The sequence below is a fragment of the Chryseobacterium sp. GQ58 genome, assembly GCF_059758895.1.
Map to the genome: position 1 here is coordinate 115,343 of NZ_JCAXEH010000001.1, position 115,343 is coordinate 230,685.

Below are 115,343 nucleotides of genomic sequence, written 5' to 3' on the forward strand. Positions count from 1 at the left end.
TGCAAAACCATACCTTGCCGGCGGGAAGTACTGCCGACCATACAGGAAATGCTTTTTTAGCAATGATCTCTCAATCGGGAAGTTATTTTATTACCTTTAATGGCGGAAGTGGTGATATGCCACCACCAATGACGGAAGCTGAAGAAGATGCTTTGGAAATAAAATTGAATGATGAATATAAAAAAATTATTATAAAACTATTAAAAGCAGAACAAAAATCTTCTTGGGATACCTTATCTGAAAAAGGATTACAAAAACTATTCTTTGCTATCATAAAAAAAATGGATCTTGAAGGAAAGGTAAATCTTATACAACAAGATGGTAGTAGCACTTCTACCATACAACAAAACCCTGACGGAACAATAAAAGAACCAACACCTTGCTAATTTATTAAAACAATTATTATGAAAAATATATTTTTATTATCAATCATACTGTTATCTTTTTCCTGTAAAGCACAGCAAACCTATCCATTAAGTACAGATTATGATGCAGTACCTAATTATTCTTATTTTAAAGATACAAATAATGAACTGAACCCTTTCGTTGGAATATGGAAGGCTACATTTGACAATAAAGAAATTACCATTAAAGTTGACAAAATAGATCATCATTTCGTTGAGTATGTTAATAATAAGTTTTATCAAGATACTTTATTTATGCGTTATATCATAAAAAACCCTCAAGGAACAATCATAAAAAGTACAATGAATTTACCTGTAACTCAATCTGGAATTAAGAGCATTGGAACTTTTCCTAATGAGAATCTTGTATCTTTTGTATATCAAGGTGGTGACTGTACATATGGTTGGGGAGATGTAAGTTTACAATTTGTAGATGCAACACATCTAAAATGGAGATATCAACCGGAAGGTGTAATTTTAACTAATAAAAACTGCCCAAATGGTGCAGATACTACTATTTATCTTCCTGAGATAAAAGATTTGGTATTTACAAAACAGTAAAAATGGAACCGCTGAAAAGGCGGTTTTGTTTTTTGATATAGCAACAAATGGATCTTGAAGGGAAAATAAATCTTATCAAAGAAAAGGATGGAAATACTTCTACCATACAACAAAACTCGGACGGAACACTGGCAGAACCTACGCCCTGTTAATTTATTAAAACAATTATTATGAAAAATATATTTCTATTATCAATCATACTGTTATCTTTCTCTTGTAAAGCACAAGAATATCCTTTAAATACAAGATTCTCAACAATTCCAAATAATTCTTACTTAAAAGATACAAATAATGAGTTGTTACCTTATATAGGAACGTGGAAAGCTAATTTTGACAATAAAGAGATTACAATTAAAGTTGATAAAATAGACCATCATTTAGTTGATTATGTTAATCATAAATTCTATAGGGATGTATTATTTATTCGTTACAGCATAAAAAATTCTCAAGGCGCAATCATAAAAAGTACGTTAAACTTACCAGTAACTCAATCTGGAATTGAAAGTGATGTTACTTTTCCTAATGAAAATCTCGTAGCTTTCACTTATTCAGGCGGTGACTGTACATATGGATGGGGAGATGTAAGTTTACAATTAGTAGATGCAACACATTTAAAATGGAGATATCAACCGGAAGGTGTAATTCTAACCAATAAAAACTGTCCTAATGGTGCAGATACTACTATATATCTTCCTGAGATAAAAGATTTGGTATTTACAAAACAGTAAAAATGGAACCGCTGAAAGGCGGTTTTTTTGATATAGCAATAAATGGGACTTGAAGGAAAAAATAAAATTATGAAACAGCTATTTTTAATCATACTTTCTATTATTACAATTTCATGTAATGCACAAATATACCCTTTAAACTATAAAGAAGATGTTCCAGACGGAGCTTATTATAAAGATTTAGATGGTGAGCTTGATAAGTATGTTGGCGTATGGAAAGGGAGTTGGAATGGAAAGACAGTATACTTAGAATTAAAAAAAATTAAGGAATATAGTAATAGTGATCATCCTTATTACAAGGATCGGATATTCGGAGAGAGAAAGATAATTGCTTCAAACGGAGCTGTAGAAATAGATAGGATTTCCAATTTTGGCAGTGATGGTACAGAATTTTGGGGAATTGGTTTTAATTTAAAAAATGGAAATATCAAACAATTATATTCTATCCTAGAAACATGTGCAGAAAAACCGCAACACTTGATATAACAAGTTTTACAGGTAATCAAATGACATTGCATTTTGAATATCTTCCAAGTATTATTGATGAAAACTGCCAACATAATGCTTATGTAGATCAATATGGTGATTTTCCTATTAATTTCCCTAAGGATATTATACTAACGAAACAATAAATAAGTCTCTAAAGAGTTTTTTTTCAAAATGATGGTTATTATATAATAACCCACCGAAAAATTTCGGTGGTTTATTATATAATATATTTAATTAATCAAATCAAACCTCGCATATTCAGCAACCTTCTTTGGAAGCCTGATTCCTTCTTCTGTTTGATTATTTTCAAGAAGAGCAGCCATAATTCTCGGCAAAGCCATTGCAGAACCGTTTAAAGTATGTACCAATTGGGATTTTCCGTCAGCTTTGTAACGGCATTTCAGACGATTTGCCTGGAAAGTCTCAAAATTGGAAACTGAACTTACTTCCAGCCATTTTTCCTGAGCAGCGCTCCAAACTTCAAAATCGTAAGTCATTGCAGACGCAAAACCAGTATCGCCGCCACAAAGTCTCAGAACTCTGTAAGGAAGCTCAAGATCTTCTAAATTTCTTTAATATGATCTACCATTTCCTCTAAAACAGCATAAGAGTTTTCAGGTTTTTCCAATCTTACAATTTCTACTTTTTCAAACTGGTGAAGACGATTCAGACCTCTTACATGAGCGCCGTAACTTCCCGCCTCTTCTATAACACTGAGAAAAAGCAGGAAACCCGCACCTGCGATTTTTACTCCTAATACAAAATCGATCAGATTGTATTAACAGTACATGGATTAATGTTTAGAATTTATGAACCTATCATCACTTTACTGGAATTGAATAAAATTTTATATATTTAACAACCTAAAATTACAAATGTTTATGAAAAAAAATCTATTTCTCAGATTACTACTTCTAATAACGATTAGCTTTTCGCTGTACTCCTGTATTCATGATGAATTATACACACCGTCAGATTCTGCTTCTAAAGAATACTCTAATAAAAGTCTTTGGAAGGAAGATGAAAAATACATTAAAAATGTAGAACAAGTATTTGATCAACATGCTGACAAGCTGTATTATTATGATAAGTATGGAGAGGTATATTGGGATTATGCCCTTACTATGGGAACATTTGATGAAACTTTTCTTGAGGCCCCTATTATTAAAAACGGAAAAGTACAAGATGTTTTAATTGCAGAAAGAAGAGGAGATAAAGTTTATTTTAGAAGAAAAAACGATCCCAATTCTAACAACTTTTTTGACATTTTGGTCTTTAAAGACCGCAAACAGCTGAAAGGCAGAATTAAGAATGGAACAGGAAGTGGTCTGGAATCAAAGTCCGAATGCTATACAGTGGAAGTCACCTGGACCTGGACAAATGAAGCGACAGGACAGGTAGAATCGGTAACTACAACTACAGAAACAAGATGTACACCCTCCGGGCCTATCTTAACAGATCCTACAACACCTGGCGACTGTTTAGAAGAAAACTGTACCGGAGGTGGTACGGGAGGTGGTGGATATTCTTACCCTGCTACAGATGAGAGTCCATGCGGTAAAACAAAGGCGCAGAATTCTGATCCTAATTTTACATCTAAAATAAACACTTTAAAATCTAACTTAAATTTGAAGAAGGAAACAGGATATATAGAAAAAAATGACGGAACTTTCGACTACAAAGATAATGCAGGTGCAACAGAGAATGCCAATACTTTGAAATTGCCTGATCCTGATTACTATAAAGATATAAAAGGTTTTATGCATACTCATCCTAATAATTTTGAAGATTCTGATGGGAATCTAAGAATAGGATTTAAGATATTTTCTCCTGCGGATGTTATTTATTTTAATGAGCTCGTAAGAAACGCACAGCAGAATGGCACATCTTTGGCGGATGTTTACGCCGTGATGGTTTCGGGAACAGGTACTTACCAAATACGTTTTACAGGAAATGTAAACCAAATAAAGACAGTCTATGCAAATACTGGGGAACAGTATAATAAAATGTATTTAAAATATTTTCAAGAAAACAAAGATAAATCCGATGAACTTAATTTTCTTAAATTTATGGATGAACATATGTATGTAAAAGGAATAACCCTTGTAAAAATGAATGACAATAATACACCTCCCACAATGAAAACATTGAATCCTGCAAAAACAGCAGTATTGATTGCGGAATGTCCATAATACATAATAACATAGTATGAAAAATAAAATAATCTCTACATTATTCATCTTAGGAATATTGTCTTGCAAGGCGCAAGTTGTTTCACTTGATCAAATGTCTCAGTGTGAAAATGGTAATTGCCCAAGTTATACTTCGGTAAAAGATACAAATAACAGGCTTAATAAATTTGTCGGAATTTGGAAAGGAACATATACAGACGGAAGAATTTATGAATTTCATTTCATAAAAAAAGAAAATGACGGAGGTTGGTTTAATGAAAAGTTTTGGGATAAACTTATTGGACGATTTATTGTGAGAAATAATGTTGGTAATATTTTATATACTTCATTGGATGTTAGCGATTTAGACGCAATGGAAGGTTTTCAATTTGATAAAACCTTAGCAAAATATCAAATGTATTATGCTGCAAATGCGAGTTGTAATGACAAAGGATATGTTTATCTATCATTTCCAAACCCCAACAATTTGAATCAAATGAAGTTAGTATTTATACAGGATCTAGATATTGCATCAAATTGTCCTAGCGGATATAAAACTGTTATTCCTGATGCCAAAGATATAATGTTGACGAAGCAATAGAATGAGAAAAATAGTTTTTATCTTTTTCATATTAATAAGCAAGCTTTTTTTATCACAAAATTTATGTTTTAATATTACAAATTATTATGAGTTTAAATTTTGTAGTTCTCCTCAAACACTTTTTTTAATAGAAAAGAAAAACAATAAATATGAAGGCTTTATAATTACAAATTTGGAAAAGGAAAGGAAAAATAAAACATATAAACAGATTAAAAGAAAGACAAGTGTCTCTCCTGAGCAAGCTAAAAGAATCATCTATAAACTGAAAAAAGCAGGAATAAACTTAGTAGATAAAAATTATGATGATGATAGTGTTGTTTATTTAGATGGAGATTACCTTACTATAAATCTTTTAAGAAATGATAAAATTAAAAGGTTTTCTTTCGATGAAATTTATCCGATTAGCTATAAAAAGATAGAGAAAACACCTTTGCGGAGTAAGATTCAAGAATGGTTAACTATTATTGATGAAGAGTTGAATTTAAAAAAACAACTTACCAAAATTAAGAATAAATTGAATAAAGGTACTTACTGCTATTCCCGTGGAATTAATACAATATGTTTTAAGAAGGAATAATTTCAATCAAATGAAACTGGTGTTTATGCGTGATCTAGATATTGCTTCAAATTGCCCTGACGGATATACAACTGTTATTCCTGACGCTAAGGATATAATTTTGACTAAGCAATAGTGAGAAATTTAGTATTACTTTTAGGAATGTTTTTTATGTTTTCTCGCACAGCACAAACATCACCACTAAGCACAGGGCTTTTAAATATTCCTCAGAATGGATATGTTAAGGATTTAAATAATGAATTATCACCATTTATGGAACATATAAAGCTAATTTTCAAGGAAATGAAATTACTTTATTTATTACTAAAGAAGAAAATAAATTAGTAAAAAGGATTGATCATCAATTTTATAGAGATGCATTATTTGTGAAATATATAGTTAAAAATTCAGCGGGAGCTACTTTACAGGATACAAAGAATAATAACCATTCCTAAAATCTACATTTATAGTACTAAAATGAAATCACAAAATTTGGTAGTGCTCAACTATAGTGGTACAAACTGCCGTGTAGGGTGGGGATATTTCTTAAAAAAAATAAATACCTTGCAATTTTCTTGGGAATATCGACCTAATGACATAATAATTGATGATAGTAGATGTCCTCCCGGAACAAATACTACTATATATCTTCCTGAAACGAAGGATTTAATCTTTACTAAACAATAAAATAAAGCCTCTAAAAAAGGCTTTTTCAAATGTTGATTATGAAAAATATATTTATAATTCTATTTGTACTTTTTATATTCTATTCAGGTAAAGCGCAAACAGAAAATAAACTTGATTCATTAATAATAGAAGCATCTTTAGATCCTGGAAGCGGACCTGATTATAACATAATTAAAATTTACTTTAATAAGAGATATTTTGTTGTTGAGTATAAATTTTATGAAAATGAAGACAGAAAAGGTTATATAAATGACCCAGAACGTAGGAAACTGAGAGAGCAGTATAAAGATATAGAATTTAAAGAAACACCAAGATCGTATTATGATAAGTTAGACGAAATCCGTAATAGATATACTACATTTTACACAAAAAAAATAACTTTGAAGAATAAAAAATATAAAGAATATTTATCTGATGTATACAGAATTTCTAATCTTTCACAAAATGATATAGAAAATGAAAAAAACAAAAAAAAACATGTATTTATATGGTATTATGTTTTGTTCAGATTTTTATAAAAACACAGGGAGAAATAGATTGTGTGCCTCAGCTTTAGAAAAAGATAACTTTGGAACAATTTATAATTTTATAACAAAAACGCTAGATTTATATAGAGAACAAAACGTTGATGAAAAATTTAATTCTAAAACTTTTGGATACTAGTATCAAATTAATCCTTAATATTTGAGCAATAAAAGCCACTAAAAAAGAATTTATGAAACTGAATGAAGAAACCACCGAAAAATTCCGGTGGTTTCTATACAAAAAAAATTTAATCTTAATTAATCAAATCAAACCTCGCATATTCAGCAATTTTCTTTGGAAGCCTGATTCCTTCTTCTGTTTGATTATTTTCAAGAAGAGCAGCCATAATTCTCGGCAAAGCCATTGCAGAACCGTTTAAAGTATGTACCAATTGGGATTTTCCGTCAGCTTTGTAACGGCATTTCAGACGATTTGCCTGGAAAGTCTCAAAATTGGAAACTGAACTTACTTCCAGCCATTTTTCCTGAGCAGCGCTCCAAACTTCAAAATCGTAAGTCATCGCAGAAGCAAATCCTGTATCTCCACCACAAAGTCTCAAAACTCTGTAAGGAAGCTCAAGATCTTCTAAAATCTCTTTTATATGATCTACCATTTCCTCTAAAACAGCGTAAGAATTTTCAGGTTTTTCCAATCTTACAATTTCTACTTTTTCAAACTGGTGAAGACGGTTCAGACCTCTTACATGAGCACCGTAACTTCCCGCCTCTCTTCTGTAACATTGAGAAAATGCAGTATTTTTGATCGGAAGATCTTTTTCATCCAACAACACATCACGATACAGATTCGTCACCGGAACTTCCGCAGTTGGAATCAAATACAGATCATCTGCATTGATGTAATACATCTGCCCTTCTTTGTCCGGCAACTGCCCCGTTCCGTATCCTGAAGCTTCATTCACAACGTGTGGCGGATTGACTTCCAAATAACCTGCATCAACATTTTTATCTAAAAAATATTGAACCAAAGCTCTTTGCAACCTCGCTCCTTTTCCAAAATAAACAGGGAAACCTGCACCGGCAATTTTTACTCCTAATTCAAAATCGATCAGATTATATTTTTTAGCCAATTCCCAATGCGGGATTGCGCCTTCTCCCAAACCTTCAACATCGTGAGACTGATAAATAATTTCGTTGTCATCTGCAGAAACTCCGCTTTTGACCAATTCATTCGGAATGTTTGGAATTTGATATAAAATATCCAATAAAGCTTTTTCTTTTAGTTCAAGCTGTGATTGTAATTCTTTGCTCGACTCTTTAAATTGTGCTGTTTTAGATTTTGACGATTCAGCTTCTTCTTTTTTGCCTTCCTTCATCAACATTCCGATTTCTTTGGAGATTTTGTTGATTTCGGAAAGTTGCGAATCTAATTCAAACTGAATTTTTTTTCTTTCTTCATCGGTAACGATAGCCTCGTCTACCAACTCAAGATTTTTGAATTGTCTTTTTTTAAGACCTTCTAAAACGCGTTCTTTATTGTCGCGCAAAAAATTGACTTGTAGCATAAAAGTTTAAGGTTTAAAAGTTTAAGGTTTAAGATTCTGAGCATTAAAACTCAAAACCCCAACCTTTGAACTATTTTGCAAATTTAAAGATTATTTTATGATTGTAACCACATTGGGCTGATCGGGAACTTTAGTAAAAACCGATTGTTGGTTATATTTTACTTCCGAAACTTCAAAAACTTGCGGCGTCCAACGGTAAAAGATCTCCAAAGTATCATTAACGGGATCGCTGAATGTAGAATCTGTGAGCTTTTTTGTAAGAGCCAGCCTTATCTTTGAGCGATAAGTTCTGCTTTCTGTATCCGAACCATTAACCAATTCTCTGGTCGCTCCTGCAATATATTCAATATAATTAATGGAATCAACGGTGGCTTTACGCGAACTGGAAACCGGCGCATTATCTATCGGCGCAAGCATATCGTTCATAGTAATTGTAGTAAAAGCACCAATTTCATTGGGCTTAAGCAAATCTTTTCCTGCAGCATCCTTCATATAAAAATTCAAAATCTGATCTATCTTTTGTATAGAATCTTCATCTCTCCCGCAACTTAAAAATGCAAGAAACAAAAGCAATATCCCAAAAATTGAATTTTTCATAGCACAAAGGTAAAATTTATTTTAATTCTTTGAAATATTTATAAAAATAGAACATGAATAAAAAGCCGGAAATAAGCAATGTAGACGTCATAGCAATTCCCATCCCAACGACACCGTAAATTGGTATTAATAAATAGGCTGAAATTGCTAAAAATATAAGAGAAGCTGCGCTAAGCCATGTATTTATTTCAATCTTTCCAACAGCAGGAAGGAGATTTCCGTAGAGGTTTCTGGTAAGCATTCCTATATTAAAACCGATCAGCAAAATCATCATCAATAGTGAATTATTTGTATACTCTATTCCAAAAAAAATCTTAAGTATGTAATCATCAAAAAGAAAAAAGAAAATAAATATTGCCGTACAAATTGGTAAAAATATTTTATTAAAATTAATGACATATGACTTGAGAAAGTTCTTGTTATTGTAATTTTTTGAAAGTAAAGGAAAATCACTTTGTAAAAAGCTTACTGCTAAAAACGTAATATTGGAAGGGATCAAAATAGCAACACGGTAATCGGCAACAGCATTTTCATTCACCCAAAAACCAAGCAGCAGAATATCCAAAGAAAACAATGCATCTGAAATAAGAGATGTTGCAGCCGTAAATTTCCCATATCGCCACATCTCTTTATAGTTTTTTGGAATGAATGTGCGAAATGAATAAATACTTTTCTTTAACCAAATCAACGAAAGATAAGGTGTAATGGCAATTGCAAAAAGATATCCGTAAAAATCAAAAAAATAAGTAAAAATAAATATCAGAAATAATCCTCCAATATTTATAACATTATTGATTTTTGCAAAGGTGTTGTTTTTTGCTGTAATTCGATAAAAAGCCTGAATATGATTTACAAAATAAAATCCGCCAAGCCTTATTGCACAAAAAATAAATACATTTAAAATATCCTCGTATTTATCTGAATAAAAAAAAGAAGTTGATAAAAAAACAATAATCAATATTATTTCAAACACTATTCCTTTGAAAAAAAAATAAGACGAAATCTTCTGTTTTTCAAGCTCATCAGATGATATTGAACCAAACCTTATAAGACTTTGACCACTACCAAAACCTGTAAAAGGGACAAAAACTGTAAGAACAGAAAGTACGATACTTAAAACCCCAAACTCGTTTTGAGGAAGCAGTCGAATAATTAATAAAGAACCTGCAAAACCACAGATTTTTGCAATAAGGAACGAAATAAACACATGATGCCCACTATTATTTAAAAAGCTTTTTAAAAAATCTTTCAGGCTTTTCATGACTCAGAATTTTTTAGAATCTGTTCATAAATTCCATTATAACTTTCGGCAATTTTTTCTATTGAAAATTTATCTTCAGCATATTGTGATAATTCTTTTCGGTCGTGGTTTTTACCATTCTGTAAAACTTTTATCATTGCTTTTTCCAACATTTCAACATTTGGAGTTTTCAACAATATCCCTGCGTTTTCCGGGAAAAACTCAGCAATGCCTCCAACATTGGTTGTGACAACTTTCAATCCGCTTGCAAATGCTTCTGCAATTACACAAGGTTGGTTTTCGTCATCACTAAAAAGGATAAAACAATCGGAATTACGCATTCTTTCGGCAATCTGATCTAAAGTCTGAATGCCAAATATTTCAATTTTATCGTGAAATTTGGAATTGCCAACTCTATTTTTAAGCTTTTTAATTATTTCATCGTCTCCGTCTCCTCCAATCTGAATTTTGAATAAAAATCCATCTTCTAAAAGTTTTATGGCCACATTTAGGATTTTTTCCGGATTTTTTCTGGGAATTAAGTTTGATACATGAATAAAAGTAAATTCATTATCCAGCTTTATTTGAGGTGAAAACAGTTTGGTATTGACTACATTCGGAATTACTTTCATTTCGCTTTTTATGCCCAGACTTTTTAAACCCGAAAGCAAATCTTGGGAAACCGGTAAAACAACTTCTGCCTGATTACCAATAAATGCAGCGGTAAGTTTAATTATTTTAGGTGTTGTATTTTGATTGATTTTCCGTAGAACCGTCCAATGTTCCGTAACAACAAAAGGAATTCTGTATTTTTTTTTAAGGTAAACGGCAAAAAGCATATTGTTGTGAAGAACGTTCGCGTGTACCAAATCCGGTTTCTGCATTCTTGAAAAGCCCATTTTGTAAGCTTTCATTCTTCGCAAAAAATTCTGAAAAGAGTTTTTAGAGTTTTTATAATAAACAATTAAAGTTCTGATCCCGTTGATTACTTTATCATCAAAAAAATACTTTACATCCTGATCAAAATCGCCGATTGCATGCAGTATTTCCACATTATGTTTTAGAGAAACTGCTTCAGCATGTCTTTGAACAAAATTACCATTTGAAGGTTCTATTTTATTAGGAAACCAGGAAGAGATAAAGAGGATGTTTTTTCTTTCCAAAATTTTATTTAAATGTATCTTTGTTTACCATTTACATTAAACGAATATAACTAAAATGAAGGCTAAAATTAATAAATTTCTTTCTTTTATCCGAATAATTCTTCAAAACCCGAGCTTAATTAATATAATTTTAAACAGCCAGCCTGTCGCTGAAAAAAGATTCAGAAAATATTATCCGAGTTTTATGTCTTTGCCTCAAATAGATATAAAGCAACTTAACGATGAAATTCCTGACAATATTCAGAGTTTTTTGCTGGATGGAAGTTCTTTAATCACTGATTTACAGTTACTTTCAGCTCTTTCTACAAGAAAAGAAGTAAATTCTTATTTCGAAATCGGAACCTGGCGTGGTGAAAGCGTACACAATGTTGCTAAATATATCGACGATTGTACAACGCTGAATCTTTCCAAAAAAGAAATAAAAAACATGGGCTTGAATCCCAAATATGCCGAACAGCACGGATTACTTTCTAGCAGAAACCCAAAAATCCTGCATTTGGAAGCAAATACTAAAACTTTTGATTTTAGTTCGTTAAATAAAAAATATGATCTGATTTTCATTGATGGCGACCACAGCTACGAAATGGTCTTGAATGACACAAAAAAAGTCTTTCAACATCTTGTGCATGATCAGACAATTGTCGTTTGGCACGACTATGCTTTTAATCCTCAGAAAATCCGTTATGAAGTTTTTCAGGCAATATTAGATGGTGTCGGAAAAGATAATCATCAGCATTTATATCATCCACAAAATACAATGTGTGCCGTTTTTATTAAAGATAAGCTTGCAACTACGGCTTTTGATGAAATGCAGTTTCCTGAAAAACTATTCAGCATCAGATTGCAACAGGAGCCATTTTCTTAAAAGAATTTTTCGGATCTAAAAGCAGTTCAATCCAAATAAATTCCTGCCCAGCTTTTTTTCAATGGAAGTAAAAAGTCGGAAAGAAAAGCCACATAAGTAGATTTTGAAAAGTCAAAAACGTCAATATCGTGTGGAATTTCACCGTTTTTCAAACCATTTTTAAAGTCGGAAAGTTTCAGGGTTTTTATAGCTCCATTTTCTACGAAAGAGGCTTTCATGCGGTCAAAAAAACCAAGCTCAAATTCTTTGTCGAGTTCACGGAAAATGCCTGTCAGAGAATCGATAGAACATCCGGAAGCCGCTTCTTTATCCTCGTCTACACATACTACAACAAATTGATTTTTTTCAATTTTAAAAGAAGAAGAAAGTGGTTTTCCGTGCGCAGCCCAGGTTGCGAGAAAATCGTATAATTTTTCTGTGATTATTTTTGCTTCCTTAGTCGTAAAGGGTCTTGAAGCAGGATATATAATTACTCTGTAATCGTTGGTTTCTGTTATTTCGGAATTTTCAATTTTCATTTTTAAAAATTTAAGACCTTAAGAATTCATTTAATCTACAAATCTTCTGCTTCTGCAAGAAGTTCTGCAATATCTTTTACTTCTACTTCATTATTCTTATTGAAATGCTTTACGCCGTCTGTCATCATTGTATTACAAAACGGACAGCCTGTAGCAATTATTTTTGGCTCAAAAGACAGTGCTTCTTCCGTTCTTTCGATATTGATGTCTTTATTCCCTTTCTCAGGTTCTTTAAACATTTGTGCGCCTCCTGCTCCGCAACAAAGACCGTTGGATTTGCAGCGTTTCATTTCGACCAATTCTGCATCCAGCTTTTCCAGCAGCATTCTTGGCGCTTCATATTCGTTATTTCCTCTTCCCAGATAGCAAGGATCATGGAAAGTAATTCTTTTTCCTTTAAAGCTTCCGCCTTCAATTTTCAAACGTCCTTCATTCATCAGCTGTCTCAAAAACTGTGTATGATGAATCACTTCAAAATTTCCGCCTAAACTTGGATATTCATTTTTAAGAGTATTAAAACAATGCGGACAAGCCGTTACGATTTTCTTTACTTCATAAGCATTCAGAACTTCGATATTTGTCAAAGCCATCATTTGGAAAACAAATTCGTTTCCTGCACGTTTTGCCGGATCTCCGGTGCAGCTTTCTTCCTGACCGAGAACAGCAAATTCAACTCCTATTTTATTAAGAATTTTGCAAAAAGCTTTCGTTATTTTTTTTGCCCGGTCATCAAAACTTCCCGCACATCCTACCCAAAATAAAACTTCAGGTGATTTTCCTTCGGCAGCATATTCTGCCATTGTTTTAATTTGCATTTTCTTTCTGTTTAATTAAAAAATCGGCATTATATTCCTTAGCCTTTTTCATGATCTCAACCGGTATAATTGATACAAATAAAGGGTTTGTCTCATCGTAATTGACATATTTCCAAGTATTGCCTGTAGTTTTGTCATTCACAGCAATTATCATACTTTGCTTGGCCATTTCCAAGGTGCTATCGTCAACAAATTTTGATTTTATCCCTTGAATTTCCATCATATTTGTCATCACTTTTTTCTTTTCATCGTCGAATTTTTCATTTAAAAATGACATTCTCATTTTCATCGGATAGATGACAAAAGCATATTTTTCTTTTTCTTTCGTAAAGAAAATTTCAGAAACATCAAAAGCATTCGGACTCACATCCTCAAGCTCCATTTTGAATTCTTGATTTCCTTCCAGTAAAGCCTTAAAAGCATTGATCAAAGCTTCTTTCTCAATTTTTTCAAAAAGTGCAGGATGCGTGAGATCCATAATCCCTTCATAGTTTTTATTCTTCATCAGAAGCATGAATGAATTTGAATCTTCAAGAATTTTTTTCTGATCTGCAGATTGAGCCATCATAAAAGCCGAACAAATCAATAAAAAAGCGAAAATTATTTTTTTCATCTTCAAATTGTTTTTAATCATTTGCCCAATTCAGACGATCTGCCTGATTGTATTGCCAAGGCGCAGCATTGTTTTCTACATTCGTCATCATCAGATTTAGTTCCTGTGGCGCAGCAGATTGCTCCATCACAAGGAATCTTCTCATATCGAAAATAATAGAAAGCGGATCCAGCAAAACCGGACAGGCTTCTGTACACGCATTGCAAGTCGTACAAGCCCAAAGCTCTTCTTTGGTAATATAATCGTTTAAAAGCTTTTTGCCGTCATCTTCAAATTTTCCGTTCTTGTCGATATTTCTCCCGACTTCTTCCAAACGGTCTCTGGTTTTCATCAAAATTAATCTTGGGGAAAGCTTTTTACCTGTAATATTTGCAGGACAAACAGAAGTACATCTTCCGCATTCCGTACAAGAATATGCGTTGAGCAACTGAATCTGATTTAAGTCAAAAACATCTTCAGCACCAAATTTTGAAGGAACTTCAGCTTCACCTTCAGCCGGAGCTGCGTACGGATCGGCATTAGGATCCATCATTAATTTAATTTCTTTCGTTACAGAATCTAAATTGTTGAATTTTCCATACAAGTCAAGATTCGCATACCAAGTACTTGGAAATGCCAGAATAATATGTAAATGTTTAGAATAATAAAGGTAATTCATGAAGAATAAAATCCCCACAAAATGAAACCACCAAGCCACTCTTTCTGTAAAAATCAATGCATTGTCTCCAAAACTATTGAAAATTGGCGCAAAAATCGTTGAGCTTACCGGAAAGCTTCCATGCATTGCCAAAACACCTCTTTGCTGTAAAACCCAATCGGCTGTATTCATTGTAAAGAAAGCAACCATTAAGGCAAATTCTATGATAAGAATCCAGTTGGCATCATTTTTTGGCCATCCGAAAAGTTCTTTCATCGTTAATCTTTTAACTCCGTAAAAATTTCTCCTGATAAAAAATAATACAACACCAATTATTACAAGAACTGCGAGAATTTCAAGAATTGCTGTGAAAATATTATAAGCACCATTCCCTATAACCGTTGCTAAAAAGCGATGAGTTCCGAAGATTCCATCAACAATGATTTCTAAAAGTTCAATATTAATAATAATAAAACCAACATATACAAAAAGGTGAAGAATACCTGCAACAGGTCTTTTCACCATTCTGCTTTGCCCCATCGCAACACGGGCCATCGTTTCCCAACGCTCGCCTTTTCTGTCGCTGCGGTTGATCTCTCTTCCTAATCTGATATTTCTATAAATTTTAAAAAGGCTTTTTCCGAATAACCCAAAACCTACAACTAATAGAATCAGAAAAATAATATTGTCAAGATATTGCATAAGGCTGATTAGTCTTTAGTATTCTTGCCAAATACCGAGAAATTGATATATCTCTTCGGGTTGGCTTTCATGTCTTCGATTAAAGAATTCAGGTTGGTAGAAGCGGAATTCAGATTATTGTAAAGCTCTTCATCTTTCATTAGCTTGCCCAAACTTCCTTCCCCTCTGTCGATTCCGGAAACTACTTTATTGAGCTGTCCAACTGTTTGATCCAGATTAGCAATCGTTTGATTCAGCTGTTTCGTATCAATGCTTTCTGCAAGATTTCCGTATTTATCTAAAGTCACTTTTCCACTCTGCATTGTAAGGCTCGCTTCGTCCAGTACTTTCTGAAGTTTCGGATCATTGTTTCCCACCAAAGAATTTACGCTTGAAGCTGTAGTCTGCAAAGCACCAACCGTTTTATTAAGATTGGTAAGCAAAGCTTTAATTTCCTCTCTATTTTGTGCATTTACAATCTGATTGGCATTAGTCATCAAAGAATCTACTCTGTGCAAAACAACCTGTAGCTGATCCTTCACAGGACCGACCTGAGAAGAAAGGCTAGAAAGTGTGCCCAATTTGAATGCGCCTTGCAAGGTGTCACCATCTTTTGCCGTAGCACCGCCATACGCAAGGTTAACTCTCATTTCCTTACCGGACATTAATCCGGGCTCAAAAATTTCAAGGTTTGAGTTTTTAGAAAACTCAAAATTATCATCTACGGTAATCTTGACCACAAAATGAATTTTTCCGTCTTTTGTGGTATGTGGAATGATTTTATCAACCTGCCCTACTTTCAATCCATTGATCGAAACAGGCGAAGATGGCGTTAAACCTTCGACATTATCATATTTTGCGTAAAATATATTATCTGTAGTAAAAAGGCTCCTGCCCTTCATAAACTGGAATAAAACGACAAAGCCGACTATAGCCAAAAGTGCTATTAAACCAGCTTTTAATTCTTTACTGAACTTCACTTGTTATATTTTTTCTAGTAAGCAAATATAGTACATTTTAATTAATGTTTTTTCTTTCTTGCTCTGTGTTAATCACAAAAAAAGTGGCAAAAACTTTGCCACTTTTCATATTGTTGATATAGGAATCTTATTGTTGATTGCCAAGTTTGCTCCAGATTTCTATTCTGTAATCGTCGATATCTGCATTGTCTTGCAAGCTCTTTAACCAAGCCTGACCGAACATTCCTGCATTTCTCTGAGTGATAGATTCTGTAAATTGTTTTGCATCCCCAGGCTGTTTGTTGATCGTTTCGTTCTTTTTTACTAAAACATAAACTCCTGTTCCTCCTTCGATAGGATTGGAAACTTTACCTTTTGCAATTCCGAAAGCAGCTCCTGCAACTTTTGGCTCCATTGCTCCTGCAACAGAAGGATTCAATAAATTAACCTGTGCAGATTGTTTTGTGGTAGCAAATGTTTTAGCAACCTGATCCAAGCTTGTTGCTTTACCTATTTTGTCAGAAATCTGCTTAGCAGCTAATTTATTCTGAACAATCACTTCGATCTGATCTCTTACAGATTCAGGATCTGCCAAGCCTTTTTCCTGCTTACCATTTAAATAAGCTACGATTTTATCGCCTGTCCCTTCTACCGTAAAGAATTCTGAGTCGCCTTTTTCTCTTTTCTTATCAAAAGCCCAAGCGATGATTTCACTGTCTTTATCTGTACCTAAACCTTGCAACTGACCGTCAAATCTTTTAGCCTGTTTAGGGTTTGAGTATTGATAATTTGATTTTTTAGCAATATTTACAAAGTCATTGAAAGATTTACCTTGAATTTGTTGAATAAATCTTCTTGCTTTTTTGTCAACATCCGCTTCGGTAGCTTCTGATGCCTTGATTGCTTTTGCCAAATGAGCCACTTTATAGCCCATTGTGCCAGATTTTTTGTCTTCTACGTTGATGATGTGATATCCAAACTCTGTTTCTGCCAAACCTGTAGATCCTTTACCGTTGCTTGCAAGGAAATTAAGATATCCCGGAGCAAACTGGCTTTGAGGTGTTGTCCAACCTACGCTACCGTTTCTTTCAACAGCGTTAGGTTCATCAGATAATTTAAGACCTTCTGCAAATTTTGCAGGATTAGTCTTGATTGAAGCTAAAAGACTGTCTGCAATTTTCTTTGCTTCTTCTTTAGTTCTTGTAGCCGTAGATCTTTCTGCACCTTTATAAGCAATCAGAATATGCTTGGAAAGTGTAGAATCTGAAGGTTTCTTATCAATTAATTTAGAAACAACATACAAGCCTTGCTCTTTATAAGGTCCGAAAGTCTGTCCAATTGCAGCAGTTTCCAATTTGCCTTGTAAAGCCTGTGGCATTTGATTGCCCTGCATATATTGATTATTGAAAGGCACATCAGAATTTGCCATTACAAACATCGAATCATTGGTTGTATTCTGAAAGTTTTCTGAACCTCCGTTTGCATCCGTACCTGAAAACAATTTTGTTATTTCTTTCTGTACAGCCGCTTCATCCGCAGCACTTGGCTGCGAAGGGAAATAAACAAGACCAATATTTCTGCTTGGTTCAGTTTTGAACATTACAGGATGTTGGTTGATATAGTTTGCCAAATCTTCGGTCGTAACTTTGATTTTATTTTTTTGAAGATAGGTTGCATAATCTACTTTCACAAAATCGATATCAGCAAGCTGATCTCTTTGTTTCATTAGTTCTTCCGCTTCCTTTTTACCGGTTGTGATACCGGAAGAAACATTAGCGAAAACCTGTCTTGCCATGATTCTGTATTCAATGGTTTTTCTGGTTTTCAGCCATTGATTGTACCCTTCAGGACTTGTGTTCTGCAGGGTGGTAATTTCTTTTTTCAATTCCTGAAGCTTGAAATTTCCTTTTTCGTCAAAAAGCTGCTGATTCTGAGCAAACATCTGGTCGTACTGAAGCTGATTCCAGAACAGGTCATCTGTCATTTCAAAGCCCATTTTTTCGAATTGCTGTTTTACCAGTTTCGATTGTACAAGCAGTTGCCAGGCTTGTTCTTCAAGGCCGTTCTTTGGTTGCCCTTGTTGCTCAGCTTGCTGTTGTAATACGAAAAGTTGATCGTTAAACTCTTCACGGGTTATCTTCTCACCATTTACTTTCCCTAAAACATCAGGATTTTTACCAAAAACTTTATCAAGGCTTTCGGGATTTACCAAAAACGCCAAAAGCGCCAATGCTATCATTCCCATCAAAAGCCAAGGTCTACTCCTAATCTGTCCTAAAATTGCCATTTTATAAATATAGTTTTTTATATCAGTGTGCGAAAATACACATTTTTAAGAAATTACAGAAATATAAGACGTTTTTTTAATTTTTAAAATTCAATTACCTATAAAATGGAAATTTTGACCGTATTTTTTATCAATAAACAAATGGCATAAGTATTGTCAAAATTAAACTTACATTATATGCAAAGCTTTTTCTTATGCATATTTTGAATTACACTTTAACGTTTTAAACCGTAGATGACAATTTGTCATTCAATTTATTATGACAGAATTTGAAGATATAAATTTTGATGAGATTATGGGCGAAGGATTTGATATTGTTACAGAAGAAATAAACCTTTCGGATCTTGATGAAACTGCAAAAAACTCTGAACAGACAGCGTTTCCGATACTTCCGGTGAGGAATATGGTCATGTTTCCCAATGTGGTGATTCCTATTACTGCCGGAAGAAAATCATCGATCCAGCTTTTGGAAGAAGCGCAGCAGAACGGCGATCTGATTGGTATTATAAGCCAGAAAAACGCTGATATAGAGCAACCTACAGACAAAGATCTTTACCAGACCGGAACTTTAGCAAAGATCATTAAGATTATAAAACTTCCGGAAGGCAATGTTACTGCAATTACAAAAGGCTTTCACAGATTTAAGATTAAGAAAATCATCGGAAAACAGCCTTATCTTAAAGCAGAAATTTCAAAATTAAAAGATTCTAAAGCCAAAAACAAAGAAGAATACGAAGCATTACTGGAAAATATAAAAGATCTTGCATTAAAAATAATTGAACTGGATCCCAATATTCCTAATGCGGCGAATTTTGCAATAAAAAACATCAATAATAACGATGATTTATTAAACTTCATCTGCACAAATGCCAATTTCCCATATGCTGAAAAGCAAAAGCTCCTTGAGGAAAAAAATCTGCTTGAAAGGGCGAATAAGTGCTACGAAATGATGCATGGAGACTTCAGAAAGCTGGAATTGAGAAATCAGATCCATCAGAAAACTTCAAAAGATCTTGATAAGCAGCAAAGAGAATATTTCCTGAATCAGCAGATCAGAACCATTCAGGACGAATTGGGAGGAGGCCCGGAAAGCGATGTTGAAGAATTAATACAAAAAGCAAAAACAAAAAACTGGAAACCCGAAGTTGAAGAACATTTCCAAAAGGAAATCAACAGGTTACAGAGACAAAACCCAAACTCGCCGGATTATAATGTTCAGAGAAATTATCTGGATTTCTTCACCGATCTTCCATGGGAAACTTTTACAAAAGATACTTTTGATATCGAAAAGGCACAAAAAGTTTTAGACAAAGCGCATTTTGGATTAGAAGATATTAAGAAAAGAATTTTGGAACACATGGCTGTTTTAAAATTAAAGAACAACATGAAATCTCCAATTTTATTATTGGTCGGGCCTCCCGGAGTTGGTAAAACATCTTTAGGGAAATCTGTCGCCGATGCTTTGGGAAGAAAATATATGCGTGTTTCTTTAGGTGGACTTCATGACGAAAGCGAAGTAAGAGGCCACAGAAAAACCTATATCGGAGCGATGGCGGGAAGAATTCTTCAGTCTATAAAAAAATCGGGAACATCGAATCCCGTGATTGTTTTGGATGAAATCGACAAAGTTGGAAAAGGAATGCATGGCGATCCGAGTTCGGCACTTCTTGAGGTTTTGGATCCTGAACAGAACAATGCTTTTTATGATAATTTCCTTGAAATGGGTTACGATTTGTCTAAAGTCATGTTTTTGGCCACCGCAAACTCTTTGTCAACGATTCAGACTCCGCTTTTAGACAGAATGGAAATCATTCAGATTGCAGGCTATACTTTAGAAGAAAAAATTGAAATCGCTAAAAGACATTTAATAAAAAAACAACAGGAAGAAAACGGTTTGACGGCAAAATCTTTCAAACTTGGGAATCCTGAACTCAAACATATCATTGAAGCTCACACTTCAGAAAGCGGAGTAAGAACTTTGGAAAAAAGAATCGCAGCCGTAGCTCGTTGGGTAGCCTTGCAGACCGCTTTGGTTAAAGAATATAATCCTAAAATTTCGGTTGAAAAAATAGATGAAATTCTTGGTGTTCCAAGACCTAAAAGTTTGTCCGAACTTACCGATGTTCCAGGCGTGGTAACCGGATTGGCGTGGACAAGCGTTGGCGGTGATATTTTATTCATCGAAAGCATCATCAGCAGCGGAAAAGGAAATCTTACAATGACCGGAAATCTGGGCGCTGTAATGAAAGAATCTGCAACGATTGCTTTAGAATATATTAAAGCTAAACATGATGATTTAGGAATTGAAGAAGATGATCTTGAGAAAAAGAATATCCACGTTCACGTTCCGGAAGGTGCGACTCCAAAAGACGGACCTTCTGCGGGGATTGCAATGCTTACGTCGATGGTTTCTTCATTTAAAAATAAAAAAGTAAAACCTCATCTTGCGATGACCGGTGAAATTACTTTAAGAGGAAAAGTGCTTCCTGTAGGCGGAATCAAAGAAAAACTTCTGGCCGCAACAAGAGCCGGAATCAAAGAAGTAATACTTTGTGAAGCCAACCGAAAAGACGTGGAAGAAATAAAACAGGATTATCTGAAAAACCTGAAAATAAGCTACGTCAACTGGATGAAAGAAGTTCTTGAACTCGCTTTAGAAAAATAAATATTCAATAATAAATGTAAAACCTCATCATAAATGGTGAGGTTTTGTTATTTTTATACATCATATTTTTAGTAATGAATTTTTTCAAACTTCCATTCCTCTCAAAACTTGCGCTTGCGGTAATTTCTATTATAGGAATTGGCTATCTCATCAAATTGGGACAAAGTATTCTTGCGCCTTTTTTCCTGGCATTTCTGATGGCAATGTTGTTTTTACCGATTGCTAATTTTCTGGAAAGGAGATTCAGGTTTCCAAGATCGTTTTCTACCCTCATTTCTGTATTTATCATGTTGCTGATTCTTACCGGATTGATTTTCTTTTTCGGATCGCAGCTTTCGAGTTTCAGCAAAGATCTTCCGCATTTGAGAATGCAATCGAATAAAGTTTTCATCAATATTCAAAACTGGATTTCTGATACATTTAATGTCAATATCAATGAACAGTTTGATTATCTAGATCAGGGTTTAAATAAGCTTTTGTCATCAACCGGAGTGATTCTAGGATTTACTTTGGGCGTATTTTCTACAAGCTTGGGCTTTTTGATTTTCTTTATTTTGTTTTTCATTTTTATATTAAATTACAGAAGGATATTAAACAATTTTATTATCGCTGTTTTTAATGAAAAGCATAAAATAAGTGTACAGGAAGCTGTTTTTGAAATAAGGATAATGACCAAAAAATATATTATCGGGCTTTGTCTTCAGGTAATAATAGTCTCCGCACTCACCACAATTTTGCTTTCAATTCTTGATGTAAAATATGCTGTTCTTTTGGGTGTTCTGACAGGCTTGCTGAATGTCATTCCTTACATCGGAATCCTGATTTCGTTGTTGATTTCCTGCTTTATAGCTTTTGCGACCGGTACGGTTTCCACTTGTATTTATGTCGCTATCGGTTATATTGTTGTGCATGCTATTGACGGTAATATTGTTTTGCCATTTGTGGTTGGATCTAAAGTCAAAATCAATGCGCTATTCTCTTTCATCGGAATTCTTGTTGGCGAACATCTTTGGGGAATCTCGGGGATGTTTCTCTGCATTCCGGCAATTGCAATTTTTAAAATTATATTTGAAAGAGTGGAAGGCCTTCAACCTTGGGGAAAACTGCTCGGTGAAGAAGAAAAACCTCACAAAAAGAAAAAAACTTATAAAATATCAAAGAATATTACGTTGAAGGAAATGGATTAGCTACAAGTAATAAATAATGAGCAATAAAACAACAATTCATAAATTTTTCGTTATGATTATATAAATAAATTTTATTTTAGGCAACGAATTAGATTTTTATTTAAATTTGAAATAAAATTAATCAACATGAAAATCGTTAAATTTATCGTAAGCCTTCTTTTCGGATTGATGTTTATCAATGCCGGATTAAACAAGTTCCTCAATTATATGCCAATGGAAAAACCTACACCCGAACAGATGAAAGTTTTTGCTGCATTCACAGAACTACATTGGTTAATGCCTTTGATTGGTATTGTAGAAATTATCGGCGGTTTATTATTTATCTTTCCTAAAACAAGAGCTTTAGGCGCCATCGTCATTTTGCCTGTAATGGTCGGAATTATTCTACACGTATTTACGATAGATAAATCTACAGTAGGAATGTCAATTGCCGGCGTATTATTCCTGATAAATCTTTGGATGATTATTGATAATAAAGAAAAATACAAAGCTTTAGTGAAATAAGAAGTGAATGATGAATAGTCAATTCACTTGCGAAGCAAAATTCACAATTGACTATTCACTTTAAAATAATTGATTATTAACATTAATCACACAAATGCGCTGAACCCCGTTATTGATCTTCCGACAATCAAGGAATTGATTTCTTTTGTTCCTTCGTAAGAATAAATAGCTTCTGCATCGGCAACAAATCTGGCGACATCATACTCAAGTAAAATTCCGTTTCCGCCCATCACTTCACGCGCTCTGGAAACAATATCTCTCGTTCGCATTGTACAAAAAACTTTGGCTAAAGAAGCATGTTCATCTTTTAAAATTCCTTCATCCTGCATTTCTGAAAGTCTGAAAACCATGGTCTGCATCGCCGTAAGATTCGACAACATTTCTACCAAATGCCCCTGAATCATCTGAAAAGAAGCAATCGGTTTTCCGAACTGTTCTCTTGTTCTTGTATAATCTAAAGCGCTTTCATAAGCGCCTCTTGCACAACCTGTTGCCATCCATGCAACTCCGGCTCGTGTCATTCTTAAAACTTTTCCGGTATCTTTAAAGGAATTTGCATGTTGCAAACGGTTTTCTTCCGTGACTATGCAATCTTTCAAAGTGATCAGTCCGTTCTGCACAATTCTCAATGCCATTTTTCCTTTGATTTTCTCAACAGAATATCCCGGATTATCTTTTTCAACAATAAAACCTTTTACTTCTCCATCATCTAAATCTCTTGCCCAAATAATAATTAAATCTGCAAATGTTGCATTTCCGATCCATTTTTTTTGTCCATTCAAAATCCATCCTTCCGGAATTTTTTTGCAGGTTACGGTTAAACCTCCCGCTGCTCCCGAACCTACTTCAGGTTCTGTTAAGCCAAAAGCACCGATCTTTTCGAATTTCTGCATTTGAGGAAGCCATTTTTGCTTTTGCTCTTCCGAACCGCAAATGTAAATCGAGCCCATCGCCAAACCGGATTGAACGCCAAAAAAAGTAGCAATCGAAGCATCAATTCTTGCCATTTCCATTGCAATGACGCCTTCCATTAAAAAAGGCATTCCCGGGCAGCCGTAGCCTTCATAAGTCACACCGCAAATATTTAACTTTTGGAATTTTGGAATTAATTCATGAGGAAATTCGTCTCGTAACCAATAATGATTCACCAAAGGTTTTACTTCTTTTTCCATGAACGCTCTTACTTTAAGCTGAATTTCTCTTTGCTCGGGCGTCAAAGTGTGATAAATATCGTAGAAATCGCCGTCAATTGGCGGAAGCTCTTTCTTTTTTTTGTTGGGATCGAGCATTTTCATCATTCCGTTCAGTTGTTTATCATCCAACTTGGAAAAATTTTCCATTAACTTGGGAAGATTTACTTTTTGAGAAATTTCGCTTAACTGATCAAAATCGATCGATCTGAATAATTCTATTGCGTTTCTTATTTTGGAAAAAGTATTCGACATTATTTGGTGTGGTTTTAATTGTAAAAGATTAGCAAAAATCAATCCGACCTTTCAAATCTTGTAACTCAATTTACAATTAATTGATTTTCATATAATTAAAACTTATTTGTTTTTACAGGCTTTTTACTTGTGATTTTCAAACATTACAAAAGATTCCGGCTGAACTTTGAAGTAAGCAAACATTTAAAAATAATATTATGAAATCGCCATTAACTAAATTTTATTCAATAAACATACATCAAAAAGGCGATAACATGTGACAATTAAAAAACAATAAAAATTTACATATGAAAACAACTTACATCAGATTATCATTGGCTTCAATACTTTTATTAGGAATTTATTCATGCAAAAAAGGTGAAGCAGCAACAAGTGATTACGCAGTTTCGGAGCCGGAATACAATAAAGAAATCGCAGCAGACAGTATTTCTTCGGCAGCAACAATGAAAGTGAAAGACAAGCAATTCATTAAAACCGCAAACGTAAACATGGAAGTAAAAGACGTTTACGAAGCTACTATTTCCATTGAAAAGTCGGTGCAGGAATTGGGCGGATTTGTTACGAACAGCAATTTGCAAAGTAATGTGGTTGAAGAAAAAACATACAATACATCCAATGAAAATGCGATGCTGATAAAAAAATATCAAACAGAAAACGCAATGCAAGTTCGCGTTCCGACTGAAAAATTGGGCGAACTTTTAACTTTAATTAATAATAAAAAATTGTTCCTCAATTCAAGAATTATCAATGCCGAAGATGTAACGTCAAGCATAAAATATGCAGAAATGGAAGGTAAAAGAATTAAAAAAACAAGCGAAAATATTTCTCAGCTAAAGGCCAATAAAGATAAAGTACAGTTCGACAACAACAATATGTCGGAAGAAAATATGCAGCAACTGGCAAATTTGGACGTGACGGACAACCTGAAATACAGCACAATCGACATTTTCATCAAGGAACCGAAACTTCGTATTGCAGAAATTGCCATTACTAATACCAACAATATTGACGATAAATATAAGTTCAATTTTATTTACAGCGCGAAAGAAGCTTTTGTGGAAGGCTATTATTTAATTCAGAAAATAGTTGTTGGATTAATTACCATTTGGCCGGTTTTACTAATCGGAGCTGTAATTGTTTATTTTTTAAGAAAAAGAAAATCAATCAAAAAAGATCATCAAACCGTTTCTGAGTAATTAAACTATTCTAACCTTTTGGGTTATCTGCATATTTTAATTTCAAACCTCTGTATTCTTTGCGGAGGTTTTATGGTTTTGAGATATTCATGCCATTCATTTTTTCCTTAAATTTGCAAATTAGAAATTTAGTGAATTATCAGAATCTGATTTTAAACTTAATCCTTGAAAATATGTTATCAAAAATAAATCCCATCCAAACAAACAGCTGGAAAGCACTTGACCAACACTTCGCAGAACTCGACTTTGATTTACGGAGTCTTTTTCAATATAATCCGAATCGTTTTGAGGAATTTTCTTTAAAAAAAGACAACTTTCTTTTTGATTATTCAAAGAACTTTATCACCGCTGAAACAAAACAGCTTTTATTGAATCTGGCAGAAGAATGTCAGTTGAAAGATGCTATTTCTAAAATGTTTTCAGGCGATAAAATCAACGAAACAGAAGGAAGAGCCGTTCTGCATACCGCTTTGAGGGATTTTTCCGATAAAGAAATTTTGGTTGACGGTGAGAACATCAAACCTCAAATTAAAAGAGTTTTGGATCACATGAAATCTTTTTCTGAAAGCATCATTTCAGGTTCACATAAAGGTTTCAGCGGAAAAGAAATCACAGATGTTGTAAATATCGGAATCGGAGGCTCAGATTTGGGGCCCGTAATGGTGGTTTCGGCCTTGAAGCATTTTAAAACACGATTGGACGTTCATTTTGTTTCAAATGTAGACGGAAATCATATCGCTGAAGTTGTGAAGAATTTAAATCCTGAAACAACTTTATTTATCATTGCTTCCAAAACATTTACAACTCAGGAAACAATGACGAATGCCAATTCGGCAAAAGATTGGTTTTTGAAAGCAGGAAAACAGGAAGATGTTGCAAAACACTTTGTCGCCTTATCAACTAATATTCAATCAGTTAAAGACTTCGGAATTGCAGAAGAAAACATCTTCGAATTTTGGGATTGGGTTGGCGGAAGATATTCATTGTGGAGCGCAATTGGCTTAAGTATCGTTCTTTCAGTTGGATATGAAAATTTCGAACAATTATTAAAAGGTGCTGAAAATACAGATCAACATTTTCAAACTGCTAATTTCTCAGAAAATATTCCTGTTTTAATGGGATTATTGGGAATTTGGTATCGTAATTTTTATGCTGCAACAACTTATGCTATTTTACCTTATTCACAATATTTGGACAGATTTGCAGCTTATCTTCAGCAAGGCGACATGGAAAGCAACGGGAAATGTGTTGACCGAAATGGCGAATTTGTAGAATATGAAACAGGACCAATTATTTGGGGCGAACCGGGAACAAACGGACAACACGCTTTTTATCAACTGATTCATCAAGGAACAGAATTGATTCCTGCAGATTTTATTGCGTATGCGAAAAGTCCAAACAAAGTTTCTGATCATCAGAATAAACTTTTAGCTAACTTTTTCGCCCAAACTGAAGCATTGGCTTTCGGAAAAACGGAAGACGAAGTTGAAGAAGAATTGAAAAACTCAGGGAAATCTGAAGACGAAATTGATTTCTTGTTAAATTATAAAGTCTTCCACGGAAATACACCAACTAACTCCATATTATTCAACGAATTAACTCCTTTTTCATTGGGCCAGTTGATTGCGATGTACGAACACAAAATTTTCGTTCAAGGTGTCATCTGGAATATTTTCAGTTTTGACCAATTCGGTGTGGAATTAGGAAAAGTTTTAGCAAACAAAATCTTACCGGAATTGGAAAACAATGAGACAATTAGCTCTCATGATAGTTCTACAAACGGACTGATCAATTATTATAAAGCAAATAAAAAATGATAATGAAGTAGATGTAGGATTTGACGGAAATGAAAGTAAACTCAAATTCTAAAATCTAACTTTTAAAATCTAACATCTAATAAAAAAGTAAAATGGCAGAAATTCTTGACGGATTAAAAGTATCCAAAGAAATAAAAGCAGAAATCAAGGTTGAAGTTGATAAAATCATTGCAAGCAAAAGAAGAGCTCCTCACTTGGTAGCTATTCTTGTAGGCAACAACGGAGCAAGCAAGGCGTACGTGAATGCTAAAGTGAAAGATTGCGAAGAAGTTGGCTTTCAATCCAGCTTAATCAAGTTTCCAAGCACGGTTTCTGAATCTGAATTATTGGAAAAAATTGATGAATTAAACAAATCTAAAGCAGTTGACGGTTTCATCGTTCAGTTGCCTTTACCTGACCAGGTTGATCAGGAGAAAATCATTAATGCAATTGATCCAAGAAAAGATGTTGACGGTTTCCACCCTGAAAATTTCGGAAAAATGGCTTTAGAAATGGATACCTTTTTGCCTGCAACTCCGTTCGGAATTTTAACATTATTAGAAAGATATAATATTGAAACGAAAGGTAAAGATTGTGTCATCATCGGAAGAAGTAAAATTGTCGGAAGACCAATGAGTATTTTGATGGGAAGAAAAGATTTCCCAGGGAATTCAACGGTTACATTGACACATTCTTATACAAAAGACATCGAAGAATATACCAAGAAAGCAGATATTGTCATTACGGCTTTGGGTGATCCTCACTTTTTAAAGGGAGAAATGATCAAAGAAGGCGCCGTAATTATCGACGTAGGAATTACAAGAGTAGACAACGACTCTCCAAAAGGATATTATTTGGCTGGTGATGTAGATTTCGACAGTTGTGCTGCAAAAGCAAGCTGGATCACGCCGGTTCCGGGAGGGGTTGGACCAATGACAAGAGCAATGCTGATGAAAAACACAATTATTGCTTATAAAACTTCGGTCTATAACGACTAATTTTAAAATGAATAAAGAAGAAGATATTTTATTGAAAGAAGGTAAAATGCTCCCTGTAATGGAGCATTTTTACACTCTTCAGGGTGAAGGAGCACACACCGGAAAAGCAGCTTATTTCATCAGATTGGGTGGTTGCGATGTCGGGTGCCACTGGTGTGATGTGAAGGAAAGCTGGGACCCGAATTTACATCCGCTAATGAATGCAGAAGAAATTGCAAAAACGGCGGCAAGTCACTGCAAAACAATTGTTTTAACAGGTGGTGAACCCTTAATGTGGAATTTAAACATTCTTACATCCAAATTAAAAGAATTGGGATGCACCATTCATATTGAAACTTCGGGAGCCTATCCGATGAGCGGACAAATCGACTGGATCACCCTTTCACCGAAGAAAACAGGACTTCCAAAAGAAGAAATTTATCAAAAAGCAAGCGAACTTAAAGTAATTGTTTTTAATAATAATGATTTTAAATTTGCAGAAGAACAGGCTGCAAAGGTATCTGAAAACTGCACATTATATCTTCAGAGCGAATGGAGCAAAAGAGACGAAATGTACCCAAAAATTACAGATTTCATTTTGGCGAATCCGGAATGGCGGGCTTCAGTTCAGACGCATAAATACCTTAATATCCCATAAAAATATGTAACTTAGGTTTTCTATTCGGATAATAGTAATATATGCAGAGAATTCGATATTCCAGATATCTTAAGCTGATTATCATCTTGCTCGACCTTTTGGTGCTTGCCTCTGTTTTTATATTTTTTTTTGTAAGCAGAAATCCGGATCTGATTCATGATAAAAGTCTTTGGTATCAAAATTCTTTTTCTTTATTGCTGCTTGTTTCTTTCTGGATTTTGTTGAGCGGAAGAACAAAAATTTACAGTATCTCGAGAAATCTTGCCTATACCCTTTTTATTGAGCGCATCATAATCCATTTTTTAACATTTATATTGGGATTATTGCTTATCCGAAAGGTGAGCAACAATACGTTTTTCAGTTCGGAGCTAGCTTGGCTTTCATTATATCTTTTTTCATTTATATTTTTAGCTAAATCTGTTATTTTCTTTGTCATAAAATATATTCGTTCGTTGGGTATCAACCATAGAAATGTCATGTTTATTTGCGAAAACAGTTCTGCTGAAGCTTTAAAAAATATTCTTACTGAAAGAAAAGATTACGGATATAAAATTTTTAATTACAATTCTGAAAATTTAAATACTGAAGAACTTGTTGCATTTTGGAAAGCAAACGGAATACATACATTATTTCTGCCCACAAACAATTCTTTAGATAAAAATCTTGAAGACGAATTGTATCGCGTGGCAGAAGCCAATAAAGTTCATGTTTCTTTGATTCCGGAAATTTCCAAAAACAATTTTTTCTTTTTCGATTTAGAATATATTCACACGCAGCCGGTTCTGAATCAAGCCAAATATCCTTTGGATTATTATTCAAATTTTTTATTAAAAAGAATTTTTGATATTGTTTTTTCTATAATGGTCTTAGTTTTGATCTGCTCTTGGTTGTTTCCTATTATTGCTTTTCTAATCAAAAGAAGCTCAAAAGGGCCTGTTTTTTTTGTTCAGAAAAGATATGGTTTTCACGAAGAGGTTTTTAATTGTATAAAATTTCGGACAATGGTTCCGAATGATGATTCTACAACTAAAACAACCAGCGTCAATGATTCAAGAATAACCAAAATAGGGAAGTTTTTGAGGAAAACAAGTTTAGATGAATTGCCGCAGTTCATCAATGTCTTAAAAGGCGAAATGTCTGTTGTGGGGCCACGTCCTCATATGTTGGCGGTAGATAATTATTATAAGCCTAAAATAGGAAGATATACCTTAAGAAGTTTGGTAAATCCCGGAATTACGGGCCTTGCACAAGTAAATGGATTACGCGGAGACTCTGGAAATGTAGAAGTTGAAATGAATAAACGAGTACTTGCTGATGCTTTTTATGTAAGAAACTGGAATTTCGTTTTAGATCTGGTTATCATTTTAAAAACCATATTACTTGTTGTAGGCGGCGACAAAAATGCAAAATAAAATAAATAAAAAAGTCTAATTTAGCAGAATGTTAAAAAAGTTTTTTACAGCGATAGGAGAATACATGATTCTCCTTGGAAAATCCCTCCAAAAGCCTCAGAAAATGAGAGTTTTCTGGAAGCTGTTTCTAAGAGAGATCAACGATTTGGGGGTCAACTCATTTGGTTTGGTCATTTTCACCTCTATCTTTGTGGGTGCGGTAGTTGCCATTCAGATGTTCAATAATTTTGATGCATCATCGTTTCCCATTCCTCCTTCATTTGTAGGATATGCTACTAAAGCGGTATTGGTTTTAGAGTTTTCACCTACAATTATCAGTTTGATTCTGGCCGGTAAAGTTGGTTCTTATATAGCTTCAAGTATTGGTACGATGAGAGTTTCGGAGCAAATTGACGCTTTGGATATTATGGGTGTGAATTCTCCAAATTTCCTTATTCTTCCAAAAATACTTGCCTGTATGATCTTCAATCCTTTATTGATTGCGATAAGTATTGTATTTGGTATTGGTGGCGGTTATTTGGCCGGAATGTTAACCGGTAACTGGACAGAAGCAGATTATATCAGCGGAATACAAATGTATATGCCAAATCTATTTATTATTTATGCATTTACAAAAACTACTGTCTTCGCTTTTATTATTGCGACAGTTCCTTCATATTTCGGATATTTCGTAAAGGGAGGCTCGCTGGAAGTTGGTAGAGCAAGTACGCAGGCGGTTGTTTGGACGATGGTTTTCATCATTATTTCCGAATTAATTTTAACACAATTAATATTAAGCTGATGATTGAGGTAAAAGATCTTAAAAAGAGTTTTGGTGATGTTGAAGTGCTTAAAGGAATTTCAACCACTTTTGAAAAAGGAAAAACAAATCTTATTATAGGCCAGAGTGGCTCGGGAAAAACCGTTTTCCTTAAAAGTTTATTGAATGTTTATCAGCCTTCTTCAGGTGAAATCCTGTTTGACGGAAGAAACATCAATGTGATGAACCGAGAAGAAAAACAGCAGCTGCGTTCTGAGATCGGAACTCTTTTTCAGGGAAGTGCATTGTTTGATTCTCTTACTGTAGAAGAAAATATTATGTTTCCGCTGGATATGTTTACCAATTTAACTTTCAGAGAAAAGAAAAGAAGAGTTTTTGAGGTAATAGGAAGAGTACATTTGGATAAGGCCAACAGAAAATTTCCGTCTGAAATTTCAGGAGGAATGCAAAAGCGTGTAGCCATTGCAAGAGCTATTGTGAATCATCCAAAATATCTGTTTTGTGACGAGCCCAACTCCGGACTCGATCCCTATACTTCGAATGTAATTGATGATCTTTTGCTCGAGATCACCAAAGAATACAATACCACAACCATCATCAATACTCACGATATGAATTCTGTGATGACGATTGGCGAGAAAATTGTTTACTTAAGATTAGGAATTAAAGAATGGGAAGGAAATAAAGACATTTTGATTACAGCAGGTAATAAAAATCTTATAGACTTTGTTTATTCTTCCGAATTGTTTAAAGAATTAAGAGAGTATTTACTCGAGAACAATAAAACTATTGAAAATACAGTCACTAAAATCGACGAAAATGAAAAAGATAACTAGCATCGCTTTATTAAGCTTTTCGATTGCTGCATCAGCTCAGATTTCTCTTGCAGCTAAAGCAAATGTATTGATTCCTACAAGCTCAGCTTCATGGAAAAACCTTAAGACCGCTGCAACTAATGCAGTTGAACAAAAAGGAAAAAACATTACGGGTTTCAATGCCGGTTTGTCGTTGAAAATTGACCTGCCAACTGCATTATATGTAATGCCTGAAATTTATTATACCAACTTCAGCAACGAGGTAACATTAGCCAATGATGCTACCGGAGAACAGACAACTATTAAAGCGAAAAGCAGCAGAGTTGATATTCCCGTGCTTGTAGGTGTGAATGTTTTGGGAGATCTTTTAAGCGCATACGCAGGTCCTGTCGGAAGTTTTAATCTTGCTAAAGATGATAACTTCAACAATTTTGTACAAAAAGTGAACGCCAATGAATTTACAGTTGGTTATCAAATTGGTGTACAAAGTGAAATTAAAAGCGTTATCCTTTCTGCAAAATACGAAGGTGCATTTTCTAAAGATCAGAGAAAATTCATCAACAATGTAGCAGGTTCTAGTCAGGAAATCAATTATGACAACAGACCGGGCCTATTTATGCTTGGTTTAGGTTATAAATTTTAATTAACATAATCAAACTTATAAAAAAAATCCTCAAATTAAATTTGAGGATTTTCCTGTTTATTTTCTCTTTCTATCTCTGCTTGTCTTTTTACAATTTCAGCAGCCTTTTTTTCTAAATCTTCTTTTTCCTGTTGAAGGCGTTTAAATTCTCTTCTTTTTTCTTCAGCCTTTATCGCAGAACCTTTGCTGATGTAGCCTGTCATTCCACCGATAATCAAGCCAATTCCCACACCAGCCATTACACCCATCATATGTGACAATGTTATTTTCTCTGCTGTAAAGTCTGTTGTCAGGTAAAAGAGCAGCACAGATACTGCAAGAAGAACTAAGCCTGTAATAGAAATACTTTTCATAATTGTATGTTTAGATTAAAGATTTATTAAATATAAGAAAATTTAATTAACCTTTTCCACCTGCAGCTCTATAATATTCTAAAGCTTTTGGCAAATCTTTCTGAATATCTCCTATTCTTGTTTCAGGACTTGGGTGAGTTGACAAAAATTCCGGTTGTCTGTTTCCTGAAGATGACGCTTCCATTCTATTCCAGAAAGGAATTGCCTGTTTAGGATCATATCCCGCCATTGACATCAAATATAGTCCCATTTCGTCTGCTTCAGACTCCTGCGCTCTTCCATATTTTAACAAAGCAACCTGCGAACCGATAGGATAAACTTGCTGAAAAATACTTGCCCATTGCGAGTTTGAAATAGTACCTCCTAAAATAGCGCCGCCATATTGTGCCACCATTGCCTGAGAAATTCTTTCATTCCCGTGTCCTGCTAAAGCATGAGAAACTTCGTGTCCCATTACAACTGCAAGACCTGTATCATCTTTAGTAATAGGAAGAATTCCTGTGTAAACCGCTACTTTACCGCCCGGCATACACCATGCATTCACCTGTTTATCTTGTATAAGATTAAACTCCCATCTATAGCTTGCAAGATCTGCGCTTCTTCCTATGTTTGCATAATATTTTTCAGCAGCAGTCTTTATTCTGTTACCCACGTTTCTTACGCTTTGAGCCTGAGACCCCGTAATTACTTTCGATTCGGTCAAAGTTTGCTTATATTGCTGCAAAGCCATTGCTTCAATTTCAGAATTATTTGCGATCTGTAAAGAAGATCTTCCTGTAATAGGATTTGTCGTACAAGCTGCAACAGAAAGTACTGTTGCTCCAATTCCTAATAAATGTGTAATTTTCATAGTTTAGCGTATTATTATTTCAACCTTACAATTTTTATTCCAAAATATAGATTTGCATACATTTTGCTATATTATTTACTAATTTTAGTATCATGAAAAAGTATATAACATTTATATCAGTTTTTATATTGACCTTCTTTTTTCAAAGCTGTTCTTCGCAAAATACTGTAGATTCCCAAACCGTAAATGCTTTATTAAATTCCGAAGAGTTTACTTTTCACGCAGAAAGAGCCAATCCTACCAATTATGATGTGATCAATGTGATGAATTCTATTCCGAATTCCACGTCAACGAGAATGCTGCAATTAGACGGTGAAGGCTATGTTATAGAACTGAAAAAAGATAAAATGGAGGTTGTTTTGCCTTATTTCGGAAGAGTTTTTAATCCTTCATACGGAAATCCTTCCAACAACAGCTACCGATTTACCTCAAAAGATTATTCCGTAAACAAGACACAAAACAAAAAAGGAAACTGGATTTTTAAAATCAAACCGAATGATGCGAATAATGTTTCTGAAATCATTATCGAAGTTTTCAAAAACGGAAGAGCATTTACTTCAATCAGAAGCAACGACAGACAGCCAATAACGTACGACGGATATATTTCTAAAAATGAGGAAATTAAGAAGTCTGAAAAGCCTTAATCTTGGTTAAAGAACTTATCAACAAACAATTTTGCTTCGGTGCTTGGATTTGAAATCAATGTCGAAGCATTTTTTTTATGCTGAATATAAGACTGTTCCAAAGGTTCATTTCTTTTCATCATTGATAAAATATATTCCTGAACCCAATATTCAAATCTTTTTTCAGATTGTTGCGTGCGCACGAGCTCAAATCTTTCGTTTTTCTTTTTTAATTGAATGAATTCGTCAATTTTTTCGTAAACTTCATCAAGTCCGTTATTGTGAAGCGCAGATCCTAATAAAACCGGAACTTTCCAGCCTTTTTCTTTAGCAGGAATAAAATCTAAAGCACGCTTCAATTCAAGCTTTGTATTTTTCGCTTTTTGAAGATTATCCTGCTCTACTTTATTAATGAAAACGACATCAACCATTTCCATAATTCCGCGTTTTATCCCTTGAAGTTCATCGCCGCCGCCAATTATTTTCAGGAATAAAAAAACATCGGTAATATCTGCAACCAAAACTTCAGATTGCCCGACTCCGACCGTTTCAATTAAAACATAATCGTAACCGGCTGCTTCACAGATCATCATCGTTTCAAAAGTTGTATTGGCAACACCTCCCAAAAAACCTGAACTTGGTGAAGGACGAATAAAAGCATTTTCCTCTTTAGCCAATTCCTCCATTCTTGTTTTATCACCCAAAATACTTCCTTTGTTGATAGCCGAGCTTGGATCTATTGCTAAAACAGCTACTTTTTTACCATTTGAAATGGCCAGTCTTCCGAAATTTTCAATAAAAGTAGACTTTCCCGCTCCCGGAACTCCGGTAATTCCTATACGAATCGATTTTCCTGTGAAAGGCATGATTTGTTTTAATAATTCGTCAGCCTGAGTTCTGTGTTCGGATTTTTTACTTTCGACCAAAGTAATAGCTTTTGCAATCAGGCGCTTGTTGCCGGATCGGATACCTTCTATTAATTCTTGTGTTGAAAAATTCATTGATTCAAAAATAATAATTAAATACGAATTAAGTGTTGTCAATTGTAAATAGTCAATCATCAATTTAAACTCAACATCAACAAATCACCATTAACTTTTCACAATCAACAGCTTCCTTAATTTTATTTCTTCTAAATTAAATACGGTTATAAAAAGCGCTTTCGTAAATGCTTATTTTTGTTATAAATCAAATTTTAAAACATGAGAAAAGCCTTCGCTGCTTCATTTATTATTGTCGTTTTATTAACTTCCTGCACGCCAAAAGCTACAGCAATTGCTGAGCCCGTAAAGACTTCTGCAGACCAATTGGCACAAGGAAAAACAATTTTTGAAAATGCATGCAAACGATGCCACGATTTGCCTGATCCGACAGCTTACACTTCGGTGCAATGGGTGGGAATTATGAATTCTATGGCGCCAAAAGCAAAATTAAACGACGCGCAGCATCAATGGGTTTATGATTATGTAGTTTCTGTGAAAAAGTAATCAAATCATTTCACCAAAAATAGTATTATGAAAAAGTTAATTTTAAGTGTTATTGTGTGTTCCGCATTTATGATTTCTTGTGGACCTAAAAGTATGGCCGTAACAGGACCGAAGTACACATCGTCTGAACAGTTGACTCAAGGGAAAACAATTTTTGAAAACTCCTGCAACAAATGTCACGGGCTTCCAAATCCGGAAAAACATGATGATAAAGGCTGGATAAAAACCTTAAGCAGAATGGCTCCGAGAGCTAAATTGAACGACGATCAACATCAGATGGTTTATGATTATCTGATTTCTGTAAATAAAAAATAGGCGTTCAACCGAAAGTCTATTTTAGCTTAATTCCTAAACCTGATCTTCCGGATAAAATTATTTTTCCGTTTTCTACAAAATTTCCTGTGGCGTAATCATTGGAAACAAGATTTGCTCCGTCCAAATCTAAATAATCAGCCAAACCGCCTAAAACACAACCCGCAGAAATTCCGACAGTAGATTCTGTCATGCAGCCGATCATGATTTTGTAGTTTAATTCATGGGCTTTTTTGATCATTTCCAAAGCTGGAGTCAATCCTCCACATTTCATTAATTTGATATTAATGCTTTTATAATACGGAATTAATCCGTCCAAAGAATCAATATCCTGACAATCTTCATCTGCCATCCAATTGGCAAAACTTTCTTTCTTTAAAACCTGATAATTGCCGATTGGACGCGGTTGCTCCAGATATTCAACCTTTTGAACTTCAACATTTTTCTGAAGCCAAATACAATCTTCATCGGTAAAACTTGCGTTGGAATCTAATGCGATGTTTTTATTGATTTCTAAAAGTTTTTCAACCTCGTTTTTGTTCAATCCTTTACATTTTACCTTAAATTTATTCCAGTTGCTATGTTTAATTTTTTTGATCTGTTCTTCAATTGGCGCAACAGAAATCGTGATCGAACTTTCAACTAAATTATCAGAAGGAATTTGATTTAATTCAATAAAACTTTTGTTTTCCAACTTTCCAAACAAGTCCCAATATGCACAATCCAAAGCAGAAAGCAAAAACGGATGCAGATTGAAATTCAACAAAAAACTAAAAAAATCTTTAGGAGGAATAATTTTCTGACCTTCAATTTGATATTTAATTTCTTTTAATTTTGAAATAAAAAATTGAAGATTAATCTGATAATAATCGATTGCAACACATTCTCCGTAACCTTTACAATTGTGAAAAGATAACTCTATCAGTAATGCTTCTCTTTTATTGTAATTCCCGTAAGCAATTGAAAATGTTTCTTTTAAGTGTAATTGTTTAAGTTCAAACCGTAATTCCATTATTAAATTTACAAAAAAAGGAGACTTATTTTGTCTCCTTCTTCTTTTTAATTTGCTTTTTCTTCGGCATTTTTTCCTTTAAAAATTTTTTGCGTTCTTTTATCAATTCGAAACTACATATTGTAAAGCAATATTTTTCAGCTTCACATAAAAATTTCAAAGCGTTGGTGAAACTTCCTCTTTTCTCGGAAAGCAACGATCTGTAAAGCCAAATTATTGATTTGTCTATTCCTTTGATTTTCAATGAATATTTTATCAATTTTTCTGCTTCATGAAAATCTTCGTTATCCAAAAGGCATTTAATATAATATTGCGGAACATTGAGATTCGTAACATCACATTGCATAGCTTCTTCAAAATAGAGCTTTGCTTTTTCATAATCGGTCAGCATTTCGCTGTAGACTCTTCCCATCAAACACAGGCTGTCAGCATCTTCCGGATCATAAGACAAGGCATAATTTAATGCTTCCAGACAATCCGGTAAATTGTAAGGATAATTATCTAAAGCCTCGAAATAATATTTATTTTTAGTTAAGGTCATTTTTGTAGTTTTTTAATTCATTTTTTATTTGATTTCTTTGTTTTTTGAAAGATTTTTTCTGATAATTCTTTTTAAAATCTGTTCCGGAAAACGTACGGATCGGATTTCCTCTCTGAACATTTAAATGATTGTTCCAAGTTTCCTGGATTCGTTTTTCTAATTGTTGAATGTGGATTTCCAAAACTTTTTCCTTTAATCTTGTAATCGACAATTTTTTATTCTCCAATTGCGCGCGCGAATCCTGCACGAAAACACTTTGCTTTGTCGGTAAATGTGTCGCACGAACGGCGGTGTTCACTTTATTCACGTTTTGTCCACCACTTCCTTGACTTCGAGTTGTTTGAAATTGAATATCTTTTTCATTAAATTGAATTTCTTCCAATCCTTCCAATTCAAAAATTCCGACGAACCAGTTTCTTCTTTTGTGCAGTTTTCGGAATGTACTTTTACCTGTCCAGCAAATGCTTCCGAGCCATGTTTTTAAAAATTCATTTAAATTTTTTCCTTTTAAAAGTATGGTTACGGATTTTAATGTCAGATTTTCATCGCCATTTTCACGATGAATTATTTCGTAATCTATTTTATTATTTTTTACTTCCTCAAGGAAAACCTTTAGAACTTTGGCAACTACCCATTGACATTCTAAAGGTCCTTTTCCTGAGGTTATTTGTATTAATTTGTCCATTGTTTTTTAATTTTTTTGTCATTCTGACGAAGGAAGAATCTCTTTTAAAATGTTAAGATTCTTCACTACGTTCAGAATGACAGAATGTATTTATTTATCCATTCTCACAATTCTAGGCTGAAAAGTTCCGAGAATATCTACCAATTCGCTTTGGGCGTTCATGACTTCATTAATGTTTTTATAAGCCATCGGTGCTTCTTCGGTATTTCCGCCTATCAAAGTGACATTCTTTAATTTTAATTCTTTCTTGATGTCATTTTGAGTGAAACGGTTTCTACATTCGCCTCTTGAGAAAGCTCTTCCCGCTCCGTGTGAAGCTGAGTTTAGTGAATCCGGATTTCCTTTTCCTCGAACAATAAATCCTTTTGCCGTCATCGATCCGGGAATCATTCCCAATTCATTTTCATTCGCCGGAGTTGCTCCTTTTCTGTGAACGATCACTTCTTTTCCGTTGTGGATTTCTTTCCAGGCGAAGTTGTGATGGTTTTCAATTCTGGCTTTCACTCTTCCACCGACTGCTTTTACCAATCTTCTGTGAATATCGTCGTGACAGGCCGAAGCGTAATCTCCTGCGAGATTCATCGCCGTCCAGTATTCTAATCCGAGATGCGTATTTAAATCTAGCCAAGCGAAGTTTTGGGCTTCTTTTGGCAACGGACATTGTTCTGTTGCAACTCTCGAATAATACTGAGCGATTTCTGCTCCCAAACCACGCGAACCGCTGTGTGAAAGAATTCCGAGGTATTCTCCTTTTGGAAGATTGATTTGTTTATCTTCTTCCGTGATTTCCACTTCCCCGAATTCCACAAAATGATTTCCGCCACCAGAACTTCCCATTTGTTTGATGGCTTTTCCTTTTAATCTTCTCAAAATCGGAATCATATCGAACGTATCTCTGTCGAAAATTTCATGATCGACGTGAGATTTGTGCGTTTCATACATCCCGAATTTGGTGTGTTCGGCAAGAGCTTTTTCATATTTATCTCTTGCTCCATCCAGATATGAAATTGGTATATCCAAAATACTAAGGCTCATTCTGCAGCCAATATCCATCCCGACTCCGTAAGGAATCACCGCATTTTCTACGGCGAGAACTCCGCCAATCGGAAGCCCGTAACCACTGTGCGCATCAGGCATTAAAGCTCCATGCGTCGCAATTGGAAGTTTCAATGCTGTGTATAATTGATTTTTTGCTTCATCTGAAATATTGTTTCCGAAAATCTGGAAAGAAGCTCGGTTTGTATTGAGCATTCTTTTCTCGGTTTTCCTGGATGACAGCAAAGCTTCTGCAATTTGTCCGAAGGTTAAATCTTTTTCATAATTCTCCGGATTGATCAGAATTTCCTTTAAAAGCGATTTCACATGATGAATATTTTTCGTGGCAAAATTTCTTTTCATGACTTCCAAAGCGATGTTGATGCTTTGATTATTTGGATAGCCCAATTTTAATATATCTTTTCCTTTAAGTTTTAAATTTCCCATTGTTTGTTTAATAAGATGTTAGATATTCGACGCCAGATGTACACATCCCTGCAGCGAATACTTTTTTCAACTAAAATTTTAGTTGATTTGTGTTTTGTCATTTTGAGATGAGATTCTTCCTTCGTCAGAATGACAATCCGGAATTCTTTCCTAGCCCCGATTGCAGCATTTGTTTGAGCTCATTTTGTTGGGTTTCGGCGGCGGCTTTGCCGCCGCCGAAACCCAACAAAATAGCGAGTGCGGAAAGCGGGATATAGCTCCTAAAAATAGATTTGCTATTCGGAAAGGTTCCTAAATTTTAAAAAATGATTTCAGGGAAATTTGTTTGAGTTTGAAATATTGCGCAATAAAAAACCCGAAATCTTACGGCTTCGGGTTTTGATATTTCATGTACTTTTATTCTAAGAATGTACCAAACCACGAAGCCTCGCCTTTGCAAAAGGCAATCCTGCTGATGAATGTTGATTGTATTTGAACATTGCTTCGTTGTTTTTTTAATAATTAAACTTGATTTTCAGGTGCAAATATATACATTTTTCTGAATATCAAAATTTTTCAAGAAAAAACCTGAATAATTTCTTATCCAGGTTTCTTATTTTTGATTTTAATCTTTTGATCCTAAGCTGTCCATTTCATCTTCCATTCCTCTGTTTGAGCCTGAACGATACACTCTTTCTGAACCTAAAAAGTAAACATCGTGTTTTGCTTTTGCAATGATTCCGTTGTATTCGTCTTCGGACATTCCTTCTGGAATTTTTTTCTCATTATCGGATGATTTTCTGTACACTTCAAGAGCTCCTTTTTCATTTAAAATATCCTTTGCTCTTTTTGCCTGATCAATATCTGCCGCGTAAACAATTACATTGATTTTCCCGACACTTTCTCTTCGATAAGCATCCAACATTTCTGCATCATGCGCGAAAACATAGCTGAAAAATCCTTTTGTTTGTTCATCTTCCTGATAATCATTGGTTGATGATTCTTGTTCATATTTGGATTTTGATACAACAATATCTGCTTCATTGAAACCCAAATCCGTTAAATCTTTTTTTATTTCCTCTGTCTCAACAGTTGCCGGAAATACTGAAATTACTGTATAAGCCATAATGATTTTTTTCTTATTAATACAAAAACCATACAACTTATACCATTTAAAAATTGAATTATCCTAAAAATTTCTCTAAAATATCAACCGCACATTTCGGTAAATTGGTTCCGGGACCAAAAATAAAGTCTGCTCCGTTTGCATAAAGAAATTCATAATCCTGCTGCGGAATAACTCCTCCAACAACAATCGTAATATCATCCGCACCCAATTTTTTCAATTCTTCAACAACTTGAGGCACCAATGTTTTGTGACCCGCCGCCAAAGATGAAACTCCTAAAATGTGAATATCATTTTCCACGGCCTGTTTCGCAACTTCTTCCGGAGTCTGGAACAACGGCGCAACATCGACATCAAATCCCATGTCTGCAAATGCTGTTGCAACCACTTTCGCACCTCTGTCGTGACCGTCTTGTCCCATTTTTGCAACCATCAATCTTGGACGACGACCTTCTTCTTCTTCAAATTTTTGTGTTAATTGAAGTGCTTTACCAAAATATTCGTTTTTACCTGCATTCATGGCGTAAACTCCAGAAATTGTTCTAATATTTGCTTTATATCTTCCGAAACTTTCTTCCATTGCATCGCTCATTTCGCCAAGCGTTACTCTGCTTCGAGCTGCTTCGATACACAATGCGAGAAGGTTTCCTTTTCCTGTTTTTGCGGATTCGCGGATTTCGTTTAAAATCTGCTCAACAGCCTCGGTATTTCTTTCTTTTTTTATTGAATCTAATCTTTCGATCTGCTTTCGGCGAACTTCTGTATTATCAATATCAAGAATCTCAATTTGGCCCTGTTTTAATGATGATCGGAAAGAATTTACACCAATAATGAATTCTTCTCCACTATCAATTTTAGCCTGTTTTTTCGCAGCTGCTTCTTCAATTCTCATCTTTGGAATTCCAGCTTCGATGGCTTTTGTCATTCCGCCTTCTTTCTCCACCTCATCAATATATTTCATTGCTTCCTCAATCATCTGCTGCGTAAGGCTTTCTACAAAATTGCTTCCGCCCATCGGATCGACAACATCGCAAATTCCACTTTCCTGCTGAAGAATAATCTGTGTGTTTCTTGCAATTTTTGCAGAATAATCCGTCGGAAGCGCAATTGCTTCATCCAAAGCGTTCGTGTGAAGAGATTGAGTTCCACCCAAAGCAGAAGACAATGCTTCAATCGCAGTTCTTGTTATATTATTAAATGGTTCCTGCTCCGTCAAAGACCACCCGGATGTTTGAGAATGTGTTCTTAAAGCTAAAGATTTTGGATTTTGAGGATTAAATTGCTTTAAAAGTTCAGCCCAAATATATCTTGCAGCACGCATTTTTGCAATTTCCATGAAATGATTCATCCCGATTGCCCAGAAAAATGATAATCTTGGCGCAAAATCATCGACCTTCATTCCTGCTTTTATTCCTGTTCTTACATATTCGAGCCCGTCTGCCAAAGTATACGCCATTTCCAGAACCGGAGTTGCTCCCGCTTCCTGCATGTGATACCCTGAAATAGAAATTGAGTTGAATTTCGGAATATTCTGAGACGTATATTCAAATATATCTGCAATGATCTTCATGGAAGGCGCTGGCGGGTAAATGTAAGTATTTCGTACCATAAATTCTTTCAAAATATCATTCTGAATCGTTCCTGAAAGCAATTCCTGAGAAACGCTTTGCTCTTCTGCCGCAACAATATAAAAAGATAAAATCGGAAGAACTGCGCCGTTCATCGTCATTGAAACCGAAATCTGATCTAATGGAATTTCATTAAACAAAATCTTCATATCTTCAACAGAATCAATGGCAACTCCTGCTTTCCCTACATCGCCGACAACTCTTGCATGGTCTGAATCATAACCTCTGTGTGTCGCCAAATCAAAAGCCACGGAAAGCCCTTTCTGGCCTGCTGCTAAGTTTCTTCTGTAAAAAGCATTCGATTCTTCAGCCGTTGAAAATCCTGCATACTGACGAACCGTCCAAGGTTTTTGCACATACATTGTTGAGTATGGGCCTCTTAAATAAGGAGCAACTCCCGGAGAAGTTTGTGTTAATGACTGATTTTTAACATCTTCTGCTTTGTAAGAAGACTTTAATTGAAGTCCATCTTTTTCGAAGCTGTATTCCTCTCTCTCTCGAGATGAAATACTCTTAAAGTCTGGCTTCTTCACAGAAATTGTCTTTCGCATTTCAATAATTTTATCCTGTAAAGTTAATTTTTTTGAGTGAAACACAAAACCAGGGTTTCATTCTTTTCAATCTGTATTTTTATTCATAAAAAAAGCCGGACATATGCCCGGTTTTACATTGAGTTGTTATTTTATTTATTTTTTGATGAGTTTTGTATTGTAAGTATTTTTGTCATCTTTTATTGTAATCACATAAACTCCTTTTACTAATGATGCTACATTAATTCTCTGGTTATTTACGTTACCATTTTGAACCAGTCTACCATCGGCACTGTAAATACTGTAATCAGCCTTTCCTTTTAAGTTTTTAATTTCTATGAAAGTATCAGCCGGATTAGGATAAATTGCAATTTCTGATTTTGTATCATTTGTATCATTTACAGATAATACTCCTGAAATTCTCACAGATAAATCCATTATACTTCCTGCCTGATTGGTAGACCCACAAGGGTTATCAAGCGACCCGCCAAAGTTCCCGGCCACTCTCATTCTTAATAATTTGTCACCGCTATAAGTAGTTGATGGAACTGTAAAAGTTACTGTTTCATTTCTTGTCCCTGCAACGTTGGCTGATGTCATAATTTTTTCTGATGCTTCAAAAACACCATTTCTGTTATAATCTATCCAAGCATTTACAGTAAATGGATACGGAGCAAAATTTGAGGCGCTTCCTGCGCGAACAGTAAGACTGTATTGTGTATTTTGCATTAAATTTATAATCTGTTGAGGATCTTCACTTACATCTTTATAAGATCTAAAAGTACCATCTGTATAATTGATATTGGATAATGTTACACGGGCTATCGTCCCTAATGAGTTGATCCCTGTATTTAATATACAATAATCAATTCCAGTTTTTAATCCCTTCGTCTTAAATGCATAATTAGCGGAAAAATTACCCGGTACATTGTTGACAACAGCAGCAACTTGAGCCTCATAATTAGTTTCATCTTCAAGATTATCCAATATTGCGGAATTTACTAGGCTTGTTGCATTCGACCAGTTTGCAGCGCCCACTTTTCTATAATTAATAGAATAAGTCGCTCCTGGCACACTATTCCATGATAATCTTGCAGAGTTTTTAAATATTTCTGTGTCTATTGCAGAAACTCCTGTCGGAGCATTCATGGTAGACGTTGGAGCGTTTCCTATATTGATTGCAGGTGATACCGCATAAAAGACGTTGCCAATTGCTGATATTCTTAACTTAATTGCGCCTGTCAATGTTGTTGGCATTTGTACAGTATAGCTTCCTGTGTTAGGAGTTGCAGCAACAAGATCTGTCCACGTATTTCCATTATCGGCAGTATAATCTATTTTTACATTTGTTACATTGTAAGGAGCAGCATTTGTGTTAGCCACTTCCCATTGAATTGTATTTGATGCATCATTATATAATACTGTGGAAGCTGTAATGCCATTGAATTTAAATGGTCCGTCATTCCCAACATTTACTGTGGTTTCAGAAGAAGACAACATTGGTCTTTGCGGATTTTCATCTCTTACCGTAACTGCATAATTAAGTGTTCTTGGAATGTATGATACCGTTTCCCAAGCTGTTTTATCTGTCAGTTTACCCCCCATAACTATAGTTAGGCTTGGAAAATATCTTCTTCCCCCGGCTGTTCCAAAATAAGACCTTGTTAACGCTCCTTCCGAATTATAACCCCAGCCACTATCTCCTGAAATAGTTGCATTCGGTCCCACACTATCATATTGTTCCCAAGTATATTTAAAAGTATCGTTTTCTGCATCTGTTGCCGTTGCATCCAGATAGTACGCCGTCCCTTTTGGTATATTATAACTTGTAAGTGGAGATATTGTAGGTGGAGTATTAATGTTAATATCTTGTGATATTCCGCATGTAGTTCTGGCCTCAATATTTGTAAGTATTTGGTTTACTGAGGAGTAATGAAAATAAGCATCCGAAAAATTCTGAACATTATCTGAGGTAATTCCGGCATATCCCATAATAGTCGTTCCACCTCCAGGTTCAACATTTACCATAGAACCTTCAGAGCTATGAGAAAAAGTATGATTTCCACCTAATTGATGACCCATTTCATGAGCAACATAATCTATATCGAATAAATCTCCTGTTGGGTTTGTACTTTGTGTAAATGCTGATCCTTTCTCTGTGTCTGTAGTATTTACAGGATCGGTACATATACATCCTATACAACCTGCATTTCCATTTCCTCCAGCTGCATTGAATACGTGTCCTATGTCATAATTAGCATTTCCAACTTGTGCAGTCAGTGTTTGTTGTAACTGAACGTTTAAATTATTTGTGTAAGGATCTGTGGCGGCATCTGTATAAATAATATTTGGGAAATTCTGAATTAATAACTTTATTCCAAAATCTTTTTCAAAAACTCCATTTACACGAGTCATCGTATTATTCATTTGGGTAAGTGCTCCCGTTGTGGTACCTCCGAAGAGTTGGGTATATTCTCCTGTAACAGACAATGCCAATCTGTATGTTCTGTATTTTGTACTGGAAGGTCTATTTGTAATTCCTACATTAGAAAGCTTTTTTTTTCCGTTTTCTAATAGAGATTGAATGTCTTTAATATTTTTCTCTTCGGTTGAACATTCAAATCCATTATCACTCTTGGTTCTTTTAGTTTTATAAAAAACTCCATAAGTCTGTTTATCAGTTGTAATAGGTTCTATGAATTGAAAAACTCCATCTTTGATGATCATCGATTGCATTTCTGTTGGCGATGTGCTAAATCTAAGATATTTTGAAGGATCCTCAATCCCTACCCCTACATAGGAGCCCAGCTGATATTGCTCGGCCATAGCTTTTTCCATTACGGGATTACTGTAAACAGCAAATTTTTCAATTTTTCCATCCACAGTTGGTAATGATATGATAACAGCTTTTGCGTTGTTGCCTGTCTCAACAGCATCTTTTAAAAGATTTCTTATCGATGCAAGATCAACTTTATAAGAATACTTGACATCAACTTCTTTTCTTATCTGAGAAGTTTTCTGTGAAACAGCCTCCCATCTTTGTGCATTTAGGGTAGCTAAACCTATAGCTAAAGCACACATTAATAAAATTTTCTTTTTCATATTAATTAATATTATGTTAAATGATTTTCAACAACATAAACAAATATAAAAAAAACATTATAACAAAAGTCCAATTTTCAAAATAATATTCAAAAAAAATCTATTTTTAGAATAAATATTTGCATTCATATATAGTATAAATAAGGAATTACAATAATTATTTCTTATTATATAAAAAGCGCCAAAAAAATGGCGCTTTTTATATTTATATACTATGTTCGAGAACTTTACTTTTCTAATTTCTTAATTCCCATTTCATATAAAGCAAAAGAAATAAGGTCTGCATTTTCGCTGATTACCTGATCGGTTGCCCTTCCCGCTCCGTGACCTGCATTTTTTTCAATTCTTAATAAAATAGGGTTTACACATTTCTGTTTTTCCTGCAATTCTGCTCCAAACTTAAAAGAATGCGCCGGAACTACTCTGTCGTCATGATCACTTGTAATAATCATGGTTGACGGATAACAAGTTCCTGTTTTTACATTATGAACAGGAGAATATGATTTTAAATATTCAAACATTTCTTTATTATCTTCCGCAGTTCCGTAATCATATGACCAACCCGCTCCTGCCGTAAACTTGTTGTACCTCAACATATCTAAAACGCCAACTCCCGGAAAAGCAACTTTTGCCAGATCAGGACGCATTGTCATCGTTGCACCAACTAATAATCCGCCATTTGATCTACCCGAAAGTGCCATATATTCTTTAGAAGTATATCCTTTACTCTGCAAATATTCTCCGGCAGCAATGAAATCTTCAAAAACATTTTTCTTTTGCATTTTTGTTCCTGCATCGTGCCATTTTTTACCATATTCACCACCGCCACGAATGTTTGGAACGGCATAAATCCCACCATTTTCCATCCAGATTGCGTTTACGACAGAGAAAGACGGCTGCAAACTGATGTTGAAGCCACCGTAAGAGTACAAAATCGTTGGATTTTTACCGTCGAGTTTAGTTCCTTTTTTATAATTAATCATCATCGGAACTTTTGTTCCATCTTTTGAAGTATAAAATACCTGTTCAGAAACATAATCTTCAGGATTGAAATTCACTTTCGGTTTTTGATAAACCTCCGATTTTCCGGAATCTGCATTGAATTTATAGGTTGTTCCCGGGGTGATATAATTGCTGAAAGAATAATAAAGCTCTTTCTCTTTTTCTTTTCCTCCAAAGCCTGAGATGTTTCCTTTTCCGGGAAGAGAGATTTCTCTGATCAGCTTTCCTGTTTTATCATACTGCTTCACTTTATCAATCGCATCCACCATATAAGTTGCAAAGAAATATCCGCCACCCGTGTTGATTCCCAATACGTTTTCTGTTTGCGGAATCACATCTTTCCAGGTTTCAGGAGAAGGATTTTTAATGCTTGTTTTTACCAAACGCATATTCGGAGCATCTTTATCTGTGAAAATAAAAAGCTCATCCCCTTCCGTATCTACAATATTCGCATTGATGTCAAAACCTTTATTAATCTGAACGAAATCACCGCCGTTTTTTAAATCTTTAATATATAATTCGTTTCCGTTGGTCGCATTAGCCGCTGAAATAATCAAATATCTTTGATCTTCAGAAACTCCGGCTCCCAAATATCTTCGCGGAGTTTTATCACCACCAAAAACCAATTTATCTTCCGATTGTTTTGTTCCTAATTTGTGAAAATAAACTTTATGCTTATCTGTCATTCCGGAAAGAACGGTTCCTTCTTTTGGCTTGTCGTAGCTTGAATAATAGAAACCTTCGTCACCTTGCCACGAAATTCCGCTGAACTTTACATCAACCAACGTTTCATCGATCTGCTTTTTGGTAATGGCATCAATGATGATGATTTTATTCCAGTCGCTTCCGCCTTCCGAAATAGAATAGGCTGCTAAGTTCCCTTTTTTGTTGAACGATAAGCTTGAAAGCGAATTTGTTCCTTTTTCTGAAAATTTATTCGGATCTAAAAAAACCTCTGTTGTTTTTGTTTTATTACTGGTTCTGTACAAGACAGATTGCGCCTGAAGTCCGTTGTTTTTGTAGTAATAAGTGTAATCTCCTTCTTTGAAAGGGGCTCCTATTTTTTCGTAATTCCAGATGTCTGTCAATTGTTTCTTGATCTGATCTCTGAAAGGAATTTTTGAAAGATAATTTTGGCTGAAAGCCACTTCTTCATCTACCCACTTTTTGGTTGGTTCAGAATCGTTTTCTAAATCTCTGTACTGGTCTGCAATGGCAGTTCCGAAATATGTATCTGTATGATTTCCTTTTTCTGCTTTAGGATAATTCATTTTCTGAGAATAAAATGTAGCTGAAAATAATACTCCAGCCGTTAATAAGATTGGTTTAAAATTCATTGTGAAGGATTTTCTCAAAAGTAAGGAAAGTATTGGAAATAAAAAAGTTGGTGAATTGTTAAGTTATAACAATATATTAGAAAATCATAATTGCTTTTACTAATTCATTTTTTTATAATGAAAATTCTCCATACATCTTCTACATTTCATTTCGAAAATTACTAGAACTGACGAAAATGAAAAAAGCTCCCGATTTCTCAGAAGCTTTTTAGCTATATTTTAGAAAGATTAATAATTTTCTTCTTCACCTTTCATTTTCTCGGCATTTTCTGCCATAATTACGGCGTCGATCATTTCAGAAATATCACCATTCATATAGGCATCAAGATTGTACATAGATTTGTTGATTCTGTGATCTGTAACTCTTCCCTGCGGATAATTGTACGTTTTGATCTTTGCCGAACGGTCTCCTGTAGAAACCATCGATTTACGTTGTGCAGCAATATCTCCTACAGATTTTTGAACTTCAATATCGTATAATTTGGTACGAAGCATTTCCATTGCCAATTCACGGTTGGCCAACTGAGAACGTGCCTGCTGACAAATAACCACCATTCCTGAAGGCTTGTGTGTCAACTGTACTTTGGTTTCCACCTTGTTTACGTTTTGTCCACCCGCTCCACCAGAACGTGAAGTCTGCATTTCGATATCTGCAGGATTTAATTCGAAATCAATCTCTTCAGCTTCCGGTAAAACAGCAACCGTAATTGCCGAAGTGTGAACTCTTCCCTGAGATTCAGTTTCCGGAACACGCTGTACGCGGTGAACTCCGGATTCGAATTTCATGATTCCGTAAACGCCTTCGCCTTCTACTTTCAAGATAAGTTCTTTGTAACCTTTTGCCGCTTCGTTAGAATCCGTGATTTCGTGTTTCCAGCCTTTTGTTTTAAAAAACATTGCATAAGCTCTGTAAACATCTTCCACAAAAATGGCCGCTTCATCTCCACCTGTTCCAGCACGAAGTTCCACAATCACGTTTTTGTCATCAGCAGGATCTTTAGGAATCAAAAGAACTTTCAATTCTTCTTCCAAACCCGGAAGTTTTGCCTGAGCTTCTACTTTTTCTTCCTTGGCCATATCAACAAGGTCTCTGTCTGAACCATCCGCAATGATTTCCTCAGATTCTGCGATATTGTCTAAAGCATTTTTATATTGATCGTAAACGTGTACAATTTTTCCTAAATCGCTGTATTCTTTGTTTAATGAAGAATATTTTTTCTGATCCGAAATTACATCTGGCTGTATAATAAGGTCTGCCACCTCATTATATCTCTGTTTTATAGCTTCTAATTTTGGAATTAATGACTTAGACATATTAAAAATTTAGTTTGCAAAGATACGGAATTGAAGACTAACAAAAAAAGCCCATTTTCATGAGCTTTTGTAATATTGTTTTAATTTTTATTTAATTATCATTTTTTGAATGGCGATTCCGTTATCAGTTTTCAGGTGAATCAAATAAGTTCCTGCCGGATAATCAGCCTTCAGATCATAAGTTCCGTCTTCATTTTTCAGTTTAAACGAATCTACTTTCTTTCCGCTCATGTCGTAAATAATGATTTCTCCATTTTTAGCTTTATAATAAATCAGTTTAGCTAAACCATTTTTCACAGGATTATCTGCAATCTGAAGAGACAGTTTGTGTGCTGCATTTTCATCAATAGTAGACAAACTTCCCGTATAATTTCCAAAAATTCTGAATTCTCCCGGCTGAAGATTAATCGGGGCAGAAGTATTGGTGACATTTGAAATTGTATTATCCATCAAATTCTGCCATTGCCCTGCGTAAGGGAAAAACGGAACAACATCTTTCGCAGAAGTATCATAATTGGCAAGCACAACAATATTTTTAATTCCCGCCGTTAATGTATTGTCATAAACGTAGATTCTTGTGATCAATCCATTCGGATCGTTGGCTAAATTATTCGACTCAACAGAATATGTTTTCGCTTTAAAAACCGGATGCGTATTTCTGATATTGATAATCTTGGCCCATGTATTATAAATTGCTTTTCTGTTGGTATCCGAATCATAACCTAAAGTGAACGCAACAGGTTTTTCGTCTGTACGGCAGCCGTTATTGATTGTTCCGTCCGGACATCTGTTGATGCTGAACTCATATCCCAATTCACCAAACTGCCAGATCATTTTCGGACCGGGAATGGTGAAGAATGTGGCTCCGAAAGTTTTCATTCTTTCTAAAGCCGTATTTAAGTTTTTCACATCATATGTTCCATTGACAGCGCCATATGTTAGATTTTTAAACATTAATCTTTCTTCATCGTGACTTTCACCAAAACCAACTGCATGCATATTGGTAAACCCATGAAGCTCATGATCCATACGATCATAATTGCTGTTTTGGCTGTAACCCATCGTATTTTGATTGTATGGTTCGGTTTGTTTGTTCCAAAGCATCACTCCTTTTCCTTCTGCCAATTTGTAATTTGCCCATTGCTGCTCTTCTGCATCGGTTCCTAAATGTTCAAAAATAATATAAGAATTAGGATCTATTGCCCATTGTTTGTCTGCATAATATTTTAAAACATCTACTCTATCCTGTTGATAAGCGTTGGTACAGGTTTCGTCATTTTCGGAACAGTTTTGAGTAAATCCTTTAGTTAGATCCCAACGGAATCCGTCAATTTTGTATTCTGTAAGCCACTGCTGAAGAGTTCTTTCAACATAATATCTGGTTGCTGTACTTGAATGGTTAAAATCATTAAAAACATTGTAAGAATGCTTCGGAACTGTATTAAAATAAGGATTGTTTGCAGCAACATCACCATAACCGTCACCGTCAGGATCGACATTCCAAAGCCTTACAAGAGGCGATCTTCCGGTTGCATGATTGAACGCAACATCCAAAATCACTGCAATTCCGTTCTGATGACATAAATCTACAAATTCTTTGAATTTTTCCGGAGTTCCGTACGCTTTGTCTATTGCATAATGAAAAGATGTATTGTAGCCCCATGAAAGATTTCCTTCAAACTCCATAATAGGCATCAATTCAATGGCATTAACTTTTAAATCTTTTAAATAAGAAATCTTATTAATCAATGACTGCCAATTTTTTTCCTGAGTAAAATCTCTCAATAGCAATTCGTAAATAATTAAATCTTCCTTATTCGGTCTTGTAAAATTGGTAACCTGCCAATTATACGGCGCTTGACCGGTTTTAAACATAGAAACTTCAAATTCTTGCCCAGCCGGAAAGGCCGGTAAATTAGGATAAGTGGTTGCCGAAATCCACTGATCATCGTAAGAAGATAAAATTTGTGGAGAATAAGGATCTGCAACTTTTTTAAGATCATTGGTTCTATATTGGAAAGTGTATAATTGCGCCGGAGTAAGTCCTGTTAACTCAATCCAGTATAAATCAGGATCTGTTGTATCTCTTTTCATTAAATAGGTGTCGTCAACAGTCCAGTTATTAAAACTTCCGATAACGTGAACGAAACTTTTAGCTGGCGCATACAATGCCAGACCAATTTTTGTGGGATCTGCAGGATCATAATTTATCCCTTGTCTTATCCAGCTTGGAATCGCCTGCGAAACTACATTTCGTGGAATCTGTACAATAAATGCTGCATTTTTGGCGCTTGAATTAGCCGTAGCAATCAGTTCCATATTCGCATCTCCTGTTACTGTATAATTGTAATTGTAAGAAGTTGATGGCGTTGCTGTCGTATTTACTACAGTTCCGTTTGCTTTCAGCTGAAAAGTCGCATTGATATTTGTTGTAGCTGTAATATTGATAGAATTTCCGATTGGAACCGATGTCAGCGAATTTGCTACGGGGTTTGTAAGGTTTAAATTTAATGTTCCGACATTTACAAAAATATCAGGCGATGTTTGGTGATTCCCTGTTTTTGTTTTTAGTAAAAATCCAAATCTGCCAATACCTGTTCGATTATAAAAAGTGGTCGGAGTAAAGCTTAAAGAATAAGTATCTGTCGTTGAATTGTAAGCCAATCTGTTCAATTCATTAGAATCAGTCCAGGATCCGTTGGTTGGGCAATCCTGACTATTTGCATAATTTAAATCCAAAGACCATGACCAGATGTAAATTGCATTGTTGGTAACTCCCCAAGCTGTTTCGTCAATCTGATCACCTGGTACATTTAATGTAATCTGATCTGTTTCGTTGAACGGGTTTGGAGTAATGGTGTAATTAATCTGTCCAAATACAAGTCCCGTAAGTAACAGTAAAATAAGTAAATACAGTTTTTTCATCTTATAATTTTTAAATAAAAATAATACAAATTATTTCATTGTAAGAAAAATAGTATAATTTATTTTCTCTAATCCCAATTTTATCTAAAAAAAGATGCAGTTAATTTAAATATATTTTACTGTAATTTATAAAAACAAAAAACCACTGATAAATCAATGGTTTAATATATGTTGTTTTGCTTTGATATTGCTTTTTCAGAATTCGTGTGAAAAAGCAATGACAATCAATTAATGATGTCCGTTGTCGTGCCCGTGGCTATCGTGTAAGAAAGGACCGTGGCCTTTAGGATTATTGAAAATAACTTCAACTCCTTCCTGCTCATAAATATTTTTTCTTCTGATATCTTCAGGATCGAAAGGCTTTACCTTACCGAAATATTCCTTCAAGCCTTCTGTCAACCATAATGGAATAACAAAACCGAAAAACATAAATATACACCAGAAACCAACTAAGAACATTATTATAAAATAAACTGTCCAAAGGAACTGGTAAAACGGCCAAAATGCTGATAACATCATCTTTCTTATAGATTTTAGGCAAAAATAGGACTTTTTTCTTTTTTACCAAAAGATAAAGAACCTAAATTTTGTCATTTATTTTAATTATAAACTATTTAATGAGCAAGATTTGCAAAAAAGTCGTTTCCTTTATCATCCGTAATAATGAATGCCGGGAAATCCTTTACCTCAATTTTTCTCACCGCTTCCATTCCTAATTCCGGGAAATCTACCACTTCAACGGATAAAATATTATCTTTTGCTAAAATCGCAGCAGGTCCACCAATCGAACCAATGTAGAAGCCACCATATTTATGACAGGCGTTGGTAACATCTGCAGTTCTGTTTCCTTTTGCCAACATTACCATGCTTCCGCCGTGACTTTGGAATTCGTCAACATAAACGTCCATTCTTCCTGCAGTCGTTGGTCCGAAACTTCCTGATGCCATTCCTTCCGGAGTTTTTGCAGGTCCTGCGTAATAAATTGGGTGATTCTTGAAATATTCAGGCATTGGTTGTCCGCTGTCTAATAATTCTTTGATTTTTGCGTGAGCAATATCTCTTGCAACAATCAAGGTTCCGTTTAATTTCAATCTTGTTTTGATTGGATATTTTGAAAGTTCAGCCAAAATTTCAAGCATTGGCTTATTCAAATCAATATCAACCGCCGCTTCTAAATGTGGTGGTGTTGTCGGTAGAAATCTTTTCGGATCCTGTTCTAATTGCTCTAAGAAAATACCATCTTTGGTAATTTTTCCTTTGATATTTCTGTCGGCAGAACAAGAAACTCCCATTCCGACAGGACAAGAAGCTGCGTGACGAGGCAATCTGATTACTCTTACATCGTGTGTTAAATATTTTCCGCCAAATTGAGCACCAATCGCACTTTCCTGACAGATTTTTTGAACTTTTGCTTCCCATTCCAAATCTCTGAACGCCTGTCCGGCTTCATTTCCTTCTGTCGGAAGATGATCGTAATATTTTGCAGATGCTTTTTTCACCGCTGCCAAATTAGCTTCCGCAGAAGTTCCACCAATCACCAAAGCCAAGTGGTAAGGCGGACAAGCCGCAGTTCCCAAATCTGAAATTCTCTCTTCTACAAAAGCTTCCAAAGATTTTTCGTTCAGTAAAGATTTCGTTTTCTGATAAAGAAAAGTTTTGTTGGCAGAACCTCCACCTTTCGTCAAGAACAAAAACTCGTAATAATTTCCTTTCTTAGCATAGATATCAATCTGCGCCGGAAGATTTGATCCTGAGTTTTTCTCGTCAAACATCGTTAAAGGAACAACCTGAGAATATCTTAAGTTTCTCTTCTGGTACGTATTGTAAATCCCTTTGCTTAAATATTCACCGTCATCAACGCCTGTATAAACATTTTCGCCTTTCTTTCCCATGACGATTGCCGTGCCTGTATCCTGACAAGAAGGTAACGCTCCTTCAACTGCAACAGCAGCATTTTGCAACAAATTATACGCAACAAATCTGTCATTATCTGTCGCTTCAGGATCGTCGATGATTTTCCTCAAACTTTCTAAATGTGAAGAACGAAGCATAAAAGAAACATCCGCCATTGCTTCTTCAGCCAATAATTCAAGACCTTTTGGGTCAATGCTTAAAATTTCTCTTTCGCCCAGTTTTTCAATTTTTACATAATCTGAAGTCAATTTTTTATAAACCGTATCATCTTTCTGAATCGGATACGGATCCTGATATCTAAATTCCATTCAATTTTCTTTGGCTGCAAAAATACAGCTTACCAAAAAAAGCATGCGTAAAATCAGTAGCTTGAATTGATATTTATAATGATTATAAATTGTGAGGTTTTTTATTATTGAGTAATTTTATGAATCGCAAAGAGACAAGAAGCTTCAAAAATAAATTCAAACACTATAAAAAATGAATTACAGAATAGAAAAAGACACGATGGGTGAAGTACAGGTTCCTGCTGATAAGTTTTGGGGCGCGCAAACGGAACGTTCAAGAAATAATTTCAAGATAGGTCCGGAAGGTTCCATGCCACACGAAATTATTGAAGCTTTCGCCTATTTAAAAAAAGCCGCAGCCTTCACAAACGCAGATTTAGGAGTTCTTCCTGCTGAAAAAAAAGATATGATCGCGAAAGTCTGCGACGAAATTTTAGAAGGGAAATTAAATGACCAATTTCCTTTGGTGATCTGGCAAACTGGTTCAGGAACGCAATCAAACATGAATGTGAACGAAGTAATCTCAAACAAAGCTCATGTAAATAATGGTGGAAACCTTGGAGATAAATCTGAAATTCATGCTAATGATGATGTGAATAAATCCCAGTCTTCAAATGACACTTATCCAACGGCCATGCATATCGCAGCTTATAAAAAGATTGTGGAAACTACAATTCCGGCGGTTGAAAAATTAAGAGATACATTAAAAGAAAAGTCAGAAGCTTTTAAAGATATAGTAAAAATTGGAAGAACACATTTGATGGACGCAACTCCATTGACTTTAGGACAAGAATTTTCCGGATATGTTGCTCAATTGAATTACGGAATTAAAGCTTTAAAAAATACATTACCTCATCTTTCCGAGCTTGCTTTGGGCGGAACAGCAGTTGGAACAGGCTTAAATACACCTCAAGGTTACGATGTAAAAGTGGCGGAATATATTGCTAAATTCACTAATCTTCCTTTTGTAACCGCTGAAAACAAATTTGAAGCCTTAGCTGCTCACGACGCAATTGTAGAATCTCACGGTGCATTGAAGCAATTGGCTGTTTCCTTATTTAAAATCGCTCAGGATATAAGATTATTGGCTTCCGGGCCACGTTCGGGGATTGGTGAAATTCATATTCCTGAAAACGAACCGGGTTCTTCAATCATGCCGGGAAAAGTAAATCCTACACAAAACGAAGCCTTGACGATGGTTTGCGCTCAGGTTTTAGGAAATGACACAACCATTTCTTTTGCCGGAACTCAAGGGAATTATGAACTGAATGTTTTCAAGCCCGTGATGGCTTACAATTTTCTGCAATCTGCTCAGTTGATTGCCGATGCTTGTATTTCATTTAATGATCATTGTGCAGTTGGAATCGAGCCGAATCACGCAAGAATCAAAGAACTTGTTGATAAATCTCTGATGCTGGTAACTGCTCTGAATACGCATATCGGCTATGAAAATGCAGCAAAGATTGCCAAAACAGCTCACAAAAACGGAACAACGTTGAAAGAAGAAGCCGTAAACCTTGGGCTATTAACTGCCGAACAATTTGATGAGTGGGTAAAACCTGAAAATATGGTTGGAAGCTTGAAATAATTGATTTTTAGATAATTGATAAACTCCGAAAATTACTCCGGAGTTTTTTTATGGAAATTAATCATTCGAAATCAAAATCGGCGCAAGACTGTTTGTAAGTAAAGAAGTCCTCCGAAGGTTTAAAACAAAGTTGTTTGTCTCTACCCGAGGACTTCTTTGGTTCAAAACAGGGTTGTTTGTATCCAAATACACTTTACTTTGGTTTAAAACAATATTGTTTGTAATAAAACACAACTTACTTTTATTTAAAACATCCTTGTTTGTAACCAAATACGGTTTACTTTTATCTAAAACACATTTGTTTATAAGCAAAAACAATTGACTTTAAATAAAGTCAATTGTTTCCTGTTAATATGAAGTTCTATGAAAGTTATAATCCTATTCCGATTCCGAAAACGAGTGCTTTATCATTTTCAAAGTAAGAATCTTTGAAGAAATTACTTAAATCTTTTTTCACAAAAAGGCTGATATTGTCATACGAAAACGTAAGCTGTGCACCATAAACAAAAGGATTTACCTGATAATTGCCTCTGTCTCTGAAATCCTGACCGTCACCTCTCACAATATTGTTGGTCGACATTTTCACACCTCCGTAAACATTAGCTCCGATTCTGAAACCTTCTGAATATGGCCTGTACTGAATATCCATGCCTGCATTTTTAAGCTTAGAGAAGTTGTACTGCAAGCCAAGCGGAACTACAATATAACCTGTTCTCAGTTTAGCTTTATCAACACTTCCCTGATAATTTGCAAGGAAAACGTCTGCGTTTGCATCTTTAGCAAAGATCATATTGTTATCGGGACGGAGAGTTCTCCAAGAAAATCCAAGTCCGGAAATCAATCCCCACGCACTAGATCTGCTGAACTGATAATTAAACTTTAAACCAAACTCAAGATTACTTGCGTATCCCATGTTTTTATCAAGTGTATTATCGGGAAGATCATTAGTTAAGGTCATGATTCCGTAAGTGAAGTAAAGCGAAATATCTTTTGTAGCACGGAATTTCTTCATCAATTTTGCTTTCAATTCTTCATTAGAAGTAACATCGGCACTTAGAAGAGAGTATTTTACCTGTTTTTGGATCACATTATCAAGATCAAAACCCAAAGCTTCGATTTTTTGATCTATCTTTTCCGCATAACGGTTGGCAACTTCTGCTTTCTGTTTGTCAAATTCTGTTTTCTCTAAATTTTTAGACTGAAGAATCAGAAGTTCGGCTTCCATCAGTTTTTTTTCTTCCTGAATGATTGCGTCTATCTTTTTAGCGTATTCATCCACGTTTTCTTTTACAATCGGACTTACTTCGGTGTCATCTTTAGACTGTAAATTTAGTTTTAATCCTTTTTGTGCATTGGCAAAGGTTCCGACAAGGCACAACATTCCTGCAATGATAAATTTCTTAATCATAGTATTATTATTTTTTTTAGTTTAAATTGATTTATTTGGTATTCAGATCGATGGTTGCTACATTGCTTCCACCTTTGGTTTTTTCAATTGCGTCTTTATGCTCCACCGAAAAAAGCAAAGTTGACGGGTCAACATACCGTTTCTTTTTCACCTGAGTTTTTGCAGAATCTGCTTTTGCCAAAATCTTTTCCGCAGGAACCTGACTAATCTGAGCAGCAATTTCTTTTGAATTTCCCTTAATGATCGGAAGCTCTGTTTTCTCTGTAATAATTTCCGGGGTTTCAGATTCCGATTGAGAAGGAACATTTTTCAATTCAACATATTTTTGCTGATTTTGTTGAATGATTTCAGGGTAATTTATTTTTTCTGTTTTTACAGGTATCTCTTTGTTGACTTCTGTATTAGTTTCAGCAACCTGTAACTTCGGTTCAGCATCCTGATCAAAAAACAAAACAGCTCCCAAGCTTAAAGTTAAAACCAAACACGCTGCAATCAAAAACCAATTGACTTTTTTTGTCTGAGAATTGTTGATTGTCTGAGTCTGAGTTTCAATTTCTGCCCAAAGATCTCTTGAAGGAGCAATTTCTCTTTCGTCGATCTGCTTTTTGATCTGATATTCGATATTATTTTTAGATGTGTTCATTTTTCAGTTGTTTTTGTTGTTGAAAGTAGATCTTTCTCAGTTTTTCTTTCGCTCTGAAAAGTTGCGTTTTGCTTACTGCTGTAGAAATATTCAGCGTGTCTGCAATTTCCTGATGCGAATATTCTTCAATTACATAAAGGTTAAAAACCATTCTGTAAGCATCCGGAAGCTGATCTAAAAGTTCCTGCGCATTAAAATCAAAAACGATTTGCTCTTCATGAATTTCTTCCAAAACAGAAGCATGAACATCGTCGAGATAAAAAACTGTTTTGTGGCTTTTAATAAAATTGAGACATTCATTCACCACAATTTTCCTCGCCCAGCCTTCAAAATTTCCTTCTCCGCGAAAGCTTTCGATATGTTTAAAAACCTTACAGAATGCTTTGATCACGCAATCTTCCGCTTGATAAAGATCGCTGATGTAGCTTTTCGCTATACTCAGAAATTTCTTTACATTCTGATCATAAAAGATTCTCTGCGCGGCTGGATCCTGCTTTTTCAAACGGCTCAGCAAATCTTCTTTTTTATTATTAAACAAAAGCTTCATGGTAATTCTGTTTCTACTATAAAGACAGTGAAAGCCTGAAAAGGTTACACAAAAAAATAATTTATTAAAATTAAATTGATAACTGACTGAAAATGAATTAAAGAAAATCCACTTCCTGAAAAAAGAAAATGGATTTTTGTTTTATTTAAACCGGAACGTTCACCTGATCGGCAAAATACTGCTCCAGATCTCTCAGTGTTTCAGGATTGGTTTTGATGTCTTTTACCTGCAAACCTTTGTTTACAACAACAATTCGGTTGCAGACTTCGGTTGTATGCGCCAAATCGTGACTTGAGATCAGAAAGGTAACACCGCTTTGCTTAGATAATTCTTTTATTAAATTCTTCAGTTTGATTTGTGTGGAAGGATCAAGGTTTGCAAAAGGCTCATCCAGAATAATGATTTCAGGGTTCCCGATAATGGCGCCGACAATTCCAACTTTCTTTTGGTTTCCTTTTGATAAATCGCGAACATATTTTCCGGAATTCAAAATTTCTCCATTAAATAAATCATGAAACTGTTTTAAAAATTCATCAACGGAAGCTTTATTTTGTCCTCTTAATTCACCGATGAAATAAAAATATTCTTCAGGAGTCAAATAGCCAATTAAAAAAGTATCATCTACAAAAGCAGCAACTTTAGATTTCCAGGCTTCAGATTCGTTGACTGTGATTCCGTCAATGCTTACAAAACCGGTTGTCGGCTGAATAAGATCCAGCATCAGGCTGAAAAGAGTAGTTTTTCCGGCTCCGTTATTTCCTACCAATCCGAACGTTTCACCTTTTGGAATTTCAAGGCTTTCGATATTAAGAACGGTTGCGTTTCCGTATGTTTTAGATAAATTATTTATAGTAATCATTGTATTAATTTTTAGATTTGAATGCGTCTAAAGTGCTGTATTTTTCGCTTTTGTATTGTTTTACAATTGTATCAAATATTTTTTCTCTGAATAAAAAGCCTATTAATCCTAAAACAGCAATGCTTATAATGCTGCCGGCCATTCCGAAGAAATATTTAGAAATTGCAAAAACAGCCATTGGTAACAACATTTTAGGAATCAATAAAAGAAGGCTTTTCATATTAAAGCTGTTTTTCTGGCCCATTACTTTTTCTTTGGAATTAAGATCAATCTGGCTTTTGTTAAAAGCTCCCGACCAGAGTGTCAGCTGCGAATTGACTCCTATATTGTATAATCCGGCAGCAAAAAAAGTAAGGTAAACTTCCCAGCTGATAATTGCATAAAATAAGGCAATAATAATGGAAGCCGCCGTCACAATATTCATCAGCCACCATTTTGCTTTCAGATATTCTTTATAAGGAACGTTCAAAGTCATCATCAAAGGATAATACGAGCTGTCGAAAGAAGGTACCCGCTGTCCAAACAGAAACTGAAAACCGCCCGTCACAAAAAGCCCCATAAACATCATCATATACGGTGTTTTATAAACATCTGAACTAAACATCAGTAATCCGTAAAAAATAAACATCAGGCTTCCTATCAAAATACCTTTGGTCATTTTATTTCGTCTCAGCATTTTAATATCATTATTGATAAAGCTTCCGATTGAGCCGTATTTGTTGAGAAAAGCAATGTTTTCGGTTTTTCCGATTGTTTTTTTAGCTTCAAGCCCCTGATCGAGATAAAATTCTCTGTGAACATGCCTGAAGCAAATCCACCACAAACCGACGAATAAAGCAATGGCCAACAATGCAAAATAAGGTTTAGCATAAAATGCATAGAAAACATTTTCAGAATAATCCAGCACCGGAACAATATTATAATAAGCCAAAGCACCAATTGCCGTAATTAAAATCCCGACAGCAATGGCAATATTTTCTTTGTTATTAAAAAGAATATTAATGAAATTATTCAGGTAAAAAAGCAATGAAAGCGCAATCAGCCAGCTTAAAGTTCCTAAAAAACTAAAACCATTAAATAAGCAAATCGTTGCAAACGTAACAAAGAAAACAGAATTCATCCAGCTAAACGGCGAGAGAAAAGTTTTAATCAAAGTATAATTTACCAATGTTTTCTTCGGAATATTGAGGGTAAGAAAGGGTTTGATATTCTGTGTAGACATCTGTTGGAAGAGATATTTGAAAATCAAATCTGCAACCCACAAAATGATCATATATCGTGAAACAATTATCAGAGGATCCTTATGCATTTCTTCTCTTACGTAAAAGAAAGCTCCAAAACCACCTAAAATCAACATCCCAACAAAATAAAGAATTCCTAAAAATCGGAAGATCTTCATTGCCAGATTAATACCAACGGAAGTGCCACGAAAAAAACTTTTTATTTCTAATCTTAGAAACTTTAAAAACATAGTTTACTTTTTTACATTAGTAAATATAAAGTAAAATTTGTTACAGAATTTATCTTAAAAAGCTTGTTTTAATCGGAGTTTTGTTCGAAACGCAAGCGCTTGAATGATTTATTTTAGAATTTCGTTCGCATCAGTTAATATGATCGGCTTTCCGTCTGTAATGATGATTGTATGTTCGTGTTGTGCCATGTAGCCACCTTTATCGCCCACCATTGTCCAGCCATCTTTTTGCTCAACCGCCTGAGACGAAGAAGTTGAAATAAAAGTTTCAATAGCTACAACAGAATTTTTTTTAAATCTTCTATGATCGAAGCGGTTTTTGTAATTGAGCAGCTCGTCCGGTTCTTCGTGCAGGCTTCTTCCTATGCCGTGTCCGCCAAGATTTTTAATGACTCTGTAACCTCTTTTTTTAGCTTCGGACTCCATAAGATTCCCAATGTCTGCTATTTTTACTCCGCCTTTTATATTGTTGATTGTTTTAAGAAGAATTTCTTTTGATGCATTTACCAATTTTTGATGTTGATGAATATCTTTCCCAACAACAAATGATGCTCCATTATCAGCCCAAAAACCATCAAGTTCCGCTGAAACATCAATATTAATCAAATCGCCTTCTTTTAAAACCCTGTCCGAAGGAATACCGTGGCAAAATTCATTATCAACGCTGATACACGTCCATCCCGGAAAACCGTAAGTCAAATAAGGTGCTGATTTGGCCCCAAAGTCCGACAAAATTTTTGCGCCGTATTCATCAAGCTCTTTGGTCGTCATTCCCGGCTGAGCGTAATCGATCATTTTTCTTAATGTGTATGCAACAGCCTGACTTGCTTTTTGCATTCCAACTAATTCAGCTTCGTTGGTTATTGACATGATATTTTTTTGTTGATTTGTATATTTCTGTTCGCAATATTAGCCAATCAATTCTTTAGCCTGCGCCATTGCTGCTTCCGTAATCTTGCTTCCGGAAAGCAATTGTGCAATCTCGTTGAGCTTTTCTTCCTGGCTCAGACTAATGATGGTCGACTGCGTTTTGCCGTTCACATCTTCTTTTACGACTTTGTAATTGTCATTTCCTTTAGCGGCAACCTGCGCCAAGTGAGAAATTACAATCAGCTGCATATCGTTTGACATTTCGCGCATAAGGTCTCCTATTTCTTCGGCTACTTTTCCGGAAACTCCAGTGTCTATTTCATCTAAAATCAAGGTTGGAAGCTCATCGCTTTCTGCAATTATTTTTTTTACGGCAAGCATTACTCTTGATCTTTCACCGCCTGAAATCGCCGTTTGGATTGGCTTTAAAGGAAAACCCGAATTGGCTTGAAATAAAAGCTGGATATTTTCTTTTCCAAACTGATTAAAATCAGAAGCATCCGTCAATTCAATATCGACTTTAGCTTTTTCAAGCCCCAATTTTTTAAGAAGATCCTCGGCCTTCTTTATAAAAACAGGAATACTTTTTTTTCTATTTTTTGAAAGCTTATCAGAAAGTAATTGAAGAGATTTTTGTTTTTTGGCAATATTTTCTTCAATTTCAGCAATGTGCGTTTCAATTTCAGCTGTTCCTTTTTGTTCGCCAAAAAGTTGGTTTCTGATTTCTTTTAATTCATCGATTCCTGAAACATTATGTTTAAGAAATAAAGCGTTGATTCTGTTATTCAGTTCAGATAATATTGCCAGATTTTCAGGATTGATTTCAATTTTTTCAGACTCATCTTCAAGTTCTGAAATAATATCTTTCAATTCTACAAATGATGTTTCCAGTCTTTCATCAAGCTCTGAAAAACCCGATGAAACTTCAGCAATTTTTGACAATTTATTTTTAGCTTCATTGAAAAAAGAAAAAATTCCGATTTCTTCCTGATGAAATCTTGAAAGAATCTGCGAAATGTTTTCAGAAATCATTCCTGCATTTTCCTGAACAGACAATTGGTTTTGCAAATCATCATAATCTATATCGTCCAGTTTCAAATCTTCAAGCTCGTTTAATAAAAACTGCTTATAATCGCTTTCTTTTGTGTTTTCCGAAAGCTGTGCCTGAAATTTTTTAAGCTGAATTTTTAAACTCTGAAACTCTGAAAAATCCTGCTGATATTCTTCAATGATTTTTTTGTTTTCCGAAAGTCCGTCGATGATCTTAAACTGATATTCTGACGTAAAAAGATTAGATGTCTCAAACTGCGAATGAATGTCGATCAACTGCGAAGAAAGCTCTTTTAAAACATCCAAAGTTACCGGAACATCATTAATAAAAGCCCGTGATTTCCCTGAAGGTAAAATTTCTCTTCTTATAATGGTCTGATGCTCATAATCGAGATCATTTTCTATAAAAAACTTTTTAAATTGATTATTAAGCTCAAACTCTGTCTCGACAATGCTTTTTTCTTCCGTTTTAGAAATCGATTTCAAATCTGCTCTCTCGCCCAAAATCAAGCGCAATGCACCCAAAATAATAGATTTCCCGGCTCCCGTTTCACCGGTAATCACCTGCAAACCATTTTTTAAAGATACATCCAATGCATCAATAAGGGCAAAATTTTTAATGTATATTCTCGAAAGCATGATCGTAGCAGTTTACTTGACACTGCAAATATAAAATATTAGAAGCCAGAATTCAAAAAACGAGGCCTCTTACTTCCATTTATTCCATTTGCTTTCGGTATGTTTTGGAGCAAACTGAATCATAAGCTGTTTTAGATCAGCCAAAACAATTCCGCCATTATTTCCGGAATTGAATATATTGAAAATTTCATCGCTTTTGTTATCTATAAATGTATTGAAGAAATAATTTTGCTGGAAAGAGTTTTCGTATTTTTTCAGCTGCATCAGCGCATCAAAAATAATCTTCTTTGGCTGCGTCTGATCCTGATTAAACATCCCGTCAAGACCGGCTCTGTGATATGTATAAATCGTCTGACGAAGCTGGCTCATGTTCGGGTTTAAAATTTCTCCGATCAGAATAGAACGGCTTCTCGGCTCATTGATCTGTCCCCAACCGTCAAAACCACGATTTTGGGAATTTTGTGCGATCTGCTGCGCTTTATTAAACCATTGTGTGCCTCCCATCGACTGAAAACTGTCTGCATCATATCCTAAAATAACATAAACATAAAAGCTGATCACATCGATCAGGTTTTTCCCCGAAAACTGTCTTTCGTTGAAGATAAGGTTTTCATTTTCAACGTATTCAAAAGAAAATTTTGTATCCTGAAGATTAAGCAGCGGAGATTCATAAGAAGAGCTGTAAACCGGACGCACAGCCTGAACGACAATATGGCCACGATATCCGTTGTTTCCATTTCTTTCAGTAAGAACGATGGCAAAGTTTGATTTTACTTTTTCAAAATTCTGCAGTTTTTTTCCTGTCCAGCTTGTATTGTTGATAAAATCTCTGAGACTTTTTTCCAAAGACTTGAAAGCCTGCTGATTACTTCCTCCCAATTGCTGAGAATTTACCTGAACAGTCGCAAGAATCTCCTGCGAAAAGCCAATATTGAAAAATAAAAGCAGAAATAAAAGTATTATATTTTTTTTCATTATAATCTAAAAATTGAGAACGGAAATTTATTAAAATTATTTTAAAAGTTGAGTTTCAATACAATCGAGAATGTCTTTTGCTACATTTTCTTTTGATTTCAGGTCAAATTCCTTTTTCTCTGTTTTGGTGAATATTTTTATTTTGTTAGTGTCATTTTTAAATCCGGCTCCTTCGTCACGAAGAGAATTTAAGACAATCATATCAAGATTCTTTTTTTCGAGTTTTCCTTTTGCATTTTCTTCTTCATTTTGAGTCTCCAGCGCAAAACCTACCAAAAACTGTTGTTTTTTCTTCTCGCCCATTGCTTTCAGAATATCCGGATTTTTGATCAGTTCTATGCTGAAGGTATCTTCATTCTTTTTGATTTTTTCTGATGCCACTACTTTTGGAGCATAATCTGCAACGGCTGCGCTGGCAATTCCGACATCAATTTTATCATAAAATTCAAAAACTTTATCATACATTTCTTTTGCAGAAGTGATTCTGTGAAGCTCGATGTTTTTATGTTTTGCCTCCAAAGAGCTTGGTCCTGAAATTAAAATCACTTTTGCACCACGATTTGCTGCTGCTTCAGCCAGCGAAAAGCCCATTTTCCCTGAAGAATGATTTCCTATAAATCTTACAGGATCGATGGCTTCATAAGTAGGCCCGGCCGTAATTAAAACTGTTTTGTCTTTAAAAGATTGATTTAAATTAAAGAAATCTTCAACCGATTTAGAAATAGTTTCAGGCTCAGCCATTCTTCCCTGACCAAAAAGTCCGCTTGCCAATTCGCCGGATTCAGCAGGAATTATAATATGTCCGAAATCTTCCGCCAATTCAAGATTTTGTTTTGTTGAAGGATGCTGATACATATCCAGATCCATCGCCGGAGCAATAAAAACAGGGCATTTTGCAGACATATACGTTGCAATAATTAAATTATCGCAAATCCCATGAACCATCTTGGCTAAAGTATTTGCCGTGCATGGCGCCATGATAATTACATCTGCCCAAAGAGCCATTTCCACATGACTGTTCCAAGTTCCGTTTTCATTATAAAAATCTGTATAAACAGGATTTTTTGATAAAGTGGAAAGGCTAAGCTTCGTCACAAAATGCTCGGCATCAGAAGACATAATTACCTGCACTTCTGCTCCTTTTTTCACAAAATCTCTGATGAGAAAATGAATTTTGTAGGCAGCAATCCCACCAGAAACGGCAATAAGGATGTTTTTCCCGGAAACACTCATGTAGATTATTTTAAACCACTAAAATACTTATTTTTTCTAAGAAAGCACTGTGCAGAAACGGCAAAGGTCATAAAAGAAGCTTTCTTTTATGACCTTTGTTTTATTAATCACTCAAGTGATTATTTTCTTTCTTCAGTTTTTCTAAAGTAAATGTCTCCGTCCAGCCATTCCTGAATAGCGATAGACGTTGGCTTTGGAAGCTTTTCGTAATGTTTTGAGATCTCGATCTGCTCTCTGTTTTCGAAAACTTCTTCCAATGTAGAATTGTGAACTGCAAACTCGTCTAATTTGTTGTGTAACTCAGTACGAATTTCTGCATTGATCTGCTCAGCTCTTTTCCCCATGATAACAATAGCTTCATAGATTGAACCTATTTTATCTTCAATCTTATCTTTATCGTAAGTAATAGTATTTACTTCTGCTTTTGTATCTTTTACGCTCATTTTCAGAAAATTATTTATTTATAAGGTGGCAAATTTACGAATTATCTTTGGATTTTGAAAGTGGCCGCAGGAGGAGGCGTCTGTAATGCTGCGCTGTCCCTCTGGATCTGCATTGCCTGCTTTTCGTTTGACACCTGATCCTTGATTTGCTGTTCGGTTTTAGAAGCTTCAGCAGTCTTTTCGGCTGCTTTTTTCTGTCTGGCCGTTAAAACAGCAATACGTTCTTCCGTTTGTCTTTTTACAACAGCAAACTCTTTTTTCTCTTTTTCAAGTTTTTCTCTTAAATCTATTGCTGTCTTGGAATATTCTGTATTTGGAAGCTCTTTTTCAACCTGTCTTGTAAAAGCCAAAGCACTTTCTATACGCTCTTCTTTAAGATCATAAACTGAGTTTTGCGCCAATAAATAACGAGACTTCATCATATAATCATACATTTTCGGACGCAGCTTTGTACTTGGGAAATCTTCCAAAACATTTTCAAAAGCAGTTGTTGCAGATTTATAATCTGCCATCTTGTAATACTGCTTGGCGTTTTCATAAGCTTTAAATTCCAGCTTATAAGACAACTCATCAATTAAAGTACTGATGTTTTTTGATCTTTCAGAATCCGGATAATTATTCAGGAAATCCTGAAGCTCATTGATTGCCAATTCTGTGCTAGACTGATCCAAGTTATAATCCATAGATCCGTTGTAGTAGCACAAAGCAGACATATAAGCAGCTTCTTCGGCTCGTGGATCTTTTGGAAAACTTACAGCAAAGTTTTTAAACTGGTGACCAGCCAGCTTATAATTTTTGTCATAATAATTAGCATAAGCTGTATTAAAACCTACATTTGGGAAATCATCTGTACCAGCCACCAAATTGGCAAGTCTGTCGTAAAGTGCTAAAGCATTTTTCCATTTCTTTTTAGCGAAATTCTCGTTTGCGGCTTTAAGGATAAAATTTTTATCCGCGCTTTTCATCGCTCTGTCTTGCTGACTTGTGCATGCCGAAACTACAGCTATGGCAAAAATACCTAAAATATATTTTTTCATATAAAAATTCAACAGTTTTCGGATTACCCGATCTATTTAATCTGCAAAAATATAACTTTTTTGCTAAAACATTTTTTTTTATGATTATTTAACGAAATTTTAGTCTGCTGCGTATCCCAAAACAGCAAAAATGTTCATTAAGAGATTCATTCTCACTTTTTTTTCTGCTTCTTTATGATAGGTTTCATCATCTTTATTGGGAACATACAACTCGTAGAAATTTTTATTTCTTATCACAAAAAGAGTTGATCCGATAATAGTCGTCAAAATATCTTCAGGCTTCGGAGTAAATGTAAAAACGCCTGTAGTAACTCCTTTTTTGATTACTTCATCCAGCTTCATCACAAATAACTGATAAAAATCTAAAAGCTCATCTTTTAAATTCTCGGTGTGGCGCAATTCCTGAGTGACAAAACCATGGAAATAATTGTATTTGAAAAGCTGTGCAACGATGTATTTTATTATTTCTTTCATCTGCATTTCGGGCTTTCCGTTTTTTATGGTGTCTGCAAACTCAGAAAAATTTTCTCTTGTCTTCAAAACCCGATATTGATAAAGATACGACATCATCTTTTCTTTGGACCCGAAGTAATAGGATATCATCGCTACATTGATATTGGCTTTCGAACAAATATCGCGCACGGAGGTTCCTTCATATCCTTTTCTGGCAATGAGTTCTTCAGCTATTTCTAAAATATGGATCTGCTTTTCTGAAAACTTTTTTCCCATAGGTGTTATTTCAGTAAAAATAATAAATTTTACACATTCATAAACGTTTGTTTAATAATTTTTTATCATCTGCAATTTGTAGTATTTTTGGCTATGGATTTTTTTGATTTTCATCATCATAAAGAAAGTTTCTTGAACGGAATTTACAATCTGGAAACAGGAAAACAGTCTTCGGATATATTATATTCTGCCGGAGTTCATCCTAAAGACATTCAGCCGGATCATATTGATAATCAATTAAAATGGTTAGAATCTGTTATTGACGAAAACTGCTTTGCGATCGGAGAATGTGGTTTAGACGGAATCATTTCTGTAGATATAAAAATTCAGGAAGAAGTTTTTTTAAGACAGATACAATTGGCCAATGAAGCTCGGAAACCTTTAATCATTCATTGTGTGCGTAAATTTTACGAAGTGATTTCTTTCAGAAAAAAAAGCAAGCAGCCGATGATCATTCATGCTTTTAATAAAAAACAAAGCATTGCAGATGATCTTCTCAAAAATAATTTTTATCTCAGTTTTGGAAAAGCTGTTTTGTATAATCTATCTTTGCAAAATACTTTGAAAACAGTTCCTTTGAATAAGCTTTTTTTAGAAACCGACAATGACGATTTCAGCATTGCAGATCTTTATCAAAAAGTTTCCGAAATAAAAGAAATATCAATAGAACAGCTTAATAATCAAATTGTAGAAAATTTAGAGACGATAAAAAATGGGTAAGTTTTGGCTGGAAAGAACAGAACTTCTGATCAAAGAAGAAGGCATTGAAAAACTAAATAATGCAACTGTTCTTGTAGTAGGTTTAGGTGGCGTTGGATCTTTTGCGGCAGAATTTCTGGCAAGAGCCGGAGTCGGGACAATGACTATTGTAGACGGCGATACCGTGGATATTACAAACATCAACAGACAACTTCCCGCACTTCATTCAACTGTCGGAAAACATAAAGTGGAAGTGGTTGCAGAAAGACTTTTGGACATCAATCCGAAGCTTGAGCTGGTAAAAATAAACGAATTTCTCAATCCCGAGCGTATGGACGAAGTTCTAGATTCCGGTGACTTTGATTATGTACTCGACTGCATTGACAGTATAACGCCTAAAGTCTGCCTTATTTTGGCGGCAAGAAAAAGAAAAATAAAAATTGTGAGCTCAATGGGAGCCGGCGGCAAAAGCGATCCTTCGAAAGTAATAGTGAGAGATATCAGCAAAACCCAACATTGTTATTTAGCAAAACAAGTAAGAAAAAGGCTTAAAAAAGGAAGAATAGACAAAGGCGTTCGTTGTGTTTTTTCCGACGAAATACAAGCCGAAGACAGCCTTAAAATGACTGACGGAAGCAATTATAAACGATCTTTCTACGGGACAATAAGCTTTATTCCGGCAATTTTCGGATTATATGCTGCTGCGGAAGTCATCAATTATTTAGTGAAAAAAGAGTAATGTCAAATTTCAAATATCCCACAAAGGAAAAACTCAAAAAAAACAATGAAATCACCTTGCTTTTCGAAAAAGGCAAATGGAAAAATTGTGGGAATCTGAGAATAATCATTCTGAAAAATCATCCGGATCTTTTAACGGAAAATGTAAAATTTGGTGTGTCTGTATCAAAAAGATATTTTAAAAAAGCCGTTCATAGAAATCGTATAAAAAGGCTTTTAAGAGAATGCTACCGACTCAACAAAGATTTATTTAAAGAATCTTTTGGCGAAAAAACAATTGCAATGCTATTTTGGGTTTCTGCTGATCTTCCAAAAAAATTTCAGGATGTAGAAGAGCAATTTATTAAGCTTTGTCAGTCTCAGAAAAAAGTTTGATTTTTTTTATCACAATTATTAAGTTTTTGTGTTTTAACTTATAAAAAGTATTTAAAAAGTAATTTTCCATATTTTTTTGTAGCTTTAAGGAAACAATAGATGAATTAAATGTCTGATCAAATTCCTTATTTACCCTATATTTTGAGCGCTTTTATCGGAATCGGCTTAGCTGCAGCTACAGGTTTTCGGGTTTTTCTGCCGATGTTTGCGGTAAGTCTTGCGTCGTATTTACATTGGATTCCCACCAGCGAAAGCTTCGAATGGTTATCAAGCCTTCCGGCACTTATTACAACCGGAATTGCGATGATCGCGGAAATTTCAGCTTATTATATTCCTTTTATCGATCATTTATTGGATACTATTTCTGTTCCGATGGCGACAATTGCAGGTTCAATACTTTTCGCAAGCCAGTTTACGGAATTAGGAACTTTTCCTCAATGGGCTTTGGCTTTAATTGCCGGTGGCGGTACCGCAGCAACAATCAGTTCAGGTTTTGCAGGAATCAGAGCGGCGTCAACAGCCACAACCGGCGGACTTGGAAATAATCTCGTGGGAACTACCGAAACTGCAGGAGCCGGAATTATGTCTGTTTTGGCGATGGCTGCACCCGTAATTGCTGCTATTTTCGCAATAATTACTTTAGTTTTAGTTATTATCTTAGCAAGAAAAGCGTGGCGTAAACTGAAAAAGAAGAAAGAAAAAGAAATTACGATTACTTAAGGCATTCTTTTAAGAAATCCTTTTAGATTTACTTTTATTGATCTTTCCAATGTTGCCTACAATAATTCCCACCGCGCCAACGACAGGAAACAAAAGCAAAGCTAAATATGGTATAAAGTTCGACTTATTTTTAAAGAGAATGGAAATAGCATAAATATACAAAACAGCAAACGCCACAATATAAAACACTATTTCAAAAGGATAAATTACCATGAAAATCATATCTTAATTTTTACCTCTGTTATCTTTAATCTCTTGAATTTTTTCTTCAAAATAAGCTTTTCTTTCAGGATGTTTATTTGCTAAAGCCTGAAATGCATTGATCGCTTTTGTATACAATTTCTGCTCGATATACAGATTGGCCAAAGTTTCTGTCATCAAATGCGAGATATCATCTGTTTTCTCTTTTACGACAAAATTTACCTCATCTTTTAATTGGCTGATTTTCGGATTGTTTTCTATAAAAGATTCAATGACCTTATTCTTGATTTCTGTCTTATCTTTTGGCGTTTCTTCTTCGGTGCGATCAATTTTCAGCCAGCTTTGCCAAGTGTTGATAAATCCGGGAACGTTGCTGTCGTCTGTTTCAGGCTCAGCAGTATTTTCCGCTTTTTCTTTGGCCTCTGCTTTCTCTTTTTGATCAGATTTGTAGGACAATCCCAAACTTGCAATGTCGGACCCGAAAAATGAAACATTCATTACAGGAGCTTCTCCTTTCTCTTCGGGAACTTCTTTTGTTTCAGGTTCTAAATCCTCTTTTAAAGGCTTAAAAGAACGTTCAGGTTCTTTGTCAGTTTGTTTTGGTTCTGTTATGATTTTATGTTCTGGAGTTTTCTCAGATTCCAGAATTTGCGGTTTCGGCTGAGAAATTTCGTTGGATTTATTTATTAATGAATCCGGAAGACTTGACTCAAAACTCATCGGTTTCCAAGCAGAATTTGCTTTTTCAGCATTATTTTCAGGAGCTTCATCTTTATTTTCTTCAATGATATTCGCTGAATCTTTTTGTTCAACAATCTTTTCTTCTACATTTTCAGATTCTTCAGTCACTTTTTCAGCAGATTTTTGTTCTTCTCCGATATGAAAAACCTGAGTTTCTGAAAAACTAATATCATGATCATGACCGGCTTCTTCTTCCTCAACATTTTTATTTTCCGGAGTGCTTTGTTGCTTCACCTTCATTTTTCTCTCCACTTCCGCAATCAGGCGTCTCATTTCTTCCTCATGCTTGTTGATATTGGCTTTTGGAGTTTCTGACTGAGCGGTTTTCTGCGAATTGTTTGTTTCAATTTTCACTTCCGGAAGGAAAGAATCCGTTCCGTGGAAACTCAATTCTGAATCGTCATTTATCTTTTTGGCAACCTGCTCCGATTCAATTTTTTCTTCCTCAATAATCAATTCAGGATTTAAAGTTTCTGTAGTTTCTCCGAATTTATCTGAATCAGATTCGCTTTCGGTCGAAATTTTTTCTTCATTATGAATTTCAGTTCCAGCGGGAAAAGATTCTATTTTTTGGAAACTTAATTCCGATTCATCTTTAATTTTATCAACAATTTTTTCCAAATCAATTTTATCTTCATTGATAATTAATTCAGATTTTGCAGCTTCATTGTTTTTAAATTCTTCTTCGTTTTGAATCGAGGTATTTTCTTCTGTTTTAATTTCGTTTTCAGCAGGAAAAGATTCTATTTTTTGGAAACTTAATTCAGCATCACTTTTAATTTCTTCAACAACTTTTTCAGAATCAATTTTATCTTCATTTACCTTTAAATCAGAAGAAAACTCAGTTAATTCTTTCGGTTGATCCGCTTCTATTTTTTGGGTTTCATTTGCTATTTCTTGATTTCCGCTAAATTTTTGAGTGACGATAACTCCCGATTCCAAAGTTGATTCAAGGTCAATGACATCCGAATTTTTTTCTTCAAGAAAGTTTTCTTCACCTTCAAATAAAATACGGTTTCTTTCTCCTTTTACAATGACATGCTTTATTTCAGGTTTTTCGGTAACCAACCCATCTGCAGCGGCTCCATAATCATGAACAGGAGGTTTTATAGTTTCTCTTTCAACTGGAATTTCTTCCTTCACAATTTCATTTTCCTGAATTGGAGTTTCGATGATTTTATCTGAAATTATTTCCTCTTTTTCTACAATTTCGGGCTTTACCTGCTGCTGAATTTTGCCATTAATAAGCTGATACAGGATTTTTTTATCGGTCGTATAAGCGGCTGTCGCAGAAAGCACTTTCTGGTAGTTTTCTTTGTCATAAAGATGAACTCCGTACAAATGCAAAGCTCTGATATTCTGAATATAAGGAAAAGAACTAATTTCCTCTTTCAAAAGCTGCAGATCTTCTGACTGTATATTTTTCGGATTTTTTAATAATTCTAAAACTCTAGTATTCATCATCTTACCAATTTGCTACGATATCATTAAAAATTTTATTGATAATTCTGTCCGTTGCAATTTTCACCTGCGATGCTTCGATATCACTTTGAGACAAGCTGCTGTTGAAAACCGCTTCGTCAGAATAAGTCCTGTCAAAACTAACATCGGGATGCAGTTTGTTTTCGTAATGTACCTTCACGGTGATCGTCAGTTTATTCTGAGATTCCTGAATAACGCCTCCCGCCGATGTCTGCTGCGTTGTAGAGCTGATCGTGGTTGGAGTAATCGAATAGTCGGTAATCTCACCTTCGATCAGAATATCGGGATTTTGTTTTGTCCCTTTTAAAGTTGTTCTCTGTAAAAACCTGTTCTGAATATCTGTTGAAAACTGCTGTGACAGCGTAGGATTTACCAATGCAGCATTATTTGGAAATTCATTGATCTGTACTGTTTTTTCATCCGTTAAAGACGAACCTGTAAAACTGTAACATGAATTTAAAAATACAGCACAAATAATTAAAAGGAAAAGGTTTTTCAGCTGAATCATTTTTTATTTTTTATTTTCTTAATATTTTTCCTGGATTCCTATTTCGGATATCTCATCATGCTCAATCTGCTTCATCGCATCTTCAAAGGCAAAATAATTTGCGGTATACATAAATGGCAATGTAACAAACAAACCAATACCGCATGCAATAATTCCTAGCTGCGAAAGTATGCCCACTACAATTGCAAATAAAAGTATAGAAAGCAGGTTGTTTTTAGTCATTACTTTTGAGGCTCTCCATGCAGTTTGTATGTCTGTAACTCTTTTAAAGGAAATCAATGCCGGAATATAAAATCCTTTTAACAGGAAAAAATAAATAACAGCAATCATCAAAAACAAGTAAGGAAACATGAACAGCATCAACCCCGGATTTGGCTCGCCTTCACCTTGTGCTACTGCCATTGCAGGCATTATGATGAAAAAAGGAATATAAAGCACAATAATTCCCGCAAAAATGATCAGCTGTAAAATAAAATACGGCATAAAATCATCAAAATTAAAAATCTCACCCGGACTTGCCTGTTGACCGTTATTGACTTTCCTTAAAAATTTATAAAAATTTCCCACTGCTAAAAATCCACAGAAAGGAATAATTGACATGATAAAGCAAAGTAAAAAAGCGACAAAGATATTTCCAAAATCTTTTTTTAAAAGCTCAAAGCCTTTGCTCATGTATTCGCCTAATTTGAAATCGATCGGTTTTGCGGTAAAGTTTACATTCATAATTGTTTATTCTTCAAGGTTATATTGTTTTATTTTTCGGTATAAAGTCCGTTGCGAAATTCCCAGCTCATCGGCTGCCTTATTTCTTCTTCCGTTGTGTTTTTCCAAAGCTTTTACGATCAGATCTTTTTCATTATTCTGAAGCGACAAAGATTCTGGTTTGTTTTCTTCCACTTCGATGTCTTCAAAATCTTCATAGCTGTCATCACTATTCGAAACAATGGTCGGGTTTTGAACGCCCTTATTATTATTTTCAAAATACAATAAAGAATTCGGACTTGCAGATTGCTGTGTTTCAGGTGTATAAATCCTATTGATAAGATTTTTTTCCTGATTGCTAAGATCTGCCGTTCCTCTGTTTTTTATCAATTCCGAAGTTAAGGATTTTAAATCATTAATATCATTCCGCATATCAAAGAGAATTTTATACATAATTTCTCTTTCATTGGCAAAATCGGTTTGCTTGTGAGAATTCGGGGTATTAACTACCATTGGAAGATGCGCATTCATCGGAATATATTCCGTTAATCTTTCCACCGTCACTTTTCGTTCTCTTTCAACAACGGTCATTTGCTCCACCAAATTTCTTAATTGACGGATATTTCCGGGAAATGTATAATTTTCTATATAATGAATTGCGCTCGGTTCAAGCTCCAATTCCGGCATTCTGTATTTTTCGGCAAAATCGATTGCAAACTTTCTGAAAATCAAATGAACATCGCCCTTTCTTTCCCTTAAAGGCGGCATATCGATCTGCACGGTATTTAATCTGTAAAACAAATCTTCACGGAAGCGTCCGTCCTGAATTGCCTTCATCATATTCACATTGGTTGCGGCAACGATTCTTACATTCGTCTTCTGAACTTGTGAAGAACCAACTTTCATAAATTCGCCGCTTTCCAGAACTCTTAAAAGACGAACCTGCGTCTGCAAAGGCAATTCGCCAACTTCATCCAAAAATATAGTTCCGCCATCTGCAACTTCAAAATATCCTTTTCTGGTCGCCGTTGCTCCCGTAAAAGCTCCTTTTTCGTGACCGAAAAGTTCGGAATCGATTGTGCCTTCAGGAATTGCGCCACAATTGACAACAATATAAGGCTGATGTTTTCTTTTTGATTCTGAATGAATGATTTTTGGGATAAATTCTTTTCCGACACCACTTTCCCCGATTACCAAAACGGAAATATCGGTGGGTGCCACCTGAATAGATTTTTCGAGCGCACGATTTAAAGCCGGAAAATTTCCGATAATTCCGAAACGTGCTTTTATAGATTGTAAGTCTGCCATTTTTAATTCAAAGTTTAATATTTAAAAATTCAAAGTTTTACGATTTACAGTTCCTCGATCTGTGTTCTGTAAACTTTGTTGAAATGATGGGTATAACCTTCTTGCATGGTTTTTCCCTCGTCGTAGCTTTTTAAAGCCAACTTTTTTAAATCTAAATAATCTTTGTTTCTTATTTTTGCAACTTTACTTTTAAAGTATATATTTTCAGCAAAATCATTCAGTTTGCTTTGCTTTTCGAAATTTTCTAATGCTTTATCATATTTTCCAAGCTCAAAATAGGTAACGCCAAGCTGGTAATAATCATAAAAACCTATGTTGTGATCTTTGTCAGCAAGCTGATTTTCTATAATTGAAACAGCTTTTTCTTTTTGGCCCAAAGCAGAATAGCAAAGAGCTTTCGCAATATGCAATTCATAATCACCATTTGCAGAATATCCTAAATAACCTGTAGGATAATTTTTTTCTAAAGCCTCAATATCGGCAATTGCGCCTTTGTAATCTCTCAGAAACTGATATCTGCACCAGCCTCTGTAGCCCAAATGTTTTTTAGGTTCGAGCGCAACAGCTTTATCAACCAGAATTTTCCAGGTGATAAAATCTCCCCTTTTCAAATACGGAACGGCCTTTTCCATATAAGCATTGGAGAAATTGGGACATAATTCTATTGCTTTGTCGAGGTTTTCTTGCGATTCACTTAATCCTTGATAATCACCCCAATAATTATATAATTCACAAGCTTTTTTGCAATCTTCACCTTCTATGGCGTTGCAGTTTACCTGCGATTGCAAATTTGAATAAACTACAATCAGTAAAAGACTAAGGCAATATTTCTGAAACTTTTCCATCTTCAATTTTGTAGGTTAAATATTGGTAATAGTCTACTTTTTTTCCGTCATATACTTTAGGAATCCAGCCTTTTAAATTTTTAGTAAAAGAAAGTAACTGGTCTGATAAACTTTTATCAAAAGTCTTTTCTTTATAATCTTCATTCATCTGCTGAACTCGGAACATTCCTGTTTTTCCTTCACAATTAACTAAAAAGCGGATTGTGATATATCCATGTGAATTTTTATCGCTTTTTAAATCAAGAGATTTTACTTTTTTTTCAATTTCTATTTTTTCTCCTTTATATTGAAAACCTTTTGAATCATTATAATACTGAAAAGTAAATTTTTCACCCAAACATCTTTTAAAATCAGGGCCATCAAGCTTTTCATCAAAAGTAATATCGCCAACATTGGCCGGATATTTTGAAACAGCCGCTTTTTCTGTCTGACAATTTGTAAACAGAGGGATCAAAAGAATTAACAATAATAAATTCTTCATTATAAGATTTATTTCACAGTTTCCCCTAAAAGCGTGCCTTGCGTATTTCCAAAAACAAAAACATCCACAATGTCACCCAATTTCTGGCCTTCCAGCATATCAAAAACACAAACTGCATTTTGAGAATTTCTTCCTTTCCATTGGTTTTTATTTTTCTTTGACACCCCTTCGATCAGGATTTTGTGAGAACGGCCAACATATCCGACCATTCTTTTTCTCGAAAGATCACCTTGCAAAGCAATCACTTCCGCCAAACGTCTTTGTTTCACATCGGCAGGAATATTGTCTTCCATCTTTTTGTGAGCGGGAGTTCCCGGTCTTTCCGAATAGGCAAACATATAACCATAATCATATTCTACTTCGCGCATCAGACTTAAAGTATCCTGATGATCTTCTTCTGTTTCGTCGCAGAAACCAATAATCATATCTTGGGAAAAAGAAATATCCGGAACAATTTCTTTCGCTTTTTTAATTAAATCTAAATATTCTTCACGGGTATGTTGTCTGTTCATGGCAGCCAGCATTCTGTTGCTTCCGCTCTGAACAGGAAGATGCACATATTTGCAAATATTATCATGTTTTGCCATCGTTCGGAAAACATCCAAACTCATATCCTGCGGATTGGAGGTAGAAAACCTGATTCGCATTTCGGGAACTGCATTAGCAACCAAATCAAGCAATTGAGAAAAATCGACAGCCGTTGCCTTTTGCATTTCTGATGCTTTTACAAAGTCTTTTTTCGGTCCGCCGCCGTACCAAAGGTAGGAATCTACGTTTTGTCCCAAAAGGGTAATTTCTTTATATCCGCTATTCCAGAGATTTTTACATTCCTCTACAATAGAATGCGGATCGCGGCTTCTTTCACGACCTCTTGTAAATGGAACTACACAGAAAGTACACATATTATCACAGCCTCTTGTAATCGTAACATAAGCCGTAACACCATTCCCTCCTAAACGAACAGGATTGATATCTGCGTAAGTTTCTTCCTTTGAAAGAATGACGTTGATCGCGTCTCTTCCGTCTTCGGTTTCTTTTAAAAGATTTGGCAAATCTCTGTATGCATCCGGGCCAACAACAAGATCAACCAACTGTTCTTCCTCTAAAAATTTAGTTTTTAATCTTTCAGCCATACAACCCAAAACACCAACCGTCATGTTTGGTTTTTCTTTTTTCAGGTTTTTGAATTGGGAAAGACGCATTCTTACGGTTTGCTCCGCTTTTTCGCGAATTGAACAAGTATTGAGTAAAATCAGATCTGCTTCTTCTACTTTTAATGTTGTATTGTAGCCTTGCTCATTGAGAATAGATGCAACGATTTCAGAATCAGAGAAATTCATCTGACAGCCGTAACTTTCCAAAAAGAGTTTTTTAGAATTTTCCGGCTTTTCTGCAACGGCAAAAGCTTCGCCTTGTTTTGTTTCGTCTATATATTTTTCCTGCATGATAAGTCTGTTTGAGGTTTAAATTTAAGGTTAAAGTTTTTAGATATACTATTTAACTTAACTTTTTAAATTTAAACTTATTGAATTTGCAAAGATACAAAATATTGTGACAGAATGGCAGGATTATCCTTTATGGTTTTATTAAAAAGCTTCACAAATTGTGTGAAGCTTTATATTCTTGAAGTTTTATTACAACACTTCGATCTGATTTCTCAATAAATCATCAAACTCGTCTCTTTTACGAATCAAATGAGCTTTTCCATCCAAGAAAAGAACTTCGGCAGGCTTTAACCTGGAATTAAAATTCGTGCTCATCTCAAAACCATACGCTCCCGCCGTGTGAAATGCAAGAATATCGCCTTCCCTTACTTCGTTTAATTTTCTGTCCCAGGCAAAAGTATCGGTTTCGCAAATGTTTCCGACTACCGTGTAAATTCTTTCTGCGCCTTTCGGGTTGGATAAATTTTCAATTTCGTGGTAAGAATCATAAAACATCGGACGAATCAAATGATTGAAACCTGAATTTACTCCCACAAAAACCGTTGCTGTCGTTTGTTTTATCACATTGGCTTTTACCAAAAGATAGCCGCTTTTGCCTACAAGAAACTTTCCTGGCTCAAACCACAATTCAAATTTTCTGCCTGATGATTTTGCAAATTCTGAAAGCACTTTTTCTACCTTTTTACCCAAAGTTTTCACATCGGTTTCCATTTCTGTTTCCTGATAAGGAATTTTGAAACCGCTTCCCATATCAAGATATTTCAGATTCGGGAAATGTTCGGCCAGTTCAAGCATAATATCCAAAGCCTGCAAAAACACTTCAGGATCTTTGATTTCGCTTCCGGTATGCATGTGAAGACCTTCCACATTCAGGTTTGTGCTTTTCATCACTCTTTCGATATGACGCATCTGGTGGATGGAAATTCCGAATTTTGAATCTATATGTCCTGTTGAGATTTTATGATTTCCGCCGGCGTAAATATGCGGATTGATTCTTACAAAAATAGGATATGTGTTTCCGTATTTATTTCCAAATTGTTCAAGAATAGACGTATTATCAATATTAATATGAACACCAAACTGCATGGCTTGCTCGATTTCAGCCAAATCAACACAATTGGGAGTGAATAATATTTTCTCCTTTGGAAATCCTGCTTTCAACCCAAGCTTTACTTCATTGATCGATACACAATCTAAAGAAGCGCCTAGATTTTTTATATATTTTAAGATATTAATATTCGTTAAAGCCTTTGCAGCATAAAAGAACTTTGTGTGTTTCAAAAAAGAAGATGTAAGTTTTTCGTATTGATTTTTGATGGATTCAGCATCGTAAACATACACCGGTGTGCCGTATTCATGGGCAATCTGTAATAATTCTTTTGAATTCATAATTTTAATTTAACATAAAAAAAGGCAGATTCTTCGAAAAGAGTCTGCCGCAATATTATTTTTATGCAAGGCAACTCTTTTACGTATTCCAAACTTTAGAGAACTTTACAGCTCCCTTTTTTCCAGTTTTATTTTGTTTAAAATTTTGCATTGCTTTTTTTATTCTTTTGCAAAAATACTATTTATTTTGATAAAATTAATCCGAAAGGCATTTTCTCCTTAATAAAAATACATGTGATTGTAAAATGTCTTTTATTTTGGCAACGGAAGCGTCTCAAAATCGCCGCGAAGTAAAGCCAATTGCAATTCGTTATTCAAATCTGCAGCGGATAAAGGCAAATCGATTTTTAATTTTGAAATCTTGCTAAGCGTCTGAATTTGAGTAAATAATTCATAAAAACCGTAAGAAACCACTTTGCCGTTCTCAATAATCAGAAATAGTTTTTCACCTAATTTTCTTCCGGAACCCAGCCAGAGCTCGTTTCTTTTTTTGAAATCTATTTTATTTTTTAAAACATTTATATCGCTGTATTCTTCAATTTTGCTGATAAACTGTACCGCTTTTGAACCTTGCGTGAAAGATCTGAATTTCAAAATAGGCTTTTCTAGCTTGTTTAAAGTATTTTTTTCAACGATGTATTTATTGTTTCTGTAATAAAGCCCAAAAGGCAGAATTTCTTTTTTCTTTATATTTTTGGAATTTAAAATCAGCTTAGCAATAATATCATTGCCTGTAAGTTCAAAATTAATTTGCTCAACTTCGTTCTGAACAAGCTCCCATTTTTTTGATTTCGAATTGAACAGCTTTTTAGAAAACCTGTTGATATCCTGCGCGTAATCTGAAAAAATAATTTTCCCGGCTTCATTTTGAAAATAAACAAACCCTTTTTCGCTTGGCAGATCTTGCGTTAATTGCTTGATTTTGTTGATATAATTTTCAGCATTGGTTTCGTCGTGTTGCTTTTGGATGATTTCGTTTTCCGTGTCTTTTGAAATCAGAAGTTTGAATAATTCCAATGTTGCACGCGCATCGCCATCTGCTCGGTGGTGATTGGTCAAAGGAATTCCTAAAGATTTTACCAATTTTCCAAGCGAGTAACTTACCTCATCGGGAATCAGTTTTTTAGCCAAAGGAATTGTATCTAAAGTATTGATTTTGAAGTCATAACCAAGCCTTGAGAAGGATTGCCGAAGCATTCTGTAATCAAATTCTATATTGTGCCCGACTAAAGTAGTATTTTCAGTGATTTCGATTACCCTTTTTGCCAATTCGTGAAATTTCGGCGCTGTTTTTACCATTTTTGGGGTAATATTGGTCAATTTTTGCACAAAAGGCGTGATATCACTTTCAGGATTTACCAGAGAAATAAACTGGTCTACAATTTTTTGCCCGTCATATCGGTAAATGGCAATATCTATAATGCATTCTTTCCTGAAACCTGCACCATTGCTTTCTATGTCTATAATTGAATACATTTATTTACTATCTCACTTATAATTTCTAAATCAAAACTGCTCTTTTACAAGTAATAAAAAAGACAATTCTGCTAAAATAATCAAATTACATTAAAGAATCCAAAATCACATTCTTTAATAAAGTTATCGTTTTCTTCCGCCAAGACCAAACATTCCTAAAATCGCTTTCGCGCCTTCCCGCATCAAAGTATTGGCAAAAGTTCTTCCGGCGCTGCTTTTTAAAACTTGTTCAAACATTCCCGGCTCTTCTTTCACAGGTTTTGTTTTTTGAGTTGGAGCAGAATTTTGTACGGCTTTTTCCATTCTTTCGACCAATATTTCGTAAGCTGATTCGCTGTCTACTTTTTTCTCATATTTTGCAACTAAAGCAGATTTCCCGGTTAATTCTGAAACTTCGGCGTCATTTAAAACATCCATTCTAGATTCAGGCGAAATAAGATAAGTGTGCACCAAAGGCGTCGGAATCCCTTTTTCATCCAAAGCTGTCACAAACGCTTCACCAATTCCTAAATTCTGTATCAAAGTGGAAGCATCATAAAATTCCGTTGTCGGATAATTTTCAACGGCTTTTGAAATCTCTTTTTTATCTTTTCCGGTAAAGCCTCTCAACGCGTGCTGGATTTTTAAGCCTAATTGAGATAAAACATTTTCGGGAACATCGCCCGGGATTTGAGTGATAAAATAAATACCGACACCTTTTGAACGAATCAATTTTACCATCGTTTCAATCTGCGAAACCAAAGCTTTGGAAGATTCATCAAAAATCAAATGTGCTTCGTCTATAAATAAAACCAACTTAGGTTTTCCGCTATCACCTTCTTCCGGAAAAGTCATGTAAATTTCAGCAAAAAGCGAAAGCATAAATGTGGAAAACAATTGCGGTTTATTCTGAATATCAGCAACTCTCAAAATATTTACAACACCTTTTCCGTCTCTGGTTTCAAGCAAATCCTGAACATCAAAACTCAATTCTCCAAAAAAATCAGCGGCTCCTTGCTGCTCCAAAGCAACAATTGACCTTAAAATCGCTCCCAAAGAGGCAGAAGCAATCGACCCATAATTTGCAGACAATTCCGCTTTACCTTCCGGATTATCGGTAACGTATTGCAGAACTTTTTTTAAATCATTTAAATCGATTAACGGCAATCCTTTATCATCACAATATTTGAAAACAATTGACATGATACTTTGCTGCGTATCATTCAGTTCTAAAATCTTACTTAATAAAACCGGTCCAAATTCGGTCACCGTTGCTCTCAATTTTAGCCCTTTTCCACCGGAAATACTCATTAACTCTACGGGAAAAGACTGCGGATTGAAAGGAAGCTTGGTTTTAGCATATCTTTCTTCAATAATAGAATTCATCTCACCAGCTTCAGCAATTCCCGAAAAATCACCTTTAATATCCAAAACCAAAGACGGAATCCCCGCGTGCGAAAGCTGTTCGGCAAAAACCTGAAGCGTTTTGGTTTTACCGGTTCCCGTTGCTCCGGCAATCAGACCGTGACGGTTGATCGTTTTTAAAGGAATCGTAACATTGACTTCGGTGACCACATCGCCGTCCAGCATTCCTTTTCCTAAAATGATATGCTCTCCTTTGGGAGTGTATCTTGTGCTGAGCTCTTCAATAAACCTTGTTTTATCTGCCATTTGAATTTTTTTAACTCTTAAAGGTAAAATTTTTTGCAAAATATTGGGTACGCTTTATCAATTTCTTATGAATATTAAATTAAAATTCACTTTTGCAAGTATGATAAAAAACAGACTTCAAAAAGAAATCAGTTTTTCTTAATTGTTTCGGCCTGAAAATTAAGGCATTTCATCAAATTTAAAGATTGCAAAATTTTTGATATCGAAAGAAACTATCGTTCATAATTATCATTTTTTTACAATAAATGCATTACTTTGTATCTTTATAACCATTTTAAAAAAGAGCCCATGAAAATTGAACAAATATATACAGGATGTCTCGCACAGGGCGCCTATTATATTGTATCAGAAAACGAAGCTGCAATTATAGATCCTTTAAGAGAAGTAAAACCTTATCTGGATCGCCTTGAAAAAGACAATGTAACTTTAAAATATATTTTCGAAACTCATTTTCATGCTGATTTTGTTTCAGGACATTTGGATTTAAGCAAAAAAACAGGTGCTCCGATTGTTTACGGACCAAACGCCGATCCGGAATTTCCGGCAATCATTGCAGAAGATAATCAGATTTTTGAATTAGGAAAAATAAAGATAAAAGCATTGCACACACCGGGTCACACCATGGAAAGCACAACTTATCTTCTGATCGACGAAAACGGAGTTGAAACGGCTATTTTTACCGGTGACACGTTATTTTTAGGCGATGTCGGAAGACCGGATCTTGCTCAGAAAGCGACCAATATGACACAGGAAGATCTGGCGGGAATTTTATATGAAAGTTTGCACACCAAAATACTTCCGCTAGACGACAGCATTACCGTTTATCCGGCTCACGGCGCAGGCTCGGCTTGCGGGAAAAACATGCAGAAAGAAACGGTAGATATTTTAGGAAATCAAAAGCGAACAAATTATGCATTAACTCAGCCTGATAAAGAATCTTTCATCAGAGAAGTTTTGGATGGTTTAACGGCTCCACCGAAATATTTCGGTATGAATGTAGCTTTAAATAAAGGCGGCTACGAAAGCCTTGATGATGTAATGAATAAAGGCCTAAATCCTATTTCTGTAGAAGATTTTGAAAGTTTTGCTGAAGAAACCGGAGCCTTGATTTTAGACACAAGAAGCCCGGCAGATTTTCACAAAGGGTTTATTCCAAATTCTATTAATATCGGATTAAAAGGAGATTTTGCACCTTGGGTTGGAACTTTGATTGTAGACGTGAAGCATCCATTATTATTGGTTTCTGATGAAGGAAGCGAAGAAGAAGTGATCACAAGATTAAGCAGAGTTGGATTTGACAATGTTTTAGGATATCTGAAAGGCGGATTTGAATCCTGGAAAAAAACAGATAAAGAAATTGATGAAGTAAAAAGAATTTCTCCGGACGAATTTGCAGAGAAGTTTACCGAAAATTCTAAAATAATTGACGTAAGAAAATTAGGCGAATATTCTGCAGAACATATTGATAATGCTTACAATAAACCTCTGGACACGATCAGCGACTGGGTTTCTACAATTGACGAATCGGAACATTTTTTTCTGCATTGTGCAGGCGGATACCGCAGCATGATCGCAGCAAGCATCCTTAATTCTCACGGAATAAGAAACTTCACCGAAATAGAAGGAGGTTTCAACGGAATCAAAAAGACAGAAAAACTTCCGACATCGGATTTTGTATGCCAATCAAAAACATTATAATGAAAATTAAATTCTTCATAATCATTCTTACATCAGCGTTTATTTTAAATGCCTGCAAAACGGCATCTGTTTCTCATAACGAAGCCAAAATTAACATCAAAGAAGTGGTAAAAAGCCCGGATGTAACTTTAGTTGATGTAAGAATTCCTGAACAATATGCTGAAGGAACAGCAAAAAACGCGATCAATATTCCTTTAGCGGAAATTCAAAACAATCCAGAATCTTTAAAAGGGAAAAAAGTAGTTGTTTTCTGTAATAAAGGAATTCAGGCAGATCAGGCGGTGGAAATTTTAAAGAAAAATGGCGTGGAAGTGTACGATGGTACAACCTGGAAAAATGTGAAAGCCATTCAAGACGAAAATTAAGTGTAAAAAGAAATTAAAATTGAACCATTAAGAGCAAATTAAGTTTTAAGAAAATTAAGTTTTATGCTAATAAAAAATCTGCAAGATTTTCCTTAAATAACTTAAACGCTTCAAATATCTTAATGGTTTAAAATTATTAAAATATCAAAGTTATGTCACAAAAATTTCAAGAAATCATTGAATCTGAAAGACCTGTTTTAATAGATTTTTTTGCAACATGGTGCCAGCCTTGTAAAGTTCAGTCTTCAGTTTTGACGACAGTAAAAGAAAATGTAGGCGAAAACGCAAGAATTATAAAAGTAGATATCGATCAATATCCTGCAATCGCTTCACAATATGGCGTTCGCAGCGTTCCGACAATAGCGGTTTTCAAAAAAGGTGAATTGCTTTACAAAGAAAGTGGTGTGCATGACGTCAACCGACTGACACAACTTTTGGAGCAGTATATTTAAATTTAGGTTTAGGCTGATATTTAGAGTAATTTTAGCCTAATCTACAATCTCAAAAGCATCTCTGTCATTTAAAAACTGGAAATGTTTTCTAAAGTTTTTCAGTTCTTCCAAATTTAACTCTGCGGAAACGGTATTTCCTTTTTTTTGAGAAATTTCTTTTCCGTCTGCAAAAAAACAATGCGAACTTTCTTTATAAAAAAGATCATTTCCATCTGTCCCAATTCGGTTTAAGCCAAACACGAAAGATAAATTTTCAATGGCTCTTGCCTTCAACAAATATTCCCACGCTTCCACTCTTTTTTCGGGCCAATTGGCGATATATAAAACAGCATCGTAATCATCATTATTTCTCGCAAAAACCGGAAACCGAAGATCATAACAAACCTGCAGTAAAAACCTTATTCCTTTATATTCAACAATTATTCTTTCTTTTCCCGGAGTGTAAATTTTATCTTCACCTGAAAAGGAAAATAAATGTCTTTTATCATAAAAAACAACTTCAGAATCGGGCTGAACGAAATACATTCTGTTGTAAAACTTTCCGTTTTGCTCAACGGAAGCGCTTCCGCAGAAAGCGGCATTTTTTTCTTTTGAAATTTTCTTTAAAAAATCCAGAGATTCTTCATTTTTATCTGAAACATCGGCGGCATCCATGCAGAATCCTGTAGAAAACATTTCGGGTAAAAGAAAAAGATCGGCAGTTTCGTTTTGAAGCTGGTTTTCAATCAACTGAAAGTTTTCATTTTTATTTTTCCAGACAATATCCTGATTTAATCCTATAATTTTCATATTTATTATTCAAAACTTCTATAAAATTACATTTTTTTATTGATTTCGGTTTTATTTTTGCTGAGGATAATCTTTAGTAATAATTTAATAATAAAAAACTATGAAGAAATTGGTTTTTATGTTGATGGTTTTCATCGGAACAACTGCCAGCGCACAAGCCTGGACAGGAAAAGGGGATCAAAAAGTGAATTTGGGACTTAATGCCTGGGGCTACGGAACAGGAATCACGGCCACTTATGATTACGGTTTAAATCAGCTTTTATCAGTCGGAGCCGGTGTCAACGCTTATTTTGACGGATACAAAGACAATGATAAAGACAATCGGGTTTTTGTTTTCGGAAGGATCAATTTTCATCTGAAAGAAGCACTGGAATTACCAGAAAAGCTGGATATTTATCCGGGTGTTGATTTAGGTGTGCTTGGCAGAGATTTTGGAATTGGCGCTCACATTGGTGCACGATATTTTTTCACGGAAAAAGTGGGTGTTTTTGCAGAAGTGGGAAACAATGGAAGCTTAGGCGTATCATTCAATTTTTAAACATAAGTCACAATATATGACAAAGCTTCTCATTTCGAGGAGCTTTTTTATTTGGCATCGTTTTGATAATTGTTACCTTTGCAAATTAAATCTAAAAACAATTAATGGAATTAGCAATTAAGATCTTTCAATTTATATTAAGCATATCTATTTTAGTAATTCTTCACGAGCTTGGGCATTTCTTACCCGCAAAATGGTTTAAAACCAAAGTAGAAAAATTCTATCTTTTCTTTGATCCGTGGTTTTCTGTAGTAAAGAAAAAAGTTGGCGAAACCGAATACGGCATTGGCTGGCTTCCTTTCGGAGGTTATGTAAAAATCGCCGGAATGGTAGACGAAAGTATGGATACCGAGCAACTGAAACAGCCTGCTCAGCCTTGGGAATTCAGGGCAAAACCGGCTTGGCAAAGGCTTATCATTATGATGGGCGGTGTTACGGTAAACTTCTTCCTGGCTTGGATTATTTACGGTTGTCTGTCATTTTTTAATGGTGAAACATCTTTTGATACCGCTAAAGTAAATACGCCGATGCATTACACGAATGTTGCAAAAGCAATGGGTTTTCAGGACGGTGATAAAATCTTAAAAGTAGACGGAAAAACTCAAAATAACCTTGATAAACTTTCATTAGATATATTATTAAGCGATGAGATCACTGTATTAAGAAACGGCAAAGAAGTGACATTCCCAACGAATGATGACGGAAAAGCAATGGCTTTCAGAGATGAAAATCCTAAAGCATTCCTTACGCCAAGATTTGCTGCTGTTATTGACACAATTATAAATCCTAAAACCGCAGAAGCCGGTTTAAAGATTGGTGATCAAATAGTTTCTGTAAACGGACAAAAAATTAATTATTACGATGAGCTTCAAACAGTTATTACGAAGAATGCAAACAAAAATCTTAATGTAGAAGTTGTAAGAGCAGGAGCAATTCAGCCATTGACTCTTCCCGTTTCTAAAGAAGGGACTTTAGGAATTTCTTCATACAAGCATCTGGAAAAATATATTGACACAAAACATTTCACTTTCGCCCAATCAATCGGCAGAGGATTTACAAGAAGTATCGAAAGTTTGACTTATCAGGTTAAACAATTCAAACTAATTTTCAACAAAAAAGTACAGGGATACAAAAAAGTAGGCGGGCCGCTTGCGATTATAAAAAACATGCCTGTAGACAAAGCCAAAGACGGAAGTGTCTCAATCGATTGGACGGCTTTTTGGAGTTTCACAGCGATGTTTTCTGTTTGGCTGGCCTTTTTGAACTTAATTCCGATCCCGGGATTGGATGGCGGACACGTAATTTTCACATTATATGAGATGATTGTAGGAAAACCTGTACCGCAAAAGATTTTAGAAAATGCACAAATGGTTGGAGTTATTTTCCTGCTAGGCTTGATGTTACTGATTTTCGGGAACGATATATTTAAAATCATCACCGATAAATTCTAATTTTTTCAAAAAATTTAATTAAAAAACTTGTGTGGTTTAAATATCAGTCCTATATTTGCACCACTTAAAAATAAGGACATTCCTCCTTAGCTCAGTTGGTTAGAGCATCTGACTGTTAATCAGAGGGTCGCTGGTTCGAGCCCAGCAGGAGGAGCAAAAAGACTTACAGAAATGTAGGTCTTTTTTTGTGATATAACTTTTAAATTCAAAAAAGGAAAATACTTAGAATTTAACCAATTGAAAAATAATCTGATAGCGATGATCTAGCTGATACAGCATGAATAAATTTGCATTATATAATTTTTCGTTTTATATTTGCAGCACCTTAAACAAAGGAAAATTCCTCCTTAGCTCAGTTGGTTAGAGCATCTGACTGTTAATCAGAGGGTCGCTGGTTCGAGCCCAGCAGGAGGAGCAAAAAGACTTACAGAAATGTAGGTCTTTTTTATTTATAGTTAATTTACATTGTCGATCTTATAATATTTCCTTATTCTCAGAGCAATATTCATAGCTTTATTTTCGTTACATTTGCAGTTTTATGAATAAACCAAAAAGTCTTTAAAAAATTTTGAATTTTGAAACAAACAGCACGCTTTTTGTTTAAGCTAAATGCTCGAAGATACAAATGATGTTAACTAAGAATTTTAAATATTGCTTTCTCTGTTTTTCCTTGCTTATAACCAGCTTTTTAGACGCACAAAAAACAGCAACCGGAAAAATAGTCGATGAAAAAACGAATAAGGAAGTTAACAATGTTGATATCTTTATCAATGACAGCAATACACCCGTTTCTACGACCACTTCAGGAAACTTCAGCGTAGAATCTGACAGCATTATCTATAAACTCAGTTTTCAGAAAAAAAATTACGCCTTTGAAAGTGTAGAAATTACTTCTGAAAATAATACCAATTTATTGATAAAGCTTTCTTCAGAAAAAGTAAGCTCGATAGAAGAAGTTGTCATTCACAACGAAAAAACAAAATACAAAAACAAAAAAGAAAACCCTGCTTACAGAATTATGCAGGAAGTCTGGAAGCGTAAAAGAAATAACGGGCTGGAAAAATTCGATACTTATACTTATAAAGAATACGAAAAAATTCAGTTTGACGCCAATAATCTTGACAGTGCTTTTATGAGCAGAAAGATTTTTAATAAACTAGATTTTATTTTTGATTATGCAGATTCAACGGCTCGGGGAAAGATGGCTCTTCCTATCTTTTTGAATGAATCTATTTATAAAAATTTCGGAGAAAACAAGCCTGCTAAAAAAACGAAAAGGCTTTTAGTAGCACAAAAGACTTCAGGATTCCAGGATAATCAGGTGATTGCAATTACAGCAAAAAATCTTTACCGCGACATTAATATTTATGACAATACATTAAACTATTTTGATATCGGCTTCCCAAGTCCCGTCGGAACGGACGGTTTCAGCACTTACGATTACAATCTTATAGACACCGTTTCTATACGTGGTGAAAATGCCTATAAAATAAGGTATCAACCGAGAAGAACGGAAGTTTTGGCGTTTCAGGGTTACCTTTATATCGACACCGATTCTTATGCTGTTTTATCGGCAACTTTAAAATCAACAAATAAAATCAATGTCAACTTTATCAATGCAATTTCTACAGAACTGGAATATGACAATCCCGATGATGAAACATTTTTACCTAAAAAATTCATCACAGAAATTGAAATGACTCCTTTTTCAAAAAAGAAAACCGCAAAAGGAATTGTTGCCAAACGAACCGTCGATTATTCCGAGTATGATTTTAATAAACCTCTTGCAGATGAAATTTTCACGAGGAAAGAAGAAGAATATGATGATGATTTTGTAGATAAAGACGATGCTTTTTGGGTAAAGGCAAGACCGGATTCTCTTTCAAAAACAGAACAGGGAGTTTATGAAATGCTTGACAAACTTCAACAAACCCCAAAATTCAACCGGATTGTAAAATTATATGAAACTCTGGCTTCGCAATATTATAACGTTACAAAAGGTATCGATCTGGGTCCTATTTTTTCTATTTACGGTAAAAATGATGTGGAAGGCGACAGAATACGATTGGGCGCCAGAACTTATTTCGGGCAGAATGATCCTTGGAGAATACAGTTTTACAACGCTTACGGATTTAAGGATAAACAATTCAAATACGGTGTTGAAGGTCGATATATGTTCAACAGAGTTAATCGTTTTATGGTAGGCGCAGGAACGAGAAGAGACATTATGCAGCTTGGCGTTCAGTTGACAACAGATGACGGAATTATGTCTCGTTCGTTTGCTTCGTCTACGGTTTTTGCGAGAGGCGAAAACGCTTCTTTAAGTTCAGTAAACCAAACCAATATTTTCACGTCAATTGAGCCTTGGAAAAATTTTCAGGTCAGAGTTGACGGAACCTTGCAAAGCATAAAATCTGCCAATCCTTCAGGTTTCAGCCTGATGTATTACCGAAACGGCGATTTGAGAAAAACAACCAATGATTCGCATGTTACAATAAGCTTAATTGCACGTCCGGGAGCTAAATTTTCTCAAACAGGAGTCGATCGTTACGAACACGGAACTTTGTCCCCGACAATTGTTTTAAAATATACACGAGGAATTGAAGGACTTTTCAATGCAGATTTTACTTATAATAAGCTACAGTTTATGTTTTATAAGCCAATTCTTATAGGAAGTTGGGGTAAAACATTGTTAAATTTTGAAGCCGGGAAAAACTTTGATACCGTTCCGTTAGCTTTACAGAATGTCATTCCGGGAAATCAGTCGTACGGTTTGGTTCCGAACACTTTTGCACAGCTGAATTATTATGAATTCGTTGCAGACACTTATTCTACACTGCATATCGAGCATCATTTTAATGGTAAAATACTTTCGTTTATTCCTTTAATCAAGAAATTGAAATTAAGAGAAGTTGCTTTCATAAGAGGCGCTTACGGAACTTTGAGCGACGCTTCCAAAAACATCAATGTTGAAGGCTTTAAATACTCAGCTCCGGATCAACAGATTTATTATGAATACGGATTCGGCATCGAAAATATAGGATTTGGAAACATCAGGATTTTTCGTGTAGACTTCAACTGGAGAGGAAATTATCTTGACAGACCTGATGCTTCTAAATTTGGCATCAAGGCAGGCTTTCAGTTTGGATTTTAATTTAACTTAAAGTAAAAGCCCGCATAACACGAGCTTTTAATCTATTAAATATCTGAAGTTTTGCAGCCATTACAATGGGCTACAATATACTCTGCTTTGCATGGCGGCCTGTTTTCCGGTGCAAGACTGCAATAGACGTCACACGGGAGGCAACCAGCTTTTGGGTCAATTCCTCCATGAACTGTTTTCAGATCATTTCTTGTAAGCTTTTTTAAATTTTTCATAATGCTATTTATTGATTTGTTTATTAAAAACGGGAAAAGAACAAAAATATTATCCAAAAATTTTTTGCACAAAAAAAAGCCTCAACAATAAATGTCAAGGCTTTTAAATTTTATAAAACGCTAAAATTAATTATGCGTTTGGCTCAATAGATACATATGATCTGTTGTTTGCTTTCTTTCTGAAAACTACTTTACCGTCAACAAGTGCGTGCAAAGTGTGATCTTTACCCATACCAACGTTTTCACCTGGGTGATGTTGAGTACCTCTTTGTCTGATAATGATGTTACCAGCAATAGCGTCTTGTCCACCGAAAATCTTCACACCTAATCTTTTAGAATGAGATTCTCTACCGTTTTTGGAACTACCAACTCCTTTCTTGTGTGCCATTTTATTTTAAGGTTTTTTGGTTTAACAATTATTCTGCGCTTTCAGCGTCAGCTTTTTTAGTTGTTTTTTTTGCAGGTTTCTCTGCTTTTTTACCTCCGTCAAATCCTGTAATCCCAGTGATTTTGATTTGAGTTAAAGATTGTCTGTGACCGTTTTTAACTTCGTAACCCTTTCTTCTTTTCTTTTTGAAGACGATTACTTTATCAGCTTTTACGTGGTCTAGGATCTCTGCCTCTACAGTGATTCCGCTTACAGCTGGGGCGCCTACAGTGATTGCTCCGTTTACAGTAAGAAGGATTTTATCAAAAGATACTTTTCCTCCTTTATCTCCTTTCAAACGGTTCACAAACAACTTCTGGTCTTGCTCAACTTTGTATTGAAGCCCTGCTATTTCTACAATTGCAAACATTGTCTATAAATTTTTAGTTAATTCGAGGTGCAAATATATTGATTTTTTTTAAATTAAGTAGCATTAAAATTACATTTTTTCGTTAAGTTAAAATATTTACATTTGAACAATATTATTTACACAAATGAAAAGAGATCTTTACATTGATTTTGCGAAAGGCTTGGCCACACTTTCCATTATATTTATCCACACTGCATTTTGGTCGGGACAGTTTTATATTATCCCTGAAATCAGGGTGTTTTCTTTGGTTTTTGATGTTGCGCTGTTTTATGCGTTAAGCGGAATTACATCCGGAAATAACATTGAGAAAACCCTTTACCGCTTGCTGAAACTTCAGATCACTTACATGATTTTCGTGACGTTTCTTTTCTTTTTAGATTATTTTTTTAAAGTTTTCGGGCTCACCTTTTTCTCCCTCGAATGGCTTCAGAAATTCTACTCCACTTTCGGCTCAAAGTATGCTGCAACAAGTATTTCCGCAATTCCGCAATGGCAAAATCTCGGGAATTGGTATCTTCACGAATATTCCAATGCAGACACGTTTCCTGTTGTGATGGGAAGTTTTTGGTATTTGAAAGTTTATTTTATTCTGACGGTTTTTGGAGTTTTAATTTTAAGGTTTTTTCCTAAACACATCAATTGGTTTATCGGCATTTGTATTGCTTTAACATTAATATTCAACCTTTTCCCTGAATTATATCCAACCGGGCAAGTCGGTTATGTGGCTTTTTATATGACCGTTTTCCTGATTGGAAACAGAATGCGGGGCAAAAAAATCCCGACGAAACTAATTCCTGTTCTTTACGGCTTGGTCGCTGTAGCTTTGGTTTGGATGTTTTGGTATTTTGGAAACGAAATTTTCTTTAAAATCAACAGACAAAAATTCCCGCCAAAAATCCCTTATATTATTTGGTGTCTTTTTTCGTTGACCACTTTATTTGTGCTGTACAACAGATTAAAAATTTCAAAAGAAAACTTCATCACCCACATTGGGAAAAACGCTATTTTCTTCTATTTTGCTCAGGGAATCAGTTCTTCACTTGCTTATTTTCTTGTTGTTCCGATGAAAGAATTGATGCCTTGGTGGGTTTTAATGGTTGTAATTTATTGTATTAATGTTGTTTTAGCATTTATCCTGGCAGAAGGTTTGAAGAAAGTGGATGATTTCGGTTGGAAAACACTCGAATTTTTACGCAAAAAAACCGCTCAGTAATTCTGAGCGGCACAATTTATTAAAATTATCATTTAATCTCTTCTTCCACGGCCTCCTCTTACAATTACTGCAATCAGTATAATAAAAAGGATTGCGCCAACAACAAGATACGTGGGATTCATGTACCATTCTTCGGTTGTTGTGGTTTTACTGGTCGTATTTACTTCAACTTCCGGTGCTGTTTCCTGCGCCATTGCAACAATACTGAATAGGAAAGTAAACATGGCTAATGCAAATTTTTGCAATTTTGCGGTGATTAGTGTGGTGTTCATTATTAATTTTTTTAATGTTCTTTATTTTTAAATCCAACTTTATGCCACAGACTGTTTTATATTGAAGATATTTGAATAATCTTGGAATTAACTTTACTGAATATTAATTTTATTAATTATTTTTACAAAAAATTTAAGTCATGTTTAAGTTGAAACTTCCTACCGATCCCAGATGGGCAAATATCGCGGAAGGAAATCTTCAGGAAATTTTAACGGATCACGCCTGGTGCGAGCAAAAAGCAGCAACCAACGCAATTGGCTTAATTACCATGCTGCCGGAATATCCTGAAATTGTAACCGAGCTTCTTGCCATTGCGCAGGAAGAGCTCGAACATTTCGGACAGGTTCTTGAGATTATCACTAAACGGGGTTACACTTTTGGAAGAACCAGAAAAGATGATTATGTAAACGAATTGGTGAATTTTATTCAAAAAGGAGGTCACAGAGATACTTTAATTGTTGATAAAATGCTTTTTGCAGCAATGATTGAAGCGAGAAGCTGCGAAAGATTTAAAGTTTTAACAGAAAATATAAAAGACGAAGAATTAAAAACCTTCTATAAAGAATTGATGATTTCCGAAGCCAATCATTATACAACTTTTATAGGATTTGCAAGACAGCTTGGAGATCCTGAAAAAGTAAATAAACGTTGGGAAGAATGGCTGGAATACGAAGCTAAAATCATTAAATCTTACGGAAACAAAGAAACAATACACGGATAAATTATACAATTGAAAAAACCTACACTCGAAAATCTGACCAACTTTTTCCTGAAAAACTTCTTTCAGGGCTTATTGATTATTGGTCCGATCGGATTGACGATTTTTGTTATTTGGTCTGTTATTACTTCCATCGACAATATTATTCCGTCTGTTGCGAAGGAAATTCCGGGATTGGTTTTCATTTCAACACTGCTCATTACGGCTTTGCTCGGTTATCTGGGAAATAAATTTGTTGTTGGAAGATTTTTTGTAGATTCTCTCGATAGATTACTGGAAAAAACCCCAGGAATAAAACATATTTATTCGCCAACAAAAGATGTCATGTCTTCATTTGTCGGCGATAAGAAAAAATTCAGCGACCCTGTTTGGGTAAAAACCAACGCAAATCCTGAAATCTGGAGAATTGGCTTTCTCACCCAAAGAGAAATGGCAGATGTCGACAAACACAATTATGTGGCGGTTTACCTTCCGCATTCGTACGCGATTTCGGGCTGGGTAATTGTTACTGAAGAAATAAACATCAAACCTGTTGTAGGAATGTCTGCAGCTACGGCAATGAAATTTGCGGTAAGCGGTGGTGTTGCAGGTTTTCATTCAGATGAAAGTATATTTAAAGCTCCCGAGTAAGCTTCTTTTTACTTCTTTAAATACATTTGATGATTTGAAATTATTTTCAAACAAAATTTTCTTTAAAACAATTAAAATATTTACACATGCAATTACCATATGCTGAACCGTTTCGTATCAAAATGGTCGAAGAAATCCGTCAATCAACCAGAGAAGAAAGAGAAAACTGGCTGAAAGAAGCGAAATTTAATTTATTTAATTTAAAATCTTCACAGGTTTATATCGACCTTTTGACAGATTCCGGAACAGGCGCAATGTCCGACAGACAATGGGGAGCGTTGATGACGGGAGACGAAAGCTACGCAGGTTCCCGTTCGTTTGAACAACTACACAACACCGTTAAAAGTATTACAGGCTTTAAATATCTCTTGCCAACACACCAAGGAAGAGCAGCGGAAAATGTATTATTTTCGGTTTTGGTAAAAGACGGCGACATTGTTCCCGGAAACTCACATTTTGACACAACAAAAGGTCACATCGAAATCAGAAAAGCGCACGCAATCGACTGTACAATTGATGAAGCTTTTGACATTAATGATCTTCATCCTTTTAAAGGAAATATTAATCTTGAAAAACTGGAAGAAGTTTATAAATCTCATTCAAAAGAGCAAATTCCTTTTTGTTTGATTACAATTACCTGTAATTCTTCAGGCGGCCAACCTGTTTCTTTGGAAAACATGAAAGCTGTAAAAGCACTTTCAGATCAATACGGAATTCCTGTGTTTTTTGATTCTGCAAGATTTGCCGAAAATGCTTATTTCATTAAAAAAAGAGAAGCTGGTCAGGAAAACAGAACCATAAAAGACATTTGCAAAGAAATGTTTTCTTACGGCGAAGGAATGACGATGAGCTCCAAAAAAGACGGACTCGTAAATATCGGTGGATTTATCGCTTTGAATAATGAAGATGTTTTCAGAAAAGCATCTAATTTCACGATTATTTACGAAGGTTTCATCACGTACGGCGGAATGGCGGGAAGAGATATGGCTGCCTTGGCGGTCGGTCTTGATGAGGCAACAGAATTCGCTTATCTGGAAAGCAGAATTTCTCAGGTTGAATATCTTGGAAATAAATTGATCGAATACGGAATTCCTGTACAGAAGCCAATCGGCGGACATGCTGTTTTTATTGATTCTTTAAATTTTTTACCAAATGTTCCACGTGAAGAATATCCGGCACAGACTTTGGGTCTTGAAATTTATAAAGAAGCAGGAATCCGGACGGTTGAAATCGGAACTTTATTAGCCGACAGAGATCCTGAAACCAGAGAAAACCGTTATCCAAAATTAGAATTGGTCCGTTTGGCAATTCCAAGAAGAACGTATACCAATAATCACATGGATTATATTGCTGCTGGTGTAAAAAATGTATATGAAAGAAGAAACGAAATTTCAAAAGGTTATAATATTACTTGGGAACCTGAAATTTTGAGACATTTTACCGTTCATTTAGAAGAGGCTTAAGAAATAATTGTTAGAATAATTGATAAAGTTTTGGCGCAAAATCTTTGATTTTGCGCCAAAACCATTTCTAATAATATCTTTTGATAGGATTTTATCCTATCCTTTGTTAAATCGTCCCTTCGGGACTCTCCGTTTTGAACTTATTTCTTAGATATTTTATACAATTTTCCGCTGTCTGTAACTCCGTAAAGATTTCCGTCAGAACCGTTTAATACATCTCTGAATCTTTCTTTTTGATCTAAAAGCAAACGTTCTTCTCCGACTACTTTATTGTCTTTCATTACAATTCGGTTAATATGTTGACCGCTTAAGCAGGCAATGAATAAATTGTTTTTCCATTCATCAATATTTCCTGTATAAAAAGTGACTCCACTTGGCGAAACTACAGGATCCCAATAATAAACAGGCTGTTCGGTTCCTTCTTTCTGCGTTGTTCCGTTGTTGATTTTTTCTCCGGAATACTCAATTCCATAGGTTACATCACCCCAACCGTAATTTTTACCTGGCTCAATTAAATTGATTTCGTCGCCTCCTCTTGGTCCCATTTCAATATCCCAAAGCTGACCTTTTTCATCCAAAGCCAAACCTTGTGGACTTCTGATTCCGAAAGCATAAATTTCAGGTTTAAAACCTTGTTTTCCAATAAACGGATTTCCCGGAGCGGGTTTTCCATCTTTGGTAATTTTTAAAATTTTACCTAAATAATTATCTGTTTTTTGGGCATAAACCCTTGTTTCTTTATCTGAACGTTCACCTGTGCTTACAAACAGATGTCCGTCTTTATCGAAAACCAGACGACTTCCGTAATGTTTATCACCATCATAAGAAGGTGTTGCACGGAAGATTACTTTTACATCAGAAATATTTTTCAAATCAGATGAAAGTTGTCCTTTTGCAACTGAAGTTAAATTTCCGTCTCCAAAAGGTTCAGAATAACTGAAATAGATAATATTATTTGTTTTAAAATCCGGATCGAGCGCCACATCCAGCATTCCGCCTTGTCCTTTGGCATCTACTTTCGGAAAACCTTCAATTTTTGTCACCTGCTTTCCATCGGCTGAAACTACATTCATAAAGCCCGTTTTCTCGGTTATTAAAAATCTTCCGTCGGGTAAATTAATAATTCCCCATGGTTTTCCTAAATCTTTATTTAAAATCTCAACATTATAAGGCGTTGATGTCTTTACAGCCTGAATTCTCGTTTGCCCCGCAAAGGCCGGCTTGTAATTGGTATTTGGTTTTTCTTCTTTGGCAGAAGGCTCGCTTTGAGTTCCTTTTTGTTGGCAGGAAACAATGGTAGCCAAAGATAAAAAGAAAGGTAAGACTGTCTTTTTCATAACTAAATTTTATGTGGTTGTAAATATGAATGTAAAAATAATGCCATAAAAGTTTGTTCAATTAAAAATTAATTCTACATTTGTAGAACGAAATATAATAACGTAGAACATGAAAGAAATAAAACTGACAAACTCTGAAGAAGTAATCATGGAAATTCTTTGGGAAAAAGAAAAAGCATTCATGAAGGATATCCTGGAATCTTATCCCGAACCAAAACCTGCATCAACAACTGTTGCAACACTTTTGAAAAGAATGCAGAACAAAGATTTGGTAGGTTACAAATTATATGGAAATTCACGCGAATACTTTCCAAAAATAGCAAAAAGTGAATATTTCAAGGAAGAAATGACTTCTATGATTGACCGTTTTTTCAACAGTTCGGTAACGCAGTTTGCATCGTTTTTCACATCAAATACAAAGCTTACTCAAAAACAGCTGAAAGAACTTCGCGAAATAATCAACCAACAAATCGATGAATAATGATGATTATCTTAAAAATAATATTGTGCTCTTCATTATTTATTTCTTTGTATTATCTGTTTTTACAAAAGGAAAAAATGTATCTGTTCAACAGGTTTTTTTTACTCTTTTCACTGATCTTTTCTTGTTTTGTGCCGTTCTTTTCAATTTCGGCAGACCTTCCGAAACAAATGGAAAAAACTCAGATCATTTTTGAAGAAACACAACAAGCTTTAGTTATTTCTTCCAAGGAAGAAAGTTTCAACTGGATCAATATTGTTTGGATTATTTACGGAATTGTAACCTTCATTTTTCTGGTCAAGACAATAATATCGATTGTAAAAATCAAAAAAATAAAAGGAAAAAAGATTAAATACCTGAATTGCAATGTGATTGTAACAAAAGAAAATCTTTCGCCATTCAGCTTTTGGAAAACAATTTATTTAGGTGAAAAATATTTGATCAACAACGAAATAGATTCGAGGATTTTGCTGCACGAAAAGAGTCATTTGGAGCAAAAACACAGCCTTGATCTTTTATTAATAGAGATTTTAAAAATCTTTTTATGGTTCAATCCTGCCATTTATTTTTATAAAAGAGCAATCGTTACAAATCACGAATTTTTGGCTGACGAATTTGTCTTAAAACAGAATTTCAATGTGAAAGATTACCAAAGTTTAATCCTAAATGAAATTATTTCAAGCCAAAACTATAACCTTAGTCACACTTTTAATTTTAACAATACTAAAAAACGATTTATTATGATGACAAGAAAAAATTCCAAATTTGCCCAAGCAAAAAAATATCTTGCAATTCCCACATTTGTTGTTTTGGCAATAATTTTTGCAGAGAAAACTTATGCTAAAGATTCAAACATTGAAAATACAATTCATGAAGCAAAAAAATACCAGAAAGCTATTCCAGTTCAACCTTTAAAGAAAGTTCAGGCCGAACATATTGAAAAAGAACAATATAAAAATGCAATTGATGAGAAAAAAGTTGTGGATACGACTACTCCCAAAAAAACTGTAGAAGCAGATAGAGAATTTGCACAAGATTTGTCAATTTCACCTTCACTCAAGTTAACACAGGAAACCACAACTTTGCCTGAATATCCGGGAGGAATAAATGTAATGCGAAATAAAGTTTCTCAGAATTTTAATGGTTCAGCTTTTAAAGGTAATGAAGGCTTAGTAAGATCAGATGTCCAATTTGTAATCGACGAAAAAGGAGAAGTTTCAAATATCAAAACAATGGGCATTAATGAAATATTCAATAATGAAGCTTACAAAGCTGTAAAACTTGCGAATGAAAATATAGCTTGGAAACCTGCAACTAAGGATGGCCAACCGGTCAAGTACATTTTTAAACTTCCACTAACTATGTTTTTTGAACCCACAAAAAAAACACAATAATTAATCAAGAGTCCGTTTTCGGACTCTTTTTTATTTCATAAATTTGGTTTATGAAATTTAATCTTCAATCAGAATATAAACCAACCGGAGATCAGCCTTTAGCCATTGAAAAACTGACTGAAGGACTAGAAATCGGAGAAAAATACCAAACTTTGCTTGGGGTAACCGGCTCGGGAAAAACTTTTACGGTGGCCAATGTTATTCAGAATGTTCAGAAACCTACTTTGGTTTTGGCTCATAATAAAACTTTGGCAGCACAGCTTTTCATGGAATTTAAAGAGTTTTTTCCTGAAAATGCTGTTGAATATTTTGTAAGTTATTACGATTATTATCAACCGGAAGCATACATTGCAAGTTCAGGAACTTATATTGAAAAAGATCTGAGCATCAACGAAGAAGTTGAAAAGCTTCGTCTTTCGGCTACGGCAAGTTTGCTTTCCGGCAGAAGAGATGTTTTGATAGTCGCTTCTGTTTCATGTATTTATGGTATCGGAAATCCTTCTGAATTTCACAAATCATTGGTCTCGCTTCAAATCGGAGAAAAAACGACAAGAACAGCGCTGCTTCATTCTTTAGTTAATGCTTTATATTCCAGAACGTTGGCAGACTTTTCCAGAGGTACGTTTCGTGTGAAAGGCGATGTTATTGATGTGTTTCCGGCTTATGCAGATAACGGAGTGAGAATTCAGTTTTTCGGAGATGAAATAGAAAAAATACAAAGCTTTGATCCCGTTTCAGGAAATGTAACTTCCAATTTCGAACAGATACAGATTTATCCTGCCAATCTTTTTGTGACTTCAAAAGAAACTTTAAACGGCGCAATAAGAAGTATTCAGGATGATATGGTAAAACAAGTCGATTTTTTTAGTGAAATCGGTAAACCTTTGGAAGCCAAAAGACTTCAGGAGAGAACAGAGCTGGATCTGGAAATGATTAAAGAACTTGGCTATTGTTCAGGAATTGAAAACTATTCGCGTTATCTTGACGGAAGATTGCCCGGATCGAGACCGTTTTGCCTTTTAGATTATTTTCCAAAAGATTATTTGATGGTGATCGATGAAAGCCATGTTACCGTTCCGCAGGTTCATGCCATGTATGGTGGTGACAGAAGCCGTAAAGAAGCTTTGGTTGAATACGGATTTCGTCTTCCTGCCGCGATGGATAACAGGCCTTTAAAGTTTGAAGAATTTGAAGGCATTCAAAATCAGGTTATTTATGTTTCGGCAACGCCTGCGGATTATGAACTTGAAAAAACTGGAGGAACTTATATTGAACAGCTTATCCGTCCGACGGGACTTTTAGATCCTGTCATTGAAGTACGTCCGACAATTAATCAGATTGATGATTTAATGGAAGAGATCCGAAAAAGATCCGAAATTGATGAAAGAGTTCTTGTAACGACTTTAACCAAGAAAATGGCGGAAGAACTGACAAAATACTTTACAAAATTCGGAATCAGAACAAGATATATACATTCTGATGTTGAAACTTTGGAAAGAATTCAGATCATGCAGGATTTGCGTTTAGGAATTTTCGATGTTTTAATTGGTGTAAATCTTTTGAGAGAAGGTCTGGATTTGCCTGAAGTTTCACTTGTTGCAATTTTAGATGCCGACAAAGAAGGAATGCTAAGAAGCAGAAGATCAATGATTCAAACGGTTGGTCGTGCTGCAAGAAACCTGAACGGAAAAGCCATTCTTTACGCTGATAAAATGACTAAATCGATGCAGGCAACGATCGACGAAACAGCTTATCGCCGCGAAAAGCAAACACAATATAATCTCGAACACGGTAAAGTGCCAACCGCTCTGAATAAAAAGATTTCGGAGAATCTGGTTGGTAGGACAAAAGATTTTCCTGACGAAAAATATACTCAAAAGCAGATTCTACAAAAAGTTGCAGAAGTAAAAGCAAACTATGCAAGTGAAGATGTTGAGAAAATAGTTGCACAGAAACAAAAAGAAATGGAAGCCGCTGCTAAAAATCTCGACTTTATCAAAGCTGCTAAATTACGGGATGAAATCGCCGCTTTAAAAGAGTAAGTAAACTATTACAATAACTAAAAATTTCGGGCGGCACCTTTGGTGCCGCCCGAAATTTAATTTAAAACTTATAAACTTTGGTTTTAGGGCTTTGATATTCCACTTTTCCACCACGAAGCGGGGTAAGTAAATCCATCAGCCCATTCAATTTTATTTCATAAACCGTTGACAACTGCATTCCCAATTTTCCTTTCGGCATGCCTTGCCTGTGAAACCATTCAAGATAACTGATCGGAAGATCTGCCAAAACAGTATTCTTATATTTTCCGAACGGCATTTTTACAACACAAATTTCCTTCAATATTTCAGGATTTATTCCTTGCTCCATTTTTTATACAATTAAATCAATTTTATCTTCCAATTCTTCGTCTTTATCTTTACTTGAAAGCTCAAGCTCCGGAATCAGATCATCTGCAAATTCATTTCTGTACACCTGAATCAAAAGAAGCGTAAAAGAAACAAGAATCGGCCCAAAAACAAGCCCCATAAATCCAAACAGGTTCATTCCCATGATAATTCCGAAAACGGTATTCAGAGGATGTATATTTTCAAGTCTTTTCAGCAAAGTAAAGCGGAGAATATTATCCGTTAATCCAACAACGATAACACAATATGCGGCCAAGCCAAGTCCTGGTCCCGTTTGACCTTCTGCAATCATAAAAATACATATCGGCACATATACAATTGCCGCTCCAACAATTGGGATTACGGAAGCCGCTGCCGTTAATGCAAAAAGTAAAACAGGGCTCGGCGCACCAAAAATGAAATATCCTATCATAGCAACAATACCTTGTCCTAAAGCTACAACAGGAATTCCAATGGCATTTGCCATAATCAGTTTTCTCATTTTTTCGCCGATCAAAGAAACATTCGCTCTTTTGAGAGGTGCTGCAGATGCAATAATTCTCTCAAACAGCCTTGGTTTCTCAAACATGAAATACAGAATAAAATACATCGACATCACAACCGTAAGAGTATTAAAAGTCCCGCTAAGTGCCGAAGTGGAAATCTTGCCTGCCGAATTCTTTACTTTCTCTAAATTTTCTTTGCTCAGAATATCAAATTGTGTTTTTGAATAAACAAAACTGTGGATTTTATCTAAAAAAACATTGAATTTCTCCATATAAGCCTGCGCATTGCCTAACTTTTCAATTAAAAGATCGGCAATAAAATAAATCGGAAGAATGATAATAATTAAACTCGCAAACATCAGAGCCAATGCCGAAGCCCAAGGTTTCCATTTTCGCTCTTCCTGAAGATAAAAATTGTATTTTCGGCAGACTACATAAATGGTGATTGCACCTAAAACCGCCGGGATAAAAAGTGCAAGATTAAAACAGATTAACGCTGTTAAAATCAAAATAATAGCAAGCAAAGCAACCTGCTTGATCACAACACTGCTAATTTGTTTTTCGTTGTATGACATTTATTTATATGTTATTTGTCTTGGTTTTCCTAAATAGGCGCAATAAGTAGAATACATCACTACCATGATAAAAGGCAATGTAAAAATTATACCAATGCAACACAGAAGAATCCCTGCTGCGCTGATAATCACTCCTAAAAATGCTGTTCCTAAAAATACGCCGTAATTATCTTTTGCAATATTGTATGTTTTGCTTAATGCATCAATGGCAGAAGAATTTTCAAATAGCAAAATAGGATAACCGAGCAAGAAAAGCGGAAAAACGAAGAATATCGGAATGATACACATAATGAGTGAAATCCATAAAATAATATGAACAATCAAACTATAAAGAAGAATATTGCCTAAATTCTGACGATAACCAATGAAAAGATCAGAAAACTCAATCGGAATTTTGGCATTAAACTTATTGGTAATGTAAATAATTCCGACATAAAGTGGAGAAAGTAAAATCCCATATAAGCTTGAAAAAGTATAATAAAGAGAAAATCCGGGCTTGTTCCAGTAACTGTAATTTGTATAATCTCCATCAAAATCTCTGAAGTCACTAAAGCCGCTATAAGAATTAAATCCTGTAATAGCCTGCAATAAAAAATCACCGATGAAATAAATAATCATCGTAACGACTGCATAAAGAATCACCCCTTTATACATTTCAAAAGCATGCGAAATAATGGATCCCGTATCTCTGTTGGGAACGGAACCCTGCTGGTCAAATTCGTTAAAGTCGGACATGGTTTTATTTTTTAATGTTTCTCAAATTTAATTTTTTTTGAGAACAAAAGCATTACCAATGCAAACTTTAACTTTTCTCGGTGAAAATGGTTTTATAAAGCGAATAGATCATCGCATTCCAGAATGGTAAAGTCAATAAACCGCCAACTAAAAATAAAGCAAAACCAATATATTTAAATAAAACAGCTACAATGACGCAAACAAATATTTCTAAAAAGTAAATTTTTAAAGCCTTAAAATTTAAAGAAATCCCTTCAAAAATAGTTTTATTCTGAAAAAACATCAGCGGAGCCACAAAAATTGTACACAAAACCCAAATAAATGGAAGGATAATGGTCTGTGCAATAAAAGTATACAAGAAAAACCAAAAAATGAAATAACTTATATATCTGAAAAAGTTGAGCCCATTATAACCTGCAAACAAATCTCCGATTACTATTTTCTCTTTTAAATCAATCTTTCTGAAAATCTGGAATAGACCAAGATTCAAAGGATAAAGGAAAATCTGAACTCCAACGATTCCTAAATAAAAATTCTGAAAATTTTCGCTTGCTATAATCGCTGCAATTTCGGCTTTATACCGATCCATTCCTGTCGGGCCTGCTTTCATATAATCTGCTGCTGCACCGAAAAGCTGATCGATCACGCCGTATTTTCCTGAAAAATAAAATAATACGGTCAAGAATATAGAAAAGTAGATCAACGAAAACATCAGCTGGAATAGCAAAGTTTTGTTCCAGTAAAAAAATGCCTGCTTTAAAATAAAATCGATTCCCGGTTTTTGTGGATATTTCTCCTGCATTGAAAAATTTTTATGCAAAAGTAAACATCAATAACTACTTTTGTCGAATGTTTTCAGCGAATCATCAAAAATTTATTGAAATGGACGAACTTTCACAGCAGAAAGTTCCTTTTTTCTTTATGATAGATTTTCTCGTAAATAATGTAGAAATTTTCACTGAAAACGAATTAGAAAAAAAAGGCTTACTTATTGATTTCCAAACCTTTCCGAACACAAAAAACAAGGAAGCTTTAACTAAAAAAACAGACTGGAAAACCTATCCGGAATCTTTGGAGAGTTTTAAAGAAGGATTTGATAAAGTACAGAGAAACATACGGTTAGGAAATTCCTACCTCGTAAATTACACCAGAAAAACAAAAATTGAAACCAATCTCACTTTAGAAGAAATTTTCTATCATTCGAAAGCAAAATACAAGGTTTTATATAAAAATTTTTTCGTATTTTTTTCTCCTGAAACTTTTGTCAAGATAATTGATCATAAAATTTTCACTTATCCCATGAAAGGCACAATTGATGCTTCTGTAGAAAATGCTGCTGAAGTTTTAAAAAATGATATTAAAGAAAAAGCAGAGCATTATACCGTTGTAGATTTGCTTAGGAATGATCTCAGCATGGTTGCAAACGATGTAAAAGTTGATAAATTCCAGCATATTGACTTTCTTAAAACACAGCAGAAAGATCTTTTTGCGATGAGTTCGGAAATTTCAGGAAGTTTAAAGCCCGAGTTTCAGGATAAATTGGGAAGCATCATGAAAAAGCTTCTTCCCGCCGGATCAATTCTGGGCGCTCCAAAACCTAAAACTTTAGAAATCATTCTTGAAGCGGAAGGTTTTGACAGAGGTTTTTATACAGGAGTTTGCGGCTGGTTTGACGGAAAAAATGTTGACAGTTGTGTAATGATCCGTTTTATTGAAAAAGAAAATGACGGATTGTATTTCAAAAGCGGCGGCGGAATAACGCACATGAGTAAATTAGAAGACGAGTATCAGGAAATGAAAAATAAAATCTATGTCCCAATTCATTGAAAGTATTAAAGTAGAAGATCAGGAAATTTTTCTTTTAGAATTTCATCAAAAGCGTGTTAATGAGACTTTCGCCCACTTTGGGAAAGAAGGCTCCATTGATCTGGAAAAAATATTCGACAAGCTTGAGCATGACGAAGACGGTCTTTACAAGCTCAGAATCGTGTATGATCTTGATAAAAGAATCCGAACACAAATGATTCCTTATGCTATTCCCGAAATTTCAGATTTTCACTTGGTTGAAAACAACAGCTTCGACTATTCCTTTAAGTTTGAAGACCGTAAAGAGCTTGAAAAAATGAAGATGAAATCCAAAGCTGAAGAAATTATTATTGTTAAAAATAATCATATTACAGACACCTCATTTTCGAATATTTTATTTCTGAAAGGCAAAGATTGGTACACACCGTCAACTTATCTTTTAAACGGAGTTCAGCGCCAAAACCTTCTCAAAAAGAAAAAGATAAAAGAAACAGAAATCACTTTACAAAACATCAAGGAATTCTCACATTTTCAATTGATTAACGCGATGAATGATTTTGATGATATGTTTATTTATCCCATTCACAAAATAACCAATTTGCCGGCTGACAATGAATATCTTGAGCTTTAAACTTTATTTTAAAAAGTTAAAATAAGCTTTCTGAATATCCGCATTATTTCTTCCTTGCGTATTCACTTCCATTATTTTTGGTTGCGGAGCTGGTTTAAAGAAATTTTCGAGAACACGGTCAAGAGTTCTGTCATCTTCAACTTTGGTGTATGAAAATCCGAAATGTTTTGCTAAAAATTCTGAGTTTTTATGGTGTTTTGTTGCAATAAATTCATCAACCGCATTTGAATTGGCATTTCCGGGACCGGGAATGATTTTAAAAATATTTCCTTCTCCGTTGTTAAAAATAATAATTCGTGTAAACGGCGGAATATACTGATTCCAAAGTCCGTTGATGTCATAAAAAAAGCTTAAATCTCCTGTAATCAACAATGTCGGATTTGCGTTTTTTATAGCAAAACCCATTGCCGTAGAAGTTGAACCGTCAATTCCGCTGGTCCCGCGGTTACAGTACGTTTTTAATTTTCCGAAATCAAACAATTGTGCATATCGAATCGCCGAACTGTTGCTGAAATGTACATTATAATTTTCCGGAATACTGTGTGAAACTTTATTGAAAAAATAAAAATCCGAGAATTCTGCCAAATTAAGATATTCCGAATGTTTTTGGTCCTTTTTATCTCTTAAAACATCCCAAAGATTATAATATGGTTTTGGCTCTAAACTAATGAAATACAGCAATTTAGAAAAGAATATTTCAGGCTTAATTTCTATTTTCTGAGTCAGTGAAAAGTAAGTGTCCGGCTGCCAGACTTCGTCAAGATGCCAATGCTGCTTTGGATGTGCTTTTCTTAAAAACTGCTTTACCTTTTTTGAAACAACATTCTGACCAACTGTAATCAACAAATCCGGAGCATAAGTTTTGAAATCTTCATCCGTAAAATTGAAAATATATCGGTCGATATGTCTGAAGAATTTTTCGTGATACAAATTCGAATTTGCTTCGCTTAAAACTACAACCGAATGATTTTTAACCAATTGTGTCAGCTGATTTTCAAGTTCAGGGCTATGATCTTTTGTACCGACAAGAATCATAATACGTTGTGAAGTATTCCAATCTGCAACTAAATTTGACGGAATTTCGTATTCTTTCTGTTTGATTGTTTTTTCAACTTCAGGAAAAGTCGGCAACTCAGAAACAAGATCATACAAAGGCTCTTCCAACGGAATATTGATATGAACCGGACCTTGTTTTTCAAAACATAATTCGATTGCTTTTTTTATAATTTCTGAATTGATATCTTCTGAATTTTCTTTGCTGTCTTCCACCAATTGAAAATCTCCGTAAGAATGCTGATGAAAAATATTATTCTGTCGGATGGTTTGTCCGTCAAAAATATCCACATAATCTGTCGGGCGATCAGCCGTTAAAATCAATAAAGGAACATTCTGATAAAAAGCTTCGGTAACCGCCGGATAATAGTTTGCCGCAGCAGAACCACTTGTACAAGTGATTGCAACAGGTCTTCTTTCACTTTTAGCCATTCCCAAACCTACAAAAGCAGCACTTCTTTCATCAACAATACTGAAACAGTTGAAACTTTCTATTTCCGAAAAATGGATCGCTAAAGGAGCATTTCTGGATCCCGGAGATATCACAACGTCTAAAATTCCGTATTGCTGAAAAAGATTGGCAAGTAACTGAATACTTCGCTTGGAAGAATATTTTTTCATACGGCAAATTTAGTTTATAAATAATTAATTCTGAAATCATTTAATTCAAAAAATCTGTATTTTAGCAAGACGTAAAATTTCTATAAAATGGATAAAATACCTAGTGTAGACCTGCGTGATTTCCTTTCGGGTGACCCGGAACGCAAACAGAAATTTGTAAATGAAATCGGAAAAGCTTACGAAGAAATTGGTTTTGTTGCCTTAAAAGGACATTTTCTCGACGATGAGCTCGTGAATGAATTGTATGGAGAAGTAAAAAACTTCTTTGAACTTCCAACAGAAACCAAACAAAAGTACGAGATTCCCGGAATCGGTGGCCAAAGAGGTTATGTCGGTTTTGGAAAAGAAACCGCTAAAGGATTTAAAAAAGGTGACCTGAAAGAATTTTGGCATTTCGGACAATATGTTTCGGATGACTCAAAATACAAAAACGAATATCCTGATAATGTGATCGTTGAAGAACTTCCAAAGTTTAACGAAGTAGGTAAAGAAGCATACAAAATGTTGGAAAAAACAGGAAAATATGTTTTGAGAGCTTTAGCTTTATATCTTGATCTTGACGAGTTTTATTTTGATAATAAAATTGCAGAAGGTAATTCTATTTTAAGGCCAATTCACTATCCGCCGATTACTCAGGAGCCGGATGATGCGGTAAGAGCTGCTGCTCACGGCGACATTAATTTAATTACTCTTTTGATGGGTTCTCAAGGAAAAGGTCTTCAGGTACAAAATCATAAAGGCGAATGGATTGATGCGATTGCAGAACCGGACGAACTGATGATCAACGTGGGAGATATGCTTTCCAGACATACCAACAATAAATTGAAATCTACAATTCACCGAGTGGTAAATCCTCCGAGAGAATTGTGGGGAACTTCAAGATATTCCATCCCGTTCTTTATGCATCCGGTGAGTGAAATGTCATTAAATGCACTTGAAAACTGTGTAAATGAGAATCATCCTAAATTGTATGAAGATACAACTGCAGGAGAATTTTTACATGAAAGGCTAATCGAATTAGGATTAATTAAAAAATAAATTTAAAAAGTATATTGCATTCATATTTTAATTATCTTTACGATATCATCAAACTTTAAAGATAAATTATATGAAAAACTTAAAAAAATTAAACAAAGATCAATTAAAAACAATTAAAGGATCAGGTGTAATCAAGCCGTTACCGGAACCAGATTTCTGCATGTATTATTGCGACGGCGTTGTAATTTGTGCAACTTGCAGTAATGATTTCAAATGTCCGGATAATTCTATTTAATTAATTGTTGCTATTAAGAAAACCGTTCTTTTTAAGAGCGGTTTTTTTATAGTATTTCTAAATCTACTTAAAATCAGGTTTATAATTAAGTTCTATTGGATTATTATTTTCTTTTAATGTTTTTTGCATTTTTTGAGACAGAATGCGATAATTAGATGATTTGACATTTCCTTTTTCGTCAGTAACTACTAATTTCGTATTGTTCCTTTCTAATTCTGCAAACGGATTAGAATAAAAGTTTTCTTCTATTAATTTTAATTTAGGAAAGTCTAAAATTTTACCTTTTTTTGGAGGAAAAAAAATTTCCTGCTTTTCCCCCATATAATAGACAAGGGAAAACTTAAAATCATTAGAAGCGTCAGTAAGCTTAACGATTAAACCCGGTAATCCATGAAATATATATGGCCCTTCAGGAATGGCTATGCTCTTGGCAAACCAAGCACTCCAGACTCTTCCTCCATATTTTACTGTAGCCTTTTGGCATTCTATATTATTAATAAAAGTCTTTTCATTTGATAGCTCCCATTTCAAATCTTCCTCAATTAATATATCATATGTATCTAAAACAAGTGGAATAGTAACTGTTTTGTAGACTTCTTTTTTAAGTTTGTCTTTGCGACTGTACAATTGATTAAAATTAAGTGGCATACTTATTCCACGTCCGGTTTTATCTCTAATAGAATCATAATATCTATCATTTTCTGATCTAAAAACTGAATCTGAATCTGAAATATCAAGATAATAATTCTCAGTTTTTGAGGATTTATCGTCCCGATTTGTTGTCACTTCATAAATGAATGATAAATTTTGCGAAAACAAAAGAATTGTTTTCGCAAAAAAAATAATGAAAATAATTTTCTTTTGCAAGATTCTTAATTATTTAAAATTACTTTGTTTGTTGTTTTACAAACATTTACGACAATAGCTTGTTATCTGCCCATTGTCACTATTATCAATCACATGCACCCCACAAGTTAGGCCAAACTGTTCGCAATATCCGTCAGCTCCATTGCAAACGTCTCCACAGTTTCCCATACCAATTGGCAATTTTCCGCCATCAATTTTTTTCAACTCTCCTCTTGAAAGTTTTTTGAGATTTTTCATATTAAAGTTTTAATTGTTAAACAATTGAAAAATAATAAAGTTAAATCATATTTCAAAAAGAAAGTTCACTATTTATTGAATTTTTATTACAATTAGAATGACATTAGCTATATCTCAAAATTAAAGATAAAACAATCTTAAAAAGGTCAACAAGTAGTGAATTTATTTTTCTTACAGTCCTATATAAAGAGCAAAAAAACTGGTGATAAATGACAATATCAACTTTGATACCCTAATAATTTCCTGATTTGATAGAAAAATCGTTCAATCAACCTTAAGTCCTGTGTTACAATTTCTGCGTTTCCTCTTAATTCTTTATCGAATTTCAATGTTTTGTTGTAGGAAGTTTTTAAACCTTTTGGAAGAACAACATCGACATAATAATTGCCCTTTTCGTCGGGAATGAGCGAAACATTTTGCACTTTTCCTTCGATAATTCCGTATTCCTGGAAGCGGTAATTGTCCAGTTTTATTAAGACCTTCTGTCCGGTCACTACTTTTCCGGAATTGACGGTCGGAATCTGCATTCGTCCCACCAACGCTTCTCTATTGTCTGGTAAAATCGACAAAATAGGATCACCTGATTTTACAAACTGGTTTTCACCAAAAAACTGTTGAAAACTGGCAACTCCGTTAGTTGAAGAAGTAATGAGATAATTCTGTTCCCATTGTTCTAAAGATTTTCTTAACTGTTCAAATAACTGGGAAGTTTGTGATGAATACGTGATTTTATCTTTTTCTGTGTTGATCGCCGTTCCGCTTTTTGTTTTGTTGAGATTGGAAATACTTTCCTCCATTTGCGATAAAGAAATATTGATATTTTCTAAATTCTGCTGCGCCTGAAGATATTTTATTTTCTCACTTTCAAGCTCTACCGCTGCAATGACGCCCTGATTGTATAATTCCTGAGAACGCTGATAACTTTTCTTTGTAAGTTCTGCTTTTGCAAGCTCGAGGTTTTTTTGTTGCCTTAAAGTGGCAATTCTGCTTCTGGATTCCAGAATGCTTTGGTTGGCAGCAATATTTTCGGGAGCATAAGGCTGTAATCTTGTAAATAAATTTTCATCCTGAAATGCTTTTGCAAAATTATTATAATCACCCTGAAGTTCACCCAATTTAAAATGAGACGTTTCAGCAACCGGAAAGGCAAGCAGCTGATTCGGTGTAATTGAATCAATGATTTTTTTAAGTTTCAAAACATCCTGATAATTTGCCGTCGATTGCAACACCATCAATACATCACCTTTATTGACATGCTGATGATCTTTGATAAAAATTTTTTCAATTTTCGAGCTACTTCGAGCTTCAATTTTTTCCGGCGGATTCAAAGAAGTCACCACAATCGGAGCCGGAACAAATTCCGGATATTTGATAAACCAGCTCATCAGAAGAACCATCAATAAAATGATGAAAATAAGTGTATTTCCCCATCGGATCATCCAATGCGGAGGTTGCGTAAGAATATCCTGTACGCTTTCAGAGCGGAGTTCTATGTTGTCTAAAATGTCTTTATTTTTTTCCAAAATTTTGTTTCTTTTGCTGAACCTATCAGGTTTCTGATTCTTAATTGTATGCTAGCATTTAAGCGTTTTTAAAGCTTAAGCCCTAAAAACGCTACATTTCTCAACGCTTTAATTCCCCAATTCCAATTGATTTTTCACTAATCTATAATATTCACCTTTTAAAGCTACCAATTCGGTATGATTTCCTTCTTCAACAACGTTGCCTTTATCCAAAACAATAATTTTATCGGCATGTTTTACTGTTGATAATCTGTGCGCAATCACAATGGCTGTTTTTCCCTTGAAAAACTGTTCCAGATTTTCCATGATTACTTTTTCATTATTAGCATCCAAAGCGCTTGTAGCTTCATCAAAAAAGATATAATCCGGAGATTTATAAACCGCTCTTGCAATGAAAAGCCTTTGCTTCTGTCCGCCACTCACACCAAGTCCTTCATTACCTATTTTTGTGTTGTAGCTTAAGGGTAAACCTTCTATAAACTCTTTAATATTGGCAATTTCTACCGCTTGTCTTAATTTTGATTTGTCTACATAATCTTCACCCACCGCAATATTATTGGCAATGGTATCATTGAAAACATAGCCTTCCTGCATCACAACACCGCATTGATCCCGCCAGAATCTAGGCGAAATATTTTTCATTTGAATGTTTCCTATTTTTATATCTCCCTCATTGGGTTCGTAGAATTTCATCAGTAATTTCAGAAGTGTGGTTTTTCCGCTTCCGCTGGCTCCGACGATGGCTGTGGTTTTTTGATGAGGAATGTTTAAATTTAAATTTTCAAAAACAAATGCATCTGAACCGATGTATCTGAAAGACAGATTGTTGATCTCAATATCTTTTTGCGGAATTTCTGATGCATATTGTTCATGTTTGTTTTCTTCGTCTTCTTTATCATGAATTTCTCCTAATCTTTCTAAAGAGATTTTTGCATCCTGAGTTTGCTTGATAAAATCAATTAGTTGTAATAAAGGGCTGTTCAATTGCCCGATAATATACTGAACGGAAAGCATCATCCCTAAAGTAAGATTGCCTTCCAAAACCAATTTTGCTGAAAGAAAACTCACCAAAATATCTTTTATCTGATTGATGAAATTTCCGCCGACAGATTGCCATTGTTCTAACGATAATGATTTTATCCTGATTTTAAACAATTTTACCTGCAAAAATTCCCAGTCCCAACGCTTTTGCTTTTCGGCATTATGCATTTTGATTTCCTGCATTCCGTTGATGAGTTCAATGACTTTGCTTTGCTCCTGAGAAACTTGGGAAAACCTTTTATAATCGAGCTCTTTTCGTTTATTAAGGAAAAAAGTAATCCATAAAATATATAAAATCGCGCCTACCAAATAAACGACAAACAGCCTGTAATCATAAAATAAAAGTACAATGCTGAATATGATCAAATTAACCAAAGAAAACAAAGTATTGAGCGAAGAATTGGTCAAAAGTTGCTCTATCCGGTGATGATCGTTGATTCGCTGCATGATATCTCCCGTCATTCTTGTGTCGAAGAAACTGATCGGAAGCTTCATCAGTTTAATAAAGAAATCCGAAATAATGGAAATGTTAATTCTGGTCGAAAGATGCAGCAAAATCCAGCTTCGGATGACTTCAATGCCCATTCTTCCTAAAAAGAGCATTATTTGAGCCAATAAAACTAAATAGATGAAATTTAAATCCTGATTTTGAATTCCGACATCGACAATGCTTTGCGTTAAGAAAGGCATTATCAAAGAAAGTAAACTTCCCGCCAAAAGCCCCATTGCCAACTGAACGATAAGAGATTTGTATTTCAGAAGATATTTTGAAAGGAATGAAAAGCTTGCTTTACTTTCCTGATCATCAAATTCGGTCTGAAAAAAAGCAGGAGTCGTCTCAAGGATTAAAACGATTCCTTCTTCGGTATTTTCATTGGCATTTTCGCCGATCCAAAGCTTGATGAACTCTTCTCTTGAATAGGTAATCAACCCGTAACTTGGATCTGAAATGTAAACCGTATTGTTTTTATCAATTTTATAAACGACGACAAAATGGTTTTTGTTCCAATGCACAATACACGGAAACGGAACTTCTTCGGCCAGCGTATTAAAATCAATCTGAACACCCAAAGAACGAAAACCCAAATCTTCCGCAGCATCGCTTAAACCCAATAAACTGCTGCCTTCTCTTGTCGTTTCCGAAAGATTACGGATTTGCTGAAGAGAAATGCTTTTGCCATAATATTTGCTTACAATACGTAAACACGTTGGGCCGCAGTCTTTCGCGTCGGGTTGTTTGTAAAAAGGAAATTTTTTCAAAATTAATGTCTATTTAAAATGTCGCCATATAATTGACGACATTATTAATGTAGATTAACTACACTTTAAGAAGTTTATTGGTCTATAATTCAATACCACAAGATGTTCCGACAGGAATACATTTTTTGGTTAAACTACACCAATAATAACCGTGAAGACATTCAGGAATAGAACCTTGAATAGACTTCATTTGCTTTCTTGATAGCTTGTTCAAATTTTTCATAATAAATTGTTTTGGATTTTCCTACTCTTTTAAGCTTTTCGGATACCGCTTTTGATTTCTCTAAATTAACAATTTTTTAAATAAAATCTTCATCTTCTATCAATTCACTTATAAAGTACTAATAAATATAATAGAGACTCAGGTTTTGTTCTATATATTTTTTATAAGTTAAGACTGCTAACAACCTGCGGGAACTGGAATAATGGAACT

Annotated in this window: 111 protein-coding genes, 2 tRNA genes and 1 pseudogene (2 of these 114 running past the window's edge); 47 read left to right on the top strand and 67 right to left on the bottom strand. The window is 34.8% G+C overall.

The genetic code is table 11. The features are described from left to right. The 4 genes from AC6CHK_RS00520 to AC6CHK_RS00535 all read left to right on the top strand — a co-directional run. Nucleotides 1-386: the 3' portion of a hypothetical protein gene (locus AC6CHK_RS00520; protein WP_498092535.1), read on the top strand. Its footprint begins 232 nt before the window's first position; only the last 386 of its 618 coding nucleotides appear in the window; its start codon lies off the left edge, out of view; its stop codon occupies nt 384-386. Nucleotides 387-404: 18 nt separating this feature from the next. Further along, nucleotides 405-965 (top strand): DUF6705 family protein, encoded by a 561-nt coding sequence (locus AC6CHK_RS00525; RefSeq protein WP_498092537.1) that lies wholly within the window; start codon nt 405-407, stop codon nt 963-965. A gap of 170 nt (nt 966-1,135) precedes the next feature. Continuing rightward, nucleotides 1,136-1,693, top strand: coding sequence for a DUF6705 family protein (locus AC6CHK_RS00530; RefSeq protein WP_498092539.1), 558 nt, complete (start codon nt 1,136-1,138; stop codon nt 1,691-1,693). 42 nt (nt 1,694-1,735) lie between these two features. Then, entirely contained in the window at nt 1,736-2,179 is a 444-nt protein-coding gene (locus AC6CHK_RS00535) for a DUF6705 family protein (RefSeq protein ID WP_498092541.1), read from the top strand. A 233-nt stretch (nt 2,180-2,412) separates the two neighbouring features. On the opposite strand, the pseudogene AC6CHK_RS00540 reads toward AC6CHK_RS00535, so the two are convergent. Beyond that, nucleotides 2,413-2,907, bottom strand: a pseudogene (locus AC6CHK_RS00540) (aminoacyl--tRNA ligase-related protein); the annotation flags it as partial. Nucleotides 2,908-3,063: 156 nt separating this feature from the next. Here AC6CHK_RS00540 and AC6CHK_RS00545 point away from each other — a divergent pair. The 4 genes from AC6CHK_RS00545 to AC6CHK_RS00560 all read left to right on the top strand — a co-directional run bounded on the left by AC6CHK_RS00545 (nt 3,064) and on the right by AC6CHK_RS00560 (nt 6,715). Further along, nucleotides 3,064-4,374: a hypothetical protein gene (locus AC6CHK_RS00545; protein ID WP_498092543.1), complete on the top strand. Its 1,311-nt coding sequence runs from the start codon at nt 3,064-3,066 to the stop codon at nt 4,372-4,374. Nucleotides 4,375-4,390: 16 nt separating this feature from the next. Next, nucleotides 4,391-4,954 carry a DUF6705 family protein gene (locus tag AC6CHK_RS00550; protein WP_498092545.1) on the top strand — a complete coding sequence of 188 codons (564 nt, stop codon included), beginning with the start codon at nt 4,391-4,393 and terminating at the stop codon, nt 4,952-4,954. Nucleotide 4,955: 1 nt separating this feature from the next. Further along, nucleotides 4,956-5,531 carry a hypothetical protein gene (locus AC6CHK_RS00555; RefSeq protein WP_498092547.1) on the top strand — a complete coding sequence of 192 codons (576 nt, stop codon included), beginning with the start codon at nt 4,956-4,958 and terminating at the stop codon, nt 5,529-5,531. Between the two features lie 704 nt (nt 5,532-6,235). Then, complete coding sequence (locus tag AC6CHK_RS00560) at nt 6,236-6,715, top strand: hypothetical protein (RefSeq protein ID WP_498092549.1); 480 nt, start codon at nt 6,236-6,238, stop codon at nt 6,713-6,715. Nucleotides 6,716-6,975: 260 nt separating this feature from the next. On the opposite strand, the gene serS is transcribed toward AC6CHK_RS00560, so the two are convergent. The 4 genes from serS to AC6CHK_RS00580 form a co-directional block, all read right to left on the bottom strand. Next, on the bottom strand, nt 6,976-8,244 hold the full coding sequence (gene serS / locus AC6CHK_RS00565) for a serine--tRNA ligase (protein WP_498092551.1): 1,269 nt from the start codon (nt 8,242-8,244) through the stop codon (nt 6,976-6,978). 90 nt (nt 8,245-8,334) lie between these two features. Further along, nucleotides 8,335-8,841 carry a hypothetical protein gene (locus AC6CHK_RS00570; protein ID WP_498092553.1) on the bottom strand — a complete coding sequence of 169 codons (507 nt, stop codon included), beginning with the start codon at nt 8,839-8,841 and terminating at the stop codon, nt 8,335-8,337. 16 nt (nt 8,842-8,857) lie between these two features. After that, the gene (locus AC6CHK_RS00575) at nt 8,858-10,102 is read right to left on the bottom strand and encodes an oligosaccharide flippase family protein (RefSeq protein ID WP_498092555.1); all 1,245 of its coding nucleotides are present in this window, start codon (nt 10,100-10,102) and stop codon (nt 8,858-8,860) included. Next, nucleotides 10,099-11,244: a glycosyltransferase family 4 protein gene (locus AC6CHK_RS00580; protein ID WP_498092557.1), complete on the bottom strand. Its 1,146-nt coding sequence runs from the start codon at nt 11,242-11,244 to the stop codon at nt 10,099-10,101. The genes AC6CHK_RS00575 and AC6CHK_RS00580 overlap by 4 nt, the downstream gene beginning before the upstream one ends. 55 nt (nt 11,245-11,299) lie before the next feature. Between AC6CHK_RS00580 and AC6CHK_RS00585 the strand changes: the two genes are divergently transcribed. Continuing rightward, on the top strand, nt 11,300-12,109 hold the full coding sequence (locus tag AC6CHK_RS00585; protein WP_498092559.1) for a class I SAM-dependent methyltransferase: 810 nt from the start codon (nt 11,300-11,302) through the stop codon (nt 12,107-12,109). Between the two features lie 26 nt (nt 12,110-12,135). Here AC6CHK_RS00585 and AC6CHK_RS00590 read toward each other — a convergent pair whose 3' ends face one another. The 6 genes from AC6CHK_RS00590 to AC6CHK_RS00615 form a co-directional block, all read right to left on the bottom strand. After that, nucleotides 12,136-12,627, bottom strand: coding sequence for a hypothetical protein (locus tag AC6CHK_RS00590; RefSeq protein WP_498092561.1), 492 nt, complete (start codon nt 12,625-12,627; stop codon nt 12,136-12,138). Between the two features lie 35 nt (nt 12,628-12,662). Next, nucleotides 12,663-13,442, bottom strand: a complete 780-nt coding sequence (locus AC6CHK_RS00595; protein ID WP_498092563.1) for a (Fe-S)-binding protein — start codon at nt 13,440-13,442, stop codon at nt 12,663-12,665. Then, a complete protein-coding gene (locus tag AC6CHK_RS00600; RefSeq protein WP_498092565.1) occupies nt 13,432-14,055 on the bottom strand; it encodes a hypothetical protein in 624 nt (207 codons plus the stop codon). The genes AC6CHK_RS00595 and AC6CHK_RS00600 overlap by 11 nt, the downstream gene beginning before the upstream one ends. A 13-nt stretch (nt 14,056-14,068) precedes the next feature. Further along, entirely contained in the window at nt 14,069-15,394 is a 1,326-nt protein-coding gene (locus tag AC6CHK_RS00605; RefSeq protein ID WP_498092567.1) for a 4Fe-4S dicluster domain-containing protein, read from the bottom strand. An 8-nt stretch (nt 15,395-15,402) separates the two neighbouring features. Then, a complete protein-coding gene (locus AC6CHK_RS00610) occupies nt 15,403-16,353 on the bottom strand; it encodes an MlaD family protein (RefSeq protein WP_498092569.1) in 951 nt (316 codons plus the stop codon). A 127-nt stretch (nt 16,354-16,480) separates the two neighbouring features. Further along, entirely contained in the window at nt 16,481-18,619 is a 2,139-nt protein-coding gene (locus AC6CHK_RS00615) for a peptidylprolyl isomerase (RefSeq protein WP_498092571.1), read from the bottom strand. A gap of 259 nt (nt 18,620-18,878) precedes the next feature. Here AC6CHK_RS00615 and lon point away from each other — a divergent pair, with 259 nt between their 5' ends. From lon to AC6CHK_RS00630, 3 genes are all read left to right on the top strand, one after another. After that, nucleotides 18,879-21,284, top strand: a complete 2,406-nt coding sequence (lon, locus tag AC6CHK_RS00620) for an endopeptidase La (RefSeq protein WP_498092573.1) — start codon at nt 18,879-18,881, stop codon at nt 21,282-21,284. A gap of 74 nt (nt 21,285-21,358) precedes the next feature. Next, on the top strand, nt 21,359-22,471 hold the full coding sequence (locus AC6CHK_RS00625) for an AI-2E family transporter (protein ID WP_498092575.1): 1,113 nt from the start codon (nt 21,359-21,361) through the stop codon (nt 22,469-22,471). A 126-nt stretch (nt 22,472-22,597) separates the two neighbouring features. Next, nucleotides 22,598-22,975 (top strand): MauE/DoxX family redox-associated membrane protein, encoded by a 378-nt coding sequence (locus tag AC6CHK_RS00630; RefSeq protein ID WP_498092577.1) that lies wholly within the window; start codon nt 22,598-22,600, stop codon nt 22,973-22,975. A gap of 86 nt (nt 22,976-23,061) precedes the next feature. Here AC6CHK_RS00630 and AC6CHK_RS00635 read toward each other — a convergent pair whose 3' ends face one another. Further along, the gene (locus tag AC6CHK_RS00635; protein ID WP_498092579.1) at nt 23,062-24,420 is read right to left on the bottom strand and encodes an acyl-CoA dehydrogenase family protein; all 1,359 of its coding nucleotides are present in this window, start codon (nt 24,418-24,420) and stop codon (nt 23,062-23,064) included. Nucleotides 24,421-24,707: 287 nt separating this feature from the next. On the opposite strand from AC6CHK_RS00635, the gene AC6CHK_RS00640 reads away from it, so the two are divergent. The 8 genes from AC6CHK_RS00640 to AC6CHK_RS00675 all read left to right on the top strand — a co-directional run bounded on the left by AC6CHK_RS00640 (nt 24,708) and on the right by AC6CHK_RS00675 (nt 32,677). Beyond that, the gene (locus AC6CHK_RS00640) at nt 24,708-25,616 is read left to right on the top strand and encodes a DUF4349 domain-containing protein (protein ID WP_498092581.1); all 909 of its coding nucleotides are present in this window, start codon (nt 24,708-24,710) and stop codon (nt 25,614-25,616) included. A 173-nt stretch (nt 25,617-25,789) separates the two neighbouring features. After that, a complete protein-coding gene (gene pgi / locus AC6CHK_RS00645; RefSeq protein ID WP_498092583.1) occupies nt 25,790-27,433 on the top strand; it encodes a glucose-6-phosphate isomerase in 1,644 nt (547 codons plus the stop codon). Nucleotides 27,434-27,525: 92 nt separating this feature from the next. Beyond that, nucleotides 27,526-28,410, top strand: coding sequence for a bifunctional 5,10-methylenetetrahydrofolate dehydrogenase/5,10-methenyltetrahydrofolate cyclohydrolase (locus tag AC6CHK_RS00650; RefSeq protein WP_498092585.1), 885 nt, complete (start codon nt 27,526-27,528; stop codon nt 28,408-28,410). A 7-nt stretch (nt 28,411-28,417) separates the two neighbouring features. Next, a complete protein-coding gene (locus tag AC6CHK_RS00655; protein ID WP_498092587.1) occupies nt 28,418-29,047 on the top strand; it encodes a 7-carboxy-7-deazaguanine synthase QueE in 630 nt (209 codons plus the stop codon). 41 nt (nt 29,048-29,088) lie between these two features. Further along, the gene (locus tag AC6CHK_RS00660) at nt 29,089-30,459 is read left to right on the top strand and encodes an exopolysaccharide biosynthesis polyprenyl glycosylphosphotransferase (RefSeq protein ID WP_498092589.1); all 1,371 of its coding nucleotides are present in this window, start codon (nt 29,089-29,091) and stop codon (nt 30,457-30,459) included. 28 nt (nt 30,460-30,487) lie between these two features. Beyond that, complete coding sequence (locus tag AC6CHK_RS00665; protein WP_498092591.1) at nt 30,488-31,240, top strand: MlaE family ABC transporter permease; 753 nt, start codon at nt 30,488-30,490, stop codon at nt 31,238-31,240. Beyond that, entirely contained in the window at nt 31,240-32,055 is an 816-nt protein-coding gene (locus tag AC6CHK_RS00670; protein ID WP_498092593.1) for an ABC transporter ATP-binding protein, read from the top strand. Before AC6CHK_RS00665 ends, AC6CHK_RS00670 begins: the two co-directional genes overlap by 1 nt. Further along, on the top strand, nt 32,039-32,677 hold the full coding sequence (locus tag AC6CHK_RS00675) for an outer membrane beta-barrel protein (protein ID WP_498092595.1): 639 nt from the start codon (nt 32,039-32,041) through the stop codon (nt 32,675-32,677). The genes AC6CHK_RS00670 and AC6CHK_RS00675 overlap by 17 nt, the downstream gene beginning before the upstream one ends. 35 nt (nt 32,678-32,712) lie before the next feature. Here AC6CHK_RS00675 and AC6CHK_RS00680 read toward each other — a convergent pair whose 3' ends face one another. Further along, nucleotides 32,713-33,030, bottom strand: a complete 318-nt coding sequence (locus AC6CHK_RS00680; protein ID WP_498092597.1) for a hypothetical protein — start codon at nt 33,028-33,030, stop codon at nt 32,713-32,715. 46 nt (nt 33,031-33,076) lie between these two features. Next, the gene (locus AC6CHK_RS00685; RefSeq protein ID WP_498092598.1) at nt 33,077-33,880 is read right to left on the bottom strand and encodes a M48 family metallopeptidase; all 804 of its coding nucleotides are present in this window, start codon (nt 33,878-33,880) and stop codon (nt 33,077-33,079) included. 92 nt (nt 33,881-33,972) lie between these two features. Between AC6CHK_RS00685 and AC6CHK_RS00690 the strand changes: the two genes are divergently transcribed. Continuing rightward, nucleotides 33,973-34,524 (top strand): DUF4251 domain-containing protein, encoded by a 552-nt coding sequence (locus AC6CHK_RS00690; protein ID WP_498092600.1) that lies wholly within the window; start codon nt 33,973-33,975, stop codon nt 34,522-34,524. Here AC6CHK_RS00690 and meaB read toward each other — a convergent pair. Beyond that, nucleotides 34,521-35,504: a methylmalonyl Co-A mutase-associated GTPase MeaB gene (meaB, locus tag AC6CHK_RS00695; protein ID WP_498092602.1), complete on the bottom strand. Its 984-nt coding sequence runs from the start codon at nt 35,502-35,504 to the stop codon at nt 34,521-34,523. The two genes, AC6CHK_RS00690 and meaB, sit on opposite strands and share 4 nt — an antisense overlap. 201 nt (nt 35,505-35,705) lie before the next feature. On the opposite strand from meaB, the gene AC6CHK_RS00700 reads away from it, so the two are divergent. Together AC6CHK_RS00700 and AC6CHK_RS00705 are read left to right on the top strand one after the other, a co-directional pair. Next, nucleotides 35,706-35,990 carry a c-type cytochrome gene (locus AC6CHK_RS00700; protein WP_498092604.1) on the top strand — a complete coding sequence of 95 codons (285 nt, stop codon included), beginning with the start codon at nt 35,706-35,708 and terminating at the stop codon, nt 35,988-35,990. Between the two features lie 27 nt (nt 35,991-36,017). Next, entirely contained in the window at nt 36,018-36,305 is a 288-nt protein-coding gene (locus AC6CHK_RS00705; protein ID WP_498092606.1) for a cytochrome C, read from the top strand. Nucleotides 36,306-36,321: 16 nt separating this feature from the next. On the opposite strand, the gene AC6CHK_RS00710 is transcribed toward AC6CHK_RS00705, so the two are convergent. The 12 genes from AC6CHK_RS00710 to AC6CHK_RS00765 all read right to left on the bottom strand — a co-directional run bounded on the left by AC6CHK_RS00710 (nt 36,322) and on the right by AC6CHK_RS00765 (nt 55,187). Continuing rightward, nucleotides 36,322-37,314 (bottom strand): enolase C-terminal domain-like protein, encoded by a 993-nt coding sequence (locus AC6CHK_RS00710; protein ID WP_498092608.1) that lies wholly within the window; start codon nt 37,312-37,314, stop codon nt 36,322-36,324. A 25-nt stretch (nt 37,315-37,339) separates the two neighbouring features. After that, complete coding sequence (locus AC6CHK_RS00715) at nt 37,340-37,855, bottom strand: tetratricopeptide repeat protein (protein WP_498092610.1); 516 nt, start codon at nt 37,853-37,855, stop codon at nt 37,340-37,342. Further along, a complete protein-coding gene (gene prfH / locus AC6CHK_RS00720; RefSeq protein WP_498092612.1) occupies nt 37,842-38,540 on the bottom strand; it encodes a peptide chain release factor H in 699 nt (232 codons plus the stop codon). Before prfH ends, AC6CHK_RS00715 begins: the two co-directional genes overlap by 14 nt. A 90-nt stretch (nt 38,541-38,630) precedes the next feature. Beyond that, nucleotides 38,631-40,022 (bottom strand): RtcB family protein, encoded by a 1,392-nt coding sequence (locus AC6CHK_RS00725; RefSeq protein WP_498092614.1) that lies wholly within the window; start codon nt 40,020-40,022, stop codon nt 38,631-38,633. A 604-nt stretch (nt 40,023-40,626) separates the two neighbouring features. Then, entirely contained in the window at nt 40,627-41,127 is a 501-nt protein-coding gene (locus tag AC6CHK_RS00730; RefSeq protein ID WP_498092616.1) for a hypothetical protein, read from the bottom strand. A 58-nt stretch (nt 41,128-41,185) separates the two neighbouring features. Continuing rightward, nucleotides 41,186-43,306, bottom strand: coding sequence for a methylmalonyl-CoA mutase (gene scpA / locus AC6CHK_RS00735; RefSeq protein WP_498092618.1), 2,121 nt, complete (start codon nt 43,304-43,306; stop codon nt 41,186-41,188). Between the two features lie 135 nt (nt 43,307-43,441). Then, nucleotides 43,442-46,387: a reprolysin-like metallopeptidase gene (locus AC6CHK_RS00740; protein WP_498092620.1), complete on the bottom strand. Its 2,946-nt coding sequence runs from the start codon at nt 46,385-46,387 to the stop codon at nt 43,442-43,444. A gap of 227 nt (nt 46,388-46,614) precedes the next feature. Beyond that, nucleotides 46,615-48,726, bottom strand: a complete 2,112-nt coding sequence (locus AC6CHK_RS00745; RefSeq protein ID WP_498092622.1) for a prolyl oligopeptidase family serine peptidase — start codon at nt 48,724-48,726, stop codon at nt 46,615-46,617. A gap of 228 nt (nt 48,727-48,954) precedes the next feature. Beyond that, the gene (gene prfA, locus AC6CHK_RS00750; RefSeq protein ID WP_498092624.1) at nt 48,955-50,040 is read right to left on the bottom strand and encodes a peptide chain release factor 1; all 1,086 of its coding nucleotides are present in this window, start codon (nt 50,038-50,040) and stop codon (nt 48,955-48,957) included. A gap of 87 nt (nt 50,041-50,127) precedes the next feature. Then, complete coding sequence (locus AC6CHK_RS00755; protein WP_498092626.1) at nt 50,128-52,965, bottom strand: alpha-amylase family glycosyl hydrolase; 2,838 nt, start codon at nt 52,963-52,965, stop codon at nt 50,128-50,130. Between the two features lie 228 nt (nt 52,966-53,193). Then, nucleotides 53,194-53,484, bottom strand: a complete 291-nt coding sequence (locus tag AC6CHK_RS00760) for a hypothetical protein (RefSeq protein ID WP_498092628.1) — start codon at nt 53,482-53,484, stop codon at nt 53,194-53,196. Nucleotides 53,485-53,579: 95 nt separating this feature from the next. Then, nucleotides 53,580-55,187: a fumarate hydratase gene (locus AC6CHK_RS00765; RefSeq protein ID WP_498092630.1), complete on the bottom strand. Its 1,608-nt coding sequence runs from the start codon at nt 55,185-55,187 to the stop codon at nt 53,580-53,582. 172 nt (nt 55,188-55,359) lie between these two features. Here AC6CHK_RS00765 and fumC point away from each other — a divergent pair, with 172 nt between their 5' ends. Further along, complete coding sequence (fumC, locus tag AC6CHK_RS00770; RefSeq protein ID WP_498092632.1) at nt 55,360-56,754, top strand: class II fumarate hydratase; 1,395 nt, start codon at nt 55,360-55,362, stop codon at nt 56,752-56,754. Between the two features lie 370 nt (nt 56,755-57,124). Here the strand turns inward: fumC and AC6CHK_RS00775 are convergent, their stop codons facing one another. The 12 genes from AC6CHK_RS00775 to AC6CHK_RS00830 all read right to left on the bottom strand — a co-directional run bounded on the left by AC6CHK_RS00775 (nt 57,125) and on the right by AC6CHK_RS00830 (nt 68,658). Beyond that, a complete protein-coding gene (locus AC6CHK_RS00775; protein ID WP_498092634.1) occupies nt 57,125-58,162 on the bottom strand; it encodes an outer membrane beta-barrel protein in 1,038 nt (345 codons plus the stop codon). 31 nt (nt 58,163-58,193) lie between these two features. Further along, nucleotides 58,194-58,805 (bottom strand): hypothetical protein, encoded by a 612-nt coding sequence (locus AC6CHK_RS00780; protein ID WP_498092636.1) that lies wholly within the window; start codon nt 58,803-58,805, stop codon nt 58,194-58,196. Further along, nucleotides 58,792-59,352, bottom strand: coding sequence for an RNA polymerase sigma factor (locus AC6CHK_RS00785; RefSeq protein WP_498092638.1), 561 nt, complete (start codon nt 59,350-59,352; stop codon nt 58,792-58,794). The genes AC6CHK_RS00780 and AC6CHK_RS00785 overlap by 14 nt, the downstream gene beginning before the upstream one ends. 145 nt (nt 59,353-59,497) lie before the next feature. Next, complete coding sequence (locus AC6CHK_RS00790) at nt 59,498-60,211, bottom strand: ABC transporter ATP-binding protein (RefSeq protein ID WP_498092640.1); 714 nt, start codon at nt 60,209-60,211, stop codon at nt 59,498-59,500. Nucleotides 60,212-60,215: 4 nt separating this feature from the next. Further along, nucleotides 60,216-61,682: a DUF5687 family protein gene (locus tag AC6CHK_RS00795; RefSeq protein WP_498092642.1), complete on the bottom strand. Its 1,467-nt coding sequence runs from the start codon at nt 61,680-61,682 to the stop codon at nt 60,216-60,218. A 108-nt stretch (nt 61,683-61,790) separates the two neighbouring features. After that, nucleotides 61,791-62,552 (bottom strand): type I methionyl aminopeptidase, encoded by a 762-nt coding sequence (gene map, locus AC6CHK_RS00800; RefSeq protein ID WP_498092643.1) that lies wholly within the window; start codon nt 62,550-62,552, stop codon nt 61,791-61,793. 39 nt (nt 62,553-62,591) lie between these two features. Beyond that, nucleotides 62,592-64,241, bottom strand: coding sequence for a DNA repair protein RecN (locus AC6CHK_RS00805; protein ID WP_498092645.1), 1,650 nt, complete (start codon nt 64,239-64,241; stop codon nt 62,592-62,594). A gap of 69 nt (nt 64,242-64,310) precedes the next feature. Further along, on the bottom strand, nt 64,311-65,216 hold the full coding sequence (porD, locus tag AC6CHK_RS00810; protein WP_498092647.1) for a type IX secretion system protein PorD: 906 nt from the start codon (nt 65,214-65,216) through the stop codon (nt 64,311-64,313). 36 nt (nt 65,217-65,252) lie between these two features. Continuing rightward, on the bottom strand, nt 65,253-66,449 hold the full coding sequence (coaBC, locus tag AC6CHK_RS00815) for a bifunctional phosphopantothenoylcysteine decarboxylase/phosphopantothenate--cysteine ligase CoaBC (RefSeq protein ID WP_498092648.1): 1,197 nt from the start codon (nt 66,447-66,449) through the stop codon (nt 65,253-65,255). 119 nt (nt 66,450-66,568) lie between these two features. After that, complete coding sequence (locus AC6CHK_RS00820; protein ID WP_498092649.1) at nt 66,569-66,892, bottom strand: DNA-directed RNA polymerase subunit omega; 324 nt, start codon at nt 66,890-66,892, stop codon at nt 66,569-66,571. 41 nt (nt 66,893-66,933) lie between these two features. Next, on the bottom strand, nt 66,934-67,929 hold the full coding sequence (locus tag AC6CHK_RS00825; protein WP_498092651.1) for an outer membrane protein assembly factor BamD: 996 nt from the start codon (nt 67,927-67,929) through the stop codon (nt 66,934-66,936). Nucleotides 67,930-68,028: 99 nt separating this feature from the next. Then, nucleotides 68,029-68,658: a TetR/AcrR family transcriptional regulator gene (locus tag AC6CHK_RS00830; RefSeq protein ID WP_498092653.1), complete on the bottom strand. Its 630-nt coding sequence runs from the start codon at nt 68,656-68,658 to the stop codon at nt 68,029-68,031. A 93-nt stretch (nt 68,659-68,751) separates the two neighbouring features. Here AC6CHK_RS00830 and AC6CHK_RS00835 point away from each other — a divergent pair, with 93 nt between their 5' ends. From AC6CHK_RS00835 to AC6CHK_RS00850, 4 genes are all read left to right on the top strand, one after another. After that, nucleotides 68,752-69,378, top strand: coding sequence for a TatD family hydrolase (locus AC6CHK_RS00835; RefSeq protein WP_498092655.1), 627 nt, complete (start codon nt 68,752-68,754; stop codon nt 69,376-69,378). Continuing rightward, complete coding sequence (locus AC6CHK_RS00840; protein WP_498092656.1) at nt 69,371-70,096, top strand: tRNA threonylcarbamoyladenosine dehydratase; 726 nt, start codon at nt 69,371-69,373, stop codon at nt 70,094-70,096. The genes AC6CHK_RS00835 and AC6CHK_RS00840 overlap by 8 nt, the downstream gene beginning before the upstream one ends. Beyond that, on the top strand, nt 70,096-70,470 hold the full coding sequence (gene rnpA, locus AC6CHK_RS00845) for a ribonuclease P protein component (RefSeq protein WP_498092658.1): 375 nt from the start codon (nt 70,096-70,098) through the stop codon (nt 70,468-70,470). Before AC6CHK_RS00840 ends, rnpA begins: the two co-directional genes overlap by 1 nt. Nucleotides 70,471-70,578: 108 nt before the next feature. Next, entirely contained in the window at nt 70,579-71,190 is a 612-nt protein-coding gene (locus AC6CHK_RS00850) for a DUF4126 domain-containing protein (RefSeq protein WP_498092660.1), read from the top strand. Between the two features lie 9 nt (nt 71,191-71,199). Here AC6CHK_RS00850 and AC6CHK_RS00855 read toward each other — a convergent pair whose 3' ends face one another. From AC6CHK_RS00855 to AC6CHK_RS00905, 11 genes are all read right to left on the bottom strand, one after another. After that, the gene (locus AC6CHK_RS00855; RefSeq protein WP_498092662.1) at nt 71,200-71,412 is read right to left on the bottom strand and encodes a hypothetical protein; all 213 of its coding nucleotides are present in this window, start codon (nt 71,410-71,412) and stop codon (nt 71,200-71,202) included. Between the two features lie 3 nt (nt 71,413-71,415). After that, nucleotides 71,416-73,596 carry a DUF8458 domain-containing protein gene (locus AC6CHK_RS00860; RefSeq protein WP_498092664.1) on the bottom strand — a complete coding sequence of 727 codons (2,181 nt, stop codon included), beginning with the start codon at nt 73,594-73,596 and terminating at the stop codon, nt 71,416-71,418. A gap of 1 nt (nt 73,597) precedes the next feature. Further along, nucleotides 73,598-74,122: an LPS assembly lipoprotein LptE gene (gene lptE, locus AC6CHK_RS00865; protein WP_498092666.1), complete on the bottom strand. Its 525-nt coding sequence runs from the start codon at nt 74,120-74,122 to the stop codon at nt 73,598-73,600. Nucleotides 74,123-74,140: 18 nt separating this feature from the next. Beyond that, nucleotides 74,141-74,845, bottom strand: a complete 705-nt coding sequence (locus AC6CHK_RS00870) for a DUF4013 domain-containing protein (protein WP_498092668.1) — start codon at nt 74,843-74,845, stop codon at nt 74,141-74,143. A 6-nt stretch (nt 74,846-74,851) separates the two neighbouring features. Beyond that, a complete protein-coding gene (locus AC6CHK_RS00875) occupies nt 74,852-76,132 on the bottom strand; it encodes a sigma-54 interaction domain-containing protein (protein WP_498092670.1) in 1,281 nt (426 codons plus the stop codon). 44 nt (nt 76,133-76,176) lie between these two features. After that, nucleotides 76,177-76,977, bottom strand: a complete 801-nt coding sequence (locus AC6CHK_RS00880; protein ID WP_498092671.1) for a tetratricopeptide repeat protein — start codon at nt 76,975-76,977, stop codon at nt 76,177-76,179. Further along, nucleotides 76,949-77,458: a hypothetical protein gene (locus AC6CHK_RS00885; RefSeq protein WP_498092673.1), complete on the bottom strand. Its 510-nt coding sequence runs from the start codon at nt 77,456-77,458 to the stop codon at nt 76,949-76,951. Before AC6CHK_RS00885 ends, AC6CHK_RS00880 begins: the two co-directional genes overlap by 29 nt. Before the next feature lie 8 nt (nt 77,459-77,466). Next, nucleotides 77,467-78,903 carry a tRNA (N6-isopentenyl adenosine(37)-C2)-methylthiotransferase MiaB gene (gene miaB / locus AC6CHK_RS00890; protein WP_498092675.1) on the bottom strand — a complete coding sequence of 479 codons (1,437 nt, stop codon included), beginning with the start codon at nt 78,901-78,903 and terminating at the stop codon, nt 77,467-77,469. Nucleotides 78,904-79,092: 189 nt separating this feature from the next. Beyond that, entirely contained in the window at nt 79,093-80,292 is a 1,200-nt protein-coding gene (lysA, locus tag AC6CHK_RS00895; protein ID WP_498092677.1) for a diaminopimelate decarboxylase, read from the bottom strand. A 252-nt stretch (nt 80,293-80,544) separates the two neighbouring features. Continuing rightward, nucleotides 80,545-81,768 (bottom strand): 3'-5' exonuclease, encoded by a 1,224-nt coding sequence (locus tag AC6CHK_RS00900; protein WP_498092679.1) that lies wholly within the window; start codon nt 81,766-81,768, stop codon nt 80,545-80,547. Nucleotides 81,769-81,891: 123 nt separating this feature from the next. After that, nucleotides 81,892-83,418 carry a helicase HerA-like domain-containing protein gene (locus AC6CHK_RS00905; RefSeq protein WP_498092681.1) on the bottom strand — a complete coding sequence of 509 codons (1,527 nt, stop codon included), beginning with the start codon at nt 83,416-83,418 and terminating at the stop codon, nt 81,892-81,894. Between the two features lie 288 nt (nt 83,419-83,706). On the opposite strand from AC6CHK_RS00905, the gene AC6CHK_RS00910 reads away from it, so the two are divergent. The 3 genes from AC6CHK_RS00910 to trxA all read left to right on the top strand — a co-directional run bounded on the left by AC6CHK_RS00910 (nt 83,707) and on the right by trxA (nt 85,933). Beyond that, nucleotides 83,707-85,116, top strand: coding sequence for an MBL fold metallo-hydrolase (locus AC6CHK_RS00910; protein WP_498092683.1), 1,410 nt, complete (start codon nt 83,707-83,709; stop codon nt 85,114-85,116). Then, complete coding sequence (locus AC6CHK_RS00915; RefSeq protein ID WP_498092685.1) at nt 85,116-85,481, top strand: rhodanese-like domain-containing protein; 366 nt, start codon at nt 85,116-85,118, stop codon at nt 85,479-85,481. Before AC6CHK_RS00910 ends, AC6CHK_RS00915 begins: the two co-directional genes overlap by 1 nt. A gap of 152 nt (nt 85,482-85,633) precedes the next feature. Further along, nucleotides 85,634-85,933, top strand: a complete 300-nt coding sequence (trxA, locus tag AC6CHK_RS00920) for a thioredoxin (RefSeq protein ID WP_498092687.1) — start codon at nt 85,634-85,636, stop codon at nt 85,931-85,933. A gap of 36 nt (nt 85,934-85,969) precedes the next feature. On the opposite strand, the gene AC6CHK_RS00925 is transcribed toward trxA, so the two are convergent. Further along, nucleotides 85,970-86,722, bottom strand: coding sequence for a nitrilase-related carbon-nitrogen hydrolase (locus AC6CHK_RS00925; RefSeq protein WP_498092689.1), 753 nt, complete (start codon nt 86,720-86,722; stop codon nt 85,970-85,972). Nucleotides 86,723-86,822: 100 nt separating this feature from the next. Here AC6CHK_RS00925 and AC6CHK_RS00930 point away from each other — a divergent pair, with 100 nt between their 5' ends. From AC6CHK_RS00930 to AC6CHK_RS00950, 5 genes are all read left to right on the top strand, one after another. After that, nucleotides 86,823-87,260 carry a DUF6646 family protein gene (locus tag AC6CHK_RS00930; RefSeq protein ID WP_498092691.1) on the top strand — a complete coding sequence of 146 codons (438 nt, stop codon included), beginning with the start codon at nt 86,823-86,825 and terminating at the stop codon, nt 87,258-87,260. A gap of 104 nt (nt 87,261-87,364) precedes the next feature. Then, nucleotides 87,365-88,711: an RIP metalloprotease RseP gene (rseP, locus tag AC6CHK_RS00935; protein WP_498092693.1), complete on the top strand. Its 1,347-nt coding sequence runs from the start codon at nt 87,365-87,367 to the stop codon at nt 88,709-88,711. A gap of 80 nt (nt 88,712-88,791) precedes the next feature. Continuing rightward, nucleotides 88,792-88,865: transfer RNA gene (locus AC6CHK_RS00940), tRNA-Asn, on the top strand. Nucleotides 88,866-89,052: 187 nt separating this feature from the next. After that, nucleotides 89,053-89,126, top strand: a tRNA-Asn gene (locus tag AC6CHK_RS00945). A gap of 255 nt (nt 89,127-89,381) precedes the next feature. Further along, entirely contained in the window at nt 89,382-91,865 is a 2,484-nt protein-coding gene (locus tag AC6CHK_RS00950) for a DUF5686 family protein (protein WP_498092694.1), read from the top strand. Between the two features lie 44 nt (nt 91,866-91,909). Here the strand turns inward: AC6CHK_RS00950 and AC6CHK_RS00955 are convergent, their stop codons facing one another. The 3 genes from AC6CHK_RS00955 to rplU all read right to left on the bottom strand — a co-directional run bounded on the left by AC6CHK_RS00955 (nt 91,910) and on the right by rplU (nt 92,886). Further along, on the bottom strand, nt 91,910-92,089 hold the full coding sequence (locus AC6CHK_RS00955; RefSeq protein ID WP_498092696.1) for a bacteriocin-like protein: 180 nt from the start codon (nt 92,087-92,089) through the stop codon (nt 91,910-91,912). A 130-nt stretch (nt 92,090-92,219) separates the two neighbouring features. Next, nucleotides 92,220-92,477, bottom strand: coding sequence for a 50S ribosomal protein L27 (gene rpmA / locus AC6CHK_RS00960; protein ID WP_034677604.1), 258 nt, complete (start codon nt 92,475-92,477; stop codon nt 92,220-92,222). Between the two features lie 28 nt (nt 92,478-92,505). Next, nucleotides 92,506-92,886, bottom strand: coding sequence for a 50S ribosomal protein L21 (gene rplU / locus AC6CHK_RS00965; RefSeq protein WP_498092698.1), 381 nt, complete (start codon nt 92,884-92,886; stop codon nt 92,506-92,508). Between the two features lie 124 nt (nt 92,887-93,010). On the opposite strand from rplU, the gene AC6CHK_RS00970 reads away from it, so the two are divergent. Next, nucleotides 93,011-94,099 carry an acyltransferase family protein gene (locus AC6CHK_RS00970; RefSeq protein ID WP_498092700.1) on the top strand — a complete coding sequence of 363 codons (1,089 nt, stop codon included), beginning with the start codon at nt 93,011-93,013 and terminating at the stop codon, nt 94,097-94,099. 32 nt (nt 94,100-94,131) lie between these two features. On the opposite strand, the gene AC6CHK_RS00975 is transcribed toward AC6CHK_RS00970, so the two are convergent. Further along, nucleotides 94,132-94,371 (bottom strand): hypothetical protein, encoded by a 240-nt coding sequence (locus AC6CHK_RS00975; protein ID WP_498092702.1) that lies wholly within the window; start codon nt 94,369-94,371, stop codon nt 94,132-94,134. A gap of 140 nt (nt 94,372-94,511) precedes the next feature. On the opposite strand from AC6CHK_RS00975, the gene AC6CHK_RS00980 reads away from it, so the two are divergent. From AC6CHK_RS00980 to tnaA, 3 genes are all read left to right on the top strand, one after another. After that, complete coding sequence (locus tag AC6CHK_RS00980) at nt 94,512-95,093, top strand: MiaE family protein (RefSeq protein ID WP_498092704.1); 582 nt, start codon at nt 94,512-94,514, stop codon at nt 95,091-95,093. A 9-nt stretch (nt 95,094-95,102) separates the two neighbouring features. Next, entirely contained in the window at nt 95,103-95,720 is a 618-nt protein-coding gene (locus tag AC6CHK_RS00985; protein WP_498092706.1) for a DUF502 domain-containing protein, read from the top strand. 86 nt (nt 95,721-95,806) lie between these two features. Beyond that, nucleotides 95,807-97,183: a tryptophanase TnaA gene (gene tnaA, locus AC6CHK_RS00990; protein WP_498092708.1), complete on the top strand. Its 1,377-nt coding sequence runs from the start codon at nt 95,807-95,809 to the stop codon at nt 97,181-97,183. Between the two features lie 140 nt (nt 97,184-97,323). On the opposite strand, the gene AC6CHK_RS00995 is transcribed toward tnaA, so the two are convergent. Then, entirely contained in the window at nt 97,324-98,520 is a 1,197-nt protein-coding gene (locus tag AC6CHK_RS00995; RefSeq protein WP_498092710.1) for a PQQ-dependent sugar dehydrogenase, read from the bottom strand. Nucleotides 98,521-98,629: 109 nt separating this feature from the next. On the opposite strand from AC6CHK_RS00995, the gene AC6CHK_RS01000 reads away from it, so the two are divergent. The 3 genes from AC6CHK_RS01000 to uvrB all read left to right on the top strand — a co-directional run bounded on the left by AC6CHK_RS01000 (nt 98,630) and on the right by uvrB (nt 102,437). Continuing rightward, a complete protein-coding gene (locus AC6CHK_RS01000; RefSeq protein WP_498092712.1) occupies nt 98,630-99,001 on the top strand; it encodes a BlaI/MecI/CopY family transcriptional regulator in 372 nt (123 codons plus the stop codon). A gap of 170 nt (nt 99,002-99,171) precedes the next feature. Then, complete coding sequence (locus AC6CHK_RS01005; protein WP_498092713.1) at nt 99,172-100,395, top strand: M56 family metallopeptidase; 1,224 nt, start codon at nt 99,172-99,174, stop codon at nt 100,393-100,395. Nucleotides 100,396-100,445: 50 nt separating this feature from the next. After that, entirely contained in the window at nt 100,446-102,437 is a 1,992-nt protein-coding gene (uvrB, locus tag AC6CHK_RS01010; RefSeq protein ID WP_498092715.1) for an excinuclease ABC subunit UvrB, read from the top strand. 61 nt (nt 102,438-102,498) lie between these two features. Here uvrB and AC6CHK_RS01015 read toward each other — a convergent pair whose 3' ends face one another. The 4 genes from AC6CHK_RS01015 to AC6CHK_RS01030 all read right to left on the bottom strand — a co-directional run bounded on the left by AC6CHK_RS01015 (nt 102,499) and on the right by AC6CHK_RS01030 (nt 105,400). Next, nucleotides 102,499-102,753 carry a DUF3820 family protein gene (locus AC6CHK_RS01015; protein ID WP_498093867.1) on the bottom strand — a complete coding sequence of 85 codons (255 nt, stop codon included), beginning with the start codon at nt 102,751-102,753 and terminating at the stop codon, nt 102,499-102,501. Between the two features lie 15 nt (nt 102,754-102,768). Beyond that, the gene (locus tag AC6CHK_RS01020; protein WP_498092717.1) at nt 102,769-103,863 is read right to left on the bottom strand and encodes an AI-2E family transporter; all 1,095 of its coding nucleotides are present in this window, start codon (nt 103,861-103,863) and stop codon (nt 102,769-102,771) included. Next, a complete protein-coding gene (locus tag AC6CHK_RS01025) occupies nt 103,864-104,598 on the bottom strand; it encodes a beta-carotene 15,15'-monooxygenase (RefSeq protein WP_498092719.1) in 735 nt (244 codons plus the stop codon). Nucleotides 104,599-104,665: 67 nt separating this feature from the next. Further along, nucleotides 104,666-105,400, bottom strand: a complete 735-nt coding sequence (locus AC6CHK_RS01030; RefSeq protein ID WP_498092721.1) for a hypothetical protein — start codon at nt 105,398-105,400, stop codon at nt 104,666-104,668. A gap of 47 nt (nt 105,401-105,447) precedes the next feature. Here AC6CHK_RS01030 and AC6CHK_RS01035 point away from each other — a divergent pair, with 47 nt between their 5' ends. Both AC6CHK_RS01035 and AC6CHK_RS01040 read left to right on the top strand, forming a co-directional pair. After that, on the top strand, nt 105,448-106,425 hold the full coding sequence (locus tag AC6CHK_RS01035; RefSeq protein WP_498092723.1) for an aminodeoxychorismate synthase component I: 978 nt from the start codon (nt 105,448-105,450) through the stop codon (nt 106,423-106,425). Then, nucleotides 106,409-107,035, top strand: a complete 627-nt coding sequence (locus AC6CHK_RS01040; RefSeq protein ID WP_498092725.1) for an aminotransferase class IV — start codon at nt 106,409-106,411, stop codon at nt 107,033-107,035. Before AC6CHK_RS01035 ends, AC6CHK_RS01040 begins: the two co-directional genes overlap by 17 nt. Before the next feature lie 3 nt (nt 107,036-107,038). On the opposite strand, the gene menD is transcribed toward AC6CHK_RS01040, so the two are convergent. After that, nucleotides 107,039-108,709, bottom strand: coding sequence for a 2-succinyl-5-enolpyruvyl-6-hydroxy-3-cyclohexene-1-carboxylic-acid synthase (menD, locus tag AC6CHK_RS01045; protein WP_498092727.1), 1,671 nt, complete (start codon nt 108,707-108,709; stop codon nt 107,039-107,041). Between the two features lie 87 nt (nt 108,710-108,796). Here menD and AC6CHK_RS01050 point away from each other — a divergent pair, with 87 nt between their 5' ends. Both AC6CHK_RS01050 and AC6CHK_RS01055 read left to right on the top strand, forming a co-directional pair. After that, on the top strand, nt 108,797-109,747 hold the full coding sequence (locus AC6CHK_RS01050; RefSeq protein WP_498092729.1) for an isopenicillin N synthase family dioxygenase: 951 nt from the start codon (nt 108,797-108,799) through the stop codon (nt 109,745-109,747). A gap of 70 nt (nt 109,748-109,817) precedes the next feature. Further along, nucleotides 109,818-109,982 carry a bacteriocin-like protein gene (locus AC6CHK_RS01055; protein ID WP_498092731.1) on the top strand — a complete coding sequence of 55 codons (165 nt, stop codon included), beginning with the start codon at nt 109,818-109,820 and terminating at the stop codon, nt 109,980-109,982. 63 nt (nt 109,983-110,045) lie between these two features. Here AC6CHK_RS01055 and AC6CHK_RS01060 read toward each other — a convergent pair whose 3' ends face one another. From AC6CHK_RS01060 to AC6CHK_RS01085, 6 genes are all read right to left on the bottom strand, one after another. After that, nucleotides 110,046-110,849: a GLPGLI family protein gene (locus tag AC6CHK_RS01060; protein ID WP_498092733.1), complete on the bottom strand. Its 804-nt coding sequence runs from the start codon at nt 110,847-110,849 to the stop codon at nt 110,046-110,048. A gap of 36 nt (nt 110,850-110,885) precedes the next feature. Further along, complete coding sequence (locus tag AC6CHK_RS01065) at nt 110,886-111,086, bottom strand: bacteriocin-like protein (RefSeq protein WP_498092735.1); 201 nt, start codon at nt 111,084-111,086, stop codon at nt 110,886-110,888. A gap of 218 nt (nt 111,087-111,304) precedes the next feature. Beyond that, nucleotides 111,305-112,609: an HlyD family secretion protein gene (locus tag AC6CHK_RS01070; RefSeq protein WP_498092737.1), complete on the bottom strand. Its 1,305-nt coding sequence runs from the start codon at nt 112,607-112,609 to the stop codon at nt 111,305-111,307. Nucleotides 112,610-112,717: 108 nt separating this feature from the next. Continuing rightward, the gene (locus AC6CHK_RS01075) at nt 112,718-114,910 is read right to left on the bottom strand and encodes a peptidase domain-containing ABC transporter (RefSeq protein ID WP_498092738.1); all 2,193 of its coding nucleotides are present in this window, start codon (nt 114,908-114,910) and stop codon (nt 112,718-112,720) included. Nucleotides 114,911-114,992: 82 nt separating this feature from the next. Beyond that, nucleotides 114,993-115,133 carry a bacteriocin-like protein gene (locus tag AC6CHK_RS01080; protein WP_498092740.1) on the bottom strand — a complete coding sequence of 47 codons (141 nt, stop codon included), beginning with the start codon at nt 115,131-115,133 and terminating at the stop codon, nt 114,993-114,995. A gap of 177 nt (nt 115,134-115,310) precedes the next feature. Next, nucleotides 115,311-115,343, bottom strand: partial view of a bacteriocin-like protein gene (locus AC6CHK_RS01085; RefSeq protein WP_498092742.1) — the end only. Its footprint extends 210 nt past the window's final position; the window shows 33 of its 243 coding nt (coding positions 211-243); its start codon lies beyond the right edge, outside the window; the stop codon is at nt 115,311-115,313.

Bases quoted from the DNA above. Each gene is read 5' to 3' on its own strand.
- AC6CHK_RS00525 (WP_498092537.1), top strand. From the start codon at position 405: ATGAAAAATATATTTTTATTATCAATCATACTGTTATCTTTTTCCTGT.
- AC6CHK_RS00530 (WP_498092539.1), top strand. From the start codon at position 1,136: ATGAAAAATATATTTCTATTATCAATCATACTGTTATCTTTCTCTTGT.
- AC6CHK_RS00535 (WP_498092541.1), top strand. From the start codon at position 1,736: ATGGGACTTGAAGGAAAAAATAAAATTATGAAACAGCTATTTTTAATC.
- AC6CHK_RS00545 (WP_498092543.1), top strand. From the start codon at position 3,064: ATGAAAAAAAATCTATTTCTCAGATTACTACTTCTAATAACGATTAGC.
- AC6CHK_RS00550 (WP_498092545.1), top strand. From the start codon at position 4,391: ATGAAAAATAAAATAATCTCTACATTATTCATCTTAGGAATATTGTCT.
- AC6CHK_RS00555 (WP_498092547.1), top strand. From the start codon at position 4,956: ATGAGAAAAATAGTTTTTATCTTTTTCATATTAATAAGCAAGCTTTTT.
- AC6CHK_RS00560 (WP_498092549.1), top strand. From the start codon at position 6,236: ATGAAAAATATATTTATAATTCTATTTGTACTTTTTATATTCTATTCA.
- serS (WP_498092551.1), bottom strand. From the start codon at position 8,244: ATGCTACAAGTCAATTTTTTGCGCGACAATAAAGAACGCGTTTTAGAA.
- AC6CHK_RS00570 (WP_498092553.1), bottom strand. From the start codon at position 8,841: ATGAAAAATTCAATTTTTGGGATATTGCTTTTGTTTCTTGCATTTTTA.
- AC6CHK_RS00575 (WP_498092555.1), bottom strand. From the start codon at position 10,102: ATGAAAAGCCTGAAAGATTTTTTAAAAAGCTTTTTAAATAATAGTGGG.
- AC6CHK_RS00585 (WP_498092559.1), top strand. From the start codon at position 11,300: ATGAAGGCTAAAATTAATAAATTTCTTTCTTTTATCCGAATAATTCTT.
- AC6CHK_RS00590 (WP_498092561.1), bottom strand. From the start codon at position 12,627: ATGAAAATTGAAAATTCCGAAATAACAGAAACCAACGATTACAGAGTA.
- AC6CHK_RS00595 (WP_498092563.1), bottom strand. From the start codon at position 13,442: ATGCAAATTAAAACAATGGCAGAATATGCTGCCGAAGGAAAATCACCT.
- AC6CHK_RS00600 (WP_498092565.1), bottom strand. From the start codon at position 14,055: ATGAAAAAAATAATTTTCGCTTTTTTATTGATTTGTTCGGCTTTTATG.
- AC6CHK_RS00605 (WP_498092567.1), bottom strand. From the start codon at position 15,394: ATGCAATATCTTGACAATATTATTTTTCTGATTCTATTAGTTGTAGGT.
- AC6CHK_RS00615 (WP_498092571.1), bottom strand. From the start codon at position 18,619: ATGGCAATTTTAGGACAGATTAGGAGTAGACCTTGGCTTTTGATGGGA.
- lon (WP_498092573.1), top strand. From the start codon at position 18,879: ATGACAGAATTTGAAGATATAAATTTTGATGAGATTATGGGCGAAGGA.
- AC6CHK_RS00625 (WP_498092575.1), top strand. From the start codon at position 21,359: ATGAATTTTTTCAAACTTCCATTCCTCTCAAAACTTGCGCTTGCGGTA.
- AC6CHK_RS00630 (WP_498092577.1), top strand. From the start codon at position 22,598: ATGAAAATCGTTAAATTTATCGTAAGCCTTCTTTTCGGATTGATGTTT.
- AC6CHK_RS00635 (WP_498092579.1), bottom strand. From the start codon at position 24,420: ATGTCGAATACTTTTTCCAAAATAAGAAACGCAATAGAATTATTCAGA.
- AC6CHK_RS00640 (WP_498092581.1), top strand. From the start codon at position 24,708: ATGAAAACAACTTACATCAGATTATCATTGGCTTCAATACTTTTATTA.
- pgi (WP_498092583.1), top strand. From the start codon at position 25,790: ATGTTATCAAAAATAAATCCCATCCAAACAAACAGCTGGAAAGCACTT.
- AC6CHK_RS00650 (WP_498092585.1), top strand. From the start codon at position 27,526: ATGGCAGAAATTCTTGACGGATTAAAAGTATCCAAAGAAATAAAAGCA.
- AC6CHK_RS00655 (WP_498092587.1), top strand. From the start codon at position 28,418: ATGAATAAAGAAGAAGATATTTTATTGAAAGAAGGTAAAATGCTCCCT.
- AC6CHK_RS00660 (WP_498092589.1), top strand. From the start codon at position 29,089: ATGCAGAGAATTCGATATTCCAGATATCTTAAGCTGATTATCATCTTG.
- AC6CHK_RS00665 (WP_498092591.1), top strand. From the start codon at position 30,488: ATGTTAAAAAAGTTTTTTACAGCGATAGGAGAATACATGATTCTCCTT.
- AC6CHK_RS00670 (WP_498092593.1), top strand. From the start codon at position 31,240: ATGATTGAGGTAAAAGATCTTAAAAAGAGTTTTGGTGATGTTGAAGTG.
- AC6CHK_RS00675 (WP_498092595.1), top strand. From the start codon at position 32,039: ATGAAAAAGATAACTAGCATCGCTTTATTAAGCTTTTCGATTGCTGCA.
- AC6CHK_RS00680 (WP_498092597.1), bottom strand. From the start codon at position 33,030: ATGAAAAGTATTTCTATTACAGGCTTAGTTCTTCTTGCAGTATCTGTG.
- AC6CHK_RS00685 (WP_498092598.1), bottom strand. From the start codon at position 33,880: ATGAAAATTACACATTTATTAGGAATTGGAGCAACAGTACTTTCTGTT.
- AC6CHK_RS00690 (WP_498092600.1), top strand. From the start codon at position 33,973: ATGAAAAAGTATATAACATTTATATCAGTTTTTATATTGACCTTCTTT.
- meaB (WP_498092602.1), bottom strand. From the start codon at position 35,504: ATGAATTTTTCAACACAAGAATTAATAGAAGGTATCCGATCCGGCAAC.
- AC6CHK_RS00700 (WP_498092604.1), top strand. From the start codon at position 35,706: ATGAGAAAAGCCTTCGCTGCTTCATTTATTATTGTCGTTTTATTAACT.
- AC6CHK_RS00705 (WP_498092606.1), top strand. From the start codon at position 36,018: ATGAAAAAGTTAATTTTAAGTGTTATTGTGTGTTCCGCATTTATGATT.
- AC6CHK_RS00710 (WP_498092608.1), bottom strand. From the start codon at position 37,314: ATGGAATTACGGTTTGAACTTAAACAATTACACTTAAAAGAAACATTT.
- AC6CHK_RS00715 (WP_498092610.1), bottom strand. From the start codon at position 37,855: ATGACCTTAACTAAAAATAAATATTATTTCGAGGCTTTAGATAATTAT.
- prfH (WP_498092612.1), bottom strand. From the start codon at position 38,540: ATGGACAAATTAATACAAATAACCTCAGGAAAAGGACCTTTAGAATGT.
- AC6CHK_RS00725 (WP_498092614.1), bottom strand. From the start codon at position 40,022: ATGGGAAATTTAAAACTTAAAGGAAAAGATATATTAAAATTGGGCTAT.
- AC6CHK_RS00730 (WP_498092616.1), bottom strand. From the start codon at position 41,127: ATGGCTTATACAGTAATTTCAGTATTTCCGGCAACTGTTGAGACAGAG.
- scpA (WP_498092618.1), bottom strand. From the start codon at position 43,306: ATGCGAAAGACAATTTCTGTGAAGAAGCCAGACTTTAAGAGTATTTCA.
- AC6CHK_RS00740 (WP_498092620.1), bottom strand. From the start codon at position 46,387: ATGAAAAAGAAAATTTTATTAATGTGTGCTTTAGCTATAGGTTTAGCT.
- AC6CHK_RS00745 (WP_498092622.1), bottom strand. From the start codon at position 48,726: ATGAATTTTAAACCAATCTTATTAACGGCTGGAGTATTATTTTCAGCT.
- prfA (WP_498092624.1), bottom strand. From the start codon at position 50,040: ATGTCTAAGTCATTAATTCCAAAATTAGAAGCTATAAAACAGAGATAT.
- AC6CHK_RS00755 (WP_498092626.1), bottom strand. From the start codon at position 52,965: ATGAAAAAACTGTATTTACTTATTTTACTGTTACTTACGGGACTTGTA.
- AC6CHK_RS00760 (WP_498092628.1), bottom strand. From the start codon at position 53,484: ATGATGTTATCAGCATTTTGGCCGTTTTACCAGTTCCTTTGGACAGTT.
- AC6CHK_RS00765 (WP_498092630.1), bottom strand. From the start codon at position 55,187: ATGGAATTTAGATATCAGGATCCGTATCCGATTCAGAAAGATGATACG.
- fumC (WP_498092632.1), top strand. From the start codon at position 55,360: ATGAATTACAGAATAGAAAAAGACACGATGGGTGAAGTACAGGTTCCT.
- AC6CHK_RS00775 (WP_498092634.1), bottom strand. From the start codon at position 58,162: ATGATTAAGAAATTTATCATTGCAGGAATGTTGTGCCTTGTCGGAACC.
- AC6CHK_RS00780 (WP_498092636.1), bottom strand. From the start codon at position 58,805: ATGAACACATCTAAAAATAATATCGAATATCAGATCAAAAAGCAGATC.
- AC6CHK_RS00785 (WP_498092638.1), bottom strand. From the start codon at position 59,352: ATGAAGCTTTTGTTTAATAATAAAAAAGAAGATTTGCTGAGCCGTTTG.
- AC6CHK_RS00790 (WP_498092640.1), bottom strand. From the start codon at position 60,211: ATGATTACTATAAATAATTTATCTAAAACATACGGAAACGCAACCGTT.
- AC6CHK_RS00795 (WP_498092642.1), bottom strand. From the start codon at position 61,682: ATGTTTTTAAAGTTTCTAAGATTAGAAATAAAAAGTTTTTTTCGTGGC.
- map (WP_498092643.1), bottom strand. From the start codon at position 62,552: ATGTCAATAACCAACGAAGCTGAATTAGTTGGAATGCAAAAAGCAAGT.
- AC6CHK_RS00805 (WP_498092645.1), bottom strand. From the start codon at position 64,241: ATGCTTTCGAGAATATACATTAAAAATTTTGCCCTTATTGATGCATTG.
- porD (WP_498092647.1), bottom strand. From the start codon at position 65,216: ATGAAAAAAAATATAATACTTTTATTTCTGCTTTTATTTTTCAATATT.
- coaBC (WP_498092648.1), bottom strand. From the start codon at position 66,449: ATGAGTGTTTCCGGGAAAAACATCCTTATTGCCGTTTCTGGTGGGATT.
- AC6CHK_RS00820 (WP_498092649.1), bottom strand. From the start codon at position 66,892: ATGAGCGTAAAAGATACAAAAGCAGAAGTAAATACTATTACTTACGAT.
- AC6CHK_RS00825 (WP_498092651.1), bottom strand. From the start codon at position 67,929: ATGAAAAAATATATTTTAGGTATTTTTGCCATAGCTGTAGTTTCGGCA.
- AC6CHK_RS00830 (WP_498092653.1), bottom strand. From the start codon at position 68,658: ATGGGAAAAAAGTTTTCAGAAAAGCAGATCCATATTTTAGAAATAGCT.
- AC6CHK_RS00835 (WP_498092655.1), top strand. From the start codon at position 68,752: ATGGATTTTTTTGATTTTCATCATCATAAAGAAAGTTTCTTGAACGGA.
- AC6CHK_RS00840 (WP_498092656.1), top strand. From the start codon at position 69,371: ATGGGTAAGTTTTGGCTGGAAAGAACAGAACTTCTGATCAAAGAAGAA.
- rnpA (WP_498092658.1), top strand. From the start codon at position 70,096: ATGTCAAATTTCAAATATCCCACAAAGGAAAAACTCAAAAAAAACAAT.
- AC6CHK_RS00850 (WP_498092660.1), top strand. From the start codon at position 70,579: ATGTCTGATCAAATTCCTTATTTACCCTATATTTTGAGCGCTTTTATC.
- AC6CHK_RS00855 (WP_498092662.1), bottom strand. From the start codon at position 71,412: ATGATTTTCATGGTAATTTATCCTTTTGAAATAGTGTTTTATATTGTG.
- AC6CHK_RS00860 (WP_498092664.1), bottom strand. From the start codon at position 73,596: ATGATGAATACTAGAGTTTTAGAATTATTAAAAAATCCGAAAAATATA.
- lptE (WP_498092666.1), bottom strand. From the start codon at position 74,122: ATGATTCAGCTGAAAAACCTTTTCCTTTTAATTATTTGTGCTGTATTT.
- AC6CHK_RS00870 (WP_498092668.1), bottom strand. From the start codon at position 74,845: ATGAATGTAAACTTTACCGCAAAACCGATCGATTTCAAATTAGGCGAA.
- AC6CHK_RS00875 (WP_498092670.1), bottom strand. From the start codon at position 76,132: ATGGCAGACTTACAATCTATAAAAGCACGTTTCGGAATTATCGGAAAT.
- AC6CHK_RS00880 (WP_498092671.1), bottom strand. From the start codon at position 76,977: ATGGAAAAGTTTCAGAAATATTGCCTTAGTCTTTTACTGATTGTAGTT.
- AC6CHK_RS00885 (WP_498092673.1), bottom strand. From the start codon at position 77,458: ATGAAGAATTTATTATTGTTAATTCTTTTGATCCCTCTGTTTACAAAT.
- miaB (WP_498092675.1), bottom strand. From the start codon at position 78,903: ATGCAGGAAAAATATATAGACGAAACAAAACAAGGCGAAGCTTTTGCC.
- lysA (WP_498092677.1), bottom strand. From the start codon at position 80,292: ATGAATTCAAAAGAATTATTACAGATTGCCCATGAATACGGCACACCG.
- AC6CHK_RS00900 (WP_498092679.1), bottom strand. From the start codon at position 81,768: ATGTATTCAATTATAGACATAGAAAGCAATGGTGCAGGTTTCAGGAAA.
- AC6CHK_RS00905 (WP_498092681.1), bottom strand. From the start codon at position 83,418: ATGGCAGATAAAACAAGGTTTATTGAAGAGCTCAGCACAAGATACACT.
- AC6CHK_RS00910 (WP_498092683.1), top strand. From the start codon at position 83,707: ATGAAAATTGAACAAATATATACAGGATGTCTCGCACAGGGCGCCTAT.
- AC6CHK_RS00915 (WP_498092685.1), top strand. From the start codon at position 85,116: ATGAAAATTAAATTCTTCATAATCATTCTTACATCAGCGTTTATTTTA.
- trxA (WP_498092687.1), top strand. From the start codon at position 85,634: ATGTCACAAAAATTTCAAGAAATCATTGAATCTGAAAGACCTGTTTTA.
- AC6CHK_RS00925 (WP_498092689.1), bottom strand. From the start codon at position 86,722: ATGAAAATTATAGGATTAAATCAGGATATTGTCTGGAAAAATAAAAAT.
- AC6CHK_RS00930 (WP_498092691.1), top strand. From the start codon at position 86,823: ATGAAGAAATTGGTTTTTATGTTGATGGTTTTCATCGGAACAACTGCC.
- rseP (WP_498092693.1), top strand. From the start codon at position 87,365: ATGGAATTAGCAATTAAGATCTTTCAATTTATATTAAGCATATCTATT.
- AC6CHK_RS00955 (WP_498092696.1), bottom strand. From the start codon at position 92,089: ATGAAAAATTTAAAAAAGCTTACAAGAAATGATCTGAAAACAGTTCAT.
- rpmA (WP_034677604.1), bottom strand. From the start codon at position 92,477: ATGGCACACAAGAAAGGAGTTGGTAGTTCCAAAAACGGTAGAGAATCT.
- rplU (WP_498092698.1), bottom strand. From the start codon at position 92,886: ATGTTTGCAATTGTAGAAATAGCAGGGCTTCAATACAAAGTTGAGCAA.
- AC6CHK_RS00970 (WP_498092700.1), top strand. From the start codon at position 93,011: ATGAAAAGAGATCTTTACATTGATTTTGCGAAAGGCTTGGCCACACTT.
- AC6CHK_RS00975 (WP_498092702.1), bottom strand. From the start codon at position 94,371: ATGAACACCACACTAATCACCGCAAAATTGCAAAAATTTGCATTAGCC.
- AC6CHK_RS00980 (WP_498092704.1), top strand. From the start codon at position 94,512: ATGTTTAAGTTGAAACTTCCTACCGATCCCAGATGGGCAAATATCGCG.
- tnaA (WP_498092708.1), top strand. From the start codon at position 95,807: ATGCAATTACCATATGCTGAACCGTTTCGTATCAAAATGGTCGAAGAA.
- AC6CHK_RS00995 (WP_498092710.1), bottom strand. From the start codon at position 98,520: ATGAAAAAGACAGTCTTACCTTTCTTTTTATCTTTGGCTACCATTGTT.
- AC6CHK_RS01000 (WP_498092712.1), top strand. From the start codon at position 98,630: ATGAAAGAAATAAAACTGACAAACTCTGAAGAAGTAATCATGGAAATT.
- AC6CHK_RS01005 (WP_498092713.1), top strand. From the start codon at position 99,172: ATGGAAAAAACTCAGATCATTTTTGAAGAAACACAACAAGCTTTAGTT.
- uvrB (WP_498092715.1), top strand. From the start codon at position 100,446: ATGAAATTTAATCTTCAATCAGAATATAAACCAACCGGAGATCAGCCT.
- AC6CHK_RS01020 (WP_498092717.1), bottom strand. From the start codon at position 103,863: ATGTCATACAACGAAAAACAAATTAGCAGTGTTGTGATCAAGCAGGTT.
- AC6CHK_RS01025 (WP_498092719.1), bottom strand. From the start codon at position 104,598: ATGTCCGACTTTAACGAATTTGACCAGCAGGGTTCCGTTCCCAACAGA.
- AC6CHK_RS01030 (WP_498092721.1), bottom strand. From the start codon at position 105,400: ATGCAGGAGAAATATCCACAAAAACCGGGAATCGATTTTATTTTAAAG.
- AC6CHK_RS01035 (WP_498092723.1), top strand. From the start codon at position 105,448: ATGTTTTCAGCGAATCATCAAAAATTTATTGAAATGGACGAACTTTCA.
- AC6CHK_RS01040 (WP_498092725.1), top strand. From the start codon at position 106,409: ATGTCCCAATTCATTGAAAGTATTAAAGTAGAAGATCAGGAAATTTTT.
- menD (WP_498092727.1), bottom strand. From the start codon at position 108,709: ATGAAAAAATATTCTTCCAAGCGAAGTATTCAGTTACTTGCCAATCTT.
- AC6CHK_RS01050 (WP_498092729.1), top strand. From the start codon at position 108,797: ATGGATAAAATACCTAGTGTAGACCTGCGTGATTTCCTTTCGGGTGAC.
- AC6CHK_RS01055 (WP_498092731.1), top strand. From the start codon at position 109,818: ATGAAAAACTTAAAAAAATTAAACAAAGATCAATTAAAAACAATTAAA.
- AC6CHK_RS01065 (WP_498092735.1), bottom strand. From the start codon at position 111,086: ATGAAAAATCTCAAAAAACTTTCAAGAGGAGAGTTGAAAAAAATTGAT.
- AC6CHK_RS01080 (WP_498092740.1), bottom strand. From the start codon at position 115,133: ATGAAAAATTTGAACAAGCTATCAAGAAAGCAAATGAAGTCTATTCAA.